Annotated in this window: 106 protein-coding genes and 1 tRNA gene; 65 read left to right on the forward strand and 42 right to left on the reverse strand. The window is 63.8% G+C overall.

The genetic code is table 11. The features are described from left to right. Positions 1–150 precede the first annotated feature (150 nt). Genes ABIB06_RS29780 through ABIB06_RS29795 form a run of 4 tightly spaced genes read right to left on the reverse strand, consistent with a single transcriptional unit; the run spans position 151 to position 3,145 of the window. Positions 151–579 (reverse strand): HIT family protein, encoded by a 429-nt coding sequence (locus tag ABIB06_RS29780; RefSeq protein WP_247340675.1) that lies wholly within the window; start codon positions 577–579, stop codon positions 151–153. A 51-nt stretch (positions 580–630) separates the two neighbouring features. Further along, a complete protein-coding gene (locus ABIB06_RS29785) occupies positions 631–1,872 on the reverse strand; it encodes a GNAT family N-acetyltransferase (protein ID WP_354051581.1) in 1,242 nt (413 codons plus the stop codon). Positions 1,873–1,925: 53 nt separating this feature from the next. After that, positions 1,926–2,672, reverse strand: coding sequence for a glycerophosphodiester phosphodiesterase (locus tag ABIB06_RS29790; protein WP_247444328.1), 747 nt, complete (start codon positions 2,670–2,672; stop codon positions 1,926–1,928). 5 nt (positions 2,673–2,677) lie between these two features. Beyond that, positions 2,678–3,145, reverse strand: coding sequence for a RidA family protein (locus ABIB06_RS29795; RefSeq protein WP_247444327.1), 468 nt, complete (start codon positions 3,143–3,145; stop codon positions 2,678–2,680). A gap of 242 nt (positions 3,146–3,387) precedes the next feature. Between ABIB06_RS29795 and ABIB06_RS29800 the strand changes: the two genes are divergently transcribed. Then, complete coding sequence (locus ABIB06_RS29800; protein WP_354051584.1) at positions 3,388–4,233, forward strand: cell envelope integrity EipB family protein; 846 nt, start codon at positions 3,388–3,390, stop codon at positions 4,231–4,233. 162 nt (positions 4,234–4,395) lie between these two features. Beyond that, positions 4,396–4,797, forward strand: coding sequence for a RidA family protein (locus ABIB06_RS29805; RefSeq protein WP_354051585.1), 402 nt, complete (start codon positions 4,396–4,398; stop codon positions 4,795–4,797). A gap of 32 nt (positions 4,798–4,829) precedes the next feature. Here the strand turns inward: ABIB06_RS29805 and ABIB06_RS29810 are convergent, their stop codons facing one another. The 3 genes from ABIB06_RS29810 to ABIB06_RS29820 are packed head-to-tail and all read right to left on the reverse strand — an operon-like array spanning position 4,830 to position 6,849. After that, the gene (locus ABIB06_RS29810; protein ID WP_354051586.1) at positions 4,830–5,237 is read right to left on the reverse strand and encodes an ACT domain-containing protein; all 408 of its coding nucleotides are present in this window, start codon (positions 5,235–5,237) and stop codon (positions 4,830–4,832) included. Next, positions 5,237–6,541, reverse strand: a complete 1,305-nt coding sequence (locus tag ABIB06_RS29815; RefSeq protein ID WP_354051588.1) for a DNA polymerase IV — start codon at positions 6,539–6,541, stop codon at positions 5,237–5,239. Before ABIB06_RS29815 ends, ABIB06_RS29810 begins: the two co-directional genes overlap by 1 nt. Beyond that, positions 6,538–6,849, reverse strand: coding sequence for a DUF3572 domain-containing protein (locus ABIB06_RS29820; RefSeq protein ID WP_354051590.1), 312 nt, complete (start codon positions 6,847–6,849; stop codon positions 6,538–6,540). The genes ABIB06_RS29815 and ABIB06_RS29820 overlap by 4 nt, the downstream gene beginning before the upstream one ends. A gap of 241 nt (positions 6,850–7,090) precedes the next feature. Between ABIB06_RS29820 and ABIB06_RS29825 the strand changes: the two genes are divergently transcribed. Further along, complete coding sequence (locus ABIB06_RS29825; RefSeq protein WP_247340659.1) at positions 7,091–7,456, forward strand: response regulator; 366 nt, start codon at positions 7,091–7,093, stop codon at positions 7,454–7,456. Positions 7,457–7,470: 14 nt separating this feature from the next. Beyond that, on the forward strand, positions 7,471–8,844 hold the full coding sequence (locus ABIB06_RS29830; RefSeq protein ID WP_247444324.1) for a PleD family two-component system response regulator: 1,374 nt from the start codon (positions 7,471–7,473) through the stop codon (positions 8,842–8,844). Between the two features lie 982 nt (positions 8,845–9,826). Here the strand turns inward: ABIB06_RS29830 and ABIB06_RS29835 are convergent. Together ABIB06_RS29835 and ABIB06_RS29840 are read right to left on the reverse strand one after the other, a co-directional pair. Next, positions 9,827–10,099, reverse strand: a complete 273-nt coding sequence (locus ABIB06_RS29835) for a hypothetical protein (RefSeq protein ID WP_354051591.1) — start codon at positions 10,097–10,099, stop codon at positions 9,827–9,829. Positions 10,100–11,745: 1,646 nt separating this feature from the next. Then, positions 11,746–12,354 carry a TetR/AcrR family transcriptional regulator gene (locus tag ABIB06_RS29840; protein WP_354051592.1) on the reverse strand — a complete coding sequence of 203 codons (609 nt, stop codon included), beginning with the start codon at positions 12,352–12,354 and terminating at the stop codon, positions 11,746–11,748. A 129-nt stretch (positions 12,355–12,483) separates the two neighbouring features. Here ABIB06_RS29840 and ABIB06_RS29845 point away from each other — a divergent pair, with 129 nt between their 5' ends. The 4 genes from ABIB06_RS29845 to ABIB06_RS29860 all read left to right on the forward strand — a co-directional run bounded on the left by ABIB06_RS29845 (position 12,484) and on the right by ABIB06_RS29860 (position 18,402). Beyond that, on the forward strand, positions 12,484–13,722 hold the full coding sequence (locus ABIB06_RS29845; protein ID WP_354051593.1) for an MFS transporter: 1,239 nt from the start codon (positions 12,484–12,486) through the stop codon (positions 13,720–13,722). 328 nt (positions 13,723–14,050) lie between these two features. Continuing rightward, on the forward strand, positions 14,051–16,069 hold the full coding sequence (locus tag ABIB06_RS29850; protein WP_354051595.1) for an NHL repeat-containing protein: 2,019 nt from the start codon (positions 14,051–14,053) through the stop codon (positions 16,067–16,069). A 67-nt stretch (positions 16,070–16,136) separates the two neighbouring features. After that, the gene (locus ABIB06_RS29855) at positions 16,137–17,801 is read left to right on the forward strand and encodes an arylsulfatase (protein WP_354051597.1); all 1,665 of its coding nucleotides are present in this window, start codon (positions 16,137–16,139) and stop codon (positions 17,799–17,801) included. Between the two features lie 163 nt (positions 17,802–17,964). Next, a complete protein-coding gene (locus tag ABIB06_RS29860; protein WP_247340650.1) occupies positions 17,965–18,402 on the forward strand; it encodes a hypothetical protein in 438 nt (145 codons plus the stop codon). Positions 18,403–18,432: 30 nt separating this feature from the next. Here ABIB06_RS29860 and ABIB06_RS29865 read toward each other — a convergent pair whose 3' ends face one another. Further along, positions 18,433–19,443, reverse strand: a complete 1,011-nt coding sequence (locus ABIB06_RS29865; protein WP_354051599.1) for an AraC family transcriptional regulator — start codon at positions 19,441–19,443, stop codon at positions 18,433–18,435. 245 nt (positions 19,444–19,688) lie between these two features. Between ABIB06_RS29865 and ABIB06_RS29870 the strand changes: the two genes are divergently transcribed. Then, the gene (locus ABIB06_RS29870; protein WP_247340648.1) at positions 19,689–19,859 is read left to right on the forward strand and encodes a hypothetical protein; all 171 of its coding nucleotides are present in this window, start codon (positions 19,689–19,691) and stop codon (positions 19,857–19,859) included. A 445-nt stretch (positions 19,860–20,304) separates the two neighbouring features. On the opposite strand, the gene rpmG is transcribed toward ABIB06_RS29870, so the two are convergent. Further along, positions 20,305–20,472 carry a 50S ribosomal protein L33 gene (gene rpmG, locus ABIB06_RS29875; RefSeq protein ID WP_247321864.1) on the reverse strand — a complete coding sequence of 56 codons (168 nt, stop codon included), beginning with the start codon at positions 20,470–20,472 and terminating at the stop codon, positions 20,305–20,307. A 123-nt stretch (positions 20,473–20,595) separates the two neighbouring features. Beyond that, positions 20,596–21,921, reverse strand: coding sequence for an LLM class flavin-dependent oxidoreductase (locus ABIB06_RS29880; RefSeq protein WP_247340647.1), 1,326 nt, complete (start codon positions 21,919–21,921; stop codon positions 20,596–20,598). 217 nt (positions 21,922–22,138) lie between these two features. Between ABIB06_RS29880 and ABIB06_RS29885 the strand changes: the two genes are divergently transcribed. Then, on the forward strand, positions 22,139–22,684 hold the full coding sequence (locus tag ABIB06_RS29885) for a hypothetical protein (protein WP_354051601.1): 546 nt from the start codon (positions 22,139–22,141) through the stop codon (positions 22,682–22,684). Here ABIB06_RS29885 and ABIB06_RS29890 read toward each other — a convergent pair whose 3' ends face one another. Genes ABIB06_RS29890 through topA form a run of 4 tightly spaced genes read right to left on the reverse strand, consistent with a single transcriptional unit; the run spans position 22,685 to position 29,029 of the window. After that, positions 22,685–23,446 (reverse strand): NUDIX hydrolase, encoded by a 762-nt coding sequence (locus tag ABIB06_RS29890; protein ID WP_354051602.1) that lies wholly within the window; start codon positions 23,444–23,446, stop codon positions 22,685–22,687. 33 nt (positions 23,447–23,479) lie between these two features. Continuing rightward, the gene (locus ABIB06_RS29895; RefSeq protein ID WP_354051604.1) at positions 23,480–23,920 is read right to left on the reverse strand and encodes a DUF983 domain-containing protein; all 441 of its coding nucleotides are present in this window, start codon (positions 23,918–23,920) and stop codon (positions 23,480–23,482) included. After that, positions 23,914–26,262, reverse strand: a complete 2,349-nt coding sequence (gene rnr / locus ABIB06_RS29900) for a ribonuclease R (protein WP_354051606.1) — start codon at positions 26,260–26,262, stop codon at positions 23,914–23,916. Before rnr ends, ABIB06_RS29895 begins: the two co-directional genes overlap by 7 nt. 7 nt (positions 26,263–26,269) lie before the next feature. Beyond that, complete coding sequence (gene topA / locus ABIB06_RS29905) at positions 26,270–29,029, reverse strand: type I DNA topoisomerase (protein ID WP_354051607.1); 2,760 nt, start codon at positions 29,027–29,029, stop codon at positions 26,270–26,272. Between the two features lie 228 nt (positions 29,030–29,257). Here topA and ABIB06_RS29910 point away from each other — a divergent pair, with 228 nt between their 5' ends. Further along, complete coding sequence (locus tag ABIB06_RS29910) at positions 29,258–29,497, forward strand: hypothetical protein (protein WP_247444314.1); 240 nt, start codon at positions 29,258–29,260, stop codon at positions 29,495–29,497. Positions 29,498–29,655: 158 nt separating this feature from the next. On the opposite strand, the gene ABIB06_RS29915 is transcribed toward ABIB06_RS29910, so the two are convergent. Beyond that, on the reverse strand, positions 29,656–30,141 hold the full coding sequence (locus ABIB06_RS29915; RefSeq protein ID WP_354051609.1) for a winged helix-turn-helix transcriptional regulator: 486 nt from the start codon (positions 30,139–30,141) through the stop codon (positions 29,656–29,658). A 119-nt stretch (positions 30,142–30,260) separates the two neighbouring features. On the opposite strand from ABIB06_RS29915, the gene ABIB06_RS29920 reads away from it, so the two are divergent. Together ABIB06_RS29920 and ABIB06_RS29925 are read left to right on the forward strand one after the other, a co-directional pair. Continuing rightward, positions 30,261–31,034, forward strand: coding sequence for an SDR family oxidoreductase (locus ABIB06_RS29920; protein ID WP_247444312.1), 774 nt, complete (start codon positions 30,261–30,263; stop codon positions 31,032–31,034). 177 nt (positions 31,035–31,211) lie between these two features. Continuing rightward, on the forward strand, positions 31,212–31,394 hold the full coding sequence (locus tag ABIB06_RS29925; RefSeq protein WP_354051611.1) for a hypothetical protein: 183 nt from the start codon (positions 31,212–31,214) through the stop codon (positions 31,392–31,394). A gap of 58 nt (positions 31,395–31,452) precedes the next feature. Here the strand turns inward: ABIB06_RS29925 and ABIB06_RS29930 are convergent, their stop codons facing one another. After that, a complete protein-coding gene (locus ABIB06_RS29930) occupies positions 31,453–32,052 on the reverse strand; it encodes an FMN-dependent NADH-azoreductase (protein ID WP_354051613.1) in 600 nt (199 codons plus the stop codon). An 83-nt stretch (positions 32,053–32,135) separates the two neighbouring features. Between ABIB06_RS29930 and ABIB06_RS29935 the strand changes: the two genes are divergently transcribed. Further along, positions 32,136–32,546: a winged helix-turn-helix transcriptional regulator gene (locus ABIB06_RS29935; protein WP_354051615.1), complete on the forward strand. Its 411-nt coding sequence runs from the start codon at positions 32,136–32,138 to the stop codon at positions 32,544–32,546. Here ABIB06_RS29935 and dprA read toward each other — a convergent pair. Then, a complete protein-coding gene (dprA, locus tag ABIB06_RS29940) occupies positions 32,543–33,685 on the reverse strand; it encodes a DNA-processing protein DprA (RefSeq protein ID WP_354069770.1) in 1,143 nt (380 codons plus the stop codon). The genes ABIB06_RS29935 and dprA overlap by 4 nt on opposite strands. Positions 33,686–33,775: 90 nt before the next feature. Here dprA and ABIB06_RS29945 point away from each other — a divergent pair, with 90 nt between their 5' ends. Then, on the forward strand, positions 33,776–35,020 hold the full coding sequence (locus ABIB06_RS29945; protein ID WP_354051619.1) for an amidase: 1,245 nt from the start codon (positions 33,776–33,778) through the stop codon (positions 35,018–35,020). On the opposite strand, the gene ABIB06_RS29950 is transcribed toward ABIB06_RS29945, so the two are convergent. The 4 genes from ABIB06_RS29950 to ABIB06_RS29965 form a co-directional block, all read right to left on the reverse strand. Continuing rightward, the gene (locus ABIB06_RS29950; protein WP_354051621.1) at positions 35,012–36,205 is read right to left on the reverse strand and encodes a patatin-like phospholipase family protein; all 1,194 of its coding nucleotides are present in this window, start codon (positions 36,203–36,205) and stop codon (positions 35,012–35,014) included. The two genes, ABIB06_RS29945 and ABIB06_RS29950, sit on opposite strands and share 9 nt — an antisense overlap. Positions 36,206–36,350: 145 nt before the next feature. After that, positions 36,351–36,947 carry a glycerol-3-phosphate 1-O-acyltransferase PlsY gene (gene plsY / locus ABIB06_RS29955; RefSeq protein ID WP_354051704.1) on the reverse strand — a complete coding sequence of 199 codons (597 nt, stop codon included), beginning with the start codon at positions 36,945–36,947 and terminating at the stop codon, positions 36,351–36,353. 62 nt (positions 36,948–37,009) lie between these two features. Further along, positions 37,010–38,317 (reverse strand): dihydroorotase, encoded by a 1,308-nt coding sequence (locus ABIB06_RS29960; RefSeq protein WP_354051622.1) that lies wholly within the window; start codon positions 38,315–38,317, stop codon positions 37,010–37,012. Next, positions 38,317–39,264 carry an aspartate carbamoyltransferase catalytic subunit gene (locus tag ABIB06_RS29965; RefSeq protein ID WP_247340632.1) on the reverse strand — a complete coding sequence of 316 codons (948 nt, stop codon included), beginning with the start codon at positions 39,262–39,264 and terminating at the stop codon, positions 38,317–38,319. The genes ABIB06_RS29960 and ABIB06_RS29965 overlap by 1 nt, the downstream gene beginning before the upstream one ends. A gap of 209 nt (positions 39,265–39,473) precedes the next feature. On the opposite strand from ABIB06_RS29965, the gene ABIB06_RS29970 reads away from it, so the two are divergent. The 3 genes from ABIB06_RS29970 to ABIB06_RS29980 all read left to right on the forward strand — a co-directional run bounded on the left by ABIB06_RS29970 (position 39,474) and on the right by ABIB06_RS29980 (position 42,785). Continuing rightward, entirely contained in the window at positions 39,474–40,232 is a 759-nt protein-coding gene (locus tag ABIB06_RS29970; RefSeq protein ID WP_354051706.1) for a M15 family metallopeptidase, read from the forward strand. A gap of 19 nt (positions 40,233–40,251) precedes the next feature. Then, complete coding sequence (locus ABIB06_RS29975) at positions 40,252–41,895, forward strand: acyl-CoA dehydrogenase family protein (protein ID WP_354051624.1); 1,644 nt, start codon at positions 40,252–40,254, stop codon at positions 41,893–41,895. A gap of 125 nt (positions 41,896–42,020) precedes the next feature. Beyond that, a complete protein-coding gene (locus ABIB06_RS29980; protein ID WP_354051625.1) occupies positions 42,021–42,785 on the forward strand; it encodes a CPBP family intramembrane glutamic endopeptidase in 765 nt (254 codons plus the stop codon). Here the strand turns inward: ABIB06_RS29980 and ABIB06_RS29985 are convergent. Together ABIB06_RS29985 and ruvX are read right to left on the reverse strand one after the other, a co-directional pair. Continuing rightward, positions 42,782–43,711: an AEC family transporter gene (locus tag ABIB06_RS29985; RefSeq protein ID WP_354051626.1), complete on the reverse strand. Its 930-nt coding sequence runs from the start codon at positions 43,709–43,711 to the stop codon at positions 42,782–42,784. The two genes, ABIB06_RS29980 and ABIB06_RS29985, sit on opposite strands and share 4 nt — an antisense overlap. A gap of 3 nt (positions 43,712–43,714) precedes the next feature. Next, the gene (gene ruvX / locus ABIB06_RS29990; protein ID WP_247340622.1) at positions 43,715–44,206 is read right to left on the reverse strand and encodes a Holliday junction resolvase RuvX; all 492 of its coding nucleotides are present in this window, start codon (positions 44,204–44,206) and stop codon (positions 43,715–43,717) included. Positions 44,207–44,253: 47 nt separating this feature from the next. On the opposite strand from ruvX, the gene ABIB06_RS29995 reads away from it, so the two are divergent. Continuing rightward, positions 44,254–44,469, forward strand: a complete 216-nt coding sequence (locus ABIB06_RS29995) for a hypothetical protein (RefSeq protein ID WP_354051628.1) — start codon at positions 44,254–44,256, stop codon at positions 44,467–44,469. Here the strand turns inward: ABIB06_RS29995 and ABIB06_RS30000 are convergent. Beyond that, the gene (locus ABIB06_RS30000) at positions 44,456–45,349 is read right to left on the reverse strand and encodes a LysR family transcriptional regulator (RefSeq protein WP_247444300.1); all 894 of its coding nucleotides are present in this window, start codon (positions 45,347–45,349) and stop codon (positions 44,456–44,458) included. The genes ABIB06_RS29995 and ABIB06_RS30000 overlap by 14 nt on opposite strands. A gap of 97 nt (positions 45,350–45,446) precedes the next feature. Between ABIB06_RS30000 and ABIB06_RS30005 the strand changes: the two genes are divergently transcribed. From ABIB06_RS30005 to ABIB06_RS30040, 8 genes are all read left to right on the forward strand, one after another. Continuing rightward, positions 45,447–46,424, forward strand: coding sequence for an NAD(P)H-dependent flavin oxidoreductase (locus ABIB06_RS30005; RefSeq protein WP_354051630.1), 978 nt, complete (start codon positions 45,447–45,449; stop codon positions 46,422–46,424). Positions 46,425–46,443: 19 nt separating this feature from the next. Next, the gene (locus ABIB06_RS30010) at positions 46,444–47,520 is read left to right on the forward strand and encodes an NAD(P)H-dependent flavin oxidoreductase (RefSeq protein ID WP_354051632.1); all 1,077 of its coding nucleotides are present in this window, start codon (positions 46,444–46,446) and stop codon (positions 47,518–47,520) included. Between the two features lie 76 nt (positions 47,521–47,596). Beyond that, entirely contained in the window at positions 47,597–47,884 is a 288-nt protein-coding gene (gene gatC / locus ABIB06_RS30015; protein WP_354051633.1) for an Asp-tRNA(Asn)/Glu-tRNA(Gln) amidotransferase subunit GatC, read from the forward strand. 18 nt (positions 47,885–47,902) lie between these two features. Further along, a complete protein-coding gene (locus tag ABIB06_RS30020) occupies positions 47,903–48,115 on the forward strand; it encodes a hypothetical protein (RefSeq protein ID WP_007611210.1) in 213 nt (70 codons plus the stop codon). Further along, positions 48,112–49,587, forward strand: coding sequence for an Asp-tRNA(Asn)/Glu-tRNA(Gln) amidotransferase subunit GatA (gene gatA / locus ABIB06_RS30025; protein WP_247444297.1), 1,476 nt, complete (start codon positions 48,112–48,114; stop codon positions 49,585–49,587). Before ABIB06_RS30020 ends, gatA begins: the two co-directional genes overlap by 4 nt. Next, positions 49,578–49,880, forward strand: coding sequence for a hypothetical protein (locus tag ABIB06_RS30030; protein WP_354051635.1), 303 nt, complete (start codon positions 49,578–49,580; stop codon positions 49,878–49,880). The genes gatA and ABIB06_RS30030 overlap by 10 nt, the downstream gene beginning before the upstream one ends. Further along, positions 49,877–51,355: an Asp-tRNA(Asn)/Glu-tRNA(Gln) amidotransferase subunit GatB gene (gatB, locus tag ABIB06_RS30035; RefSeq protein WP_354051637.1), complete on the forward strand. Its 1,479-nt coding sequence runs from the start codon at positions 49,877–49,879 to the stop codon at positions 51,353–51,355. The genes ABIB06_RS30030 and gatB overlap by 4 nt, the downstream gene beginning before the upstream one ends. Positions 51,356–52,841: 1,486 nt before the next feature. Continuing rightward, positions 52,842–53,108, forward strand: coding sequence for a hypothetical protein (locus ABIB06_RS30040; RefSeq protein ID WP_354051638.1), 267 nt, complete (start codon positions 52,842–52,844; stop codon positions 53,106–53,108). Positions 53,109–53,610: 502 nt separating this feature from the next. Here the strand turns inward: ABIB06_RS30040 and ABIB06_RS30045 are convergent. Next, a tRNA-Ser gene (locus ABIB06_RS30045) sits at positions 53,611–53,703 on the reverse strand. A gap of 371 nt (positions 53,704–54,074) precedes the next feature. Further along, positions 54,075–56,537, reverse strand: coding sequence for a transglycosylase SLT domain-containing protein (locus tag ABIB06_RS30050; RefSeq protein WP_354051640.1), 2,463 nt, complete (start codon positions 56,535–56,537; stop codon positions 54,075–54,077). A gap of 242 nt (positions 56,538–56,779) precedes the next feature. On the opposite strand from ABIB06_RS30050, the gene dapA reads away from it, so the two are divergent. The 4 genes from dapA to ABIB06_RS30070 are packed head-to-tail and all read left to right on the forward strand — an operon-like array spanning position 56,780 to position 59,260. Then, positions 56,780–57,670 carry a 4-hydroxy-tetrahydrodipicolinate synthase gene (dapA, locus tag ABIB06_RS30055; protein WP_247340605.1) on the forward strand — a complete coding sequence of 297 codons (891 nt, stop codon included), beginning with the start codon at positions 56,780–56,782 and terminating at the stop codon, positions 57,668–57,670. Positions 57,671–57,727: 57 nt separating this feature from the next. Beyond that, entirely contained in the window at positions 57,728–58,141 is a 414-nt protein-coding gene (mscL, locus tag ABIB06_RS30060) for a large conductance mechanosensitive channel protein MscL (RefSeq protein ID WP_247340604.1), read from the forward strand. Between the two features lie 59 nt (positions 58,142–58,200). Then, positions 58,201–58,674: an SsrA-binding protein SmpB gene (gene smpB / locus ABIB06_RS30065; protein WP_247340603.1), complete on the forward strand. Its 474-nt coding sequence runs from the start codon at positions 58,201–58,203 to the stop codon at positions 58,672–58,674. Between the two features lie 4 nt (positions 58,675–58,678). Continuing rightward, positions 58,679–59,260, forward strand: a complete 582-nt coding sequence (locus tag ABIB06_RS30070) for a peroxiredoxin (RefSeq protein WP_247340601.1) — start codon at positions 58,679–58,681, stop codon at positions 59,258–59,260. Here ABIB06_RS30070 and ABIB06_RS30075 read toward each other — a convergent pair. Further along, positions 59,257–59,931, reverse strand: a complete 675-nt coding sequence (locus tag ABIB06_RS30075; RefSeq protein ID WP_354051641.1) for a uracil-DNA glycosylase — start codon at positions 59,929–59,931, stop codon at positions 59,257–59,259. The two genes, ABIB06_RS30070 and ABIB06_RS30075, sit on opposite strands and share 4 nt — an antisense overlap. Then, positions 59,912–60,556, reverse strand: a complete 645-nt coding sequence (locus ABIB06_RS30080; RefSeq protein ID WP_354051643.1) for a LabA-like NYN domain-containing protein — start codon at positions 60,554–60,556, stop codon at positions 59,912–59,914. The genes ABIB06_RS30075 and ABIB06_RS30080 overlap by 20 nt, the downstream gene beginning before the upstream one ends. 329 nt (positions 60,557–60,885) lie before the next feature. Here ABIB06_RS30080 and rpoZ point away from each other — a divergent pair, with 329 nt between their 5' ends. The 13 genes from rpoZ to ABIB06_RS30145 all read left to right on the forward strand — a co-directional run bounded on the left by rpoZ (position 60,886) and on the right by ABIB06_RS30145 (position 75,917). After that, positions 60,886–61,278, forward strand: coding sequence for a DNA-directed RNA polymerase subunit omega (rpoZ, locus tag ABIB06_RS30085; protein WP_024512695.1), 393 nt, complete (start codon positions 60,886–60,888; stop codon positions 61,276–61,278). Between the two features lie 208 nt (positions 61,279–61,486). Beyond that, complete coding sequence (locus ABIB06_RS30090) at positions 61,487–63,772, forward strand: RelA/SpoT family protein (protein WP_354051646.1); 2,286 nt, start codon at positions 61,487–61,489, stop codon at positions 63,770–63,772. Positions 63,773–63,816: 44 nt separating this feature from the next. Further along, the gene (locus ABIB06_RS30095) at positions 63,817–64,569 is read left to right on the forward strand and encodes a pyridoxine 5'-phosphate synthase (protein WP_354051648.1); all 753 of its coding nucleotides are present in this window, start codon (positions 63,817–63,819) and stop codon (positions 64,567–64,569) included. Beyond that, complete coding sequence (acpS, locus tag ABIB06_RS30100; protein ID WP_354051650.1) at positions 64,566–64,985, forward strand: holo-ACP synthase; 420 nt, start codon at positions 64,566–64,568, stop codon at positions 64,983–64,985. The genes ABIB06_RS30095 and acpS overlap by 4 nt, the downstream gene beginning before the upstream one ends. Before the next feature lie 250 nt (positions 64,986–65,235). Next, positions 65,236–66,000 (forward strand): signal peptidase I, encoded by a 765-nt coding sequence (gene lepB, locus ABIB06_RS30105; RefSeq protein WP_354051652.1) that lies wholly within the window; start codon positions 65,236–65,238, stop codon positions 65,998–66,000. Continuing rightward, the gene (rnc, locus tag ABIB06_RS30110) at positions 65,997–66,833 is read left to right on the forward strand and encodes a ribonuclease III (protein WP_354051654.1); all 837 of its coding nucleotides are present in this window, start codon (positions 65,997–65,999) and stop codon (positions 66,831–66,833) included. Before lepB ends, rnc begins: the two co-directional genes overlap by 4 nt. After that, positions 66,823–67,749, forward strand: a complete 927-nt coding sequence (gene era, locus ABIB06_RS30115; protein ID WP_354051655.1) for a GTPase Era — start codon at positions 66,823–66,825, stop codon at positions 67,747–67,749. The genes rnc and era overlap by 11 nt, the downstream gene beginning before the upstream one ends. 21 nt (positions 67,750–67,770) lie before the next feature. Then, a complete protein-coding gene (locus ABIB06_RS30120) occupies positions 67,771–68,151 on the forward strand; it encodes a hypothetical protein (RefSeq protein ID WP_354051656.1) in 381 nt (126 codons plus the stop codon). Positions 68,152–68,241: 90 nt separating this feature from the next. Then, positions 68,242–68,994 carry a DNA repair protein RecO gene (recO, locus tag ABIB06_RS30125; RefSeq protein WP_354051658.1) on the forward strand — a complete coding sequence of 251 codons (753 nt, stop codon included), beginning with the start codon at positions 68,242–68,244 and terminating at the stop codon, positions 68,992–68,994. A 99-nt stretch (positions 68,995–69,093) separates the two neighbouring features. Continuing rightward, positions 69,094–69,378 (forward strand): hypothetical protein, encoded by a 285-nt coding sequence (locus ABIB06_RS30130; protein ID WP_354051659.1) that lies wholly within the window; start codon positions 69,094–69,096, stop codon positions 69,376–69,378. A gap of 61 nt (positions 69,379–69,439) precedes the next feature. After that, positions 69,440–71,698, forward strand: a complete 2,259-nt coding sequence (gene parC / locus ABIB06_RS30135) for a DNA topoisomerase IV subunit A (RefSeq protein ID WP_354051661.1) — start codon at positions 69,440–69,442, stop codon at positions 71,696–71,698. Positions 71,699–72,039: 341 nt separating this feature from the next. Beyond that, positions 72,040–74,160, forward strand: a complete 2,121-nt coding sequence (locus ABIB06_RS30140) for an outer membrane protein (protein ID WP_354051662.1) — start codon at positions 72,040–72,042, stop codon at positions 74,158–74,160. Positions 74,161–74,372: 212 nt separating this feature from the next. Continuing rightward, a complete protein-coding gene (locus tag ABIB06_RS30145) occupies positions 74,373–75,917 on the forward strand; it encodes a GMC family oxidoreductase (RefSeq protein WP_354051664.1) in 1,545 nt (514 codons plus the stop codon). Between the two features lie 1,390 nt (positions 75,918–77,307). Here the strand turns inward: ABIB06_RS30145 and ABIB06_RS30150 are convergent. Continuing rightward, entirely contained in the window at positions 77,308–78,372 is a 1,065-nt protein-coding gene (locus ABIB06_RS30150; RefSeq protein ID WP_354051666.1) for an IS110 family RNA-guided transposase, read from the reverse strand. A 155-nt stretch (positions 78,373–78,527) separates the two neighbouring features. Here ABIB06_RS30150 and ABIB06_RS30155 point away from each other — a divergent pair, with 155 nt between their 5' ends. Together ABIB06_RS30155 and ABIB06_RS30160 are read left to right on the forward strand one after the other, a co-directional pair. Then, positions 78,528–78,812: a hypothetical protein gene (locus tag ABIB06_RS30155; protein WP_247444282.1), complete on the forward strand. Its 285-nt coding sequence runs from the start codon at positions 78,528–78,530 to the stop codon at positions 78,810–78,812. Between the two features lie 210 nt (positions 78,813–79,022). Next, positions 79,023–79,145: a hypothetical protein gene (locus ABIB06_RS30160; RefSeq protein WP_354051668.1), complete on the forward strand. Its 123-nt coding sequence runs from the start codon at positions 79,023–79,025 to the stop codon at positions 79,143–79,145. 91 nt (positions 79,146–79,236) lie between these two features. Here ABIB06_RS30160 and ABIB06_RS30165 read toward each other — a convergent pair whose 3' ends face one another. Then, the gene (locus ABIB06_RS30165) at positions 79,237–79,593 is read right to left on the reverse strand and encodes a hypothetical protein (RefSeq protein ID WP_354051670.1); all 357 of its coding nucleotides are present in this window, start codon (positions 79,591–79,593) and stop codon (positions 79,237–79,239) included. A 662-nt stretch (positions 79,594–80,255) separates the two neighbouring features. Here ABIB06_RS30165 and ABIB06_RS30170 point away from each other — a divergent pair. Together ABIB06_RS30170 and ABIB06_RS30175 are read left to right on the forward strand one after the other, a co-directional pair. Continuing rightward, on the forward strand, positions 80,256–80,579 hold the full coding sequence (locus ABIB06_RS30170; RefSeq protein ID WP_354051672.1) for a GYD domain-containing protein: 324 nt from the start codon (positions 80,256–80,258) through the stop codon (positions 80,577–80,579). A 109-nt stretch (positions 80,580–80,688) separates the two neighbouring features. After that, on the forward strand, positions 80,689–80,838 hold the full coding sequence (locus ABIB06_RS30175; protein WP_247349445.1) for a hypothetical protein: 150 nt from the start codon (positions 80,689–80,691) through the stop codon (positions 80,836–80,838). Between the two features lie 5 nt (positions 80,839–80,843). On the opposite strand, the gene ABIB06_RS30180 is transcribed toward ABIB06_RS30175, so the two are convergent. From ABIB06_RS30180 to ABIB06_RS30190, 3 genes are all read right to left on the reverse strand, one after another. Then, positions 80,844–81,287, reverse strand: a complete 444-nt coding sequence (locus ABIB06_RS30180; RefSeq protein ID WP_247349444.1) for a DoxX family protein — start codon at positions 81,285–81,287, stop codon at positions 80,844–80,846. A 369-nt stretch (positions 81,288–81,656) separates the two neighbouring features. Then, complete coding sequence (gene chrA, locus ABIB06_RS30185; protein ID WP_354051674.1) at positions 81,657–83,042, reverse strand: chromate efflux transporter; 1,386 nt, start codon at positions 83,040–83,042, stop codon at positions 81,657–81,659. Further along, entirely contained in the window at positions 83,042–83,860 is an 819-nt protein-coding gene (locus tag ABIB06_RS30190; protein WP_354051676.1) for a chromate resistance protein ChrB domain-containing protein, read from the reverse strand. The genes chrA and ABIB06_RS30190 overlap by 1 nt, the downstream gene beginning before the upstream one ends. Before the next feature lie 197 nt (positions 83,861–84,057). Here ABIB06_RS30190 and dmeF point away from each other — a divergent pair, with 197 nt between their 5' ends. The 3 genes from dmeF (at position 84,058) to ABIB06_RS30205 (ending at position 86,897) form a co-directional block, all read left to right on the forward strand. Next, the gene (gene dmeF, locus ABIB06_RS30195) at positions 84,058–85,026 is read left to right on the forward strand and encodes a CDF family Co(II)/Ni(II) efflux transporter DmeF (protein WP_354051678.1); all 969 of its coding nucleotides are present in this window, start codon (positions 84,058–84,060) and stop codon (positions 85,024–85,026) included. A 79-nt stretch (positions 85,027–85,105) separates the two neighbouring features. After that, positions 85,106–85,936 (forward strand): N-acyl homoserine lactonase family protein, encoded by an 831-nt coding sequence (locus ABIB06_RS30200; protein WP_354051679.1) that lies wholly within the window; start codon positions 85,106–85,108, stop codon positions 85,934–85,936. A gap of 82 nt (positions 85,937–86,018) precedes the next feature. Next, positions 86,019–86,897 (forward strand): DMT family transporter, encoded by an 879-nt coding sequence (locus ABIB06_RS30205; RefSeq protein ID WP_354051680.1) that lies wholly within the window; start codon positions 86,019–86,021, stop codon positions 86,895–86,897. On the opposite strand, the gene ABIB06_RS30210 is transcribed toward ABIB06_RS30205, so the two are convergent. Next, positions 86,894–87,085 (reverse strand): hypothetical protein, encoded by a 192-nt coding sequence (locus tag ABIB06_RS30210; protein ID WP_354051682.1) that lies wholly within the window; start codon positions 87,083–87,085, stop codon positions 86,894–86,896. The two genes, ABIB06_RS30205 and ABIB06_RS30210, sit on opposite strands and share 4 nt — an antisense overlap. 31 nt (positions 87,086–87,116) lie before the next feature. Continuing rightward, positions 87,117–88,274 (reverse strand): MFS transporter, encoded by a 1,158-nt coding sequence (locus ABIB06_RS30215; protein WP_354051683.1) that lies wholly within the window; start codon positions 88,272–88,274, stop codon positions 87,117–87,119. Positions 88,275–88,439: 165 nt separating this feature from the next. Between ABIB06_RS30215 and ABIB06_RS30220 the strand changes: the two genes are divergently transcribed. Beyond that, complete coding sequence (locus tag ABIB06_RS30220) at positions 88,440–89,699, forward strand: adenylate/guanylate cyclase domain-containing protein (protein WP_354051684.1); 1,260 nt, start codon at positions 88,440–88,442, stop codon at positions 89,697–89,699. 28 nt (positions 89,700–89,727) lie between these two features. Here the strand turns inward: ABIB06_RS30220 and ABIB06_RS30225 are convergent, their stop codons facing one another. Next, positions 89,728–90,972, reverse strand: a complete 1,245-nt coding sequence (locus tag ABIB06_RS30225) for an MFS transporter (RefSeq protein WP_354051686.1) — start codon at positions 90,970–90,972, stop codon at positions 89,728–89,730. Between the two features lie 168 nt (positions 90,973–91,140). Between ABIB06_RS30225 and ABIB06_RS30230 the strand changes: the two genes are divergently transcribed. After that, positions 91,141–92,496: an Nramp family divalent metal transporter gene (locus tag ABIB06_RS30230; RefSeq protein ID WP_354051687.1), complete on the forward strand. Its 1,356-nt coding sequence runs from the start codon at positions 91,141–91,143 to the stop codon at positions 92,494–92,496. Between the two features lie 74 nt (positions 92,497–92,570). Here ABIB06_RS30230 and ABIB06_RS30235 read toward each other — a convergent pair whose 3' ends face one another. The 4 genes from ABIB06_RS30235 to hemB form a co-directional block, all read right to left on the reverse strand. Next, positions 92,571–92,909 (reverse strand): hypothetical protein, encoded by a 339-nt coding sequence (locus ABIB06_RS30235; RefSeq protein WP_354051688.1) that lies wholly within the window; start codon positions 92,907–92,909, stop codon positions 92,571–92,573. Between the two features lie 68 nt (positions 92,910–92,977). Beyond that, the gene (locus ABIB06_RS30240; protein ID WP_247349430.1) at positions 92,978–93,754 is read right to left on the reverse strand and encodes an arginyltransferase; all 777 of its coding nucleotides are present in this window, start codon (positions 93,752–93,754) and stop codon (positions 92,978–92,980) included. 149 nt (positions 93,755–93,903) lie between these two features. Next, on the reverse strand, positions 93,904–94,443 hold the full coding sequence (locus ABIB06_RS30245; protein ID WP_354051690.1) for an RDD family protein: 540 nt from the start codon (positions 94,441–94,443) through the stop codon (positions 93,904–93,906). A 152-nt stretch (positions 94,444–94,595) separates the two neighbouring features. After that, the gene (gene hemB, locus ABIB06_RS30250; RefSeq protein WP_354051707.1) at positions 94,596–95,657 is read right to left on the reverse strand and encodes a porphobilinogen synthase; all 1,062 of its coding nucleotides are present in this window, start codon (positions 95,655–95,657) and stop codon (positions 94,596–94,598) included. A 135-nt stretch (positions 95,658–95,792) separates the two neighbouring features. Here hemB and ABIB06_RS30255 point away from each other — a divergent pair, with 135 nt between their 5' ends. From ABIB06_RS30255 to ABIB06_RS30310, 12 genes are all read left to right on the forward strand, one after another. Continuing rightward, positions 95,793–96,290 (forward strand): DUF6163 family protein, encoded by a 498-nt coding sequence (locus ABIB06_RS30255; RefSeq protein WP_354051692.1) that lies wholly within the window; start codon positions 95,793–95,795, stop codon positions 96,288–96,290. 508 nt (positions 96,291–96,798) lie between these two features. Beyond that, positions 96,799–97,317 carry a transcriptional regulator LdtR gene (gene ldtR, locus ABIB06_RS30260; protein ID WP_007603420.1) on the forward strand — a complete coding sequence of 173 codons (519 nt, stop codon included), beginning with the start codon at positions 96,799–96,801 and terminating at the stop codon, positions 97,315–97,317. Positions 97,318–97,520: 203 nt separating this feature from the next. After that, positions 97,521–97,754: a hypothetical protein gene (locus ABIB06_RS30265; protein WP_354051695.1), complete on the forward strand. Its 234-nt coding sequence runs from the start codon at positions 97,521–97,523 to the stop codon at positions 97,752–97,754. A 37-nt stretch (positions 97,755–97,791) separates the two neighbouring features. After that, entirely contained in the window at positions 97,792–98,013 is a 222-nt protein-coding gene (locus ABIB06_RS30270; protein WP_247349426.1) for a hypothetical protein, read from the forward strand. A gap of 263 nt (positions 98,014–98,276) precedes the next feature. Next, positions 98,277–99,575, forward strand: a complete 1,299-nt coding sequence (glyA, locus tag ABIB06_RS30275) for a serine hydroxymethyltransferase (protein WP_247349425.1) — start codon at positions 98,277–98,279, stop codon at positions 99,573–99,575. Between the two features lie 15 nt (positions 99,576–99,590). Then, the gene (gene nrdR, locus ABIB06_RS30280; RefSeq protein WP_247349424.1) at positions 99,591–100,073 is read left to right on the forward strand and encodes a transcriptional regulator NrdR; all 483 of its coding nucleotides are present in this window, start codon (positions 99,591–99,593) and stop codon (positions 100,071–100,073) included. Next, positions 100,070–101,218 (forward strand): bifunctional diaminohydroxyphosphoribosylaminopyrimidine deaminase/5-amino-6-(5-phosphoribosylamino)uracil reductase RibD, encoded by a 1,149-nt coding sequence (ribD, locus tag ABIB06_RS30285; RefSeq protein ID WP_354051697.1) that lies wholly within the window; start codon positions 100,070–100,072, stop codon positions 101,216–101,218. Before nrdR ends, ribD begins: the two co-directional genes overlap by 4 nt. Before the next feature lies 1 nt (position 101,219). Beyond that, a complete protein-coding gene (locus ABIB06_RS30290; protein WP_354051698.1) occupies positions 101,220–101,828 on the forward strand; it encodes a riboflavin synthase in 609 nt (202 codons plus the stop codon). A gap of 71 nt (positions 101,829–101,899) precedes the next feature. Then, complete coding sequence (gene ribH, locus ABIB06_RS30295) at positions 101,900–102,391, forward strand: 6,7-dimethyl-8-ribityllumazine synthase (protein ID WP_354069766.1); 492 nt, start codon at positions 101,900–101,902, stop codon at positions 102,389–102,391. Between the two features lie 2 nt (positions 102,392–102,393). Further along, positions 102,394–102,891, forward strand: coding sequence for a transcription antitermination factor NusB (gene nusB / locus ABIB06_RS30300; protein ID WP_247349420.1), 498 nt, complete (start codon positions 102,394–102,396; stop codon positions 102,889–102,891). A gap of 152 nt (positions 102,892–103,043) precedes the next feature. Next, positions 103,044–104,045 carry a thiamine-phosphate kinase gene (gene thiL / locus ABIB06_RS30305; protein ID WP_354051702.1) on the forward strand — a complete coding sequence of 334 codons (1,002 nt, stop codon included), beginning with the start codon at positions 103,044–103,046 and terminating at the stop codon, positions 104,043–104,045. A 235-nt stretch (positions 104,046–104,280) separates the two neighbouring features. After that, complete coding sequence (locus ABIB06_RS30310; protein WP_027567258.1) at positions 104,281–106,401, forward strand: sodium-translocating pyrophosphatase; 2,121 nt, start codon at positions 104,281–104,283, stop codon at positions 106,399–106,401. Positions 106,402–106,626: the final 225 nt, after the last annotated feature.

Below are 106,626 nucleotides of genomic sequence, written 5' to 3' on the forward strand. Positions count from 1 at the left end.
CCCAGCGGTCGGGACGAAAAGCTGGCAGCAATCAAACAAAAAGCTGAACATCCGCCTTGACACACCAAATCCCCATGTGAGCAATCCAGACTGCCACCGCGGACACAGTCTGGATTGCTTCGCTTCGCTCGCAATGACGAGCCGAGAAACTCAAACCTCCTTCAACGCCGCGATCAGCTTGGTCGCGTTCTCTTCCAGCACCTTGACGTCTTCCTTGCGGCTGGCGGGCGGCAGTAGGGCCACTCCGTCGTGGCGCGGCATCACGTGCATGTGGAGATGAAATACCACCTGTCCGCCGGCCGCCTCGTTGAACTGCTGCACGGTGATGCCGTCAGCCCTAAACGCTGTCATCGCAGCGGCTGCGATTTTGTGCGCGCCGCGGGCGACATGGGCGTAGTCATCAGGCTTGATGTCGAGGATGTTGCGGGCAGGGGCTTTTGGAATCACCAGCGTGTGGCCTGGTGCCCGCGGCATGATGTCGAGGAAGGCAAGCACGTGCTCATCCTCGTAGACCTTGTGGCAGGGGAATTCGCCGCGCAGAATTTTTGCAAAGATGTTGTTGGTGTCGTAGGCGGTCATGGCGGCAGCTCCCTGGAATTTCGCGCTACTGTCACCAGCAGCAGTGAACCGTCAAGGCGCCTCGTCGGCGCCTTTGCGGAACGGGCCGAGCTCGGCCAGCTCCCGTCCGGCTTCTGCGACATAGGCGCGCTCGCGCTTGAGGTAATCGTCGATGGCGCGGCGCAAGCCGGGATCGGCGATGAAGTGGGCGGAGTGGGTGGTCCGCGGCAGGTAGCCGCGCGCGATCTTGTGCTCACCCTGCGCGCCGGCCTCGACATTCCCCAGGCCGTGTTTGATGGCGAAGTCGATCGCCTGATAATAGCAGACCTCGAAATGCAGGAAGGGATGATGCTCGACCGCACCCCAGTTGCGGCCGAACAGCGTGTCCGAGCCGATGAAGTTGATCGCGCCAGCGATCCAGCGATCGTTGCGGCGTGCCATGATCAGCAGCACGTCCTGGCTCATGGTCTCGCCGATCAGCGAGAAGAATTCCCGCGTCAGATACGGCCGGCCCCATTTGCGCGAGCCGGTCTCCATGTAGAATTGAAAGAAGGCGTCCCAGGCATCCTCGGTGATGTCTTTGCCCGTGAGCCAGTGGATGGTGACCCCGGCGGCCAGTGCATCGCGCCGCTCGCGCTTGATCGACTTGCGGTGGCGTGAGTTCAGCGTCGCCAGGAAATCGTCGAACGTCGCAAAGCCCGGGTTGTGCCAGTGGAACTGCTGGTCGGTGCGTTGGAGGAAGCCGTGCTTCCCAAGCAGCTTCCATTCCGCTTCGCGCGCGAAGGTAACGTGCACCGAGGAAGCCTTGCTGACGCCGCACAGCGCCACCAGCCCGCTCGCCAGCGCCTCCGTGATGCGCTCGTGGTCAACGCCGTCGCGAACTAGCAGCCGGGGCCCCGTCGCCGGCGTGAAGGGAACCGAAACCTGCAGCTTCGGATAATAGCGACCGCCGGCACGCTCATAGGCATCCGCCCAGCCGCGGTCGAAGACGTATTCGCCTTGCGAATGCGATTTCAGATAGCAGGGCGCTACCCCCGCAACGCGGCCGTCGATCCTGGCCACGAGATGCCGCGGCCCCCAGCCGGTGCGGATTGTTGCCGAACCCGATTTCTCGATCGCGGATAGAAACGCGTGGGAGACGAAGGGGTTATAGGCGGGCCTTGAGAGGCCGTAGGAAACGCCTGGAAGCCCGGATGAGGTTCCCTTGCCATGCCCGTTACAAATCTTGCCGGGATTGGCGCAGGCGTCCCAATCGTCCGGCGATACTTCGCCAATGGAAGGTACTGCTTCGAGGGTGATTTCGGATGGTGCCATCGTGCCCAAGATCGTGCATTGCAGCAGCGACTTCAAGAGTGGGAACATCAAGCCTACGGCACGAAGCCCTCGAAGATCATCTGGTCTGCATATTGCCCGACCCGCGTCCGCTGCTCGGTCGTGCGCACGGTCCAGCCTAGCAGGGCGCAGCCGAGCACATTGCGGGCGATCCAGGGCGCCGGGGCCGGGAGGTGGTCGACCTTGAAGGCGACGAAATGCGGCTGGGTCTGGAAGCCGTGGCGCAGGTACAGCATGCTGTCGCGCTGCTCCTGGTTCAGGTAAGCCCAATATTCGTCCTCATAGCTCCGCTGCGCGACGATGCCGCGCGGGAGGGAGGGCAACAGGTCGCGCAGCGCCAGCACCTGGTCGGGATCGAACGACATACCGACCGCGGGCCCCTGATAGGACGCCAGCACCTCGGCCATCCGCTTCACCAGATTGCGGTCGCCGTCAAAATGGCTTTTGACCTCGATCACCAGCGGCACGCGGCCGGCGACCATGCTGCAGAGGTCGGAGAGCGACATCATCCGCTCGGCCGTGTCCTTGAACGTGACGGCCTTCAGCTCGGCGGCGGTCTTCTCGACCAGCGCGCCGACGGCTTCGGTCAGGCGGCCCAGCTCATGGTCGTGATGCACCATGGCCTCGCCGTCGGACGACAGCTGGATGTCGACTTCGATCGAGAAATTGCCTGCGATCGCAGCCTGAACCGCGCCCGGCATATTCTCGACGATTCCGCGGGAAATGTCGTGCAGGCCGCGATGGGCGACCGGCCGGGCTGTCAGCCAATCGGGAGCGCGCATTCCGCTCAGGCGACCTCGAACACGCCGTCGACCTCAACCGCCGCATCCGCGGGCAGCGAGGTGACGCCGACGGTGGTGCGGGCATGGCGGCCCTTGTCGCCGAAGGCGGCGACCATCAGGTCGGAGGCGCCGTTGAGGACCTTGGGCCCGTCCAGGAAGTCCGGCGCCGAGTTGATGAAGCCGCCGAGGCGCACCACGCGAACGACCTTGTCGAGGTCGCCCAGCGCCGCCTTGACCTGGGCCAGCAGGTTGACGGCGCAGCCGCGGGCGGCAGCCGCGCCGTCTTCGATGGTCACGCCGGCGCCGAGCTTGCCCTTGGCGATCAGCTTGCCGTCGGGGGCGAAGCAGACCTGACCGGAGACGAACAGCAAATTACCGGTACGCACGAACGGCACGTAATTGGCCACGGGGGTGGGGGCCTCGTGCAGCTTGATGCCCTGTTCCGCCAGCTTCTGTTCGACCGTGCCCGCCATGTTCGACCTCGTTGTCCAAAATCCATCCGCCCGGGCGCATCCGTTGCAGGCCGGGCGCGCCCTGTTTCGCCCATCGTGCCGCCACATGCAAGCAAGCCCAAGGGCCTGCAAGCGGCTGCATTTAGTCGAGGCAGGGCAGGTGGTTCAACTGGGGCCGCAACTTTACGTGAAACGGCCTCAGTTGCGACGCAATGGAACGTTCATTAAAATGTCGAATTTGCGCTTTCCCCAAGGGACCAGACATGCTGCACCTTTTCCGGACTTCGCTCGGTGTGACGGCGCTCGCGGCGGCCGCTTTCGGTCCCGGAGGCGTCGCGCAGGCCGCCAACGGTCCATTCCTCTCGCATCAGGCACTCTACGATTTGAGCCTGGTGAAATCGCGCTCCAATTCGGTCAACAGCGCGCGAGGTCGCATCCTCTACAATTTCGCCGGCAGTTCGTGCGAGGGCTACACCTCCGAATTCCGCCAGGTCTCCGAGCTCGACAGCGGCGAGGGCAAGGTCACGCTCAGCGACCTCCGCTCCAATTCCTGGGAGGACGCCGCCGGCAAAAGCTACCGCTTCAAGATCGAGACGCGGATGAACGAGGCGGATGCCGGCCGGGTCGACGGCTCGGCCGAGCGCGACGGCGACCACATCAACGTCAAGCTGAAGCTGCCGGCGCCGAAGAGCTTTACGCTCGACGGCAAGATCGTATTCCCGACCGAACAGATCCAGCGCATCATTGCCGCCGCCAAGGACGGCAAGTCGCTGCTCGAGCTCTCCGTCTATGACGGCTCCGACGATGGCCAGAAGGTCTACAACACGCTGACCGTGATCGGCCAGCCGATCCCGGCCGAGCGCGAGGGCTCGCCCGATCCGTCGACGTCCGACGAGCACATGAAGTCGCTCAAGCGTTGGCCCGTGACCGTCAGCTATTTCGACCGCGAGGCCCAGCAGAAGGAAGGCGAGCAGACGCCGGTCTACGCGATGGCGTTCGAGCTCTACGAGAACGGCGTCTCGCGCCAGCTCGTGCTCGATTACAACGATTTTGTGATTTCGGGCGCGATGGGCAAGTTCGACGCGAAGGACAGCAAGCCCTGCAATTGAGGGTTCTTTCGTCATTGCGAGCGAAGCGAAGCAATCCAGACTCCCTCCGCGGAAAGATTCTGGATTGCTTCGTCGCAAGAGCTCCTCGCAATGACGGGGCTGGCTCTCCGCTCCCTCTCCAGCTACGCTTCCTCCCAACCACAAACATCCGGGAGGCCAACCATGCCCAAGCTCGATCATCTCCGGCCCAGCGGCCTGCATCACAATCCGGCCTATTCGCACGTCGTCACCGCCACGGGGGCGCGGACCATCTACATCTCCGGCCAGGTGTCGGTGGACGAGGAGGGACGGATCGTAGGCGAGGGCGATCTCGCCGCGCAGACCACGCAGGTGATGCAGAATCTCGGCCACGCGCTGAAAGCGGCCGGCGCGAGCTACGCCAACATCGTCAAGATCACGACCTTCGTCGTGAACTACAAGCCGGAGCTGCGCCCGATCATCGGCAAGGCCCGCTCGGCCTTCTTCGAAGGCATGGAGCCGCCGGCCTCTACCCTCGTCGGTGTCTCCGCGCTCGCCGCGCCGGAGTGGATGATCGAGATCGAGGCGATCGCGGTCGCGGATTGAGATCTTTCGGATGGGGCAAAGCGTAATCCGGGCTACGAGTGCGTCGCCTTGGACAGCTCTTGCAGTACAGCCATCGCATCGTCCGCCCTGTCAGCCGGTATGAACAGATGGTCGTGGTGGAAGGCCGAAACGGCGTTCACGCTGATGCCGGCTGCGGCGAGACGCGCCGTGATCGCCGCCAGAAAGCCGACTGCATCGAGTGCGGAGTGAACGGTCAGCGTGATCAGGCGCGAGGCGAACGCGTAGCTTAGGCCTGCCGCTTCGGCCTCTTCGCGAGGGATCACGAGCGTCATTCCTTCCTGCTCGCGGAACGTCAGCAAAGGGCTGAGCATTGCGGGAATCGGCTGGTCTGTCGGGATCGTGCAAAACACGAACGCCTCTGACCGCATTTCCGGCTTCATGTGTCTCAGCAGCGCGTCGAGATCGCGTTCGCCTGTCATCACTCCTGCGCCTTTTCCGGCCCCTCATAGGCGATGCCTCGGATCACCGCGGCGCTGCCGAACTTTTTACGCAAGCTGTCCACCGCGCGCTCGGCGTGGGCGGCGCGGCGGTCGAGCATGTCGGTGTCGTCGGCGACCGAGCCCTCGCGCAGTGCGCTGACGCCGGCGCCCATCAGGCGGAAGGCGGTGCCGTCGATCTCCTTGGCCAGCATCTCGCGGCAGATCGAGAAGATCTTTGCGGCAAGCTGCGTCGGGGCTGCGATCGACTGCGAGCGCGTACGCTGGCGGAAGTCGGCGGTCTTCAATTTCAACGTGACGGTGGAGCCGGCAAGCTCGCTGCTCTTCAGCCGCGACGACGTCTTCTCGCACAGCCGCCACAGGATCCGCTCCAGCGCCGCGAAATCGCGGATGTCGGTCTCGAACGTCGTCTCGCTCGAGATCGTCTTGGCGCCCCGATCAGGCTCGACGCGGCGGTCGTCGATGCCGCGCGCGAGCCGCCACAGCCTGCGGCCCTCGCTCGGAAACTGCCGCATCATCTCGATCTCGTCGGCCTTTTGCAGATCGGCGATGATGCGGAAGCCGCGTTGCACCAGGCGCTCCTGCGTGGCCGGTCCGACGCCGAAGATGAAGCCGACCGGCCTCGAAGCCAGCATCTCGCGGGCTTCCTCCTGGTCGAGCGCGGCAAAGCCGCGCGGCTTGTCGAGGTCGGAGGCGATCTTGGCCAGAAACTTGTTGCAGGAGAGGCCGACCGAGACGCTGATGCCGATGTCGCGCTCGATGTTGCGCGCGAACTGCGCCAGCACCTTCGCCGGGATCATGCCGTGCACCCGCTCGGTGCCGGAGAGATCGAGGAAGGCCTCGTCGATCGAGAGCGGCTCGACCAGCGGCGTCAGCGCCTGCATGGCCTGGCGAACCTCGCGTCCGACCCGGACATATTTGGCCATGTCGGGCCCGATCACCGTCGCGTGCGGGCAGGCTTCCAACGCCTTGTACATCGGCATGGCCGAGCGCACGCCATATGTGCGTGCGATGTAGCAGGCGGCCGACACCACGCCGCGTTTTCCCCCGCCGATGATGACGGGCTTGTCGGCGATCTCAGGATTGTCGCGCTTCTCGACCGTCGCGTAGAAGGCGTCGCAGTCGATATGGGCGATGGTCAGATTTGCGAGCGCGCGGTGGCGGACGAGACGAGGGGAACCGCAGGCGGAACAGCGCCGCACGCCCAGGCTTTGGATGGCCATGTCCAGATCGGCCGAACAATCCCGGCAGAAACAGCGGGGCCCGGCCGCCTCCGGGGCGGTCACGGCACGTCGCGCTCCCAATGGCGGTCGCCGAGCGCGTCGCCCAAGACCTGCCGCGCTGCGGCAACGTTGGTCGGATGCAGCTCCGCAGTGTCCGCAAAGGCCTTCACGGTGGCGTCATCGCGCATCACGAAATCGAGCACGCTGAGGAGGAAATTCGGGTCCGAGGCGGCATTGCGCAACATCTCCGGGCCGACCCCCGTCTCGGCCAGGAACAGGCCCAGCCGCTCAGGCTCGCCGGCGACGAAGGACAGCGCCTGAAGCGCAACGATTTCAGCGACTTCGCGGGGGTTGTGAACAGGCTTTTTCACGTGGCCGGTTTGCCTTTCCGTTAACTTTCAGTGTCTACTTTGGAGTCATCATGCCCGAGTCTCGTGCCCAAGTCTTGCGACCCCGGACAAGCAACTGGAAACCACATCGCAGAAAGTCGGCCCCCGGGTTTAACGAAACTCAAGCGAATCTGAGCCTAGTTTGAATCCAGTTTTCGAAGCGCCGGTGAGCGGCGCCTGAGGCGGCACATGTATCGGTCTGTGGACCAAACAGGAGGGCGGGATGGCTAAGACCGTCCTGATCGTGGAAGACAACGAGCTCAACATGAAGCTCTTCCGCGACCTGTTGGAAGCGCACGGCTACCAGACCTCGGGTACCAGCAACGGCTACGAGGCGCTCGACCTCGTGCGCAAGACGCGGCCCGACCTCGTGCTGATGGATATCCAATTGCCGCAGGTCTCGGGCCTGGAGGTGACGCGCTGGATCAAGGACGATCCGGAGCTGCGCAGCATTCCCGTCGTCGCCGTCACGGCGTTCGCGATGAAGGGCGACGAAGAGCGCATCCGCGAGGGCGGCTGCGAAGCCTATTTGTCCAAGCCGATCTCGGTCGGCAAATTTATCGAGACGGTCCGGCGTTTCATCGGATAGGAAGTGAGTTCACAGTGTCCGCGCGTATCCTCGTCGTCGATGACGTCCCTGCCAACGTCAAGCTACTCGAAGCCCGCCTGTCCGCCGAATATTTCGACGTGATGACCGCCTCGAACGGCACCGAGGCGCTGGAGATCTCGCGCCGGTCCGAATGCGACATCATCCTGCTCGACGTCATGATGCCGGACATGGACGGTTTCGAAGTCTGCCGCCGCCTCAAGACCGATCCGGCCACGCATCACATCCCTGTCGTGATGGTCACCGCGCTCGACAGCCCGTCCGACCGCAACCGCGGGCTGGAGGCCGGCGCCGACGATTTCCTCACCAAACCGGTCTCCGACGTCGTGCTGATCGCGCGCGTGCGCTCGCTGACGCGGCTGAAGATGATGACCGATGAGCTGCGCATGCGCGCCATCACTTCGCTCGAGATCGGCATGCAGGCGCCCGAGCGCACCGCCGTGGCCGACACCGGCAAGGGCGGCCGCATCCTCCTGGTCGACGACCGCCAGTCCTCCTACGAGCGGCTGGCGACGATCCTCGCCGCCGAGCACACTATCGACGTCGAGCCGAACCCGACGGAAGCGCTGTTCCACGCCGCCGAGGGCAATTACGACCTCCTGATCGTCTCGCTCGACCTCAACAATTTCGACGGGCTGCGGCTATGCAGCCAGGCGCGCTCGCTGGAGCGTACGCGCCACGTGCCGATCCTGGCGATCGCAGATCCCGAGAATTCGACGCGGCTGCTCCGCGGCCTCGAGATCGGCGTCAACGACTATCTGCTGCGTCCCATCGACAAGATCGAGCTGCTGGCGCGCGCCCGCACCCAGATCCGCCGCCGCCGCTACACCGATCATCTGCGCGACAACGTGCAGAACTCGATCGAGATGGCGATCACCGACGCGCTCACCGGGCTGCACAATCGCCGCTACATGGAGAGCCATCTCGCGACGCTGGCCGAGCAGGCCGCGACCCGCGGCAAGCCGCTCGCGCTGATGATTTTGGACATCGACTACTTCAAGTCGATCAACGACAATTACGGCCACGACGCCGGCGACGACGTGCTGCGCGAATTCGCCGTGCGGGTGCGCAAGTCGATCCGCGGCATCGATCTCGCCTGCCGCTACGGCGGCGAGGAATTCGTCATCGTGATGCCGGAGACCGATCTCCACGTCGCCGGCATGGTCGCCGAGCGGCTGCGCCGCTCGATCGCGGGCGAGCCGTTCGCGATCCACAAGGGCACCAAGCGCATCGAAGTCACGATCTCGATCGGGCTGACCACGTTGGAGCAGAAGGGCGAGGCGGTTGGCGACGTCCTCAAGCGCGCCGACACCGCGATGTATCGCGCCAAGCACGACGGCCGCAACCGCGTGGTGTCGCAGGCCGCGTGAGGTCGCTCGCACAGGGCCGCGGGAAAAAAACGCGAAAACAACCCCATGCACAGTAGCCGGTGATAGTGAAATCAACGGCTTACGTCGGCCGCAAAACGGCTGATGCAGACAGCAACGCCGTTTGACTCGTCGGGCAAAACAGGGGCATGCTGCTAGCATCCCGAACGTCAACAAACTGCGCCGTCATTCCCCGCGACCCGGCTTCGCCGAGGTTGAGGTCCAGGGGCGCCGAAGCTTTTAGCGTAGGCGGCAGGCGGGGAATCCAGTCCGCCGCAGCGTCTACACATCGTGGTTGGACTCCACAGGTTATTCGACGGGCGGAGTCGCGGGCAGAACCGGAGCTGGGTTGTTTCCTCAGATCAGCAGCATCTTGCCGGTGACGGCATGGACTGGTTCACGCATCTCGCAACGGTGCAGGTAGCGAACGCACTGATGGCCACAGCGGCCTGATCCGCTCCCCGGCACTCCCTCAGGGAAGTGCCAAGCGCTTATGAGCCAGACGCGGAATAATCGAGGGGGGCCGCCGCGCAAGCACAGCCCGCCGGCGTCGCTCCGCTTGTTCGATCTGAAGTCGAAGATTTTCCAGCTCTGAGAGTTGTGAAGAGAGGTCGTTCAACCGTTGGGCCAAAAGGATCGTGCGAAATTCCTGTATTTATCGCCCCAGCACTAAAGCCATTCCAAGACTTCAGAGTATTCATCGGGCGGGCGCAACTTCATTAAAGCATGTGAATCTGGAGCAAGAGGACCCCAGCTTCAGGGCGGTGAAGCTGGGGCTGTCTTGAGGCTGCCCTTTGGGGAAGGCAGTCGCCCCTTGGCAAAGGGCAACGGGAAAACTTTGCCATCGGCAGGTCGTTCCAAAGCCATTCGTCGGCCGCAGAATTCCCGGATTTGTTGAGGCAAGCCGCTCCCTCAGGGGTATCGGCTCGCTCTCTTCAGGGGACCGCTCTTGGACTTTCCGAGAGCGGCTGTTTCGAATGGCTTGTCAGGCTGCATTTTCCTTGAGTTCGAAGTCCATGGTCCAAGTAGAATTTCCCGGCTGCCTTCGGAATATCCATATCGTCACGGTCGAACCGGGTGGGATGACGATGCTGTCCCCTTCGTGCATCGTGAATTGACGGATGTTGCTTTCGGTCGCCCAAATCGAATGGGAATAAACGTCCTTGTCGCTGGTCTTTGTGCACCTCAGAACTCCTCCGTTCAAAACGGCGCGGGTGGCGGTCTGGCTGAGGGACGAGTCCATGTGGATGGTAGTCATCGGCAATCTCCAAGGGCATGAAAAACGCCAGATGCTTCCTTGGGTTGTTGTCGCGTGTCAAGCGTCACCTGAGACCTTCCACTCCTTCAAGCCGCTTGATATGTATCGACAAATCGAAACCGCCGCCGCCCTGGGAGGCGACGGCGGTTCAAGCCAAAGGTCCTGATAAAAGGTGGGGCGGCCACCCAATACTACGCTCCGGTGGCGCATGAGCTTGTTTAATATCGAGGCGGAGCGCAAGCCGTTCCTCTCAGGGACGAAGCCTCAGGCGACGTTCGGCAGGTGGGACGGTTACGAGCGTCAGGACAGATATCGATTTTCGAGATTTCGGAGTTTTTGAGTTCGATCGTAGTGTAGGTGCACCGCAGGCGCGTCGCTCCGCTTCTTTGATCCGAGTTCGAAGTTCTTCCAATTCTGAGAGCTGAGAATTGAGTTCGTTCAACCGTTGGGCAAAAAGGAGACCGGGAGAGTTCTTCATCAATGCCTCCAACACAAAGCCGCTGAAAACTCTTAGCAAAAGAAAGGGCAGGCAGCCGCACTAGGCGGTGAACCGAAGGAAGGTATCGGATTTTAGCCCTGCTTTCTGTGCACTTTTATGAAACTGCTCACATTTTCCGCTGCATTCGAACTTCGGCCCGATTGTAGGGTGCCGGTCCACTCCCTCAGGGATATCGGCTCGCTCTCTTCAGGGGAGCGTCTCTCGGGCATTGGACCGATCTCTTCGTCCCAGCGCTTGGAGAGGTTTAGGGGGAAGCCCACCATCCGTCGGGGAATGGCTCCAGCAAAGTCCAATCGACTTGGTTGTCGTTGTCAGGCGGGCTGATAGCTCCTGCATTCCTGCTTGGTGGCGCGTGGCGACGGAGGCGGACAGACAGGGCGCCCGGTTCACGCCTTCGAAGGCGGCGCGAAGCAGGATGTGTCAAGCGTAATGGAGGCACACCGCGGGCGCTTCGCTCTGCTTCTTCGACTAGACCTCGAAGATATTCCAATTCTGAGAGCTGAGAAGTGAGTTCGCTAAGTTGTTGGGCATAAAGGATTGCGCGAGAGCTTTGCATAAATGTCCTCCCCAGCACAAAAACACTATCGGGAAAAAGTAGAAAACTACCATGGGCGAACATCGGATTTCAATACGTCAGGCTCACTGCCTCAGGGGCGCTGGTTCGGCCAGCGCGGTCCATGACGCGCTCAGGAAGATGTCGGCTGGCCCGGAGGCGATTGAGTGCTCGGGGGCGACTGCAATGGAGGCACAATGCAAGCGCGTCGCTCCGCCTCTTCGACTTTAAGCCGGAGATCTTTCAGATCTGACAGTTGAGAAGAGAGGTCGTTAAACCGTTCAACAAGAAGGGTCGCGTGATCAGCTTGCATCAACGCCTCCTGAGGTCTGCAGACCAAATTGTCCAGACAGCAAAAGGACCCCAGCTTCAGGGCGGTGAAGCTGGGGCTGTTGAGGCTGCCCTGGGGAAGGCAGCCACCCCTTGGCAAAGGGCAACGGGAAAACTTTGCAATCGGCAAGTCGTTCCAAGCCCATTCGTCGGCCCCAGAATTCCCAGATTGTTGACGCAAGCCGCTCGCTCAGGGTTCGGGGGCGTGCTCGCCTATCCGGGCTTCTTGCGGCGAGCGGATCGGGCTCTGATCTTTCAGCTGCTTCAGGGATACCGGGCCGCCCGCTTGCCTGGCTTCACTGCAGCCTTATCCCCCACATCCACCCCCGCATTCCGCAGCAGCACCTTCGCCGCTTCCTTCGCCGCGCGCGCCATTGCGGGGTCGTCACGCACCAGGTCCTGCGCGATCGAGCCGTCGACCAGCAGTACGAGCTGTGTTGCAAGTGCCTCCGCATTCGTAACGCCGAGCTCGTTCAGTCGGTCGCGAAACCAGACGCGGCGGCTTTCCTTGAAGGCGATTGCGATCTTCTTCACGGCGCGGTCCGCCGGGCCAAGCTCGGCGACCGCGTTCACGAACGGGCAGCCGCGAAAATCCTTGGCCGCAAAACGCCGCTCCAGCGAATCGAAGGTGGCGAGGATCTGCTCGGCCGGGGCCTTGTCCGAGGGGCGGGGCTGCACGAAGCGGCGTTCGAGATACGCTGCGATCAGCGCGTCCTTGGAGGGGAAGTGGTTGTAGAGCGTGCGCTTGGAGATGCCGATCTCGGCCGCGATGGTATCGACGCCGATGGCGCGAATGCCTTGCAGATAGAACAGCTTGTCGGCGGTCTCGAGGATCCGCTCTTTCATCGTCTGTGGGGCGGGCGGGGGAGCCATGCGGCGGTGAATGTCCTGTTCGCTTGACAGCGCACGCTATCCATAGCCTAAGTACACAGGTCTGTGTAATCAAAATCAACGAGCGATGCAGACGACGGCGCGCGCGCCGCGCCGATGAGGGAGAAGAAAATGCCCCTGCTGCAGGTCCTGCGTCCGACATTGCCTATCCTGATCGGCGCCTCGATCATGCTGACGCTGAGCATGGGGCTGCGGCAGAGCCTCGGCATCTTCATGCAGCCGCTGACGCACGACATTCATCTGTCGATCTCCGACTTCACGCTGGCGTTGGCCGTGCAGAATCTCGCCTGGGGCTTTCTCCAGCCGCCTATCGGCGCGCTGACCGTGCGCTACGGCTTTCGTCCGATCATGATCGTCGGATCGTTCATGTACATCGCGGGCCTGGTGCTGATGGCGACCGCCAACGGGCTCGTCAGCATCATGATCGGCGCCGGCGTCCTGATCGGGACGTCGCTGGCTTGCACCGCGGCTGCGATCGCGATGTCGGTGGCGGCGCGCGCGGTGCCGGCGACGGTGCGCTCCACCGTGCTCGGCATCGTCTCCGGAGCGGGCTCGCTCGGCGCTCTGCTGTCGGCGCCGATCGGGCAGATGCTCAACGAGGGATTCGGCTGGCGCGCCGGCCTCGCCGGTTTCGTCGTCATGTCGGTGCTGATGATCCCTGCGGCCTGGTATGCCGGGCGTGTCGACGCGATCCCGCTGCCGAAGCCATCCGCCGATGACATCGGCGATGCAACGGCCGCGACCGCGGCGAGGACCGCGTTCGGCAACGCGTCCTTCGTGGTGATGACCTGCGCCTATCTCGTCTGCGGCATGCAGCTCGTGTTCCTCACCACGCATCTGCCGTCTTATCTCGCGATCTGCGGCCTCGATCCGATGCTGAGCGCGCAGACGCTAGGCATGATCGGCGGCTTCAACGTGCTGGGATCGCTGTTCTTCGGCTGGGCCGGCCAGCGCTGGAACAAGCTGGCGCTACTCGGCGGCATCTACATCCTGCGCTCGCTCGCACTCGCCTGGTACTTCATGCTGCCTGCGACGCCGGCCTCGACGCTATTGTTCGGCGCGATCATGGGCTTCCTCTGGATGGGCGTCGGCCCGCTGGTCGCGGGCGCGGTCGCCGAGATGTTCGGCTTGCGCTGGCAGGCGATGATCCAGGGCCTCGCCTTCATGAGCCACCAGATCGGCAGCTTCCTCGGCGCCTATGGAGGAGGGGTGATCTACGACGCGCTCGGCTCCTACACCATGGCCTGGCGCATCGGCGTGGCGCTCGGCCTCGCCGGTGGCATCATCCAGGTCGCGTTCGCGCTGATCCGGCCGTCGCAGCCCCCGGCGCCGGTGTTACGGACGGCGTAGGCGGGGCGTGTGGTCGCTATCGTCAGCTTGCGAGCTTTGAACGGACGCCACGCTGCTTGGTCGTGATGGGCCGCTTGTGACCCAAGCCGGCATGAAGGCCCTGATGAAGGTCCGCATAAAAATCCATTCAATGCCGAAAATGCATAGTCCTAAAAATGGCTATGCGCCAATCTTCGACCGGTGAATATCCCCTCAACCCGGCCGCTGCAAAGACTGCTCGCCGGCCGAACACCAAGTCGAAGTGACGTGCTTACGGCCGATTGATTTAGGTCCGTGCGCGACGCGAACGACAGACGAAGACCACAGACGAAGACCAGGGAGACGACTCATGAAGCTGGCTCGACAAATCTGGATCTGTATTCTTGCGCTTGGCGCTGCGATTGCGGTCGCGGGTGCACCGGCGTCCGCTCAGCAGCCACTCGACGGTCGGGTTCTCTTGGCAGGAGAGCCGATTGGCGGGGCGACAGTCACTCTTTGGGGGGCGGGTCCAGACGCGCCCGCCCAGCTCGCGCAGGCGCAAACCGGCGCAGATGGCCGTTTTGCGCTTAGCGCTCCACCTGCGGTCGGAAATAACGCGACGGTTTATCTGGTCGCCAAAGGCGGCACGCCCAGAGCAGTCACGAGCCAAGGCGCCACCAATGCCATCGCACTGATGGTATTGCTCGGGAATCCCGCACCCAGAACCGTCACCGTCAACGAGCTTACCACTGTGGCCTCGGCGTTCGTTGCCGCGCAATTCATCAAGGGAGAAGCGATCTCGGGTAATCCGCTCGGACTGCGGATTGCTGCCGGGAATGTCTCGAATTTGGTTGATCCCGCGACCGGTGGGTGGGGCAAAGTGCTTTTGGACCCGCTCAATAGCACCCAGACGACGACGCTCGCGAACTTGGACACCCTCGGATCGCTCGTCACGGCGTTCGCCACGGTAGCCAACGACGATTGGCGAGCCCGCTTTCTTAAGGCTGCAACCCTCCCCGACGGAACGACGCCCAAGAACACCATTGATGCAATGGCTAGTATCGCCCGCCAGCCATGGGCTCAGCCTAAGGAAATCTTTGCGTTGTTCGACGAGGCGTATCCGCAACCCAAGGATGGGTCTCGACGAAAGGCTCCATTCGTGCCGTATCTGGCCTACGTTCCGGATGATTTCGTCCTGTCGCTTTGCTTCGCTGGAGGCGGCGTTTATTCGGCCGGCCGGCTGATGTTTGACGCCGAGGGCAATCTCTGGAGCGGACAAAACTGGATGGCCGGGTCGCAGTCGGGCGTCAACCAGAGTATCGGCGGCGGTGTGGTCAAACTTTCTCCCAACGGAACCGCTCTTTCGCCCCCGATCACCGGCTTCACCGGGATGGGGATTGACGGAGTCGGCTGGGGCACCGCCGTGACGAAAGACAAGGTGTGGGCCACAAGCTTCGACGGGAAGATCCTCGTACTGGATTTCGACGGTCGTCCCATCGGTACAGAGAACGACTTCCCGTTCAAAGAAAAATTTCTCGGCCTGATGGGCATCGGGGTCGCCGCGAATGGAGACGTCTGGATAGCCGACGGGTCGGACAATCAGTTGCTGTACTTTCCTGGCGGACGAGTGAAGGACGGCCGGATCGTAAAAGTCGCCGGACTGAAGTCTCCCTTCGACATCGTTATCGATGCCCAAAATCGCGTTTGGGTCAGCAACTCCCAGTCGGACAAGGTCGTGCGGTTCCCCGCGGACGATCCCTCCAAAGCGGAGTCATTCCGCGCCGGGATCGGTGTTCGCGCGCTCGCGCTCGACTCGAAGGGCAACGTGTGGGTCGCGAGTAATATGTCGCTCGACTTTCCGCCGCCCGTCATTCCGGATGGCGCGTCGATCATGGAGCAGTTCAAGATTGCCGCCGGACATATGCTCAAGGTCCTCGAAAGCAATCCCACTATGGTCACCGGCGTAGTCAATATGATCCGCCCCGATGGCTCTCAGCCTGCTTCGACCGGTTTCACCGGTGACAAGGCAGTCAGCGTGCCCTGGGGCTTGAATATCGACGGCAATGACGACGTATGGATCGGCAACTTCTGGGGCCGTGGGTTGGTGCTGATGGCTGGAGACAACACGAAGGGCCATCCGGCAGGCACAAAGACGGGTGATGTCATCCACGTTTTCAAAGGCGGCAGCATCCAGATGCTGACCGACGCGTCGATCGACGCGGCCGGCAATGTTTGGGCGGCAAACAACTGGAACGACCTCAACGGCGCTGCCTCACCCAATCCCGTTCGCTCGACTTCGACGTGGGGTGGAGGTTTGGGCATCACCGTCATTTACGGAGTGGCAGCTCCCGTGCAACCGCCACGCATGGGAATGATGCGTAAGCCATAACTGTCGTGATTGCTTGCCGCGCAAGAGTCAGGTCGCGGAGGTTGCCCTATCGTCAAGGAGTGTGAAGGTGAGTAGAAAACTTTGGCTTGGACTGCTGGCATCAGTTGCCGGAGTTACGATTGCCGCCGCGCCGGCGTTTGCACAGAAGAAGCCCAATATCGTTGTGCTGATGACCGACGACACCGGTTGGAACGATTTCGGCGCCTACACTGGCGGCGGGGCGGCTCTTGGTCACCCGACGCCGAATATAGACCGTGTCGCAAAGGAGGGCGCTCTGTTTACGTGCTGGTACGGCCAAGCCAGTTGCACAGCCGGCCGCTCTTCGTTCATGACAGGGCGCATTCCGATTCGCTCGGCATTGTCGGTGGTCGTTGTTCCCAGCGACCGCAATGGCCTGAAGAAAGAGACACCGACGATCGGCGAGTTTTACCAGAAGAACGGTTACTCGACCTTCTACTCGGGCAAATGGCATCTTGGTGACGCGCCCGAGTTCTATCCGACCGAGCACGGCTTCGACGAGATGCAACACTTTGCTGCCTATTATCCGGGTGTTTACGCCTACAGCGACACGTCACCTGACGCGCACCCGTGGTTTCCGAAATACAACCCACAATATTGGGCGATGTATCGGAAAGCCGTGAATCTTTACGAGTGGTCCGGCACAGCTGGCAAGCCCGCGGTGAAGGGCGACGAGATCACGCTGAGCAACCTTTCCGAATTTGATGTTCGCCAGACCGAGACGGCGATCGACTATATCAAGCAGCACGCCAAGGACAGCAAGCCGTTCTTCATGGACATCAACTTCATGAAAATGCATCAGCCCAACAGGCCGAGCAAGGCATTCGTCGGCAAGTCTCACCTCGGCAACTATTCGGACGCGATGATGGAGCTCGACTCAGATGTCGGCCGGATTATGGACACGATCCGGGCCGAGGCGCCGGATACGATCGTCATCATCACAGCCGACAACGGCGCCTGGCAGGACGCCTGGCCCGACGCCGGGACCCATCCGTTCCGCGGCGAAAAAGGATCACCATTCGAGGCCGGGTGGCGCGTTCCCGGTATCATGTGGTCGCCGGGCAAGATTCCGGCAGGGATCGTTTTGACTGAAATGATGTCGCATATGGACGTGTGGCCCACAACCGCGGCGATGGTCGGGCTAAAGTCTCCGACAAAGGGCGAGACGACAGATAACAACGGAAAGCCGATCTATTTCGACGGTATTGACAACAGCGCCTATGTGACGGGCAAAGCGGAACATTCGGCGCGCGATTCTTGGATCTATATCGACGGCGAGAACTTCAACGGCGTTCGCGCGGACATCGGCGGCGACCCGGATGCTACTTGGCTGAGGATCGCGTGGAAGATGGTCTATACCTCCAAGGATACTTGGATGGGCCCGGAATTGAACATGGGCGCGGTTCCTTCGATCTACAATTTGACCATGGACCCGTTCGAGAAATACGACATGACCTTCAATGGCGCGACGCCAACGCGCAACCCGACGTCCTCTCCGGGTCGTTACGCAGGCATGGATAATGGTTGGGCCGCATCGCTGTTGGACTTGCCGCTCCAGGAATTCAACAGGTCCATCGTAAAATATCCGAACATCAAGCGCTTCCCGGGAGGAGCCTCGACTGATCTCCTGCCGAACTTGCAAAATCCGGAAAATCCTGTGCCAGCGCTTGATGGGAACAACCCGACAAGACAGCTCAAGATGCAAGGGGATTAGAAGCCGTGGTTCGGACCAGGCGGTTGCTTCCATCTGGTCCTTCCATTGGTGACGCAATCAGAATCGGCGTGCGTCAGGATCATCTGATCCCGGCAAGGATAGCGTGGTTCGGCTTCCGAAGGCGGAGAGCTATTCGGGCGGAGCACAACCGGCAGGTATTCCCATGAAGGGTTTGGATATCTTCATCATCAACACGATCAAACCATTTCTCATCGTGTTCGGCATTGCTACCGGCCTGTCATTGCCGTTCGCCATCGACATCCACCTTCTGACGCCGATGTTTGGCGGCCTCGTCGACTATACGCCTTCCAGCGTGCCAGCCCTGCGGCACTGGGGCATCATGGTCTTCGGGATCGGAGTGCTGATGGTGGTCGCTGCCTTTCGCCCATGGCTGCGCTTCGAGACCATGGTATTCAGCGCCATCGAGAAAGCTTTCATGGTCTTCTTGTGCATCAGCAATTTTGGGCAGCAGCCATGGGCCAAGGGCTACCTGCTTCCCTTTCTGCTCGACTCGACCATCGTCGCGTACAGCATATTGTTTTTCATCAGCAGCCAAGGGCGTCCGGAGTCGTGGTCGAGAAGCAAGATGATTGATCGATAGTCATGGCTGAGATCAACATGACCGAATCGATCATCTTGTCCTGATCACCTCGACTGGACCTTGGCGCGACGACGGGCGATCAGGAAAATCTTCGTAGTCAACTGGCGGACTTCTCAAGGTCTCCGAAGGCATTTCACCAAACAACGTTCGATAGGCGACCGAGAAGCGACCCAGCTCCCAAAAGCCGTGATCGGTGGCAATTCGGGTTACCGTTGTCGTCGAAGGAATCCCTTGCACCAGCGCGCGACGGGCAAGGTGCATTCTCCGCAAATTGAGGTAGCGGACAGGGCCCATTCCGACGTGCTCTTCACAGGCGAATCGCAGAGTTCTTTCTGCTACGCCGACGGCCGCGCATACGTCGGTCAGATACAGGGGCTTGTTTGGGTTCGCTTCCAGGAACTCTTCGAAGCGCGCGACGACGGTTTCATAGCGAAGATTGCGGCTGTTGGGCGTTGATATAATGCTGTCGGTCAAACATCTGATCAACACGTGAACAGATTGCTGTTCAAATGCCCGAACAAGTTCCGGAAGTTCGAAAAAGTTTGGCGTGGTCTTGGCAATGTGTTCTGCCGTCTCATGGAGCGCCAGCAATCGCCTCACGAGGTCTGGCCTTGGCCGAATGACGTGTTTGGTGCGCTCAATATCAAATTCGCGACCTGCTATCGCCTTGCTCGCCCTTACTAGTTCTTCCGGCGCAAGAGAAATACATCCGAGGTGGAAATCTCCCGTGGTCCTCATGTGCTGTACTTCGTAGTCTTCCGAGATCAATTCACCTTGCGACAACAATCGGCCGCAGTGATACACCTCTGGCTGAGCTTCCGAGAGAAAGGTGAATACCTTGCGGCCGGGCCGCACCGTCCCTTTGTGGACACGTGGCAATTGTTCATGAAATCGCTGCATCCACAATTCGTTCATCACGATTTGCGTCACCTGGCCTCGAAATTCTCCCTTGGCGGTGGGAAATATTCGCATGTCGGAGGCACGAACGTTCGTCTGATACGGGAACGGATCGGTAAAGCTGAGAACTTTGCTCCAAGCCATTTTCCAATCTCCACTCAGCAATTACTAGGTGCGACGGTCGGATCGAGCGCCTGTCCCAGGAAACAAAAATCGACGAGAACTATGCAACGGTAGCAAAATAGAAGTTAGAAGAATCTGCCGCATTTGCATAGCTCCCGGTTGCGTCAGTGTGACAAGCTAATCCCGCGGGACACAAACAATGATCCGGGAACGCCTCGGGCCGGCATCGGTTGGGAACGACCAACTCGAATGCTTTGAGGGCCGCTATGCAAGAGGAACACCTGACCATCGACCAGTGCGACGAACTCGCGAAAGCCCTGCGTGAAGATGCCGCTCGCTTACCGCATGGACCGGAAAGGGAAAACCTTTTGCAATTGGCGAAGGGTTACCACGCCCTTGCAAACATGAAAAAAATGGTTCTTGCTGCGATGAATTGACTGTGTCCAATGGCCGATGATGTCGGTTACGGCGCGTTGTCGACATCGAGCGACTCGGCTTCAGCGTCGTCTTCTGCGCGCATAGCGGGCGCGACATTTCCAGAAGCACGCGTCCTCGCGCTTTCGCGCCCCGGACGCAGCGCAGCGTTTCTTCAGCGGTGCGCTGCAGAGCCGGGGCCCACGTCTCCTGCATCGTGTTGTGTTGCTTTCTGGATCCCGGCTCGGCGCAGCAGCGTTTCACGCTGCAGCGCGTCCGGGACACGGGAGAGAACGTGCGGGGCGCAGTCGCAGCCCTCGCGCCAACGCCGGGCGTCTGGTTGCCGGCCGCCTTTCCGGAAGCTTTCCGAAATGTGAAAGCGCTTGCATCAGCGCAGACACGGAGAGAGGCACAAATAAAAACGGGGCCCGAAAGGGCCCCGCAAAACTCAGCAGCGTTTAGCCGATCTTACTTGATCTTGGCTTCGCGGAATTCGACGTGCTTGCGCGCGACGGGATCGTACTTCTTCTTGACGATCTTGTCGGTCATGGTGCGCGAATTCTTCTTGGCGACGTAGTAGAAGCCGGTGTCGGCCGAGGACACGAGCTTGACCTTGATGGTGACCGCTTTGGCCATGTTCTGAACCTCAACAATAAGGGAATCTGGAGCCGGCCAAACGGCCCGCGTTGGGCGGCAACCTAGCCAGAAACCGCCTGATGTCAAGATTTTACGGGTCGAAAAGCACTCAAATCGGCCCGATCACCCCTCGAAGAAGCGGTTTTTCGGCCGCGGCAGGCCCAGATTCTCCCTCAAGGTGGGCCCTTCATACTCTTTGCGGAAAATCCCGCGCCGCTGCAGCTCCGGCACGACCTTGTCGACGAAGTCGTCGAGGCCGGCGGGCAGGAACGGGAACATGATGTTGAAGCCGTCCGAGCCGCGCCCGACCAGCCATTCCTCCATCTGGTCGGCGATGGTTTTTGCGGTGCCGACGAAGGACAGCCCGCCATAGCCGCCGACGCGCTGGGCGAGCTGGCGCACCGTGAGCTTGTCGCGCGCGGCGAGGTCGACCATGCGCTGCCGGCCGCTCTTGCTGGCATTGGTCTCGGGGATTTCGGGCAGCGGTCCATCGGGATCGAAGCCGGAGGCATCGGTGCCGAGGATGACGGACAGCGAGGCGATGGCGCTGTCGTAGTGCACGCGGCTGTCTAGCAACGCACGCTTCTCCTTGGCCTCGTCGACGCTGTCGCCAACCACCACGAAGGCGCCTGGCAGGATTTTCAGATGCTCGGGGTCGCGGCCGATCTTCTCCATGCGGCCCTTGATGTCGGCATAGAGCTTTTGGCTGTCGGCGAGGCTGCCGCCGCCGGTGAACACGGCCTCCGCTGTCTCGGCCGCAAGCTGCCTGCCGTCTTCCGATGCGCCGGCCTGCACGATCAGCGGCCAGCCCTGCACGGGGCGGGCGATGTTGAGCGGCCCGCGCACCTTCAGATATTTGCCGTTGTGATCGAGCACATGCATCTTCGCGGGATCGACGAACACGCCGCTTTCGACGTCGCGCACGAAGGCGTCGTCGGCGAAGGAATCCCAGAGGCCGGTGACGACGTCGTAGAACTCGCGGGCGCGCTTGTAGCGCTCGGCGTGCTCCATGTGGTCGTCGAGGCCGAAATTCAGCGCGGCATCCGGATTCGAGGTGGTGACGATATTCCAGCCCGCACGTCCGCCGCTGAGATGGTCGAGCGAGGCGAAACGCCGTGCCACGTGATAGGGCTCGTCAAAGGTGGTCGAGCCGGTCGCGATCAGGCCGATGCGCTCGGTGACGGCGGAGAGCGCCGACAGCAGCGTGAACGGCTCGAACGAGGTCACGGTGTGGCTGCGCTTGAGCGCGTTGACCGGCATGTTCAGCACGGCGAGGTGATCGGCCATGAAGAAGGCGTCGAACTTGCCGGCCTCGAGCTTCCTGATCAGCGTCTTGATGTGGCCGAAATTGAAATTGGCGTCCGGCCAGGCCCCGGGATAGCGCCAGGCGCCAGTGTGGATGCTGATCGGGCGCATGAACGCGCCAAGCTTGAGTTGCCGTTGTGCCATCGCCCCGTATCCGTTCGTTGTGTGGTTGGAGAAGACATAGGCACGCCGGGGAACTCCGCCATTGGTAAGAGCGGGAAGATTTTTTTGTTTTTCGCGACGCACTCAGCACAATTCCGTCATTCCGGGGCGCGAGTCTGGAACGACGGCGAGGGGCTATCGAACCGATCCGCCGCTCGCTCCGACCAAGCCATGACTTCGGCTCGTGAGGAGGCCTTCAATGGCAGACGCTATGACCGTGGACGGCAGTATCGTCCGCATCGACCGGCCCATGCCCTGGGTCGGGCGGCTGCTGTCGTTGCCGCTGCTGGCGGCGAGCGGCTATCTGCTGTGGAATGTCGCGCTCGGCCTGCGCCAGGATTTTGCCGGCTTCGGAAGGCTCGCCGATGATCTCGTGCCGGTGCTGGTGTTCACGGGGCTCGGGCTGCTCGTCGGGATTCCCGGAATCATCCTGTTGACGTTCCGCTATTTCGTCGTGCTGAACGAGACGCTGCGCCAGATCGTCATCACCAGGCAGTTCGGCCCGCTGAACATTCGCAAGCATCGCGATCTCGCCGACTATCATTTCATTGGCATCACCGACGACTACGATCCGCAAGCGACGACGTACGACGTCAATCTGTGCGGCAACAAGGGCACTGAGCCGATCGCGCTGATGAGCTTCACCAAGCGCGAGGAAGCCAGCCAGCTCGCCAACGAGCTCGGGCGAGCGCTGAACCTTCCCGCGCGCGACTATGTCGGCACCGAGCCGGATGCGGACGAGTAGTCAGCTCAAAATATCCTTCTGCATCTTGCCGCCGTAGAAATGGAAGAACGGCACCGGCGCATCGTGACGGAGCGGGCCGGTAGCAAGGCGCGTGTGGAGTTCGTTGAGTACATTGCGGGTCATCGGATGCAGATCGGCGAGCGGCTTTGAGCCGAGCTCGACCCAGACCAGCTCGACAAGTTCGGCATCCGCATGGATCACGCCTTCGACGTGATGGGTGATCGCGGAGGCGTCCGCCGTGAAGAAGCGCGTGTCGAACCGCTTGACGCGGCCTGGCGGGGTGATCGCGCGCGCGATCAGGAACAGGCTGGAGGGATCGGGCAACAGGCCAGCATCCGCGAACGGCTTCCAGGCACCTTCGAGTTTGGCTTTGCCCTCGAACTTGTCTTGAATCTTGCGCCCGAGGCAGAGGCCGGTCTCCTCACAGGCTTCGCGGATCGCGGCAATGGCGAGCGACTTCGCACGCGAGGCCGGGGTCTTCGGGCTGCCCTTGGCGAGATTGGCTTCGAGCTCGGCGGTGATCGGCGCCGCGCACGGCACGCGATAATCGTCCTTGTCGACGCGGCCGCCGGGGAAGACGAACTTTCCGGGCATGAACACCACCTTGTCGTGGCGTTTGCCGACCAGGACTTTTGGAACGGCGCCGCTGCGATCGACCAGGATCAGTGTGGCCGCATCCCGGGGACGGAAATAGGGATGGTGGTCGGCTTCCTTGCCCTCGTGGATCTTTGCCTTCTCGGCTGTCTGCGACGTATCCGTCATGTCCTCACCCAAACCGCTTCTTGTTTATTTTGCTTACACCGGCGGAATACCATCCTGTGGGTTCTCGTCAAACCCGTGCATACGCAGAGCCCATTGCAATCCGACCACGGCGCCCTTGACCGGCTGCAGCAGTGCGAGCGAGGCGACGAAGGTGAAGGGCAGATAGGCCGCGAAGCTGATCCAGACCGGCGTGGTGTAGTTGGTCTCGATCCACAAAATAGTCGGCACCACGATGTGGCCGACGATGACGATGACGAGATAGGCGGGCAGATCGTCGGCGCGATGCGGCGTGAAATCGAGGCCGCATCTGGAGCAATTGTCCGCGGTCTTCAGGAAGGCGCGGAACAGCTTTCCTTCGCCGCAGCGCGGGCAGCGGCCGCGAAAGCCGCGTTTCATGGCAGTCCAGACGTCGCGCTTCTCGACGAGGCCGGTCCCGCGGGTCCAGATTTTTGGGGCTGTGCTTGTTGTCACCACGCCTTGCCCTTCTGTCCTTTGCCTTTTCCCTTGGCCTTTTTGCCCCTACCGGGCTTCTTCTGCTTCTCCGGCTTGCCTTTCTTGGCTGGACTACGCCCGGGATGCGCCTTGAACGAGGGGCGGCGTTGCGGACCAGATGACCTGCGGTGCCGTGGCGCGGTTTCGCCCGTGGAGGACAGCAGCTCGAAGCGTAACGCGCCTGCGATGGGTGCTGCTTCGATCAGGCGGACGTCGACGACGTCACCGAGCTGATGCATGGTGCCGCTGCGCGTGCCGACGAGCGCGTGACGGCCTTCGTCATAGTTGAAATATTCCGCGCCGAGGGATCGGATCGGGATCAGGCCGTCGGCGCCGGTCTCGGCCAGCTTGACGAACAGGCCGGCGCGCGTGACGCCGGAGACGCGGCCCTGAAAACTCGAGCCGATGCGGTCGGCGAGGTGATGGGCGATCAGGCGGTCGACGGTCTCGCGCTCCGCCTTCATCGCGCGGCGCTCGGTCACCGAGATGTGGGCGGCGACCTCGCCGAGAGTTTCCGGCGTCTCGCTGTCGGGCAACGCGCCGTCGCCGAGGCCTAGCGCGCGGACCAGGGCGCGGTGCACGACGAGGTCGGCATAGCGGCGGATCGGCGAGGTGAAATGTGCATAGCGGCGCAGGTTCAGGCCGAAATGACCGTAGTTCTCTGAGGAATATTCCGCCTGCGCCTGGGCGCGCAGCACGACTTCGCTCACCAGCGGAAAGTGGTCGTGGCCTTCGAGCTGCGCCAGCACGCGGTTGAACAGAGCGGGGCGCAGCGCGCCACCTTTCGCGAAGGGAACGTCGAGTGTCTGCAAAAACTCCGCGAGCGCGTGGACCTTCTCCAGCGTCGGTTCGTCATGCACGCGGTAGATCAGCGGCAGCGACTTCTTCTCGAGCATCTCCGCCGCCGCGACGTTGGCGAGGATCATGAACTCCTCGATCAGCTTGTGCGCGTCGAGCCGGTCAGGCACGACGACGCGGTCGACCGTGCCGTCGCTGTTCAGCAGGATCTTGCGCTCGGGCAGATCGAGATTGAGCGGATCGCGTTCGTCGCGCGCGTGCTTGACGCAGGCATAGGCGGCATAGAGCGGTTTCAGGATCGGATCGAGCAGGGGGCCTGTGGTGTCGTCGGGCCGGCCGTCGATCGCGGCCTGCGTCTGCGCGTAACTCAGCTTCGCTGCCGAACGCATCAGGATGCGGTGGAACGTATGCGAGCGCTTGCGGCCGTCGGGGCCGATCACCATCCGCACCGCGAGCGCGCCGCGCGGCTCGCCCGGCACCAGCGAGCAGAGATTGTTGGAGATGCGCTCAGGCAGCATCGGCACGACGCGGTCGGGGAAATAGACCGAGTTGCCGCGGTCGAGCGCGTCGCGATCGAGCGCGGTGCCCGGCTGGACGTAGAAGCTCACATCGGCGATGGCGACGTTGACGATGAAGCCGCCTCTGTTGTGGGGATCGTCATCCGGCTGCGCATGCACCGCGTCGTCGTGATCTTTCGCGTCCGGCGGATCGATGGTGACGAGCGGGACGTCGCGCCAGTCCTCGCGGCCTTTCAGGTTGGCCGGCTCAGCCGCTTCGGCTTCGCGCTCTGCCGCGGGGCGGAATTGCAGCGGAATGTCGTGCGCGTAGATCGCGATCAGGCTGATCGCCTTCTCCGACTTGACCGAGCCGAGCTTCTCCTTGATGCGGCCTGATGCCAGGCCGAAGCCGCGCGAGCGGATGATGTCGACGCTGACGAGATCGCCGTCCTGCGCGCCGTGCATCTCGGTCGGGGCGATGTTCAGCTCGCGGTCGGCGGACTTCTTGTCGACCGGAATGATCCGTCCGCCGCCTTCGGCCAGGCTGCGGAAGACGCCGAGGATGCGGGTCTTGGTCTTGTCGAAGACCTTGATGATGTGGCCGCGATAGGCCGGGCCTTCGGTCTCATCGGAGCGCTCGACGCGCAGCAGCGCGCGATCGCCGACGCCGGCCGCGGTGCCAGGCTTTGGCCGGCGCGGCATTGTGATGAGGATCTTTGGCGGTTCGCCGCCTTCGACCTCGTCCCATTCGGTGGGGGAGGCGACCAGCTCGCCGTCAGCGTCGCGGCCGGTGATGTCGGCGACCAGCGTCGGCGGCAGGCTGTCGGGCTCGGAGATGGTGTGGCGTTTTTTCTTGACGAGACCGTCGTCGGCGAGCTCGCGCAGCATGCGCTTGAGCTCGACGCGATCGGCGTTCTTCAGGCCGAACTCGCGCGCAATTTCGCGGGTTCCGACCTTTCCGGGATTTGCCTTGATGAAGGCGACGATGGCGTTCCGGTCGGGAAAGCCACGGTCATTGTTACGTTTCACTTAGCCTCTAATTGGTGCCGGCGCTCTTCTTGGCCGGAGCTTTGGCGCCAGCTGCCTTGGTCGGCGACGTCTTGATGGCCGAAGTCTTGGCCGACGACGACACGGCGGCGCGCGCCTTGCTGGTGGATTCGGATTTGGGTTTGGCCGCCTTCTTCGCGGCCGGCTTTTTGGTTTTTGGCGCGGCGTCATCGCCGGCCGCGGCCTTCTTGGCCTTGGTCTTGGCCTTGGCCGGCTTCGCCGTCTTCTTCGGTTTCTTGCCGCCACCCTTGGCCGCGCGTTCGTCGATCAGCGCGATCGCCTGCGGCAGCGTGATGGCGTCTTTCTCGATGTCGCTCGGGATCGTCGCGTTGACGCCGCCGGCTGTGACATAGGCGCCGTAGCGGCCGCCCTTCACCGTGACGGTGCCGAGGGTGGGATGATCGCCGATCGCCTTGCCGGGATCGGCGCCGAAGCGGCGGCTCGGGCCCTTGGCGATCTTCTCCGCGATCAGCGTGACGGCGCGGTTGATGCCGATGTCGAACACCTCGTCGCCGGCCTCCAGGCTAGCATAGGTTTTCTCGTGCTTCACGAACGGCCCGAAGCGGCCGAGACCGGCCGTGATCGGCTCACCGGTCTCCGGATGCTTGCCGATCTCGCGCGGCAGCGACAGCAATTTGAGCGCAAGCTCAAGCTCGACATCGCCGGGCGAGGTGCCGTTCGGAATGCCTGCGCGCTTCGGCTTCTCGCCTTCGGCATAATCCTTGGCCTCGCCGAGCTGGATGTAGGGCCCGAACCGCCCCGCCTTGACCCAGACATCACGACCAGTATCAGGATCCTGGCCAAGCGAACGGTCGGCGGTCGCCTCGCCGTCAGCGGCAAGCTGACGGGTGTAGCGGCATTCCGGATAGTTCGAGCAGCCGACGAAGGCGCCGAACTTGCCGGCCTTGAGGTTGAGCCGGCCGTTGCCGCAGCTCGGACACTGCCTGATGTCGCCGCCATCCGTGCGCGGCGGATAGATGTGCTGTCCCAGCACCTCGTCGAGCACGTCGAGCACCTGCGCGACGCGCAGATCCTTGATCTCGTCGACGGCGCCGATAAAGCCGGTCCAGAAATCCTTCAGCACCTGCTGCCAGGAGATCTCGTTGTTGGAGACGCGGTCGAGCTGCTCTTCCAGATTGGCAGTGAAGTCGTATTCGACATAGCGGGCGAAGAAGCTTTCGAGGAATGCGACCACGACGCGGCCCTTGTCCTCGCCGTGCAGGCGCTTCTTCTCCAGCTTGACGTAACCGCGGTCCTTCAGGACCTGGAGGATCGAGGCATAGGTCGAGGGTCGGCCGATGCCGAGCTCTTCCATGCGCTTGACCAGCGAGGCCTCGGAGAATCGCGGCGGCGGCTCGGTGAAGTGCTGGGTGACGGCGAGCGACTGCCGCTTCAGTGCGTCGTTCGGGCTCATCGCGGGCAGGCGGCGGGAGTCCTCGTCCTCCTCGTCGTCGCGGCCTTCCTGATAGAGTGCGAGGAAACCGTCGAACTTCACCACCTGGCCGGTCGCGCGCAGGTCCAGCGTGCGGCCGCCGGCTTTCGCCGTGATGTCGACCGTGGTGCGCTCGAGTTCCGCCGATTCCATCTGGCTCGCAATGGTGCGCTTCCAGATCAGCTCGTAGAGTCTCGCCTGATCGGCATCGAGCCTGCGGCTCATGCTGTCGGGGCGGCGGGACATGTCGGTCGGGCGGATTGCTTCGTGCGCTTCCTGGGCGTTCTTGGCCTTGGCCTGGTACTGGCGCGGCGCGTCGGGCACGTAGGCGTTGCCGTAATCCTCGCCGATCACCTTGCGCGCCTGGGTGATCGCGGACGGATCGATCTGCACGCCGTCGGTACGCATATAAGTAATGAGTCCGGTGGTCTCGCCGCCGATGTCGATGCCCTCATAAAGCCGCTGCGCGATGCGCATCGTGTGCGCCGGCGCAAAGCCGTATTTGCGGCTGGCTTCCTGCTGCAGCGTCGAGGTGGTGAAGGGCGCCTGCGGATTGCGCCGGGCCGGCTTGGCGTCGACGGAGGTGACGGCAAAGGCCGCCGTTTCCAGTGCCTTCTTGAAGTCTTCCGCTTCCGCGCCGGTGCCGATGTCGAGACGCTGGATCTTCTTGCCGTCGGCGCCAATGAGACGCGCCTCGAAGGCATCGCCGCGCGGTGTCAGCAGGGTCGCGATCAGCGACCAGTATTCGCGCGCGACAAACTTCTCGATCTCCAGTTCACGATCGCAGACCAGCCGCAGCGCCACCGACTGCACGCGGCCGGCCGAGCGGGCGCCCGGCAGCTTGCGCCACAGCACGGGGGAGAGGGTGAATCCGACCAGATAGTCGAGCGCGCGGCGCGCCATATAGGCGTCGACCAGCGCACCGTCGATCTGGCGCGGATTCTTCATCGCGTCCGTGACCGCCTGCTTGGTGATGGCGTTGAACACCACGCGCTCGATCTTGTGGTCTTTCAGCGCGCGTTTCTCTTTCAGCACCTCCAGCACGTGCCAGGAGATGGCCTCGCCCTCGCGATCAGGGTCGGTCGCGAGAATCAGGCGGTCAGCGCCCTTCAGGGATTTTGCGATGTCGTTGAGCCGGCCGGCCGCCTTGGGGTCGATCTCCCAGATCATCTTGAAATTGGCATCGGGATCGACGGAGCCGTTCTTCGCAGGCAAGTCCCGGACATGGCCGAACGAGGCCAAAACCTCGTAGGACGAGCCCAGATACTTGTTGATCGTCTTGGCTTTCGCCGGCGACTCCACAATGACGATATTCATGTAGTTCCAGTAACTTACGGGGAAATTTGGGGCCGAATTCGATGAGATTCGGGTCGGCCGTTTCGTCCCGAACATGGGTGGTGTGACCCTCGCTGTCAAATCGAGGGCTGTTGAAAGCCATCCCGATGGGAAAAGTTTCATATCGAGAAAGTTGCAAAATACAACCTTTGAGTTGCGTTCAATGTCGGCGTAATCTTTCTGCGGGGATATGGATTCGGGTGGGGTCTGGTGGCTAGGCCAGGAAAGAAACGGGCGCGCGCCGTATCAGGCGCGCTGGGAGGCTCGCGTCACGAGGAACCGGGCGAGGGCGGCGTCGAGGAGGCGGTAGCCTTCATCACCGAGCAGGTCGGCGCATTGCGCAAGCTCGCCGAGCGGCACAAGCTCGACGTGCTGCATTATCTCCTGGGGATGACCAAGCTGGAAGCCGACGAGCATCTGCGGCTGCGGAGCAAGCGCAAGCTGTCGTGAGGGCACCGGGCAGTATCAGACCTGTCATCCTGAGGTGTGAGCGGCGCGATGCATGGCATCGCGCCGGGAGCCTCGAAGGATGAGCGGCTGGGATGCAGCCGGGCTGTCATCCTTCGAGGCTCGCCCTGCTTTGCAGGACGAGCACCTCAGCATGACGGTCAACGATCTGAGCGCGCTGCAGCCGACCGCCGCCGCGGCGCCGGCCGCGGCTTCAGCATCGTATCCGTGGGACTGAGCAGCCGCCCGTCCTCGGCGCGCATTTCGAGCTTCTTCACCGGGCGGCCCTTCTCGCGATCGACCAGAATCGTCGCGATCTCCTCCGGGTGATCGTCGAATTCCTCGCTCCATTGCCGCAGCGCCACCAGGATCGGGAAGGTGCCGCGGCCCTTCTCCGTCAGCACATACTCCTGATACGCGCTGCCGTCGGAAGCGGGGGCGGTTGCCAGAATGCCGTGGTCGACCAGCACACGCAGGCGCGCGGACAAAATGTTCTTGGCCATGCCGAGCTTGTTTTGAAACTGGCCGAAGCGGCGCAGGCCGAACCGCGCCTCGCGGATGATCAGCAGCGACCACCAGTCGCCGATTGCGTCCAGTGATCGCGCAATCGGGCAGGCATCGCCCTCGAAGCTCGTTCGTTTCACCATCGTCTTCGTTCCGTCGTGCCGTGCGTTTTGACATCAGTCACGCGCTTGTGTGGTCGCATCATAAAACCATAGGCCCTAGATGGCAATCTAGTTTTATGATGCGACCACTGGAGGCGAGCGTGAGACTGAAGAACAAGACGGCCCTGATCACCGGCGGCAACAGCGGCATTGGATTGGCAACGGCGAAACTTTTCGTGGCCGAGGGCGCCAAGGTGGTGATCACCGGGCGCAACAAGGAGACGCTGGAGGCGGCGGCGAAAGAGCTTGGCCCGAACGCGCTCGCGCTCGCTGCCGACGCCACTGACATCGCCGCGACGGAAGCTGCAATCAAGAAGGGCGCCGAAAAATTCGGCAAGTTCGACATCGTGTTCGCCAATGCCGGGATCGCCGGCGGCACGCCGCTCGGTTCGTCGACGCTGGAGGTCTTCGAGAAGGTCATCCGCACGAACCTCACCGGCGTGTTCTTCACCGTTCAGTCGGCGCTGCCCTATCTCAACGATAATGCCTCGATCGTCCTCAACGGCTCGGTGATCTCCGTGCTCGGCATTCCCGGCTACTCGGCTTACGGGGCTGCGAAGGCGGGCGTGCGCGCGATGGCGCGGATCATGGCATCAGAACTGTCGCCGCGCGGCATCCGCGTCAACGTTGTCGCGCCCGGCGCGACCCGTACGCCGATCTGGGGACCTGCGACCGCGACACCCGAAGCCGAGAAGGCGTTCGAGAAGCGGATCTCGCTGTCGACGCCGCTCGGCCGCATTGGTGAAACAGATCACGTTGCGAAGACGGTGCTGTTCCTCGCCTCCGATGATTCCGCGCATGTGCAGGGCCAGGAGATATTCGTCGACGGTGGCGCGGTCGCTTCTCCGAGCGGCGCGCCGATCTATCGCGGCTGATCAATCTTTGCGAAAATTGAATCGGTCGGCGCCGCGGCAAGCGGTTGCGCCGGCCGGTTCCCTCGTCCTGCGAGACGTTTTTTTCTGAACCTTGCGTGAGGCGTTGAACCTTCGCTTGCGCTGCAAGGACACTTTTTACGGGCAGGGTCACAAGACTCATTTTCAAGGGAACCCGATATGCCGAAGGCAGCTCGCATTTCATCGTCGATTTCAGCACCGCGTATTTACGCCGAACGTTCCGCCATTCCCGCCAAGCGGTCCGACACCTCCGAGTTCATCGGGGTGGCTCTTTTCGCCGGCATCGGTCTGTTCGTTTCGCTCGTCGCCGTCATTCTCGGCGTTCAGGGCGCGTGGTTTTAATTTCGTCGAACTCGCAGCCGCCGCCGGAGTCCGGCAGCGGCTGGTGTCGGCGTAAGCTTTACGCCGCGCGCAAGCTGGTGGCCGCCTCAAGTGCGCCAGCCACCGCTTTCTCGCGGTGATCCGGACCAACCTGAATGCCGTCGGCGAAAATGAACTCGGGGCTGGTGATGCCGATGAAGCCGAACACCCAGCGCAGATAGGTTTCGAGATGCTCACCGAGCGCGGCAGGGCCGTAATAGCCGCCGCGCGAGATAGCCACGATCACGCGCTTGTCGCCCGCAAGACCCTGCGGTCCGTTCGCCCCGTAGCTGAACGTCTTCCCCGCCACCAGGACCCGGTCGATCCAGGCCTTGAGCTGGCTGGGAATGGTGAAATTGTACATGGGCGCGCCGATCACGACGATGTCGGCAGCCAGGAACTCGTCCAGCACCGCCGCGCTCGCGGCAAGATCGGGTCCGAGCTCCGCCGGCGCAGGTGCGCCTTGCGCGGCGGCGAGGTGCGAGCCGGAGAGGTGGGCGAGCGGGGTCTGGGTCAGGTCGCGATAGACGATGTCGAGCGACGATGTCGACTGCCGGAGCCGGTCGACGATAGCGGCGGAGACCTGCCGGGAGACGGAGTGGGGGCCGAGCACGCTGGAGTCGAGATGGAGGAGTTTCATTTGGGGTCACCCTGGTATATGTTTGTAACCAGAGCTACATGAGTGACTATCGAAACCCCCGCAAGAACGCACTTTTTTGAGCCATGGGCACATCCCTGAAACCTGCACACATTGATTTGCCTGCCTCACCGAGGCCGGATCCCAACCATGCGGACTGCCGCGGGGTCGCCTCCGTGCTGTCCCGCGTCGGCGACAAATGGAGCGTGTTCGTGATCATGATGCTCGGGGGCGGGCCGAGGCGCTTCAATGAGCTCAAGCGCATGATCAACGGCATCTCGCAGCGGATGCTGACCTTGACGCTGCGCGGGCTGGAGCGCGACGGCCTCGTCACGCGCACGATCTTTCCGACCATTCCGCCGCGCGTGGACTACGAGCTGACCGATCTCGGCCGCGGGCTGTCGCAGCCCGTCGAGGCACTCGGCAAATGGGCGATGGACCATCTGGCGCAAATCGAGGCTGCAAGGACGCGTTTCGATCAGCGCAACGGAACCTAAAGCAGCGACACCAGACCACCGCCGTGACGCTCGAGCCGGCCGGCGAGCTCCAGCTCCAGGAGCACGATGCGCACGATCGCGGGCGAGGCGCCCGACATCCGTACGAGATCGTCGATCGTGACAGGCGTGGGGCCGAGCAGGCCGGTGATCTGGTCGCGGTCGTGCCCTTGCGGATCGCTCTCGAACGGCTCGCTGTCGGGTTCTCTCGCCGGATGCATCAGCGGCCGCTCCATGATCGGTGCGACAGCGTTGACGACGTCGGCGGCTTCGGTGACGAGCGTCGCTCCCTGCTTGATCAGATCATTGGTGCCGGCGGCGCGCGGATCGAGCGGCGAGCCGGGCACTGCGAACACTTCGCGGCCCTGTTCGGCCGCCATGCGTGCGGTGATCAGTGAGCCCGAGCGGTGCGCCGCCTCCACCACGACCACGCCGAGCGCTGCGCCCGAGATCAGCCGGTTGCGGCGGGGAAAGTCGCGGGCGCGCGGCTCGTGGCCGAGCGGCATCTCGGAAATCGCCGCGCCTTCGTGGTCGAGGATCGAGGCCAGCAAATCGCCGTGCTCGGGCGGGTAGATGCAATCATGTCCGCCGGCGAGCACCGCGATCGTGCCGCTTTCGACGCTGGCGCGATGCGCGGCCTGGTCGACGCCTCGGGCGAGCCCCGAGATGATGATAAAGCCGGCCTCGCCAAGCTCGCGGGCAAGCTGACCGGCGAATTTCAGTCCGGCGCCGGAGGCGTTGCGCGAGCCGACGATGGCGATGATCGGCCGCATCAACGTTGCACTGTCGCCGCGCACGGCGAGCAGCGGCGGCGCATCATCGAGCGTTGCGAGCCGGGCCGGATAACCATCCTCGCCGGGCGCGAGCCAGGCGATGCCGAACCTGCGGCTTGCGGCAAGCTCGGCCTTCGCCTCGTCGGCGCTACAGATGCGCGCCGATCGCTGCGCGCCCCCACGGCGTGCGAGATCCGGCAGCCGCTCCAGCGCCGCGCGTGGCGTGCCGAAATGATTGACCAGCGAACGGAAGGTGCGCGGCCCGACATTGTCGGAGCGGATCAGCCGCAGGCGGTCGAGCCTGTCGGCCTCGGTCAGCTCCACGCTCGAATTGATGGCGTCCACGGCAGCTCCTTGCAGGCGCAGCATGGAACAACCTGAGGGCGTGGGCAACAGCGGCGTGCGCTTGCGCGGCTTGGTTGCGATGCTAAAAGCGATGGCAATAAGAAGGGTATTGCCATGATCTCACTCGCCGATCTCCAGCGCCGCATCGAAGCCGGCGAGCTTTCGCCCGAGGCCGCCATCGCGCAAGCGCATGCGGCGATCGAGGCGCGGGAGAAGGACGTCCACGCCTTCGTCCGTCACGACAAATCCGCGAAAGCGCAAGGCGCCGGCCCGCTGCGCGGCATCGCGGTCGGGATCAAGGACATCATCGATACCGCCGATATGCCGACCGAGATGGGCTCGGAGATTTATCGCGGCTGGCAGCCGCGCAGCGACGCGCCTGTGGTGATGATGCTGAAGCGGGCGGGCGCCACCATCATCGGCAAGACCACGACCACGGCATTCGCCTCGCGCGATCCGACCCCGACGCTCAATCCGCACAATCTCGGCCATACGCCGGGCGGCTCGTCCTCCGGTTCGGCCGCGGCCGTCGGTGCCGGCATGATCCCGCTGGCGCTGGGCACGCAGACCGGCGGCTCGGTGATCCGGCCCGCTGCCTATTGCGGAGCTGCCGCGATCAAGCCGTCGTTCCGGATGCTGCCGACGGTCGGCGTCAAATGCTATTCGTGGGCGCTCGACACGGTCGGCCTGTTCGGGGCGCGCGCGGAAGATCTCGCGCGCGGATTGCTGGCGTTGACCGGTCGCACCGAATTCTCCGGCATTGTCGCGGCGAAGGCGCCGCGCATCGGCGTGGTCAGGCAGGAGTTTGCCGGCGCCGTGGAGCCGGCTGCCGAAGAGGGGCTGCAAGCTGCGATCAAGGCCGCCGAGAAGGCCGGCGCCAGCGTGAAGACGATCGATCTGCCGGAGGCGGTGCAGGAGGCCTGGCGCATCCATCCGATCATCCAGGATTTTGAGGCGCATCGCGCGCTCGCCTGGGAGTTTTCGGAGCATCACGACGAGATCGCGCCGATGCTGCGCGCCAGCCTCGATGCGACCGTCGGCCTGACGCCGAAGGACTACGACGACGCACGCCGGATCAGCCGCCGCGGCCGCCGCGAGGTCAGTGAATTGTTCGAGGGCGTCGACGTGCTGCTCACCTATTCGGCGCCGGGCACGCCGCCGGCCAAGGAACTCGCCTCCACCGGCGACCCCCGCTACAACAGGCTCTGGACGCTGATGGGCAATCCTTGCGTCAACGTGCCGGTGCACAAGGTCGGGGGCTTGCCGATCGGCGTGCAGGTGATCGCGCGATTCGGCAACGATCCCGGCGCACTTGCTGCCGCGTGGTTCCTGGAGAACGCGTTGGCGAAATCAGGCTAGCGCCGGTTCAGGTGCGGGAAGAGCGCGTTTGGCCTCCGCGCCTGTCGCGCCTTGCCCGAGCCAGCGCTCCGCCGCCTCGCGCCCGCTCCGGTGCAGCGCGCGAATGAAGCCGCGGCCGAGATCGGTGGATGAGCGCTGCGCCAGCCCGTCGACGAAATCTTCCGCGGCGATCCTGGAGAGCCGCAGCGAAGATGCCGCATGCGATTGCGTCCATTCGATTGCCGCGATCTCGGCATTGAGGGCGGCATTGGCCGCGATCTGGTCGAGCCGGCGGTCGATCGCGGCGAGCGTGATCGGCACGTAGCTGTCGCGCGCCGGCGTAACCTGGACGAGCAGGATTTCGGAGCTTGTCGTGTCCTGCACCAGCCGCAGCAGCGGCGGATTGCCGCCGAGGCCGCCGTCCCAATAGGCCTCGCCGTCGATCTCCACGGCGCAGTGAACCAGCGGCGGACAGGTCGAGGCCAGCGCGACGTCGGCGGTGATCGCGTCATTGCGAAAAATCTGCTGCTGTCCGTCGCGGATCCGCGTCGCCGCGATCAGAAGCTTCGGGCAGCGCGCGTCGCGCAAGGCGGAAAAGTTGATGTCGCGCGACAGCGCCTGCCGCAGCGGATCGAGATCGAACGGATCGAACTGGCCGGAGCGCAGCGTCGGACCGAACGCGACCGAGCTTCCCGCCGGCGAGAAGCCGCCGATCAGCATCAGCGATCGAAACGAGGCCTCGTGCATCAGCCGGATCCAGAACCGGTTCAGCCGCGCGCGCGCGCCTTCACGGCCGCCTTCCGCGAAACCGGAGGCGAGCAGCAGCGCGTTGATGGCGCCGGCGCTGGCGCCGCTGATGGTGTCGATCGCGATGGATGGCTCTTCCAGCAGTCGCTCCAGCACGCCCCAGGTGAAGGCGGCGAAGGTGCCGCCGCCCTGGAGTGCCAGCGACAATTTCTGCGGCGGCCATGGGTTGGCGCTGGGCCGCGCCGGCGCAACTGGTGCGGCCGCGATCACGGCCTCAACCGTCAGAGGAGCTTGCGCGATGCGAGCAGGCTGCGGCTCTGGGGGCGAAACGGGCACAGGCTTGGGAGCAGGAAACGGCGAGGGCGCACTGGACCAGATGTCCGTCATCGAGAGCAGCCGGCTTGCCGCCGTGCCCTGCAAGCCACCTTCAACGTGCGCGCCGACAATTTTCTCGCTCATTCTGAGCAACCGCGTAGAGCCATGCCCATGATCAGGGCCAGGCCAGGAACCCGTTCCACCATACAGCCGTGATTCGGCGGCAAGTTGCGAACAGCATCTAGGACATAATGCAGAAGGGCCGCTTCGGAATCCGTAGATGCCCGGCTCAGACCTTCTCGCCGATGCGGCTTTCCTTACCCGATTGCAGCCGCTTGATGTTCTCGCGATGCGCGTAGAACAGCAGCAGCGTCAGCACCGCTGATAGCGCAGACAATGCAGGCTGGCCGAACCACCACAGGAACATCGGCGTGATGAAAGCCGCCACCAGCGCCGAGAGCGATGAGTAGCGGGTCGTGGCTGCGGTGGCGAGCCAGAGCAGGCAGAACACCACCGCTGCCGGCCAGATCAGGCCGAGCAGGATGCCGATATAGACGGCGACGCCCTTGCCGCCGCGGAACTTGAGCCAGACCGGGAAGAGATGGCCGAGGAAGGCGCCGAGCCCCGCCAGCATCGCGGCATTGGGGCCTGCGATGTAGCCGGCGATCACCACGGCCACGGTGCCCTTGAGCGCGTCGAACAGCAGGGTTGCCGCGGCAAGCCCCTTGCGCCCCGTGCGCAGCACGTTGGTGGCGCCGATGCTGCCGGAGCCGATCGAGCGCAGATCCTGGGTACCGCCGAGCCTGGTCAGAATCAGCCCGAACGGAATCGAGCCGAGGAGGTAGCCGATGACGAAAGCCACCGGCAGAAACAATTCAAGCCCCATGTCTGAAAATCCGATGTCTGAAAATCCCATGTCTGAAGATCCCATGGCTGCAGCTCCGCACGTCAGACATGCTCGTACACCGTCCGTCCGCCGACAATGGTGCGCACCACGCGGCCTGTAAAGCGGGCCTCATCGAACGGCGTGTTCTTGCAGGGCGATTTGAGGTCGGCGGGATCGACCACCCAGGGGACATCGGGGTCGATCACGATGACGTCGGCCGGCGCACCTGTGCGCAGGGCTCCGCCAGGCAAGCCCAGGATCTCGGCCGGTCGGGTCGACATCGCCCGGATCAGCGTCTTCAGTTCCAGCTCGCCATTATGCACGAGCCGCAAGCCCGCGGGCAGCATGGTCTCGAGCCCGACGGCACCGGGAGCGGCTTCGGCGAACGGCAGGCGCTTGCCCTCGACGTCCTGCGGATTGTGGTCGGACATGATGACGTCGAGAAGGCCGGAGGCGACAGCTGCGACCAGCGCGCGGCGGTCGTCCTCCGTGCGCAGCGGGGGCGACAGCTTCAGGAATGTCCGGTAGGGGCCGATGTCGTTCTCGTTCAGCGCGAGGTGGTTGATCGAGACCGACGCGGTGACGGGAAGCCCGGCATCGCGGGCGCGTTTCAGGACCTCGAGCGAATCCGTGCAGGACAGCGAAGCCGCGTGATAGCGACCGCCGGTAAGCGCGACGAGGCGCATGTCGCGTTCCAGCATCACGGCCTCCGCCGCGTTTGGGATGCCCATCAGGCCGAGCCTCGTGGCGAACTCGCCCTCGTTCATCACGCCTTCGCCGACCAGCTTGGGGTCTTCGGTATAATGCACGATCAGCGCGTCGAAATCGCGCGCGTACGTCAGCGCCCAGCGCATCACCTGCGCGTTGGTGACACTCCTGTCACCGTCGCTGAAGGCGACCGCTCCTGCGGCCTTCAGCAGACCGAACTCGGTCATCTCCTCGCCGTGCATGCCCTTGGTGAGCGCCGCCATCGGCAGGATGTTGACGATTGCGGTGTCGCGGGCGCGGCGCATCACGAAGTCGACGGTCGCTGAATTGTCGATGACAGGCTCGGTCTCGGGCTGGCAGATGATGGTGGTGACGCCCCCGGTCGCCGCCGCCTGGCTCGCCGAAGCAAACGTCTCGCGATGGCTGAAGCCGGGTTCGCCGACAAAGGCGCGCATGTCGATCAGGCCGGGTGCCACGATCTTGCCGGAGCAGTTGACGATGTCGGTGCCTTCGGGGACGCCGGCAGCTCCAATGCCGCGGCGGGTCTCGCGGATGGTGCCGTCGGCGATCAGGACGTCGCCGATGCCGTCAAAATCCCTGGAGGGATCGACGACGCGGGCATTGGCAAGCAGAATGGGTCGTCGATCGATCAACATGGGCATCACGCGTTCGGAAGGTTACGGGCGAGCGCTTCCAGCACGGCCATGCGCACGGCGACCCCCATCTCCACCTGTTCGCGGATCAGGGACTGTGCGCCGTCGGCGACCGCCGTGTCGATCTCGACGCCGCGGTTCATGGGGCCGGGATGCATCACCAGCGCATCGGGTTTTGCGTAGGCCAGCTTCTTCTGGTCCAGCCCGAAATAATGGAAGTATTCGGAGGAGGAGGGCACGAAAGAGCCGTTCATGCGCTCGCGCTGCAGCCGCAGCATCATGACGATGTCCGCGCCGTTGAGCCCCTCGCGCATGTCGCGCGCAACCTCGACCCCCATCCGTTCGAGCCCCGGCGGCAGCAGCGTCGAGGGGCCGACGACACGGACGCGCGCGCCCATGGTGTTGAGCAGGATGATGTTGGAGCGGGCGACGCGCGAATGCAGCACGTCGCCGCAGATCGCGACGACGAGGCCTTCGATGCGGCCCTTGTTGCGGCGGATGGTGAGGCCATCCAGCAGCGCTTGCGTCGGATGCTCGTGGGCGCCGTCGCCGGCATTGACCACGGAACCGTCGACCTTGCGGGCCAGCAGTTCCACCGCGCCGGAGGCGTGATGCCGGACCACCAGGATATCCGGGTGCATGGCGTTCAGCGTCACCGCGGTATCGATCAGTGTTTCGCCCTTCTTCATGGACGAAGAGGACACCGACATATTCATGACATCGGCGCCCAGCCGTTTGCCGGCGAGTTCGAACGAGGATTGGGTCCGGGTGGAAGCCTCGAAGAAGAGGTTCACCTGCGTCCGTCCACGCAGGACGGTACGCTTCTTGTCAACCTGGCGGTTGACCTCGACATATTCTTCGGACAGGTCGAGGAGGCCGGTGATGTCGGCCGCGGAAAGGCCCTCGATGCCCAGCAAATGCCGGTGGCCGAGGACGAAGGTCGATTTCGATGTCATTAAAACGAGAGCTATAGGCGGGGATGGCTAAGGGGGCAAGGGCCAAAGCCGAACCGGTGAGTTATCCCCTGATCTGTCTTAACGTCACGATGCAGTCCGGAGCCGCAGCGGTCCGTCATGCCCGGGCTTGTCCCGGGCATCCACGTTCTTGCATTGCCGCCGAAAAAAGGGCGTGGATGGCCGGGACAAGCCCGGCCATGACGATGTGGATGGATCTCGTGAAATCAATTCGAATTGCGCTTGTATTGACGGCGATCTCTTCGAGTGCCCACGCCCAATCGCTTCCCGGCGGTTTCGTCTATTTGCGCGACATCGACCCCAGCATCGTCCAGGACATCCGCTACGCCACCTCGAACAATTTCGTCGGCCGTCCGCTGGCCGGCTATGGCGCCGGTGAATGCGTGGTGAAGCGTGAGGTGGGGCTGCGGCTGAAGGCGGTTCAGCAGGAACTGGCGGGGCAAAATCTCTCGCTGAAGATGTTCGACTGCTACCGGCCGGCGCGGGCCTCGCTCGACATGGTCAGGTGGTCGCAGAACCGCCACGAGACCGCCGCCGAGCGGCGCTACAATCCCAAAATTCCCAAGACGGAGCTGTTCCGCCTCGGCTATATCGCGAGCCGTTCGCAGCATTCCGCCGGCGCGGCGCTCGATCTCACCCTGGTCGATCTCAAAGCCGACAATTCGGGCAGATACGACCCGTCAAAAAGCTACGCCGATTGCACGGCGCCGGTCGAGGCGCGGCTGCCGGAAGGCAGCGTCGACATGGGCACGGGCTATGACTGCACCGACATGAAAGGGCATACCGCCGCACCGTCGATCAATCCGGATCAGCGCGCCTGGCGCAAGCGGCTGGTGGCTGCGATGGCGAAGCAAGGCTTTGTGAACTATTCGAAGGAGTGGTGGCATTTTTCCCTGCCGGGGACGGGTGGAGCGGCCTATGATTTCCCGATTCCGCCGCGGCGGAACTGATCCCGCGCCGAGAAACAAGATGACCCAGCCCAGCTTCGCGACTCACGAGGTCTTCAACCAGTCGCCGCCGCTCGAGGACGTCGACCTGTTCGCCATGGATCGGCCGCTAGTCGAGGCGGTGAAGGCCAATGGCGGCGCGGCGGCGGAACGGGCGCTGTCGGAGTTCGGGAGGCATTGGGGCTCGGCCGCGATGGCGGACCGCGGGCGCGTCGCGAACGAGAACACGCCGAAGCTGCGGACCTTCGATTCCAAGGGCAACCGCCGCGACCAGGTCGAGTTTCATCCCGCCTATCACGAGCTGATGGCGCACAGCGCGCATGCCGGCCTGCACAATTCGACGTGGACGACGGATGGAAAGCCTACGGGCGATGCCGCCGAGGTCATTCGTGCGGCAAAATTCTACATCGCCGCGCAAGTCGAGACAGGGCATCTTTGTCCGATCACGATGACGCGCGCCTCCGTCGCGGCGCTGGTGATGCAGCCGGATCTGCTCGGCAAGGTGATGCCGGTGCTGTCGACGAAGAGCTATGATCCCGCCTTCGCGCCGTGGCGGGACAAGCGCGGCATCACGCTCGGCATGGGAATGACCGAGAAGCAGGGCGGCACCGACGTGCGCGCCAACATGACGCGGGCGGTGCGCGATGGGGATGCCTATCGCATCACCGGCCACAAATGGTTCATGTCGGCGCCGATGTGCGATGCGTTCCTGGTGCTGGCGCAGGCGGAGCAGGGGCTGACCTGCTTCTTCATGCCCCGGTTTGCACCTGATGGCTCGGTCAACGCGATCCAGTTCCAGCGTCTGAAGGACAAGCTCGGCAACCGCTCCAATGCCTCATCCGAGGTCGAGTTCGTCGGCGCCTACGCGGAAGCCGTCGGCGAGGAGGGCAAGGGCATCCGCACCATCATCCAGATGGTGCAGCTCACGCGCCAGGATTGCGCAATCGCCTCCGTCGGCCTGATGCGCTCGGGGCTCGCGCACGCGCTGCATCACACCCGTCACCGCAGTGTGTTCCAGAAGCATCTTGCCGATCAGCCCTTGATGCAGGCGGTGCTGTCGGACATGGCGTTGCATGTCGAGGCGAGCGTCGCGCTGATTATGCGGCTCTGCCGCGCCTTCGACCGCACGCCGCACGATGCGGCGGACGCCGCCTATATGCGGCTGCTCACGCCCGCGATCAAATACTGGACCTGCAAGAGCGCGCCGGCGTTTCTCTACGAGGCGATGGAGTGCCTCGGCGGCAATGGCTATGTCGAGGACGGCATTCTGGCACGTCACTACCGGGAGTCGCCGGTCAACGCGATCTGGGAAGGCTCGGGCAATGTGATGTGCCTCGACGTGCTGCGCGCGCTCTCGCGCGAGGCGGATGCGGCGATGGCGGTGCTGCAAGGACTTTCGGCTGAGACGAAGGGCTTGTCCGGAGCAGGCGAGGCGATCACTTTCATCGGCGAGAGCTTCCGCCGGGCGGACGGCGAGCGCGTCGCGCGGCTTGCGGTCGAGAAGCTGGCCCTACTTGCCGCAGCCGCCGCGCTCAACGCTGTGTCGCCCCGCCATGCCGAGCTGTTCGCCGTCACTCGGCTCGCGGCCAACCACGCCAGCATGTATGGCGCGGTGGAGCTGGAGAGCGGTGAGGTGCGTGCACTGCTGGAGCGGGCGCTGCCTTGAACGGGGCATGCTGGAACCACATCGTCATGGCCGGGCACATCCGTCCGAAGGACGGCGTCGCTTCCGTTCGCCTACGTCCCGGGCATCACGGTCGCTCGATAGACTGCTTCTAACGAAAGCCCCTAATGGACTCCCTCAATCCCGACTATCCGCCGCTTACCGTGACCCTTGCGACGCCGCGCGTCTGGAAGTTTTGGGGCACGGCGATATGGGGCCTGCTCATCTTCGTCGCGATGTTCGTCGGGCAGATCGGCGCCATCGTTCTGCTGGTGGTGCAGCGTGGCCTGCCGATGGACCTCGCCTCGCTTCAGCTCATCGGCCGCGAGCCGCAGGCGCTTGCGCTGTCGGTGACCATGGGCCTGCCGGCGACGCTGGCCGCGGTGTGGCTGGCCATCCGCATCAAGAAGGCCGCTTTCGCCGATTATCTCGCGCTGCATTGGCCGTCCTGGAAGCAACTCCTGTTCGGCGCCGTCGGGCTTGTCCTGATCGTGGTGGCCTGGGAGACGATGTCGCGGAGCCTCGGCCGCGAGGCGACGCCGGGCTTCATGACCGATCTGCTGAAATCCGGCCGCGACAAGGGCGCAGCCTTCTTCCTGCTATTCGCCTTCAGCGTGGCAGCGCCGATGTCCGAGGAGGTTTTGGCGCGCGGATTCCTCTACCGTGGCTGGTCGGCGAGCTTCCTGCGCGTGCCCGGCGCGATCGTCCTGTCGTCGCTGGTGTGGACGGCGGTGCATCTGCAATACGACATGTACTTCCTCGCCGAGGTCTTCTCCATCGGCCTGTGGTTCGGCTACATGCGCTACCGCAGCAGCTCGCTCTGGCTCACGATCGTGCTGCATGCGCTAAACAATTTGACGGCGGTGGTGCTGACGATGTGGCTGGGGAGCTAGGCCACCAGCGCGATCGCGATCGCGATCGGCATGGTGATTGCCGCCAGGATCGTTTGCAGCGTGATGATCTGCGCCAGCAATGGCGCGTCGCCGCCCATCTGGCGGGCCAGCACGTAGGCGCTGGGCGAGGTCGGCACCGCCGCGCAGATCGCGATGATCGCGAGGTTGGTGCCTGCTAGCCCGAACCAGACGGCAAGCGTCAGCGCGAGCACGGGCATCAGCACCAGCTTGAACGTTACGCCGATCGTCGCGCCCACGCTCGGGCGGAGCAGGCCTTTGAGCTGCAGGCCGGCACCGGTGACGAGCAGGCCGATGGCGAGCGAGGAGCGGCCGAGCGCATCCGCGACCTCGTGCCAGATTTTTGGCAGCGGCAGATGGCCGACATTGATGACGAGGCCGATCACGCAGGCCCAGATCAGGGGATTGCGGACCAGCGTCATTACGATCGCGCGGGCAGACTGCTTTTCCGGCGCGGCGTAATGGGCCAGCACCGCGACGCTGAACACGTTGACCAGCGGGATGATCGCGACCATAGCGACCGAGGCGAGGGCCAGCCCGACATCGCCGAACATGTTGGCGGAGACGGAGAGTGCGACATAGGTCTGCCAGCGGGTGGCGCCCTGGAAGATCGAGGTGAAGGCGGGACCGTCGATGTCGAGCCGCGCGAGAGCCGGGCGGAGCGCGAGGCAGAGCAGCGACATCGCGAGCGCCGACAGCAGCAGCGCGCCGCCGACGCCGGCGACCGGGACCCTGGACAGGTCGGCCTTCACCAGAGTCTGGATCAGCAGCATCGGAAACAGCACGAAATAGGTCAGCCGCTCCAGCCCGTGCCATTGCGTGTCGAGCCGCATCAGGGTGCGCTTCAGCACGATGCCGAGCACGATGAGGATAAAGACCGGGAGGAGCGCCGCGATCACGACGGCCATGGATCAGTCAGGCCCCGGCGCTGCGCGCAGATTGGCGAGCCGGTCGAGCGCGCCTTGCAGGATGAAGATCGCGGCGTGCTCGTCGATCACCTCGGCGCGCTTGGCGCGGCTGACGTCCATGCCGATCAGTTCGCGTTCGACCGCGGCGGTCGACAGACGCTCGTCCCAGAGGCCGATGGGCAGCGCGGTCAGGCCGGCGAGGTTGCGGGCAAACGCCCGGGTCGATTGCGCGCGCGGGCCCTCGCTGCCGTCCATGTTGATGGGCAGGCCGAGCACGAAGCCGACGGCCTTGCGTTCACCGGCAATCGCGAGCAGCCGGGCGGCATCCTGTTTGAAGGCCTTGCGCTGGATGGTCTCGACGCCGGTCGCGAGCCGGCGGTCCGGATTGGAGACGGCAACGCCGATGGTCTTGGTACCCAGATCGAGCCCGACCAACCCGCCGCGTTCGGGCCAGTGGGTTGCAGCATCGACGAGAGGCAGGATAAGAGCCGGCATGGGATTAGCGCATATCACGCGTCGCGCTACGGAGTGAACCCGAAATAATGGATGCGCTGACACTATTTGGCCTGTTCGCCGTGACGGCGATGCTGGTCACTTACGCCCTGGAAGACCGCGGCCACTGGTTCGTGCTGCTGTTCGCGATGTCCTGCGTGCTCGGTTCGGCTTACGGCTTCCTGCAAGGGGCCTGGCCGTTCGGCGTGGTCGAGGCGATCTGGGCCGTCGTGGCGCTGCGGCGATGGCGTATCAGGCCGCGATGACGTCGTCGTTTTTCTTCAGGCAGGCGGCGGAAAACCCGCTGAGCGCGCTGGTTTGATGCCCGGCGCGGCGCTGGATGAAGAGGGTCTCGACGCGCGCATGCAAGGCGCCGAGAGCGTGGACGGTCACGCTGCCGTTGATCGCGCTGCGTTCGACGACCGCACGCGGCAGCAGCGTCACGCCCATGTCGGCGGCGACACAGCCGATCATGCCGTCGAGCGTGCCGAGCTCGAAGCGTGCGGCTGACGGCCAGCCGAACTCGACAAAAATCTGTTCGAGCCGCTGCCGGTAGGTGCAGCCGGTGCGGAACACCAGCGCGGTCGGGCCGGACTCCGGCGTGCCGGCACGTAGCTCGGCGAGCGTGGCCCAGCGTCGCGCACTGACCAACACCAGCTCTTCGCGGAACGCGCTTGTCGCGGTGAGATCGGCATGCGCAATCGGACCCGCGACGAAGGCGCCGTCGAGCGTGCCTTCGAGCACGCTCGCGACGAGGTCGGCGGTGGGCGCGGTACGCAGGCTCAGCCGGACGGCAGGAAAGCGGCGATGAAAGTCCGCGAGCAATGGCGGCAGCCGCACCGCCGCGGTGGTTTCCATCGAGCCGATCGCAAGGGGTCCCTTCGGCTCGCCGTCGTCGCGGGCGGCAAGCACAGCTTCGCGTGATAATGCGGCCATCCGCTGCGCGTAAGGCAAAAGGCGCTTGCCCGCGCTCGTCAGCGTCATGCCGCGGCTGTGCCGCTCGAATAGCGGCGTGCCGATCTCGGCCTCCAGCGCCTTCACACGCTGGGTGACGTTGGACTGCACGGTGTTGAGCTCTTCGGCGGCACGGGTGATGCCGCCGGTGCGGGCAACCGCCGCAAAGGTCTGGATGTCGCTGAGTTCCATCGTATCGTTTCGCTTTTGAGATGACAGCGTTCATTGCAAATCATTTTTCCAGAATGTTATTCAAGCCTAGTGTCCGTGTCCAGCCGGGAGGGAGACCATGCCGATCGTGACATCGCTGACCCAGCTGCTGGGAATCAGGCATCCGATCCTGTTGGCGCCGATGGATACGATCGCGGGCAGCCGGCTGACGCGGGCCGTCAGCGAAGCCGGCGGTTTCGGGATTTTGGGTGGCGGCTATGGCGACCGGGCCCGGCTCGAGGCCGAGGCAAAGAGATTAAGCGGGTTTGCGCCATTCGGCATCGGCTTCATCACCTGGAGCCTCGCAAAACAACCTGAACTTCTCGACGTTGCGCTGGATGCCAAACCGCAGGCGATCATGCTGTCGTTCGGTGATCCCGCGCCGTTTGCGGCGCGCATCAAGGCGTGCGGGGCGCGCTTGATCTGCCAGGTGCAGAGCGAGGACATGGCGAAGCAGGCGCTCGACGCAGGTGCGGACATCCTGATCGCGCAGGGCACCGAAGCCGGCGGCCATGGCGCATCGCGCACCACCGTCGACATCGTGCCTGTTATCGTCGATCTCGCGGCCGGGCGCGTGCCGGTCGTTGCCGCCGGCGGAATTGCCGATGGCCGCGGGCTCGCGGCGATGATGATGCTGGGCGCCTCCGGCGTGCTGATCGGAACGCGCTTCTATGCGAGCGTGGAGGCCGCCGGTGCGGAGGAAGCGAAGCAGCGCATTCGCGACGCTGATCCCAATGACACGGTGCGCGGCGTCATCGTCGACTGGTCGCGCAGCCTGTTCTGGCCGGCTCCGTTCACCGCGCGAACGCTGGTCAACGATCATATCAGGCGCTGGACCGGCCGCGAGATCGAGCTGATGCAGCGCGCGGCCGAGGTGACCGTTGAGTTTGCTGCGGCAAGGGCCGCGGGCAATTTTGAGGTCGCCGCGGTCTTTGCCGGCGAGGCTGTCGGCCTGATCCATGATATTCCGCCCGCCGCCGAGATCGTCGAACGTATCGCGACCGAGGCCGAGCAACTGCTAACCGGCCGGCGTAATTCCATGGCACCGCTTGCCTGAACCACGAGAGAGCAAAACCATGTGGCCTGACCGTCGATTGATCGACCTCTTCAAGACCGAATTTCCGATCGTGCTGGCGCCGATGGCTGGTGTGATGGATGCGGAGCTGGTGATCGCGGCCGCGCAAGGCGGGGCGCTGGGTTCGCTGCCTTGCGCGATGCTGTCGCCGGAGAAGATCCGCGAGCAGGTCAATCTCATCCGCCAGCGCGTGAAGGCGCCGGTCAATCTGAACTTCTTCTGCCACACGCCCGTCGACCTCACGGCGGAAGCGGAGGCGCGCTGGAAGCAGCGCCTTGCGGGCTATTACGGGGAACATGGCCTCGATCCGGCAGCGCCGGTCAACGCGGCCAACCGGGCGCCGTTCGATGAGGCGATGTGCGCGGTTGTGGAAGAGTTGAAGCCGGAAATCGTCAGTTTCCATTTTGGCCTGCCGGAAAAGGCACTGCTTGACCGGGTCAGAGCGGCCGGGTGCCTCGTGATCGCCTCGGCGACGACGGTGAAGGAAGCGGTCTGGCTCGATCAGCGCGGCGTCGATGCCGTGATCGCGCAAGGGGCGGAGGCTGGCGGCCATCGCGGCATGTTCCTGACCGACAAGATCTCGGAACAGCCCGGCACCTTTGCGCTGGTGCCGCAGGTGGTCGACGCGGTGAAGGTGCCGGTCATTGCGGCCGGCGGCATTGCGGATGGCCGCGGTATCGCGGCGGCGTTTGCGCTCGGCGCGGCCGGCGTGCAGATCGGGAGCGCCTATCTGCGTTGTCCGGAATCCAAGGTCAGTGCGGCGGCCCGCGCGGCGCTCGCCGAAGGACGGGACGATTCCACCGTCATCACCAATGTCATGACCGGGCGGCCGGCGCGCGGCGTCCAGAACCGTCTGATGCGCGAGGCCGGCCCGATCTCGCCGGATGCGCCGCCATTTCCCCATGCCGCAACGGCGCTCGGACCGCTGAAGGCGGCTGCCGAGAAGCAGGGCAGGGTGGATTTCACCAATCTCTGGGCCGGCCAGGCCATTGCCTTGGGCCGCGAGGTCCCGGCGGCCGAATTGACCCGGGATCTCGCCAGATCGGCACTTGCCCGGATGAAGGCGCTGGCCGGCTAGTCCCCAGCGCCGGTTGCGGCGCAAAAGCGGCCTCTGCTATACGGCACATAGGTTTTGCCGTGAGAGGCCTTATATTATGTCCGTCGACGCCGCTACCGTCCGCCGCATCGCGCATCTGGCGCGCATTGCTGTTTCCGAAGGCGAGGTTCCGCATCTGCAGGGCGAGCTGAACGCCATGCTCGCCTTTGTCGAGCAGCTCTCGGAGGTCAGTGTCGAGGGCGTGGAGCCGATGACTTCGGTCACCCCGATGCAGATGAAGAAGCGGCAAGACGTGGTCAACGACGGCGAGATCGCCGACGATATCGTTGCCAATGCGCCGGCGACCGAAGGTCACTTCTTTCTTGTGCCCAAAGTGGTCGAGTAATTCTCAGGACGCTGTCCGATGTGCATGCTTTGCGACGACGAGAAGGCCTATCAGGCCTACATGAACTATCTCGACAAGATGGAGAGGCAGGGCAAGGCTGCCGACCCCAACGTCGCCGTCAATGCCGTGCTCGACGAGATCGAGGCGGCTGCGAAAGCGGCCGCCAAGAAAGACGACCCGGCCAACGACAAGTCCCTGTCTCCGTTCTTCTGCAGCCCGATCAATAAATGACCGATTTGACATCGCTGACGCTCGCCGAAGCCCGCAAGGGCCTCGCGGCCAAGACTTTCACGTCACTCGAGCTGACCGATGCGCATCTGAACGCGATCGAAGCCGCGCGCGTGCTCAATGCTTTCGTCATGGAGACGCCGGATCAGGCGCGGACCATGGCGCGCGAGGCGGATGCCAGGATCGGGAAAGGCGATGCGGGGCCGCTCGCCGGCATTCCGCTCGGCATCAAGGACCTGTTCGCGACCAAGGGCGTGCGCACCACGGCGTGTTCAAAAATCCTCGGCAATTTCGTGCCGACCTACGAGTCCACCATCACCTCGCAGCTCTGGCGCGACGGCGCGGTGATGCTGGGCAAGCTCAACAATGACGAGTTCGCGATGGGCTCGTCGAACGAGACCTCGTGCTTCGGCCCGGTCGGCAATCCCTGGCGGCGCGACGGAAGCAACACGACGCTGGTGCCGGGCGGCTCGTCCGGCGGCTCGGCCTCTGCGGTGGCCGCGCTGCTCTGCATGGGCGCGACCGCGACCGATACCGGCGGCTCGATCCGTCAGCCGGCGGCGTTCACCGCGACCGTCGGCATCAAGCCGACCTATGGCCGCTGCTCGCGCTGGGGCATCGTCGCCTTTGCCTCCTCGCTCGACCAGGCCGGTCCGATCGCGCGCAGCACGCGCGATGCCGCGATGCTGCTGCGCTCGATGGCCGGCCACGATCCGAAGGACACGACCTCGGTCGATATCCCCGTGCCGGACTACGAGGCCGCGATTGGCAAGTCCGTGAAGGGCATGAAGATCGGCATTCCCAGGGAATACCGTCTCGACGGCATGCCGGCCGAGATCGAAAAACTTTGGGAAGCGGGCGCGGCCTGGCTGAAGGCGGCCGGCGCCGAACTGGTCGAGATATCGCTGCCGCATACGAAGTACGCGCTGCCGGCCTATTACATCGTGGCGCCGGCGGAGGCGTCCTCCAACCTCGCGCGCTACGACGGCGTGCGCTACGGTTTGCGCGAGCAGGGCAGGAATATCAACGAACTCTACGAGAACACCCGTGCTGAAGGTTTTGGCGCGGAGGTGAAGCGCCGCGTCATGATCGGCACCTACGTGCTCTCGGCCGGCTATTACGACGCCTACTATTTGCGCGCCCAGAAGGTGCGTACGCTGATCAAGAAGGATTTCGAGGACTGCTTCGCCAAGGGCGTCGACGCGATCCTGACGCCGGCGACGCCGTCGGCGGCCTTCGGCATCGGCGAGAAGGGCGGCGCCGACCCCGTCGAGATGTACCTCAACGATATCTTCACGGTGACCGTGAACATGGCGGGGTTGCCCGGCATCGCTGTGCCCGCCGGCAAGGACGCGCAGGGCCTGCCGCTCGGCCTTCAGCTGATCGGCCGGCCCTTCGACGAGGAGACGCTGTTCTCGCTCGGCGAGGTGATCGAGCAGGCGGCCGGCCGCTTCACGCCGGCGAAATGGTGGTGAATATGGCGGCGTATATCGCCAGCCTCGACGGCGCCGCGCCGGCGCCGGATCTCAGCGCGCCGCTCGCCGGCCTGTGGTGGGCCGCCAAGGGCGACTGGGACCAGGCGCACAAAATCGTTCAGGACGAGGGCAGCCGCGAAGCCGCCTGGGTGCACGCCTATCTGCACCGGGTCGAGGGCGACCTCGGCAATGCCGGCTATTGGTACCGCCAGGCCGGCCAGCCGGTGGCGAAGGATTCATTGCAGGCGGAGTGGGAGCGGATCGCTGCCACGCTGCTCGGGAGCGAGACATGAGCACGGCCACGCACAAGCTTCTCAGAGGCGCCACCGGCGACTGGGAGATGGTCATCGGCCTGGAGATCCATGCTCAGGTGACGTCGAACTCAAAACTGTTCTCGGGCGCCTCGACCGCGTTCGGCGGCGAGCCGAACAGTCACGTATCGCTGGTCGACGCCGCGATGCCGGGCATGCTGCCCGTCATCAACGAGGAATGCGTCAGGCAGGCTGTCATCACCGGGCTCGGCCTCAATGCGCAGATCAATCTGCGCTCGGTGTTCGACCGCAAGAACTATTTCTATCCAGACTCGCCGCAGGGCTACCAGATCAGCCAGTACAAGTCGCCGATCGTCGGCGAGGGCGAGGTCGTTGTCGAACTGGACGGCGGCAAGACCGCAACCATCGGCATCGAGCGACTGCATCTGGAGCAGGACGCCGGCAAGTCGCTGCACGACCAGTCGCCAACCCTGTCCTATGTCGACCTCAACCGTTCCGGCGTCGCACTGATGGAGATCGTATCAAAACCGGACATCCGCGATGCCGAGCAGGCCAAGGCCTATGTGACCAAGCTGCGCTCGATCCTGCGCTATCTCGGCACCTGCGACGGCGACATGGAGAAGGGAAGCTTGCGCGCCGACGTCAACGTCTCCGTGCGCAAGCCGGGCGCGCCGCTCGGCACCCGCTGCGAAATCAAGAACATGAACTCGATCACCTTCATCGGCCAGGCGATCGAGTACGAGGCGCGGCGCCAGATCGAAATCCTCGAGGACGGCGGCGCGATCGACCAGGAGACCCGGCTCTACGACCCAAACAAGGGCGAGACGCGGTCGATGCGGTCCAAGGAAGAGGCGCACGACTATCGCTACTTCCCCGATCCCGACCTTTTGCCGCTGGAGTTCAGCCAAGAGTTCGTCGACGGGCTGAAGGCGAAGCTGCCGGAGCTTCCGGACCAGAAGAAGACGCGCTTCGTCGCGGATCTCGGCCTGTCGGCCTATGACGCGAGCGTGCTGGTCGCCGAGCGCGAGAGCGCGGTGTTCTACGAGACCGTGCTGGAGAAGCTCGCCAACCGCGCGCGCGACGGCAAGGTCGCCGCGAACTGGGTCATCAACGAGCTGTTCGGCCGTCTCAACAAGGAAGGCCGGGATATTACGGGCACTCCGGTTGGCGCCGAGCAGTTGGCTGCGATCATCGACCTGATCGGCGAGGGCACCATCTCCGGCAAGATCGCCAAGGATCTGTTCGAGATCGTCTGGCAGGAGGGCGGCGATCCCCGCGCGCTGGTCGAAAGCCGCGGCATGAAGCAGGTGACCGATCTTTCGGCGATCGAAAAGGTGGTCGACGACATCATCGCGGCCAATCCCGACAAAGCCGCGCAGGTCAAGGACAAGCCGCAGTCGCTCGGCTGGTTCGTCGGTCAGGTGATGAAGGCGTCCGGCGGCAAAGCCAACCCGCAGAGCGTCAACGACCTGCTCAAGTCCAAGCTCGGCATCTGACTTCGCGCGCTCGAACGAGGTGACGGACACGCGTCGTCACCTCGCTTTCGGTTCGCGATGCGATGCTCGCGCGCATCCTCGGCGGCAAACTTCATCCTGATCGACCGCGATACGCCGACCGAATCGCCGCACGCGATTCGCGCAAAACGGCGGCTTGCACACGCTCTGACGAGCGCTCGCGGCGTTAATCATGAAAATATTTTCGTTGCCAAAAGTCGCGACTCAGAGTCCGCGAAGCGCCTTCGCGAGGCCGTCGCGGGATTGGAGATGCGCGTCGTCGCGACGATCGCGCGCGATGTGTGCGTGCAGAAAAATACTTGCTGCATAGTGTTTCCTGCAATTGCATCTCTCGCGGAAGCTGATGCGGCGGGCACTCTCCGCGATCGCAAGCACACGTCATGCAGTGCGCTTGCATCGCGCTCGCCAAGCGCACGCGTCTTTGCTCGTCAACACTTCTTTAAGCGAGACGCTGTTTTTTTTGTTGTGTTGGTGTATTCGGGATGAGTGTGCACTCGATCCCCGACTGCATGCAGCGATTAAGCCATCTCACACATCGGAGGGCAACATGGCCAAGAAAGCTAAGAAGGCGAAGAAGGCGAAGAAGGCGAAGTCCGCAGTGAAGAAGACTGCGAAGAAGACCCGCAAGGTCGCGAAGAAGAAGTAACTTCGCTTTTTGAAGTTGCCGGCTCCTAGAGAGCCGGCACGTCATCAGCGCCTCTTAAAAGGTTCTGGTCGACGATAGAGGGTGTCGGCGAGACATCAGGTCAACGGTCGGATCGTTCTCTTCGCGGGTTCGCTCGCTAAGCCCGGTCCGGCAGAAGAAACAAGTTTTCTTCGTTCGGTGCGGCTCTCCGTAAGGAGCTCCGCAATTTCACAGGCGGCCTTCGGGCCAACGTGAAATCTGGTCCTGACGTGTTCGCCGACGCCCTCGTTCTCTTGAGGCCGGGGTATTGCCGGCATTCCCATATCCCGACATTGCTGATCTGACCGCGACGTGGCTGCGCTGACGTGGCTGCTCTGCCTTGGGGCGAGGGCTGCGGCGCAAGTGCACGCTGTTCCCGCGCCGCTTCTCCATTCGCGGTGTCTTCGCCGGGCCCCGCCCGGGCGATCCGGTACGCCGCGGCTTCCCGTGGGACAATTGCTGTCTCTGGAATGCAGGTGACGACAGCGCGCGGGGACGCCACAGGACCCGCGTCACCGTGCGCGATGGTTATCGTTCTCCCAAGATCCCAAGGTAAACCGAATCTGACGAATTGCAGAAGTGCCTGCAAAACAGGGACTTCTTGTATTTTAGCGCGCGCCCCAAGCGGGCGCGTTTACGTCTGCTTCATCGCGATACTTAAACTGCCATTCAAATTTGCCCGCCATCATTACCTCCAACAAGCCGGCAAACGGCTTGGGCAAAAAGACGCTGGGATGAGTTGAACAGTCGATCGGACGGGAGCCGCGCTCGGGGGACGAGACGGCATAAAAAAGGGGATGCGTTATGTTTCAGGGTACTTTCGATCTGGAGACCGCGACACCTATCGACGCAGGCGCGCTGTCGGACGTGCTGTTCGAGCGCGGGATTTATTGGGCGAGCGGACGCTCCGGTCTCGTCGATCTCGTCGCCGCGCATAAATGGTTCAATCTTGCCGCCCTGAAGGGCCGCAAGGACGCCGTGACGCTGCGCCAGGAAATCGCCGGGCAGATGTCGGAAGCCGAGATTTCGGCCGCGCAGCGCGATGCGAGGGCGTGGGTCTCCGCCCACTGAGCCCAGCATCACATCCGGGGCGGTGTTTTCATAGCTGAGCCTGATTACGCTGAGTCAAATGTGTTCGTCGTGCCGCCATCTGAACCGGCGCGGCGTGAGCGACCCCGACGGGAATGACCCGGCGTTGGTCCGAGACTTACTCAATGGCTGCCTCAATGGCTGCCGATTCAGATCGCGAGCGACGACGGCGATCTGGAACTCGGACGGCCGCGGTGCCGATTGGCCCTCGCATGGGCCGATCTGGCGATCCATCCGCCGGATGCGGACACACCTATATCAGGAGAGCGCGAATCGAGCTGAGCTCGTGGCGCCGATCCTTGCGCCAGGCTTGCGCACCGTCTCAACGATCGCTTTCAGATGATGGAACGCACGGATCTTTGATTGAGCGGCCCGAGACATAGGTGGCATAGCGCACCGGCCGCCTCGATCGATCGCTCAAGGCCGCCACCCATGTCTTAGGTACAACCTGTTACCGATGTCTCCGGGCTGGACAGGCGCTGGGTGGCGGAGAGGGAGGGATTCGAACCCTCGATACAGCTTGAGACCGTATGACGCTTTAGCAAAGCGTTGCCTTCAGCCACTCGGCCACCTCTCCGGTGCGAGCCTTATGCATCTAATTACTTGGGCCGGTCAATTTGGAAGCGCGTGTTTTCGCTCGAATATTCCCAGCGATTTTCGAAACGAAGCGGTTTGCTCCCGGAACGGGAACATAACGCGACAACGGACACAGCGCTGGACCTTTTGCGGATGTAGCAAGGAGGTTTTGGTCACTTTGAACCAATCTTCCGGCTAAATAATTGAATTTGCTTATAAATTAGGGGAGACGGCTTGATCGAGAGAAGCCTGTCAAGGGTTCGAATCCGTCCCGCAGATGCTGTTAAGCCGTTGATTTTATTATTTCTTTCTGTCGCACCGGGCCGTCGTCCTCAATGGGCTTTCCCGGCAGCGAGTCGAAGAGGGTGGCCTCTATTCCACGCTGCCGGCGCCGCGGCGCAAATCGGCCTCGATCTGCAAGCGCGTGCCGCCGCCGAAGCGAGCGCGGTAGACCTGAAGGTTCTCCATGATCCGCTGCACGTAGTTGCGCGTCTCGGAGAACGGGATCAGCTCGACCCAGTCGACCGCGTCGACCTTCGGGTCGCGCGGATCGCCGTAGCGATTGATCCACTTCTTCACACTGCCGCGGCCGGCATTATAGGCGGCAAAGGTCATGATGTAGGAGCCGCGATAATCCTCGAGCAGGCCGCCGAGCTCGGCCGAGCCGAGTGTGGCGTTGTAGACCGAATCGTTCTTCAGCCGCCCCAGATCGTAGGTCCCGCCGTGCCGTTTGCAGACATAGCGCGCGGCGTCCGGCGTCACCTGCATCAGCCCATAGGCCTGCGCCGGCGAGACGACTGAGGGGTTGAAGGCGCTCTCCTGCCGCGCGATGGCGTAGACGATGCTACGCTCGACCTCGGGGCCGATCGGCGTGAACTGCGGAATGCCATTGACGGGATAGGCATAGAAATCGAACGGCAGCCCGCGATTGAGCGCGGCCTTGCCGAGCAGCAGCATGCCGCGCGCGTCGCTGTAGCGCTGGGCGAGCTCGCCGAGGCCGGCAAGCGCTTCGGGATCGCCATTCTCGCCCATATCGGCGAGAACAGGCGCCGCCATCTCCCGCTCGTCGAGCTCGTAGAGCAGTTGCGCGGCGCGCACGATCTCCAGCCGTTCGGCGCCGCGGCCGCGTGGTTGGCTGTTGAGCTCGATCTGCGGCAGGCCGAGCTTGGCGCGTGCGAGCTGGCCGTAATAGCTGGTGGATTGCTCGGCTGCCCGCGCGTAGGCGTTGCGCGCCTCCTGCTGGCGGCCTGCCGCTTCGGCGGCGCGGCCCTGCCAATAGCCGGCGCGCGCCAGCGTGGTCGGATTGACGCTGCCGATCCCGATGCGGGCAAAATGCTGGGTGGCCGCCGCGGGATCGTTGAGGAAGCGTAGCGCGATCCAGCCGGCGGTGAATTCCTGCTCGGTCTTGTAGATGTCGCGCGAGGGCAGGGCCGCATCGCGCGCGATCAGATAGGCGGTGCGGAATTCCTCCGTGTCGATCATCTTGCGCGCCAGCAGGCGCCGCTCGATCCACCATTCGTCGAGATTGTAGAGCCGGCCCGGATCCTTCGGTGCCGACAGCATGAGCTGGGCGGCTTCTGCAAATTTCTCCTCGCGGCGCAGCAGCTGGATCTTGCTGAAGATGAAGCCGGGATCGCCATGCAGCTCGCGCGGCACGGCCTCGAGCAGCGCGCGTGCGTTCGGCGCTTTCCTGAGGGAGGCGATGCGGGCCTTGGCGAGGGCGACATAGCCGGCACCGAGGCGCTTTGCAGCACGCAGCGCGGCCTCGTTCTCGCTGCCGTAGAGCAGCGTGTCCATCCGCGCCTTCTGATCGCCGGGCGTCAGCAGCGCGCCGAACTGGTCGAGCGCGTTGTTCTCGGTGTCTTCCGACATCGCATCGCTGCGCCAGGCCTCGCGCACCAGACGTTCGGCGTTGGCGCGGTCGCCGCGCGCCAGCATCGCCTTGGCGAGCGTGAAGCGGCCCTTGGCGGACACGGGGGATTCATTCTCGAACCACGACCACGCGACTGAATCGTCGCGCCTGTCGTCCCACATCGCGGCCTCCAGACGCCGGCGCAGGAATGTCTGCGACGGCCAGCTCGGATTGGCGGACAGGAAGGCGCGGTAGCGCTCCACGGTCGCGCCATTATCCTCGCCGCGCAGGATGATCCATTCCGCGAGTTTTCGCGCCACGGGATCCGACATCGTGGCCGCGGCATTGGTGGCGTCGCCCGACTTGCGCTTGCGCACGAGCTCGATAACGGTCTCCAGCGTGTCCTTGTCGGCTTGCGACGTCGAGGAGGTCGCAGCAACCGCGGCCGGCGTGACCGGCTTGCGCGGCGCGGCATGCTGGCGGGTCGCCGGCGCCAGGACCGGAGCCGCGACGGGCTTGGCGGGGGTCGGGGCGGTCGGTCTGACGGTGGCCGTCACGGACGGCGCGGGTGCGGGTTTGGGGGGCGAACCGTTGGCGGTCGGCCTTGATTTTGGCGCGGCGGCCGCCGCAGGCCTGGGCTTGTCCTTCGCGGGTTGCTTGTCGGCGTTTTTGCCAGCATCCTTGCTGGCATTCGTGGCAGGCTTCTTCGCGGCATCCTTGGCGGGGGCGCTGGTCGCACCCTTGCTCGCGCCCTTGGCGCCGTCCTTGGCGGCGTCCTTCGAAGTTTCCTTGCCGGTTCCCTTGGACGATCCTTTTGCAGTGGTCCTGGCGGCTGGTTTCGCGGTGTCCTTCGCGGTATCCTTGGTCCCTTCCGCGGTCGTCTCATTGGACTTGGCCCAGGCGGCGCAGCCGACCGACAGCCCTGCCATCAGGCACACGGCCAGACCGGTCAATCGCCATGTGGCACGCGGAAAGGAGGTCATGGCGTTTCGTCCCCCGAATCAGTCAATTGGCTCAGACCCAGTTGTACAAGATTTGGCTGTATTTGATTGAATATGCGGACAAAATACCAACAGCCGCTTACCTTTGCCGGGTTTGCACCACCACAGCGGCAAAATCGCGGCCTAAACGGTGCGTCACACGGAGGCGGGTCTTTTACCGGCGGGATAGACCCGATATGAATGCGGCTTGCTCTCGAGATCGCCGCGTACGGAGGAGGAAGTCCATGGCAGCCAAGACGAAATTCCGGGGTTCGTTCACCGCCTTGGTCACGCCGTTCAAGAACGGCTCGCTGGACGAGTCGGCGTTCCGCTCCCTGGTCAACTGGCAGATTTCAGAGGGCACCAACGGCCTGGTCCCCGTCGGCACCACCGGCGAGAGCCCGACGCTGAGCCATGACGAGCACAAGAAGGTCGTCGAATGGTGCATCGAGGAAGCGAAGGGCCGCGTGCCCGTCGTCGCCGGGGCCGGCTCCAACTCGACCAAGGAGGCGATCGAGCTCGCCCAGCACGCCGAGAAGGCGGGCGCGAACGCGGTGCTGGTCGTAACGCCTTACTACAACAAGCCGACCCAGGAAGGCATGTACCAGCACTTCAAGGCGATCAACGACGCGATCGGGATTCCGATCATCATCTACAACATTCCGCCGCGCTCGGTGATCGACATGTCGGTCGACACCATGAAGCGGCTGTGGGAGCTGAAGAACATCGCCGGCGTCAAGGACGCCACTGCCAGCATGGTCCGCGTCTCGCAGCAACGCGCGGCGATGGGCGAGGAATTCAACCAGCTCTCCGGCGAGGATGCGACCATCCTCGGTTACATGGCCCATGGCGGCCATGGCTGCATTTCGGTGACTTCGAACGTCGCGCCGCGCCTGTGCTCGGAGTTCCAGGCTGCCTGGGCCAAGGGCGATCATGCCACTGCGCTGAAGCTGCACGACAAGCTGATGCCGCTGCACAACAACCTGTTCATCGAGAGCAACCCGGCGCCGATCAAGTACGCGCTGTCGCTGCTCGGCAAGCTGGACGAGACGCTGCGGCTGCCGATGGTGCCGGTCACCGAACCGACGCGCGTTGCCGTGCGCAGCGCCATGGTGCACGCCGGCCTGATCAACTGAGATCTGGGAATCCGCGCTGGCTGGTCCCGTGCGTGACATCGAAGGAAGGGGACGGATATGCTGAAGGAATTCCGCGAATTCGCAATGAAGGGCAACGTCGTCGATCTCGCCGTTGCCGTCATCATCGGCGCCGCCTTCGGTGCCATCGTGACGTCGATGGTCAACGACATCATCATGCCGATCATCGGTGCAGCCACCGGCGGCCTGGATTTCTCCAACTACTTCGTTGGACTCTCCAAGCAGGTCACGCAGACCAATCTTGTCGAAGCCAAGAAGCAGGGTGCGGTACTGGCCTATGGCAACTTCCTCACCTTGGTCGTGAACTTTGTCATCATCGCTTTCGTGCTGTTCATGGTCATCCGCACCATGAACCAGTTCAAGCGCAAGGACGAGGCCAAGCCCGCGGAGCCGCCGAAGCCGTCAGCGGAAGTCGCGCTCTTGACCGAGATCCGCGATCTCCTCAAGAAGTGACGCGCGCGCTTCATCCAAACTGTTAGCTTACGCGCGCATCTCGACCGGATCTGTCTGTCATGGCCGATAAGAACGAACGTCCTATCAAGGTCATGGCGGAGAATCGCAAGGCCCGCTTCAACTATGCGATCGAGGATACGGTCGAGGCGGGCATTGCGCTGACCGGCACCGAGGTCAAGTCGATCCGCAGCGGCAAGAGCACGATCGCGGAGTCCTACGCCGATTCCAGGGACGGCGAGATCTGGCTGATCAACGCCACCATTCCGGAATATCTCCAGGGCAACCGCTTCAATCACGAGCCGAAGCGGCCGCGCAAACTGCTGCTGCATCGCAAGCAAATCAACAAGCTGATGGGCGCGGTCGATCGTGAAGGCATGACGCTGATCCCGCTCAAGCTTTATTTCAACGAGCGCGGTCGCGCCAAACTGCAACTCGCGGTTGCAAAGGGCAAGAAGCTGCACGACAAGCGCGAAACCGAGAAGAAGCGCGATTGGAGCCGGGAGAAGGGCCGCCTGCTGCGGGCTAGGGGCTAGCGAGATGACTCAGAAAAACCTGCTTGAGGTCGACTGGAGCCGGATTCCCGCCCCCGCAGATGACGGCGGCGCGGCGCATCTGAAAGGCATGACGCTGCCCGCGATCAGCCTGCTCGCGACCGACGACACTTCGGTGACGCTGTCGGCGCTCTCCGGTCGCACCGTGGTGTTCGCCTATCCACGCACTGGCGAGCCCGGCAAAATCTCGCTCGTCGACGATTGGGACATGATTCCCGGCGCCCGCGGTTGCACGCCGCAGACCTGCGCGTTTCGCGATCTGTTCGCCGAACTGAAGGCCGCCGGCGCCGCGCAGGTGTTCGGCCTCTCGACCCAGAGCAACGCGTACCAGACCGAGATGGCCTCGCGGCTGCATCTGCCGTTCCCGGTGCTGTCGGACGAGAAGCTGGCGCTCACGCGCACCCTGAATTTGCCGACCATGGAGGTCGCAGGCCTCACGCTGATCAAGCGCCTGGCGTTGATCGTCGACGACGCAGAGATCACGCATGTGTTCTATCCGGTGTTCCCGCCCGACCGGAACGCCGGCGATGTCCTGGACTGGCTCCAGGCCAATCCGGCGAAGACCTAGTCGAGATCCGCCTTCACCTTCGCGAACACGGAGCGGAACATGTCCGGCGTCAGCACGCGGGTGTTCGTGTTGTAGCGCGAGCAGTGATAGCTGTCGTAGAGCCTGAACGCGCTGGCCTGGTGTACCGCGCCGTGGCCGAAGGGGGCTTGCGATGCCTTCAGGTTCAGCGGCTTGAGCACAGTGTCGTGCGCAATGCGTCCGAGGGCGACGATCGCGCGCAGGTTCGGCATCGTTGCGAGATTCGCCAAGAGAAACTGGCGGCAGGTGTGGATCTCGACCGGCAGCGGCTTGTTCTGCGGCGGCACGCAATGCACCGCATTGGCGATTCGGCAGTCGACCAGCTTCAGGCCGTCGTCGGGACGCGCCTGATATTTGCCCTTGGCGAAACCGTATTCGAGCAGCGTGGCGTAGAGCAGGTCGCCGGCATAATCGCCGGTGAAGGGACGGCCGGTGCGGTTGGCCCCCTGCATCCCCGGCGCGAGGCCGACGATCAGCAGGCGCGCCTTGATGTCGCCGAAAGGCGCAACCGGCGCATTGTGCCACAATGGCTCGCGCGCGCGGTTGGCCTCGCGAAAGGCAACCAGGCGCGGACAGAGCGGACAGTCACGGTCGGGGACGACTGTGAGGGGCGGGCGGCTTGGCCGCGCCGCCTCACTCGTCGAGGTCGTCATCGCCCCTCGGCGCCATCGTCGTCGCGCGCTGGAGGAATTGCGGGGCATGATGGCGCGGCTCGCGGTCACCGCGGTCACGCGGGGCGGGGCGTTCGGACGGGTCACGGCCGAGCTTGGCCTGCAGCTCGACGAGGTCGGTGAAGACGTCGGCCTGGCGGCGCAGCTCGTCGGCGATCATCGGCGGCTGGCTGGCGATCGTGGAAATCACGGTGACCCGCACGCCGCGGCGTTGAACGGCCTCGACAAGGGAGCGGAAGTCGCCGTCACCCGAGAACAGCACCATCTGGTCGATGTGTTCGGCGAGTTCCATGGCGTCCACGGCGAGCTCGATGTCCATGTTGCCCTTGACCTTGCGGCGGCCGGAGGCGTCGATGAACTCCTTGGTCGCTTTGGTCACGACCGTGTAGCCGTTGTAGTCCAGCCAGTCGATCAGGGGGCGGATCGAGGAGTATTCCTGATCCTCAATGATCGCGGTGTAGTAGAATGCCCGCGTCAGTGTCCCGCGGCTCTGAAATTCCTTCAGAAGGCGCTTGTAATCGATATCGAAGCCGAGAGTTTTCGCCGTCGCGTAGAGATTGGCTCCGTCGATGAAGAGCGCGATCTTGTCGGTAGAGGAAGGTGACATTCAGTTTGCTCGCGTAGAGTTCGTGATTGATCGTTTATTGTTGGCGCGGCGACAGCAAGCCGCGCAGTTCTAAAGTCCCGCCGAAACCCGTCGAAACCGCAAATCCGGAGAAGCCGGGGCAATCAAGGTATAGTTATGGCGGACTTGCATACACCCCGCGCCGCCCTCGATGGCAGCCCGGGAAACCACCCATCCCAGCCCCAATGTGGGCGTAGCAGAGCCGTTTGGCGAGGCCAAATTACAAATTGGCCTTGCGAAACCGTCCCGGCCCCTATAACTAGCGCCAATCATCCACATATTTCGTCCCACCCACAACGGAGCGACAGTCCATGGCTCGCGTCACCGTAGAAGATTGTATCGACAAGGTCGACAACCGGTTTGACCTGGTCCTGCTGGCCGCCCACCGTGCCCGCATGATTTCGTCTGGTTCACAACTAACGGTTGACCGCGATAACGACAAGAACCCTGTTGTGTCTTTGCGTGAAATTGCTGACTCGACCATCTCGCCGGAGGACCTCCGCGAGGAGCTGGTGCACTCGCTGCAGAAGTTCGTCGAAGTCGACGAGCCGGAGCCGGACACTGTGCCGCTGATCGGTTCCGCCGGTGCAAGCGTAGACGCGGACGATACCGAAGTCGCGGTCGAGCGCATGACGGAAGAGGAGCTCCTGAAGGGTCTCGAAGGCCTCGCGCCACCCGAGGAGCAGCCCGAGGAGGACGAGTAGATCGTCCCGTCGCAGTCATCGACTTCTTGTGATCTTGTCAAAGGCCCGAACCGTTGTTCGGGCCTTTGCTTTTGTTGGCGTTTTCGTGGTTACCATAGTGTTGTCGGTTCGCGCGGGGCCCTGTCACCGAATTGATCGGACACGCGCGCGATCGGAGCTAAGATGTATGCAACGGGCTGCTTCGTGGTCCGTTTGAAGGCAGGACGGCATGGTATATCGGCGTCGCACACAAACGCAGATGCAGGCCGCAACCGAATCGGTTGCCGTGGCCCCGACTGCGCCGGTGGCGCGTCCGGCGAAGTCCCGCGCGCGCATGATGCGTCAATACGACCTCGTCGAGCGCGTCAGGTCCTACAATCCCAACACTGACGAAGACCTGCTGAACCGCGCCTATGTCTACGCCATGAAGGCGCACGGCTCGCAGACCCGCGCCTCAGGCGACCCGTATTTCTCGCACCCGCTCGAAGTGGCGGCGATTCTCACCGATCTGAAGCTCGACGACGCAACCATCGTGGCTGCGTTGCTCCACGACACGATCGAGGACACCGAAGCGACGCGGGCCGAGATCGACCAGATCTTCGGGCCCGAGATCGGCGCGCTGGTCGAGGGTCTGACCAAGCTGAAGCGGCTGGAGCTGGTGTCGCGGGAGGCCAAGCAGGCCGAGAATCTGCGCAAATTGTTGCTGGCCATTGCCGACGACGTCCGCGTGCTGCTGGTGAAGCTCGCCGATCGCCTGCACAACATGCGCACGCTGGACTTCGTGCCGACGGAATCGCGACGGCGCATCGCCGAGGAGACGCTCGACATCTATGCGCCGCTGGCCGGGCGCATGGGCATGCAGGAAATGCGCGAGGAGCTGGAGGATATGTCCTTCCGGACTCTCGATCCCGAAGCCTATTCGGTGGTGATGCAGCGGCTCGATGCGCTCGCCGAGCGCAACCGCAATCTGATCGGCGAGATCGAGGCGCAGCTTTCCAACAATCTGCGGCACAGGGGCCTTGGCGCGCGGGTCTATGGCCGCAGCAAGAAGCCGTTCTCGATCTGGACCAAGATGGAGCGCAAGTCGGTCGGCTTCGAGCAATTGTCCGACATCTTCGGCTTTCGCCTCGTCGTCAACGACATCGAGTCCTGCTATCGCGCGCTCGGCATCGTCCACACCACCTGGCCGGTCGTACCTGGGCGTTTCAAGGATTACATCTCGACCCCGAAGCAAAACGACTACCGCTCGATCCACACCACCGTGATCGGCCCCGGCAACCAGCGCGTCGAGCTGCAGATCCGCACCGAGGCGATGGACCAGATCGCCGAGCGCGGCATCGCCGCGCACGTGTTCTACAAAGAGGGCGCCGGCTCGCCGACCGAGTTCCTCAAGCGCGAGTCCAACGCGTTCGCCTGGTTGCGCCACACCATCGGCATCCTCTCCGAAAGTGCGAACCCGGAGGAATTCCTTGAGCACACCAAGCTCGAGCTGTTCCACGACCAGGTGTTCTGTTTCACTCCGAAGGGCAAGCTGATCGCGCTGCCGCGCCATGCCAACGTGATCGACTTCGCCTATGCCGTGCACACCGACGTCGGCAACAGCGCGGTGGGCTGCAAGATCAACGGCCAGTTCGCGCCGCTGTCCTCGGAGCTCCAGAACGGCGATGAGGTCGAGGTGCTGACCTCGGAAGCACAAGCGGCGCCGCCGTCCGCCTGGGAAACGCTCGCGGTCACCGGCAAGGCGCGCGCCGCGATCCGCCGCGCCACCAGGACTGCGGTGCGCGATCAATATGTCGGTCTCGGCCGGCGCATCGTGGAACGCCTGTTCGAGCGCGCCAAGATCGAATACGCCGACGACAAGCTCAAGGGCGCGCTGCCGCGGCTCGCGCGGACCTCGATCGAGGACGTCATGGCGGCTGTGGGGCGCGGCGAGATCAAGGCCTCCCACGTCGCGCGTGCGATGTATCCCGACTACAAGGAGGAGCGCATTGCGCGCTACGGCGTCAAGAAGGGGCTTGCCGCCAAGTTCAAGGAGAAGTCGTCGGAACCGCCGCGCAGCCCGGTCGCGATCCCGATCCGCGGCATCAATTCCGACCTGCCGGTGAAGTTCGCGCCGAACGGCGGCGCCGTGCCCGGTGACCGCATCGTCGGCATCGTCACGCCGGGCGAGGGCATCACCATCTACCCGATCCAGGCGCCGGCCCTGAAGGATTTCGAGGAAGAGCCGGAGCGCTGGCTCGACGTCCGCTGGGACATCGAGGACTCCGCGCCGCAGCGCTTCCCGGCCCGCATCAGGGTCGAGAACGTCAACGAGCCCGGCGCGCTGGCGCAGATCGCGACCGTGATTGCCGAGCACGACGGCAACATCGACAACATCAGCATGCAGCGCCGCTCACCGGACTTCACGGAGACGACGATCGATCTCGAAGTCTACGATCTGAAGCATTTGAGTGCGATCCTGGCCCAGCTGCGCGCGAAGGCGGTCGTCGCCCGCGTCGAACGTGTTAATGGATAGACGCTTTCCGTCTTGGTCTGTCCTATGGTTCCGTGAGTCCTGAAATGCCTGCACCTCCGCTCCGCCTCGGCGTCAATGTCGACCATGTCGCGACCCTGCGTAACGCGCGCGGCGGCCGCAATCCAGATCCGGTGCGCGCCGCACTGCTGGCGATCGAGGCTGGCGCCGACGGCATCACCGCTCACTTGCGCGAGGATCGCCGGCACATCCGCGACGAGGACATGGCGCGGCTGAAAGCCGAAATCTCCAAGCCGCTCAATTTCGAGATGGCAGCGACCGACGACATGATGCGCATCTCGCTCGCCACCAAGCCGCACGCGGTGTGCCTCGTGCCGGAGCGGCGCCAGGAGGTGACGACCGAGGGCGGGCTCGACGCGGTCGGTCAGCACAACGCGCTGGCGCCCTATATCGCGCGGCTGAACGATGCCGGCATCCGGGTGTCGCTGTTCATCGCCGCCGATCCCGCCCAGATCGAGATGGCGGCGCGGCTGCGCGCGCCCGTGATCGAGATCCACACCGGCGCCTGGTGCGACGCCGTCGTCGACGGCCACACCGACAAGGCCGAGGCCGAATGGCGGCGGATCGTGGCGGGCGTAAAGCTGGCGAAGCAAGCAGGGCTGGAGATTCACGCCGGACACGGGCTCGACTATGCCACGGCGGAGACGATCGCGGCCCTGCCGGAGATCATGGAGCTCAACATCGGCTACTACATGATGGGCGAAGCGCTGTTCGTCGGTCTCGCCGAGACGGTGCGCAACATGCGCGCAGCGATGGACCGCGGCCGGAGCCGGGCATGATCATCGGCATCGGCTCCGATCTGATCGACATCACCCGCGTCGGCAAGGTGATCGAGCGCCATGGCGAGCGCTTCCTCGATCGCATCTTCACCGCGGCCGAGCGAGCCAAGGCGGAGCGGCGCGCCAAGAACGAGAAGATGGTTGTGGCGACCTACGCCAAGCGCTTCGCCGCCAAGGAGGCCTGCTCCAAGGCGCTCGGCACCGGCATAAGGCGCGGCGTGTGGTGGCGCGACATGGGGGTGGTCAACCTGCCGGGAGGACGGCCAACCATGCAATTGACGGGCGGGGCGCTGGCCCGGCTCCAGGCCCTGACGCCGGAGGGGTTCGAGGCACAGATCGACCTGTCGATCACCGATGACTGGCCGTTGGCCCAGGCCTTCGTCGTCATTTCCGCCGTGCCGCTGGCCAATCCCTGACCGGTCTCCCGCGATTTTATAATTATCATTAAAAATCAAATACTTATCCAGTTTTGATGCGTTCCTTGATTGCGTGGCCTCCGACAACCGTCTAAAAGTCGGCGGACGCAAATCAGCCTGGGCGAATTCGGCTTTACGCCGGAATTGGCTCTCATTATCAGAATCAGGACAATCTCCTTGGGACGCGAACCGACGGGCCGTTCGCGGGAGGGGGGCGCGCTTTGGATCGCCGGCCGGAATTGAGAGAGCAATGAGCGTGACTTCAGGGACCAAAACTGAGACCGGCGTGGGCGAAACCATCCGGGTCGTGATCCACGCCCTCTTGATCGCGCTCGTGATCCGCACCTTCCTGTTCCAGCCGTTCAACATCCCATCCGGCTCGATGAAGGCGACCCTGCTGGTCGGCGACTATCTGTTCGTCTCGAAATATTCCTACGGCTACAGCCACTACTCGATCCCGTTCTCGCCGCCGCTGTTTTCGGGGCGGATCTGGGGCTCGGACCCGAGCCGCGGCGACATCGTCGTATTCCGCCTGCCGAAGGACGACTCCACCGACTACATCAAGCGCGTGATAGGGCTTCCCGGCGACCACATCCAGATGCGGGACGGTCTGCTCTACATCAACGACACGCCGGTCGAGCGGCAGCGCATGAGCGAATTTGTCGGCGAGGATCCCTGCGGTTCGGAAGGCGGCGGCGTCTCCCGGGTGAAGCGCTGGAAGGAGACGCTGCCGAACGGCGTGTCCTATGAGACGTTGGACTGCGCCGACAACGGCTACGTGGACAACACCAACGTCTACACCGTGCCGACCGGCCACTTCTTCATGATGGGCGACAACCGCGACAACTCCACCGACAGCCGCTTCCTCGGCCAGGTCGGCTACGTGCCGCAGGAGAACCTGATCGGGCGCGCCCAGATGATCTTCTTCTCGATCGCCGAAGGCGAGCATGCCTGGATGTTCTGGCGCTGGCCGTGGGCGGTGCGCTGGAATCGCTTCTTCAAAATCGTCCGATGAAAGACGAAGTCAAGGACATCGCGACCCACCCGATCGAGGCGCAAGCGGGCCCCGACGGCGAAGCTGCGGCCAACACCCTTGAAATCAAGACGCCTGCAAAGAAGAAGCGGGTGCGGAGCAGCAAGACCAAGGGCCCGGATGCGAACGCGGCGCTCGAGGCCCGCATCGGCCACAGTTTCGCCGATCCGAACCTCTTGATGCAGGGCATCACGCATGTCTCGGCGCTGAAGTCCGGGCGCAAGCGTGGCGACAGCTATCAGCGGCTGGAATTCCTCGGCGACCACGTGCTCGGACTTGTCGTCTCCGACATGCTCTATCACGCGTTCCCGAACGCCGACGAAGGCGAGATGTCCAAGCGACTTGCCGAACTGGTGCGCAAGGAGAGCTGCGCCGACGTCGCCAAGTCGCTCGGTCTCCTCGACGACATCAAGCTCGGCTCGGTCGGTCCTAGTGCCGACGCGCGCCTGCGCAAGAGCGTGCTCGGCGACATCTGCGAGGCCGTGATCGGCGCCGTCTTCCTCGACGGCGGCTACGCGGCGGCGTCCGAGTTCGTCAAGCGCAACTGGACCGAACGCATGCACAAGCCGCGGCGTCCCTTGCGCGATCCCAAGACCGTTCTGCAGGAATGGGCGCAGGGCAAGGGACTGCCGACGCCGGTCTACCGCGAGGTCGAGCGCACCGGTCCGCATCACGATCCGGAGTTTCGTGTCGCGGTGGACCTGCCGGGGTTGGCGTCGGCCGAAGGCACCGGCGGCAGCAAGCGCGCAGCGGAGAAGGTAGCGGCTTCAGTGATGATCGAACGCGAAGGTGTTGGCGGCGGCAATGACGGTTGAAACAAGCGGCGAGGCGCCCGCCGCAACGAGCTGCGGCTTTGTCGCGCTGATCGGCGCCCCGAACGTCGGAAAGTCCACGCTGGTCAATGCGCTGGTCGGGGCCAAGGTCACGATCGTCTCGCGCAAGGTGCAGACCACGCGGGCGCTGATCCGCGGCATCGTGATCGAGAACAACGCGCAGATCATCCTGGTCGATACGCCCGGCATCTTCCTGCCCAAGCGCCGGCTCGACCGCGCCATGGTCTCGACCGCCTGGAGCGGCGCGCATGACGCCGACCTCGTCTGCGTGCTGCTGGATGCCAAGGCCGGTATCGACGAGGAAGCCGAGGCGATCCTCACCAAGGTCGCGAGCGTCAAGCACGAGAAGATTCTGGTCATCAACAAGGTGGATCTGGTCCAGCGCGAGAAGCTGCTGGCACTGGCGCGGGCGGCCAACGAGCGCATGGCCTTCGCGAAGACCTTCATGATCGCGGCGATCTCCGGCGACGGCGTCGACGACCTCAGGCATACTCTGGCCGAGATCGTGCCGCCGGGGCCGTTCCTCTATCCCGAAGACCAGATGTCGGACGCGCCGATGCGGCAGCTTGCGGCCGAGATCACGCGCGAGAAGATCTTTCGCAAGCTGCACCAGGAATTGCCCTACCAGTCCACGGTCGAGACCGACAAGTGGGAGGAGCGCAAGGACAAGTCGGTCCGCATCGAGCAGACGATCTTCGTCGAGCGCGAGAGCCAGCGCAAGATCGTGCTTGGCGCGGGCGGCGCGACGATCAAGTCGATTGGCGCGGACTCACGCAAGGAGATCGGCGAGATCCTCGGTGTGCCGGTGCATCTGTTCCTGTTCGTCAAGGTGCGCGAGAACTGGGGCGATGATCCCGATCGCTACCGCGAGATGGGCCTGGAATTTCCCAAAGAATAACCAAGAAAAGATCGGTCACCGATGAGCGTACCCGGCAACGTACGGCGCTTCGAAGCGTTGCTCTATGCATCCTTGATGCTGGATGCCCTGTCGGTCGCGGTGCAGGACCGCACGCCGAATGCCGAGATGACCGAGCAGATGATCATGACGGCGACGCTGCTCGCCGGCGGCATGATCCTGCTGCTGGTCTATTTCGTCTGGCTCGCTGCACGCTGGCGCAAGAACTGGCCGCGATGGGTGCTGGCGGCAGCGCTCGTGCTGTCGGTGATCTCGCTCGGCCAGATCATCGGCGAGAAGGGCATGGAACTCGACAGCGCCATCGAGATCATCTCCTGCGTGCTGACGGCGATGGGATTGTATTTCTCGTTCAGCGGAGATGCACAGGGCTGGTTCAACGCGTGAGGATTCGCCGCTTTGCGCGGTTGATCAAATTGGTGGGCACGCTTCGCTTTGCCTACCCTACGATCGCCTGAAATGCGCTAGACTCCGCACATGGAATGGACCGACGAAGGCATCGTGCTGGGTGTGCGGCGGCATGGCGAGAGTAGCTCCATCGTCGAGCTGCTGACGCGTGCGCACGGCCGCCATCTCGGTCTCGTCCGCGGCGGAGCCGGCTCGCGGATGCGGCCGCTGCTGCAGCCCGGCAACAGCCTCAGCGTGGTGTGGCGGGCGCGGCTCGACGAGCATCTCGGCACCTATGCCATCGAGGGCCTCAAGCTGCGCGCGGCGACGCTGCTGACATCCCCCCATGGCGTCTATGGCATCACCCATCTCGCCTCGATTGCGCGGTTGCTGCCGGAGCGCGATCCGCACGAAAACATCTTGGCGCAGCTCGAGCATTCGCTCGACGATTTCGACGACATCGGCGGCGCCGCCGTGCACCTGATCCATTTCGAGCTGGCGATGCTCGCCGCGCTCGGCTTCGGGCTTGCGCTGGAAAACTGCGCGGTGACCGGGGAGACTACCGACCTGATCTATGTCTCGCCGAAATCAGGCGGCGCGGTGTCACGCGGCGCGGGCGAGCCGTGGCGGGATCGGTTGTTGCGGCTGCCGCCGTTTTTGCGTCGTGGCGAAGCCGCGAGCGACGTCACCGACCAGGATCTTCAGGACGGCCTTCGGTTGACTGGGCTGTTCCTGCTGCGCCATGTGCTGGAGCCGCGGGGGCAGGGCCATTCCGACGCGCGGGCAGGCTTCATCAACGCGCTGACGAGACAGCAGGCGAAGGCCGTGATTCCCGCGCCATGAGGCTGGCGCGGCTCTGCATTGCCCCAATAGGGCAGCCGTCATTGGAACCAAACCGGGTTTCCTGGACTTGCCCTCGGGGTTCCAACCGGGGATAGCCTCATGCTGATCAAGGGATTTGTGATATCGGCAGCGCTTGTCACGCTGGCGCCGGACGCCCTCGCAGGTGAGCAACCCGGCGTCTTTCGCCGCGCCTCCTGCACCGTCGTCAGGTTTTATGTGGCTAAATATTCCGCTGCAGCGGCAGAGGGATGGGCGCGGTCCAAGGGCGCGACGGAGGCCGACATCGAGACGGCGCGGCGGTGCCTGACCAATGCCCCGGCCACCACGCAGGCTAAAAACGCGCAACCCACCCAGACCTTCACCGCAGGCTGGGCCGGCCGGTAGGCCGCCCACAGGGAACCAATCGATCCTTGCCCGATTCGCTTCCACGGTTTAACCGGGCGGCATGGGAAAACGATTGATTCCGCCGGCGGAACCGGCCGAAATTCACGAGGTGCCTCTGCGTGAGGCGCTGGAAGAGCGCTATCTTGCGTACGCGCTTTCCACCATCATGCACCGCGCGCTGCCCGATGCCCGCGACGGCCTGAAGCCGGTGCACCGGCGCATCCTGTACGGCATGCGCCTGCTCCGGCTCGACCCCGGCACGGCGTTCAAGAAATCCGCCAAAATCGTCGGCGACGTGATGGGCTCGTTCCATCCGCATGGCGACCAGGCGATCTACGACGCCATGGTCCGCCTCGCGCAGGACTTCTCCTCGCGCTATCCGCTTGTCGACGGCCAGGGCAATTTCGGCAATATCGACGGCGATAATCCCGCTGCCTACCGCTACACCGAAGCGCGGATGACCGACGTCGCGCGGCTTCTGCTCGACGGCATCGACGAGGACGGGGTCGAGTTCCGCCCTAATTACGACGGCCAGTCGAAAGAGCCCGTCGTGCTGCCCGGCGGCTTCCCGAACCTGCTCGCCAATGGCGCGCAGGGTATCGCGGTCGGCATGGCGACGTCGATCCCGCCGCACAACGCCGCCGAGCTCTGCGAAGCCGCGCTGCATCTGATCGAGAAGCCCGACGCGAAATCCAAGGCGCTGCTGAAATGGGTCAAGGGCCCGGATTTCCCGACCGGCGGCATCTGCGTCGATTCCAAGCAGGCGATCGCTGAAGCCTATACCACCGGCCGCGGCTCGTTCCGCGTCCGCTCCCGATGGGAGCAGGAAGAGGGCGCACGCGGCACCTGGGTCGTCGTCGTCACCGAGATACCCTTTCTGGTGCAGAAGTCGCGCCTGATCGAGAAGATCGCCGAGCTGCTGGACCAGAAGAAGCTGCCGCTGGTCGGAGACATCAGGGACGAGTCGGCCGAAGACGTCCGTGTCGTGATCGAGCCGAAGTCGAAGAATGTCGATCCGGCGCTGATGATGGAATCGCTGTTCCGGCTGACGGAGCTCGAAAACAAGATTCCGCTGAACCTCAACGTGCTGATCAAGGGCCGCGTGCCCAAGGTGGTGGGGCTCGCGGAGTGCCTGCGCGAATGGCTTGACCATCTGCGCGACGTGCTGATCCGTCGGACCAACCATCGCAAGGCCGAGATCGAGCGCCGGCTGGAGATTCTCAGCGGCTTACTGATTGCCTATCTGAACATCGACGAGGTGATCAGGATCATCCGCAACGAGGACGAGCCGAAGCCGGCGCTGATCAAGGCGTTCAAGCTCACCGAAGTGCAGGCCGAAGCCATCCTCAACATGCGGCTGCGAAGCCTGCGCAAGCTCGAGGAAATGGAGATCCGCAGCGAGGACAAGGATCTGCGCAAAGAGCTGAAGGGCATCGAGGGACTGCTGGCGTCCGAACCCGAGCAGTGGAAGAACGTCGCCGAGCAGGTTGGCAAGGTCCGCGACATGTTCGGGCCGAAGACCCCGCTCGGCAAGCGCCGCACCACCTTTGCGGACGCGCCCGAGCACGATCTCGCCGCCATGGAGGAGGCTTTGGTCGAGCGCGAGCCGGTGACGGTCGTCGTCTCCGACAAGGGCTGGATCCGCACCCTCAAGGGCCATGTCGAGGATCTCTCGGGGCTGGCCTTCAAGCAGGACGACAAGCTCGGGTTCGCGTTCTTCGCGGAAACGACCTCGAAGCTGCTGCTGTTCGCCACCAACGGAAAATTCTACTCGCTCGATGTTGCAAAACTTCCGGGCGGCCGCGGTCATGGCGAGCCGATCCGCCAGTTCATCGATCTCGAGCCGGAGGCCGCGCCGGTCACGCTGTTCGTTAACAAGGGCGGACGCAAATTCCTGGTCGCGAGCCACGAGGGCCAGGGCTTCGTCGTCAACGAGGACGATTGCGTCGGCACCACCAAGAAGGGCAAGCAGGTCCTCAACGTGGACATGCCGAACGAGGCGTGCGCGATCACCGAGGTGCTCGGCAACACTGTCGCGGTGATCGGCGAGAACCGCAAGATGCTGGTCTTCCCGCTCGACCAGACGCAGGAGATGCCACGCGGCCGCGGCGCACGACTGCAGAAGTACAAGGACGGCGGCCTTTCGGACATCGCGGTGTTCGACGCCAAGGCGGGGCTGACCTGGAAGGATTCCGCTGGCCGCGAATTCTCGGCGACGATGAAGGAACTGGCCGAGTGGCAAGGCACCCGCGCAGACGCCGGCCGCCTGGCGCCGAAGGGTTTCCCGAAATCGAACAAGTTCGGCAAGGTGATCGGGTAGCTCGACTTTCAAACGGGAGGTGCGGTTTGTTGATTCGCAAATCGCGCACCTCCTAACGTTTGATTGCGATTTCGTCCTTTGTGCCGACAAACGCAGCATTTCCCGCGGCGTGCTGTTGCCGTTTGAACACGCCGAAAGGCTTTCGCGATTCGCTCGTTCAACGAGAGATAGCGAATCACGAATCTCCGTGATTCCATCTGCACCAGATATTTTGAGAATTTCGTTGGGGGCTGGGAATGGGGCCGGGATCGAACACGGTGTTGCGTCCGCCGCGCTGCCTGCTTCTATGTAGCGTCTCGCTCATCGCATTGTCCGGTTCAGCGCTCGCTGCGGACTTGCCCGTGGCCAGGTTGGCGCCGGCGCTCGCCGCGTCCTGGGCGGGCTTCTATCTCGGCGTCCACGGCGGCTATGGTTGGGGGCGCGACGACTTCTCACAGTCGGAAGCGTTTGCGCTGGCGACGCCGCAATCGGTCAACGGCATCCGCGGGAAAGGCGCCGTCTACGGCGCGCAGGCCGGCTACAATTGGCAATTTGGCCGCGCCGTCACCGGACTCGAGTTCGATTTCTCGGCGACCGACATCAAGGGCAGCAACGCGGTCAGCCAGCTCCTCGGCGGGACCGACGCGACGACCATCACCCTCAGCGAGAAGGCGCAATATCTCGGCAGCGTTCGCAGCCGCCTCGGTTGGCTGCCGGCCGACAATGTGCTGCTGTATGGGACCGCAGGCCTCGCCTGGGAGCGGCTCGACTCCACATCGCAGACATTGCAGACCTCGACTGCGCCGGTCAGTGCCACGCTGTCGTCCATCCGCACGCCGACCGACAGGTTCGGCTGGGTCGCCGGCGCTGGTGTCGAGGCAATGCTGGGCAGCCCGAACTGGATCGGCCGCATTGAATATCTGCATTATGATTTCGGCCAGATCGCGGACTCGTCTGCGATCACCGCTGCGATCGGCCAGGTGAACTCGACGTCGGGATCGCAGACCATCGACCTGGTTCGCGTCGGCGTGTCCTACAAGTTTGGCGAGCAGGCGCGTCTCGCGCCGGTGCCTTACGTCAAGGCGCCCGTGATGGCATCGGCGCGCAACGGCTGGGCCGGGTTCTATGCGGGTGCCCATGGTGGCTATGGCTGGGGCGATGATCCCGCGACCTTGCCGCTGCCGCTGCTCGACTTTGCACCGGATGGCGCACTGACCGGCGCAAAGTCGCAAGGCTGGGTCGCCGGCGGTCAGTTCGGCCACAACTGGCAATATGATCGCGTGGTCGCCGGCCTCGAGGCCGACCTCAGCGCGGCCGACATCAAGGGCAGCACCTCGACAGCTTCGATCGCGGTTCCTGGCTTCGCCTCGACGCTGAAGTTTGACGAGAAGGTGAAATATCTCGGTACCGTGCGCGGCCGTCTCGGCTGGACGCCGATCGACACCTTACTGCTGTACGGTACCGCCGGCCTCGGCTGGGAACGGCTGGAGATCTCCCAGGTGCAGCAGGACACCACCGCGACGGGCGTCACCACCACGCGGACGGCCACACCGAGCGACCGCTTCGGCTGGGTTGCAGGTGTGGGGGGCGAGATGATGCTCGGCAGCAGCAACTGGATCGGGCGGCTGGAATATCTGCACTACGATTTCGGCCGCGTCCGTTCCGATTCAAGCCTGGTTTCCGTCTCGCCGCCGCTCGCGAATTTTGCTGCGGCGACCGCGATCGGCCATCAAACCGTCGATCTCGTGCGCGCGGGCGTGTCCTACAAGTTCGGACCGGACGCGGCTTTGCCGGTGTCTGCGCTTGCCTACGCCAAGGCGGGCCCGGCGCCATCGCTGCAAAGCTGGTCCGGCTTCTATCTTGGCGCCCATGGCGGCTATGGCTGGAAGCAGAACGATTTTTCGAACGCCTCCCTGCTTGGCGGGGTCACCATCGGCGATATCAGGTCGAAAGGCTGGCTCGGCGGCGGCCAGGCCGGCTACAACTGGCAGTATGCGAGCGTCGTTGCGGGTGTCGAGATCGACGGCAGCACTACCGGTATCAAGGGCTCGACGCCAACCGTGCTCGCGGGCACCATCAGCGACACGCTGTCGGACAACGTCAAATACCTGGGCACGTTGCGCGGGCGTCTCGGCTGGACACCCTCGAGTGGTTGGCTTCTCTATGCCACCGGCGGTCTCGCGTTCGAACGTGCGCACCGCATCGATAGCTCGGCCAACTCGGCCCCCAGCCCGGTCACGGCCGCTGTGATCGAGACGGCGCGCAATCATTTCGGGATGGCCGCCGGCGCCGGTGTCGAGACCTTCCTCGGCAACTCAAACTGGATCGGCCGCATCGAATATCTGCACTACGATTTCGGCACAGTAGAAGCGACCAGCAACATCACGACCACTGAGCCAGGCGGCACGCCCACCACGGATCGAGGCGGCCGACAGACCATCGATACCATTCGCGCCGGCCTGTCCTACAAGTTCACGCCATAGAGCTCGGCTCAGATCGCCCGACCAGCCGCAAGGCCACTGCCGCGCCTGCAAATTATCGTCGCCGGCGATTTCCGTCCTATCTTTTCATACGACGCAACGCGCGGCGGGTGAGGCCGGATCGTCGCTCGCCCAGCCCGCCGCCTCTCGCGCCGGTTTGCACGGTCTGATACCGTCCGCCATCCCGGTTTTCTGGAACGTTGAGAAGTAGCGCGATGTACGATGTCATTGTTGTCGGCGGCGGCTCCGCCGGCGCCGCTGTTGCGGCACGGCTCTCCGAATATCCCGCACGGCGCGTCCTGCTGCTGGAGGCGGGTCTCGACTGGCGCGCCGACGAGGCGCCCTGGGAAGTGATGACGCCAAATCCCATCCCGATCATCCACAAGCGCGAGTACCAGGAGAAATGGCAATGGCCTGATCTTCTGACGCGCCGGGTGGCGGGGCAGGAGCCGCGCTTCTACTGGCGCGGCAAGGGCCTCGGCGGCTCGTCGATGATGAACGGCCAGATCGCCATCCGCGGCGTCGCCGATGCGTTCGACGAATGGGCCGCCAATGGCTGCACCGGCTGGTCCGCGAAAGACGTGATGCCGTTGTTCTCGGTGATCGAGGATGATCTGGAGTTCGGTGACGCAGCGGGCCATGGCCGCGGCGGACCGCTGCCGGTCTATCGCGCGCCTCCGGAAAAATGGGGGCCGATCGATCGCGGCTTGCGCGATGCGGCGCTGGCGAGCGGCTATCCCTGGTGCGCCGACGTCAATGGTCCCGACGGCGAGGGCGTCGCTTGCTATCCCATCAACAGCCGGGACAGCCGCCGCATCACCACCAACGAGGGTTATCTGGAGCCCGCGCGCGGCCGCGCCAATCTGGATATTCGCGGGCACGCGCTGGTCGATCGCGTATTGATCAGTGACGGGCGGGCGACCGGCCTTCGCGTTCACATCGAGGGGCAGGGCGCCAGCGAGATCAGCGCGCGCCAGATCGTGCTCTGCGCCGGTGCCATCCACAGTCCGGCGATCCTGCTGCGCTCGGGCATTGGACCTGCCGACGAGCTGAAGGGGATGGGGATCGCGGTCGAGCGCGACCTGCCGGTCGGCCGGCACTTCTTCGACCATCCGCTGTTTCGCGCCACGGTCCAGCTCCATGAAAACCTGCGGCCGAGCGATCCTGACACCCGCCACACCAATTGCTGCGTGACCTATTCGTCGGGCCTTGCCGATGGCGGCAAACGGGACATGATCCTGATCGCCTTCAACCACCGCGGCATCGGCGTATCAGGAGCGATCGGCGCCGGGCTGTTCAATGCGTATTCTCGTGGAACACTTAAACTGGCCTCGACCGACCCCGCGATCGATCCTGTTGTCGAGGAGAACATGCTGGCCGATCCCCGTGACATGCTGCGCATGACGGATGCGGTGAAACGGCTGGCCGTGATCACCTCCCAACCCGCGCTATCAGGCATCGCCGACTGGATCCGGCTGGCGGACACCGATCTGACGCTGCCGCAGGCAGCCGCGCTGCCGGATCATGAACTCGATGCGCTGCTGCGGCGCGAAACCGGAGACATCCAGCACGCCGCCGGCAGTTGCCGCATGACCGGCTTCAAGCAGGCCGACGGCGTGGTCAACCCTGATGGTACGGTGAAGGGCATCGCGGGCCTGCGCGTCGCCGACGCCTCGATCATGCCGTCGGATTGCCGGGCCAACACCCACTTCACCACGGTGGTGATCGGGGAAGCGATTGCGCGGATGATGAGGCGTTAGTTCTGCTGCGTCAAACCACTCTTCTCCTCATCCTGAGGAGCGCGGAACGCGCGTCTCGAAGGATGGCCTCGGGCAAATATCCGGGCCTTCATGGTTCGAGACGCGCTTCGCGCTCCTCACCATGAGGGTCTTATGACGCAGCAAGATTCAGCCGTTCCTCTTCAATTCACATTTCAAACAGCGGGCGAGAGTTCGCATTCTCGCGGCGCATTTCGCCCGAGTTCTACCTCTCGCGCCACCTTCAAGGAAAGGGCGCAGGGAAGGCCGGGCGCCGGCGGGCACCCGCAAGGTCCGTGCGCCATAGAAATACACACGGGGTGGACCACAGGTTCGCCGGATCGCCCGGCCTTCCCCGCGCGATGGTTTTAACGTGTCCTTCGTGCTCTCCCCGGGGAGCGATGCACTATTGCCCCCGTCGCCCTGCGGATAGCTGATGCGCGCGCCCGGTCGGGCCGCCTCATCACCGCAGGACTTGACGCACAGACCCCGGGCGTCAGGACCACACGACTTGTTCGTCCGCGCACGTCTTCGCTGGGACTTCGAGTGCTGGCGTGTGCTCACACCCGAAGCCATGCGAAGACGCTGTCGGCGTCGTGTCGTCGGCGCGAAGCGATTGCTCACAGCCGAAGCCGCCCTGCAATGCCTGTTACGCCCGACGCCGTCGCGTCCATCGCTGCCCAGCCCGCGGTTCGTGACGATCGCGATCCGCCCCTTGTCTCGGGCCAGGGTGTTTTGTCTGTACGATAAATCCGAAATTCGGTAAAGTGGAATATTTTGCGAGATGGGCTTGACAGGCGGTGTGGCGGAAGTGGTCGCGGCTGTTTTGCCCGACGGGTCGGGGAGGCGAGGGTGACGGCTTTCGCCCAAAGGGCGCGTGCTGAGAGACGGCAGCTTCCGAGGGCAGAGCGGAAGTGGTTCGGCGCGGTCATCATCGACCGCTTGCGACCCGAATGTATGGTCCGGCCGCGCGTTGCAAGAGGTTTCGTCAACCTGGCAGATGCGGTCTTGCATCAATGTATCCGGCCTCTGATTGGAGCGTGTTGTGCTCCGGGCCATCATGGATATCAGCGCGCATTCGAGCTAATTAGCGGACAGGCCTCGAACGGGCCATTCGGGTCACCAGTGTTCGCATGCGCCGGGAAGACCGATCCTCCATCGTTGTCTCATTCCTCTCGCAGACCTCGGCGGGTAAGGGATGTTGTTACGTCATCGAACGCTCCTCACGTCGCACTGTTCCTTTGTTCGTGCCTGGCGGCCGTTCCTTCGTCCCGGCCTGCGCGCGCCGACGCGCCGCGCGCAAGGGCCGTCAAGGCCGGCCGTCGTGCTGTCCTGACGTCTTGCTCTACCGCTGCCAGGCTGTGCCTTGACGGCCCCGAGCACGGCGCGAGGATCAAGCAGGTCGGGACGCCATCTCATCGGTCTTGACGCACTCGAAGGCGCGCCCCTTGTTGAGAACCGCCCAGGCGATGCGGGCGAGCTTGTTGGCGAGCGCAATCGCCAGCACGTTGTGGTGCAATCGTTTCTTGGCGGCTTCGATCCAAGATTTGAGGCCATAGCGCTCCCAACCCTTGACCTTGACCAGCACAACCCACGCGGCCTGCACAAACAGCGCGCGCAGGTAGCGATTGCCGCGCCTTGATATCTTGCCGAGGATCGTGCGGTCGCCGGTCGATATCTGCTTCGGCACCAGTCCAAGCCAGGCGCCGAAGTCGCGGCCTTTCGAGAACACGTCTCCAGTGCCGATCGCGGCCACCATCGCGCTCGAGATGATCGGGCCAATGCCAGGCACCATCATCAGTCGCTCGCAGCCTTTGTCTTGACGAGCCAATGCTTCGATCTCGCTGGAGAGGTCCTCGATACGCTCATCCAGCCGGCGCCAGTCGCCCGCCAGATCCTCGATGATGCGCAACATGCGAGGCGAGAGCACATCGGTGCGCGTCGCGAGGATACCCGGCAACTCGGACCGCAGGGAGCGCAGGCCTTGCCGCAGCGCGATGCCCCGCTCCAGCAGGAACGCACGGATCTGATTGATGACGCCGGTGCGCTGACCGACTAATCGCTCGCGCACGCGGTGCAGCGCCTGCAGGTCGAGCTGGTCGGCGGTCTTGGTTGCGACGAACTTCATGGTCGGGCGTTGGACCGCCTCGGCGATGGCTTCCGCATCTCGGAAGTCATTCTTCTGTCCCTTCGAATAGGGGCGCACGTATTTCGCCGGCATCAAGCGGGCGTCGTGGCCAAGCATTTGCAGCTTGCGACTGAGGTGATGCGCGCCGACGCAGGCCTCCATGCCGATCAAACACGGCGGCAGGTTGGCGAGCCGCGTTTCCACCTGGCCGCGCGACCACTTCTGCCGCAGCACGATGCCGCCGCGCTGATTCTGGCCAATGATGTGGAACGAGTTCTTGCCGATATCGATGCCGATGACGGCGGGCGAAGTGTCGAGTTTCTGAGACATGGCGTGCTCCTTGTCTTGGGCGCCCCTTGCCAGCTTGTCCTGCTGGCAGGGCCGGAGCACGGCCGGACCATTCCATTAGCAGACATCGAAGGACTGATCCTGCAAACCAGCCGCGTCGAGTCACTGCAGTCGAGCCAGGCAGACTTGGATTTTCCATGGCGGCGGCACTGGGTGCGAGCAACACTGCCCGCACCATGGCACTTTATGCCTGTGCGAGAAGCACGGCTTTAGTGATCGCGAGCGCGGTCCCATTTATTACGGGGTCAACTGGATGGCTCCAAGCCGTCGCATGGAGCATGATCATCGTTCAGGCCGGTGATGCCGTCATAGGCGGGACGATCAAAGATCCGATGAAAACCTATGGTCCTGCAGGCACTGCTCTACTGAACCTCGCGGCAGTGATTTGGCTGATCCAAGCCGTTCGATTCGGAGCTAGCTGATTGCAGACGATCAGGTGTGGTCCTGGCCCATCGGCGAAGTGGCGACCCGCTTCATTAAAGTCCGCTAATCGAGGCATGGCGGACTAGATTAGCGCGCAGGTTGAGTATTTCGGATTTTGACTCCTTGCGGACATTTGAGGCCGCCGCAGTTGGCGGCCTCTTTCATGACAGCCTTGCCCCACGCGGCGCGCGGCCTTCCCCGCCTGCCAAATGATCTTCGATGTTATCGGCGATCTCCTCGCAGACCGACGCCAACGCAAGCAGTTCGGTTTTAACGAGACGATCGTCGGCCTGCTCGACAAGTTTCCGACACGTGACCGCTTGATCCCGTAGATAGATAAGCCAATCATGTATGCCGAACACGGTACCGTTAAGCTTGGAGTGGTGACAATCCATGGTGGAGCTTTCACTAGAACTTCCCGCTTTAGGCCGTCTTGGCGAACATCGTGAGCACACCGTCGGCGATGTTGATGGCAACAACCTGCGACGAGCTCAAGCCCTTCGCTTTAAGCGCAGATACTGCCGCCGGTGCCGCGTCAATGGACTTCCGAAGTGATTGCAAATCTTCTTCGCTTGTCTGCGCGACGATTTCATCGACCTTTGAGCGAACCGCAGGTTGCAATTGCTTGATGTCGACTACCTGTATGCTTCGGATGACCGTGTCGGACTGAGCAGGCGGTTCCTGCGCTCTGGGTTGCGGGGACGCTCCTTGAGCCTGCACGAAAGCGGTCATCCCAAGCGAGAGTGCTGCAATAATGACGGATGCAGTAATGATGCGCATGGTTATTCCTTTCCTCAGTTTGGGAACCAAACGCACTATCCACGAACTTTGGTTAGCGTTGGATTCTCTCGTGGCCGTTCGGTGAAACCAATGCGGCAGTAACAGTTCCCCGGCCCACAATGATGTGCGTGCGGGCAGAAAAGTTTGGCGGATAGGCGAGCCACTTCCGCTGCGGCCTAAGCAGAAGAACGTAACAACCACTCATGTCGGCTATTGAGGGCGGAAGCTGGCGAACATCGCGCCAGGCTGCGTCGACCGCTTCTGGCCCATCACGTTGGCTGGCACAGCGCAGCGACATGTCCGGAGCGAGAGGTACAGCGAAAGTAGTCCCACTCGGGTCCGACCGCCACCTTTAACCCAGATCCGACAATAGTTTGGCTCGAGGGATGGCTGATGCAGGTAAATCCCGCTGACACTTGGCGGTAGGACTAGCGAATCAGATTCTTTTGGCGCGCGACAGATCTTTGATGTAGGCTGTTTATTCAGCCGCGAGCGGGCAGTGCCGAAGGTCCGTTTATTCTCAGCGGCATGTTGCCCACGGCGGGGTATATGGTCTTTCGCTCAACGCGGTTATGACCGCCTATTTTGTTGAGCCCGATATAAATCTTGCGCTTTAGTGACCTGAACATTCTCCGACAGGAGGAAGTCACCATGCATTTTGTATGACGGGGCAATACACACCAAAATCCCTCAACAGCATTATGGACAAGCCTGGGACCAATCGCGTGGAAGCGGCCAACAACCTCATCGAAGCCGCCGGCGGGAAACTGATCTCAATGGATAGCACCGCTTCTGAAGGTCCGGGCGTCCTGGTGATTTTTGATGTGCCCGATCCCAGTGCGGCACCGGCCATTTCCGGTACCGTGGTGGCATCCGGCCCCATCCACAATGTAAACCTCATCAGGCTTTGGACGCAGGACGAAATTGCCAAAGTCCGCCAAACTGTAAGCCAGCTTCGGGGCAAGTACTCCCAGCCTGGCAGTTGAGGGAGATACACTACGCCGCAGGAGCGCGCCGATTGCCGCCTCGGTCCCGTTAAGTAGCATTTGAAGTAGCATTTGCCGATTCAGAACAGATATTTTTGATGAGGTCATCATGCCGGAGACATTTGAACTATTGCTGTGGTGTGCTGCGCTTGCGACGTGGCTGATGCTTCTCTTCGCGATCGTGAGCGAGGCACTCAAGCCGCTATCAAAGAGCATCCGCCGACTGATCGAGGAGGCTTTCAAGGTCAAAGTGAAGTGATCGGGCTACATTTTTCGGTCGAAACTGAAGCGGCCCGCCCCAGTGACGAAGATCAACATCGCGCCTCCCATGATCGAGATGTTCTTCAGAAAATGATTGTATTGACCAATCTGCTGCGCACCGGATGGATACTCCCAGTAGCGGTGTGCAATAGCAGTTGCCACCAGTACGAACATAAATGTCAGCACTGCGCAGAAGCGCGTACCGATGCCCAATACCAAACTAACGGATATCAATATTTCCAGTGCGATGTTCGTCGCCGTGAACAGCTCGGGTGCTGGAAGGTTCAGCGACCTGGAGTAGCCGACGGAGCCGCTGAAGTTGAATATTGCTCCGTAGGCGCTTCCGACGAATACCCACGCAAATAGGATGCGACCGACCAAGATCAGTGCATCAGCTTTACTTGTGGCGAACTCATCTACCGGCCGTGAGTAAAAATTGGATTTCATTGGCAAAGCCTCCGTTGTTGTCCAACACGGCTGAAAACGTTTGCGGCTGAGAGTAACGTATCACGAATAGCGGAACGGCATGAAGCGGCTCTACCAGCTCTTCGGAGCACTGCAACCGCTTCGTCGTTCGTCTGCCAATGGCCGTCAGCGAACGTCCGGGCGGTTGGCCGCCTCTTGTTTTCGGAAATGTCGCCTATTGGCCCATTGCGTCGGTTGGCGCAGTGCAGCGACAGGTCCGAAGTCAGGGGCTAGACCGGACGTCTCGAAGGCAGGGATGGAGCGACGTGAATGGCCCAAGGCCGCCATGCAACCCTGACGGCTACGCCTTTCAATGGCAAACCGGATGCGACGAACCTATGAGCCCGTTCCCTAGATCACCCCCGTCAGCCGCAGCGCCACGCCCGCAGCGCAGCTGCCGGCGAGCACCGTGAGCATGCCCAGCTTGAACCGGAAGAGCGCGGTCGCGGCCGCGATCGACAGCACGAGCGCGGGGATGTCGACGCTCGTCAGCACCGGCATGTCGAAGGCAAACGGGAAGGCGTGCACCGGCACGGTCTCGCGGAACAGTGTGTGCAGCGCGAACCAGATCGAGAGGTTGAGGATCACGCCGACGACGGCGGCCGTGATCGCGCTGAGCGCGCCGGCAAGGCCGGTGTTGCCGCGCAGCCGCTCGATGTAGGGGGCGCCGACGAAGATCCAGAGGAAGCAGGGTGTGAACGTGACCCAGGTCGCGAGCAATCCGCCCAACGTAGCCGCGAGCATCGGTGAGAGGCCGCTCGGATCGCGGTAGGCGGCCATGAAGCCCACGAACTGGAGCACCATGATCAGCGGGCCCGGGGTGGTCTCGGCCATGCCGAGACCGTCCAGCATCTCGTGCGGCTTGAGCCAGTGATAATGCTCGACTGCCTGCTGGGCGACATAAGCCAGCACCGCATACGCGCCGCCGAAGGTGACCAGCGCCATTTTTGAGAAGAACAGCGCGATGTGACTGAAGACGTTGTCTTGTCCAACAGCGAGCAGCAGCGCGATTACCGGCACCAGCCAGAGCGCCAGCCACAGCGCACCCACGCGAATCGTGCGGGCGGTGTCGGGTCGGACGTGATCGGGCACGGCTCCGCCGAGCATGCTGTCGACCAAGGCGCTGCTGCCGCCAGGGCCGTGACCGGCCGCAGCGAATTCCGGACGGCCCTGCCTGGCGCCGACATAGCCAATGATGCCGGCGGCAATGATGATGATGGGGAAGGGGACCGCGAAAAAGAAGATTGCGACGAAGGCAATCGCGGCGAGCGCAATCATGATGCGGTTCTTCAAGGCGCGCTTGCCGACGCGCACCACCGCCTCGACGACGATGGCGAGCACGGCGGCCTTCAGCCCGAAGAACAACGCCTCGACGAAGCTGACATTGCCGAAGGCGGCATAGACGTAGCTCAGGCCCATGATGGCGATGATGCCGGGCAGGATGAACAGCCCGCCCGCCATCAGCCCGCCGGCGGTGCGATGCATCAGCCAGCCGATATAGGTTGCGAGCTGCTGCGCCTCGGGGCCCGGCAGCAGCATGCAGTAGTTCAGCGCGTGCAGGAAGCGGCCTTCGGAGATCCAGTTCTTTTCCTCGACCAGGATGCGGTGCATCACCGCGATCTGGCCCGCGGGTCCGCCAAAACTCAGGCAGGCGACACGGAGCCAGACGCGAAAGGCTTCACCGAAGCTGATGCCGTGACCGGCATCAGCTCCTGTTTCGATAGTACGGCTATCCATTACGCCTTCACCTTGTTGGTCGGCCAGTTGTGGGTCTCAGCCGTGGCATCGCGGCACCAGCGGTAGAACGCGTCGTAGAGCAGCATGCCGGCCTCGAGCTGTTCGAGATCGTCGTCATACATCCGCGACAGCCCGAGCGATGCCGCGAGCAGGCCGGGGGCCTCCGGTGCGAGGTCGGGCCGCGCCGTGTCGGCGCCGCGCACCAGCGTTGCCAGGCGAAGCAGAGCCGGTGCCGCGATCCCGAATTCCTCGATCATCACGTCGAAGGTGCAGAGCTCGCCGCGGTGGCTCCAGAACACGTTCTCGATGTCGAAGGGGGCTGCCTTGAATCGCTCGCCGACGGCGACCACTTCGGGGGGTGCCACGAACAAGAATACCGCGTTGGGATCGACGAAGCGGCGGATCAGCCAAGGGCAGGCGATGCGGTCGACCTTGGGCCGCGCACGAGTCACCCAGACGGTGCGTCCCTTGGCGTCGCGCGGCGGCAGCTTGCTTGTGTCGAGCAGCGGCAGGTTTGCCTCCTTCCAGCCCTCGAAGCCGCCTTCCAGCGTCTCGGCCTGGACCCCAAGCTGCCTGAGCCAGGCCGCCGTGCCCTGCGCGAGCTTTCCGCCGCGCAGGCAGGAGACGATCGCGGTGCGGCCAGCGAATTCGCCGCCCCATTTCGCAACATTGTCGTGGCTGAGCTTGATCGAACCCGGGATCAGCCGCCGGTCGGCGGCAAAATCCTCGTCGGTGCGCACGTCGATCAGGACCGGGGCATTTGCCGTGCCGATCAGCCGTGCCAGTTTTTCAGATGATATCGTCGTGTAGGAAGACATGATGCGCCCTCGTAAAAAACAACGGGACGCGATACTTGGGCATGTCGCCTCGTGGGGAGATCGCTCAAATCCCCATGGACTTCATTACACCGAAACCGCGCCGACCTGTCAATCGGCCCGTTTTCGCCAATTTTGCCGGGAAGACCCGCAGGTCTATATTGCGGGTCAACGGACCGGACCTTATCGGAGAATTCTCGATGCATTCCCATTCCATCGAACAATGGACCCATGACCACGCCTTTCTGGGCGACAAGCACGACGAGAATGAGCGGCGCACCTGGCTGGTTGTCGTCCTGACGCTGGTCATGATGGTCGGCGAGATCGTCGCCGGCTCGCTGTTCGGCTCGATGGCGCTGCTCGCCGACGGTTGGCACATGGGGACGCACGCGGCGGCGCTGGGGATTGCGGCGTTCGCTTATCGCTTCGCGCGGCGGCACCTCGGGAATTCGCATTTCACCTTCGGTACCGGCAAGTTCGGCGATCTCGCCGCCTTCGCCAGCGCGATCATTTTGGGTTTGATCGCGGTCGAGATCGCCTATGAGAGCGTGCTGCGACTGTTCACGCCGGTGCCGATCGTCTATGGCGAGGCGATCGCGGTCGCCGCCCTCGGCCTTTGCGTCAACCTCGCCAGTGCGTGGCTCTTGCGCGACAGCCACGATCACCACCATCACGGCCATGCGCATGATGACCATGAGCATCATGATCACGGCCACGATCATGATCATCATGACCGCCACCACCACCACGACAACAATCTCCGCGCCGCCTACGTCCACGTCATGGCGGATGCGGCGACCTCGGTGCTGGCGATCGCCGCGCTCGTGGTCGCCATGTATTCGGGATGGGTCTGGGCCGATCCGGCCGTCGGTCTGATCGGCAGTGCCGTGATCGCAAGCTGGGCGTTCGGCCTGATCAAGACATCCGGCGCGGTGCTGCTCGACGTGCGCGCCGACGAGAAGCTCGAGCGCACCATCCGCGCGCGAATGGAAGTCGGCGACGACCGCGTCACCGATCTGCATCTGTGGCAGGTTGGGCCCGGCCATTGCGCGGTGCTGCTCTCGGTGGTGTCGGACCAGCCGAAGCAGCCGGCCGTCTACAAGCGGCGGCTCGCCGGCCTGAAGGGGCTGAGCCACGTCACGATCGAGGTTGAGACCTGCTCGCATTGACGATGGCTTGGCGGGAATTCTGCGTACGGGCCGGGGTTGATCCTCGGTCACAGCCGAGATGGCTGCCAGGGAGGAACGAATGATGCCAAGGATCAAGCTCGCTCTCGCCATCGCCGCACTGGCTCTGTCCGGTAATGCGGCGCTGGCGCAGTCGGAAAAGACCGGTGTCGAAAAGCTCTACGTCCTCAATTGCGGGGAAGGCACCGCCGGCGACATCTCGCGCTGGACGCCCGGCCTGAACGAGGGCAAGACGATGGACTTCGTCGATAGCTGCTATCTCATCAAGCACACCAAGGGCTGGTTCCTGTGGGACACCGGCATCGCCGACGCAGTCGCTGCGATGCCAAATGGCTTGCCGCCCGCCGATCCCAAGGCCGTGACTTGGCGGCGGCCGAAGACGCTTGCCGCCCAGCTCGAACAGCTCGGCATCAAGCCCGGTGACGTCAAGGTGATGGCCGTCTCGCACACCCATCCCGACCACATTGGCAATGTCGAGCTGTTTCCGCAGGCGACGCTCTACGTGCAGAGGACCGAATATGATTGGCCCGGCGCCAACAACGAGCCGCGCTTCAAGCCGTCGCATCCGGTCGAGCTGCTTGCGGGCGACAAGGACGTGTTCGGCGACGGCAGCGTGACCATCCTGTCGACGCCCGGCCATACGCCGGGACACCAGTCGCTGCTGGTGAAGTTGCCGAAGACCGGCGCGGTGGTGCTGTCCGGCGATGCGGTGCACTTCAGGGATAATTGGGACAACCGCCGCGTGCCCAGCATGAACGCCAACAAGGACCAGAGCGCGGCCTCGATGCAGAAGATCGCCGACACGCTCGGCAAGGAGAAGGCGCAGCTCTGGATCAACCACGACAAGGCTCAGCGCGACAGCCAGAAGATGGCGCCGGAGTTTTACGACTAGCTTCCCGCAATGCCTTGTTGCCACTACGGTGGCAGCAGGGACGTGCTAGCGCCCTCAACAAGCTCCGCAACGGGAGACGTTTGTGGGAGAATGGGCCGGGGTCGCGATCGCGCTGGTATCGAGCAGTCTCGGCGGCACGGCCGCGGCGATCACCCGCTATCTCGTTAGTGGCGCCGATCCGATCTTGCTTGCAATCCTGCGCTGGGGGATCGGCTTTCTTTGCCTTCTTCCATGTGCGCTGATGCTCGGCGTGCGCTGGCCGCAGCGGTCCGACTGGCCGGCCGTGACGCTGCTCGGCATCTGCTTCTTCGGGCTGTTCTTCATCCTCTACAACATCGCGGTGTCCTACACGACCGCGGCGCGGGCCAGCCTCGCTCTCGCGACGCTGCCGCTCCACACCATGGTCGTCGGCGCGATCCTCGGCGTCGAGCGGCTGACGGCGCGCAAGATCACGGGCGTCGGCATCGCCGTGCTCGGTGTGGCGGCGGCGCTGGCCGCGGGTCTGGCGCAGAGCCCGCCCGGCGCCTGGCGTGGCGAGCTGATCATGACCGGCGCCGTGTTCTGCATGGCGTTCTACAACGTGCTGTCGCGGCCGCTGATGCAGCGCTCGAGCCCACTCGGCTTTCTCACCGTCGGCATGGGCGCGGGCGCCGCCGTGCTGGTGCTGGCGGGCTTCGTGAAGGGCAGCTTTGCCGCGCTTGATCACTTCACGATGGGGCAGTGGATCGCCGGCATCTATCTCGGCATCGGCGGCGGCGCGCTCGCCTTCATCCTCTGGGTCATGGCGCTGGCGCGCGCAACGCCGACCCGCGTCGCCAATACGATGACGGTCAATCCGATCGCCGCCACCTTGCTTGCCGCGCTGCTGATCGGCGAGCCGATCACACCCAATCTATTGATCGGGCTGATTGCGGTGTTCGCCGGCATCTGGATCGCGACCAGCGATGCCAAGGCGGCTTAGCTCCGCGGTGCGGTCACGGCGGGCGGGCTTGCTTCGGGCGCCTTGTTCGGCTTCAGCGAGCCGGCATAGAACGAGATCAGCCAGACCAGGATGATGGCGAGGAGATAGACACCCCAAGCCTGCGGCGGCGTGGTCGCCCAGCGCAAGAGGCCTTTGAATGTGCGGGGCGGGCTTGTGTCCTCGGTCATGCTTCGCTTGTGCGCGAAAGCTCCGGCCCGGTCAATCCGGCCGCGGTTGCGCGCGGATCATGAACAGCGCGGCCAACGCCGAGAGGCTGAGCGCCGACGAGACGATCAGCACCTTGGTGCCCATGACGTCGATGAGCAGGCCGAAGGCCAGCGGCGCCACGGCCTGCGCCATCCGTGCCGGCGCGCCGATGATGCCGAGGCGATAGCCAAAATCCTTCGGGCCGAAGATCGACAGCGGCAGCGTGCCGCGCGCAATCGTCAAAATGCCGTTGCCCGAGCCGTGGAGCAGCGCAAACGCGCTCGCTGCGGGAGCGCCGAAGATGGCGAGAACGGCTGCGCCGAGCGGATGGGTGAGGCACGCGAGCCGCGTCGACCACAGCGGATGGAAGCGGCTGAGGAAGCCCGCTTCCAGAACTCGTGCGGCCACCTGTGCGGGGCCAATCAGCGCGCCGGCCGCGATCGCCTCGACATGCGTCGCGCCCGTTGCCTCCAGCAGGCGCGGGAAATGGACGGCCATCGCGCCGGTGACGGTCCAGACCGCCGCGAAGACGAAGGCGAGCAGCACCATGGTGCGGTTGAGCGGCAGATGCGGCTTCTCGGCGGTCGCCGCGGCCTGCCTGGCACCCTTGATCGCCGGCAGCATGAAGAAGTTGAGCGGCAATCCGATCAAGATATTGGCGGCCGCCCAGGCAAAGCAGGTCTCTCGCCAGCCGAAATGCGACAGCCCCCACGCGGTGAGCGGCCAGCCGACGGTCGATGCAAAGCCCGCCATCAGCGTGATGCCGGTGATGGGCCTGCGCGCCTCGGTGCCGTAGATGCGGCCGAGCGCGGCGAAGGCGGCGTCATAAAGTCCCATCGCCATGCCGATGCCGAGCACGAGCCAGGCAATCGCCATCACCGCCACCGATTGCGAGAGGCCCAGCAGGACGAGGCCGGCGGCGATCGTCAGGTTCGAAACCGAGAGCACTTGCCGGCCGCCGACGAGATCAATCTGTCGCCCGATGCGCGGGCCGAGCATCGCCGAGATCACCAGCGAGGCCGAGAACGCGCCAAAGATCCAGTTGGAGGAGACGCCGAGGTCGCGCGCCATGGGATCGGCGAGCAGCGCCGGCAGATAGTAGCTGGAAGCCCAGGCCAGGGTCTGCGTGGTGCCGAGCGCCAGGATGATCGGAAGCTGGCGCTGGCTCATGTCTCTGGATGTCTCGTCAGCGGTGTCATCGGTTCCATTTGCAGCCGGCGACGAGAGCGCGTCAACAGCGTCCGTGACATATTCGATCTGCTGCGGACGGGAGCCTTAATCGCACGCGTTCGCGCGCGGCCTTTCGCCCGTCACGAATGCACGGCATAATGGCGCATGCAATTGACCCCCCGCCTCGCGCTGATGAACTGGCTGACCGGCCAGGGGCTCACGGGCCTGCCTGAAAACGAACTGCTCCGCGGATTCTGCGAGCGCTGCCGCGCCGAAGGGCTGGAACTTTCGCGCGGGCTCGTCGTGATCGACACGCTGCATCCGATCTACGAAGGGCGCGGCTTCCGCTGGAGCGACCGTCCGAGCAACGAGAGCGATGCGTTCGAATACGGATCGACCGCCGAAGGCGACGCGGCCAAGAGCTGGCGCCGTTCGGTGTTCTTCCACATGCTCGAGCATGGCGACGACGAGAGGGTGATCGACCTCGCCGACGCGCCGTCGATGGATTTTTCCCAGATCGGCGAGCTCGCCGAGGACGGCCACCGGCACTACCTGGCTTTCGTGCATCGCTTTGGCGAGAATGGCGCGCTTGGCCTGATGGACTGCCTCTATTCCTGCTGGACCACGCGCCGCGACAGCGGCTTCGCCGAAGGCGAGCTCGAGGCGCTGCGCGATCTCGTGCCGGTGCTGGGGCTGGCGATCAAGTCGGCGCAGCAGGTCGACATCGCGCGCACGCTCGGCCGCGTCTATCTCGGCCGCGATGCCTCCGAGCAGGTGCTGCGCGGGCGGATCTCGCGCGGCGTCACCGAGCGCATCAACGCCGTGCTCTGGTATTCGGATCTACGCGGCTCGACCGGGATCAGCGAGAGCATCGGCCCCGACGAGATCATCCCGTTCCTCAACGACTATGCGCAGGCCGTGATCGACGCGATCCACGACGCCGGCGGCGACGTCTTGAAGCTGATCGGCGACGGCGTGCTCGCGATGTTCACCGGCGAGGACATGGCGGATGCCCGCCGCGCCGCGCTACGCGCCGAGCATTTGTTCCGCAAGAACGTCGCCGCGTTGAACGTGCGGCGGGAGGCCGATGGCCGTCCGACCACGTCGGCCTATATCGGCCTGCATGTTGGCGAGGTCTTTTACGGCAACATCGGCAGCGAGGACCGGCTTGATTTCACCGTGGTCGGTCCGACCGTCAACGAGGTCAGTCGCATCGCCTCGATGAGCCGTTCGGTCGATCGCGAGCTGCTGGCGTCGGCGGAATTCTACAAGGGCCTCGACGCCGCCGGCCGCCGCTACCTCGTCTCCACCGGCCGCTACGCGCTGCGCGGCATCGGCCGCGCGCAGGATCTCTACACGCTCGATCCGGAGGTGGACGCGAGCGAGCCGGTGACGGGGAGCTACGAGCGGTATCTGACGAACTAGGCTGGCTGCTCCATCACATGCGGCGACGCTAACACCGCGCCGCCGCCTCATCGCCCACCATGTCCGGCTGCCGATCCAGCGTCACCGCGGGCGAGAGCCAAATGACCAGCGCCTGCACGCCGAACACCGCCGACGCGAGATAGAGGCACGCTTCCGCGCTCCAGAGGCCGCCGACGATCGCACCGAGTGCCGAGCCGACCGGACGGGCGCCGTAGCTCATGATGTTGATGGCGGAGACGCGCCCCAAAAGGCGCGGCGGGGTCACCGATTGGCGCAGCGTCGTGGTCGAGATCACCCACAGGATCGGCCCGACGCCGAGCAGGAAGAAGCTCAAACCCGCGAGCCAGGGCGAGGGGACCAGCACCGTCAGTGCCATCACCACCGCGGCGACGAAGCCAGTGACGGGGCCGAGGCCGACCACCGTGCCGAACGCGATGCGCTTCATCACGCGCGTGGCGAACAGCGCGCCGATCACCATGCCGACACCGTACATCGTCAGCACCGTGCCGATGCCGGCCGCCGTCAGGCCGAGGTGACGCACGGCGTAGGGCACGAATACCGCGATCTGCAGGAACCATCCCGTGTTGAAGATGAACTGGGTGATGAAGACCGGCCGCAGCAGCGGATGGTGAAACACGAAGGCCGCGCCTTCGCGGATGTCCTGGAGCGGATGCCGCCGTGGAGCCGGCGTTCGTGCGGGCTCGTAGATGCCGGAGAGCAGCACGACGGCGATGACCGAGAGAGCCGCGGCGAAGCCGAAGGCCGGACTAGCGCCCCACCATCCTACCAGTACACCACCGAGCGCAGGGCCGCTGGCGAAGGCAATGGTGCGTGCGAGCTCGATGCGGGCATTGGCGGCCGGCAAGAGGTCAGAACTCACCAGCGAGGGGACCAACGCCGGCGCGGCGACGCTGTAAACGACGGTGCCGCACACGGCGGCAAAGCCGAGCAGCGCCAGCAGCGACAGATTGAGGGCGCCGAGCGCGAGCAGGAGCACGATCGTCGCAAGGGCAGCAGCCCGCAGCGCCTCGGCCCCCGCCATCAGCGAACGGCGGGAGATGCGGTCGGCGAGCAGGCCGGCCGGAATGGCAAAGAGGACGAAGGGCAGGGTCAGCGCGGTCTGCAACAGGCCGGTCTGGCCCTCGGCCACGCCGAGCGTCAGCACCGCGACGATAGGAGCCGCGGCCAGCGCGATCTGTTCGGCCGACTGTGCCGCCAGGTTGGACCAGGCGAGGCGGTTGAATGTCTCGGGGAGGCGCGGGGGATTTGACATGGCTCATTTCCTGCAAAGTCGAGTTGGCGCCAGTATCGGCGTCCGAGGACGGCCAAACCCACCCGCTTCCCGACATGGGCGACAAGGAGCGGCTGCCGCGGGAACTCATGCGGCTAGATGCAGTTGCAAATTAGTTGCAATAAGGCTCGGCTTCGGTATTCTCTACCCATGGATGCTCGCTCTCCCGATCTGACCCGAGACGCCGCCGGCTGGCGCTCCGACGCGCCTGTTACCAAGAGCCTGGCCGAGGTGAATGCCACGGTCGCAATCCCCATCGCGGGGGCGTGGTGGCGGCGCCTGCTCGCCTTCGTCGGCCCGGGCTATCTGGTCTCGGTGGGCTACATGGACCCCGGCAATTGGGCGACCGACCTCGCCGGCGGGTCCAAGTTCGGCTACACGCTGCTCTCCGTCATCCTGCTCTCGAATTTGATGGCGATCCTGCTCCAGGCGCTGGCGGCACGGCTCGGCATCGTCACCGACCGCGACCTCGCGCAGGCCTGCCGCGCGACCTATTCGCCGGCGGTGAATTTCATGCTGTGGCTCGCCTGCGAGGCGGCGATCATTGCCTGCGATCTCGCCGAGGTCATCGGCACGGCGATCGCCCTCAAACTCCTGTTCGGCATTCCCCTGATCGGCGGCGCGCTGATTGCCGCGCTGGATGCCTTCCTGCTTCTGGTCTTGATGAATCGCGGCTTCCGCTTCCTGGAGGCCTTCGTCATCGCACTGCTCGTTGTGATCGCGGTCTGCTTCACGGTCCAGCTTGCCGCGGCAGCACCGCCGGTTGCCGAGATGCTGAGGGGATTTGTGCCGAAGACCGAGATCTTCACCAATCCTGAAATGCTCTACATCGCGATCGGCATCATCGGCGCGACGGTGATGCCGCATAATCTCTATCTGCACTCGTCGATCGTGCAGACGCGCGCCTATGAGCGCAACGACACGGGCCGGCGCGAGGCGATCAAATGGGCGACGACAGACTCGACCATCGCCCTGATGCTGGCGCTGTTCATCAATGCCGCGATCCTCGTCGTGGCTGCCGCAACCTTCCACAAGAGCGGCCACTCTGACGTCGCCGAGATCGGCCAGGCCTTCGAGCTGCTGTCGCCGCTGCTCGGTCTCGGCATCGCCTCGACGCTGTTCGCGGTGGCTCTGCTCGCCTCGGGCCTGAATTCAACGGTCACAGCGACGCTCGCCGGCCAGATCGTGATGGAAGGCTTTCTCGATTTGCGCCTGCCAAGCTGGGCGCGGCGCCTGCTGACGCGCGGCATCGCCATCATTCCCGTGATCGTCGTCACCGCGATCTATGGCGAGCGCGGCACGGCGGATCTGCTGGTCTTCAGCCAGGTCGTGCTGTCGATGCAGCTTCCCTTCGCCGTCATCCCGCTGGTCCGCTTCGTCTCCGACCGCCGCAAGATGGGCAAGTTCGCGATACCGGTGTGGGTGGCGGCGATCGCGTGGATCGTCGCGGGCATCATCGTGGTTTTGAACGTGAAACTGCTGGTGGATACGCTGTTTGGATCGTGATTGTTGCGCGCCACTGCGCATTAAGCGCTGAGCTGCAATCACGCATTGGCTTGCGGTGAACCGACCTGCACAGACTAGACCCGGCGTCGCGGCCGGTAAGGACTAAGGGGATTTACGTCGAGATCCACGGCCTTCACGCATTGTTGGCGCTCGCGATGGCTTGAGCCCGCGTGCCATTCCCCGCTTTGAAGCTCGACCTTCGTCATCTCCGCCACCTTAAAGCACTTCCATTCGCCTCCCGGCGGCAAGCCTTTGCTGGAACTGCCTGCAAACTGAAAGGCGAGCGTGCGTTCCTGGCCATCGGTATGGCCCAATATTGCGGGGCAAATTGCGCGCGGGTGGCCTTGATAGAAACAGAGCACCTGTTGGTGCTCGACCATGCCCCGCGCGATCAGATCATAGGTGCTCGACAAGGAAACCTCCGGAGTTGGTCCCACTCTCGCAGTTACAAACTGCCCGGTTTATGAGAGCGGCGCGCCGATCAATCCTGCGGCTCGGACGCCGCATCGCCCTGCGCGTCGATGCGCAGCCAGCCTGACGGCGCGAGGCGCTGCTGCGGCAGGAAGCGGGCCTTGTAGTCCATCTTCTTCGAGCCTTCGATCCAGTAGCCGAGATAGACGTAAGGAAGGCCCTGACGTCGGGCACGGGCGATGTGGTCGAGGATCATGAATGTGCCCATCGAGCGGCTGACTTCGCCGGGCTCGAAGAACGAATAAACCATCGACAGGCCGTCGCTGAGCACGTCGGTCAGCGCGACCGCGATCAGCTCCTCGCCGCGGCCGGTGATGCCGCTGTCGGGACCGCGCCTGCGGTACTCGATGATGCGGGTTTCGACGTGGCTGTCCTCGACCATCATGGCGTAGTCGAGCACGGTCATGTCGGCCATGCCGCCATGGCGGTGACGGGAATCGAGATAGGCGCGGAACACCGAATATTGCTCGGAGGTCGGCACCGCGCTGCGCTGCTCGCCGATGATGTCGGCGTTACGCGCGATCACCTTGCGGAAATTGCGGGAGGGGCGGAACTCGTTGGCGATCACCCGGACCGAGACGCAGGCGCGGCACTGGTCGCAGGCCGGCCGGTAGGCGATCGACTGGCTGCGACGGAAACCGCCATGGGTCAGGAGGTCGTTGAGGTCGCCGGCGCGCTCACCCACGAGGTGCGTAAACACCTTGCGCTCGTGCCGGCCCGGCAGATAGGGGCAGGGGGAGGGCGCCGTGAGGTAAAATTGGGGGGTGTCGCGCGAGTGCTGGGTCAAGGGACGTCGTGGGCCTCCAAAATACGTATCAGCATCGCGCTACCAAAGCCCCTGGTCAATCGGTCAACTCGGCAGGTCAGATGGGTCAGCATAGCGGGTCCAGGTTGATAGGTTCTTGATCAGTAGGTCCTTGATCAAAAGGTCGTTGTTTAGTAGGTCCGCGCGCCCTGCGGCACCGGCGCGCGAACGGAATTGTTGATCACGACCGTTCCCAGCACGAAATCCTGCAGCAAGCGCCTGCGGCCGTTGAACAGCCCAACCAGCACCACGAAGGGCGACAGGAACGAGACGGTCACCCAGAACAGCACGGCGTGGGTGGCGCCGAGCACGAAATAGCCCGGCGCGCCGTACCAGGTGCGCAGCTCCAGATCCATCAGGCGCATGCCGATCGTCGCGGACGACGGACCGCCGATACAGGCGCCGTAATAGACGATGGCCCAGATCACGGAAGCCGGCCAGGCCAGCCAGAACAGCGCCCAGCCGATGCCGAGCGTGACCACGCCGAATACCGCGATGAAGAGGTAGCCGAGGATCACCGGCACCGAGATCACGATCATGTCTATCAGGAAGGCGAACACCCGCCGCGTCGCAACGCCGCGGAACAGTTCCGGGTGCAGATAGGGATCGTAGGCGTGCGGCTGCGCTCCGCCGTCATTGCGCCAGGCGTTGCCTGAATCCGAATAAGACATGTCCGTCCTCCCAAGGGAAAACTCCCATGGCAGGAGATGGGAACAGGCCGTCCGTGTGCCAAGGGCGCGCTGGCGTTAACAAGCCGAATATTCCGGCGATTCGGGGGCGGTGGGGCGAGTTGCGACCGCTACAAACCCGGGACCCGCGTGCCTTACTCCTGCGCGCGCAGCTTTTCCGCCACCTTCGGTGCAAAGTAGCTCAGCACGCCATCGGCGCCGGCGCGCTTGAACGCCAACAAGCTCTCCATCATGGCGCGGTCGCCGTCGAGCCAGCCGTTGTTCGCGGCGGCCGCGATCATCGCGTATTCGCCGGAGACCTGGTAGGCGAAGGTCGGCATTGCGAAGGTGTCCTTCACGCGGCGGACCACGTCGAGATAGGGCATGCCGGGCTTCACCATCACCATGTCGGCGCCCTCGGCGATGTCGAGCTCGACCTCGCGTAGCGCTTCATCCGTGTTGGCGCTGTCCATCTGATAGGTGCGCTTGTCGCCGGTGAGCGTCTTGGCCGAACCGATGGCGTCGCGGAACGGGCCGTAGAAGGCGGAGGCGTATTTTGCGGCATAGGCCATGATCTGCACGTCGAGCAGGCCGGTGCGATCCAGGCCCTCACGGATCGCGGCGACGCGGCCGTCCATCATGTCGGAGGGCGCGATGATGTCGCAGCCGGCTTCGGCCTGCACCAGGGCCTGACGCACCAGCACGGCGACCGTCTCGTCGTTCAAAATCTTGCCGTCGGAGATCAGGCCGTCATGGCCGTGGCTGGTGAAGGGATCAAGCGCAACGTCGCAGAGAATGCCGATCTCCGGAAACTCCTTCTTGATCGCGCGCACCGCCTGGCAGACCAGATTGTTCGGGTTGGTGGCCTCCGAGCCTTCCTCGTCGCGCAAGGAAGGGTCGGTGTAGGGAAACAGCGCGAGGCAGGGGATGGTGAGCTTCATCGCGCGCTCGGCCTCGCGCACGGCTTGATCGACGCTAAGACGCTCGACACCCGGCATCGAGGCGATCTGCTCGCGCTTGTTGTTGCCGTCGATCAAAAACAGCGGCCAGATCAAATCGTCGGTGGTGAGGACGTTCTCGCGCACCATGCGCCGGGCCCATTCGGCCTTGCGGTTGCGGCGCGGCCGGACGGTCAGATCGAGGGCAGGGGAGGCGCCAGCGCCATCCCGGCGCGAAACCTCGCGCAATTCGATCGGACGTCCGTATTTGATCGCCATCATTCTTCCTCCGGCTGGAATTATTCTTATACCAGTTCGCATGGTTCCCGTCACCGCGGCTTGACCTGCCGCAAGGCAGAATTGAAGACTTGGGCAGCCGATTGATTTTGCGGGGCAAAGCAGCCAGAAGGGGCCATGTCCGAGATTTCCACCCGTGATGCGGCCCGCGACAGCGCCAGGGACGCCCTCCGAGACAACGCCAGAGACAACGCAATGTCGGTGGCGGCGATCTCGTCGGAGCGTGCCAAGTCCGACGACAATGTCTGGACGCGCCGGCTCGTGCTGTTCCTGCGGGTGATGGCGCTGCTCTCGATCCTGAAAGGTCTCTATCACTGGGCCCAGGTCACCGGCTTCGTCGGCGGCGAGGACGAGGCGTTCGAGAACCAGTCGATGGCCTGGCAGGCCGCCACCGTTTATTTCGCCGTGATCGAGCTCGTTGCCGCGGTTGGCCTCTGGCTCGCCACACCCTGGGGCGCGGTGGTGTGGCTGACGACCGTGGTGTCGATGGCGGTGATCGAGCTGATGTTCCCCGGCATTTACGGCGGCAGCCTGGTCGTGGTCGGGGTCGAAGCCTTCATGCTGGCCGCCTATCTCGCGCTCGCCTGGATGGCCGCACGCGAACGGCCGCCATAGGCGAAGCTTTCGACACACCAATATTCTCGTGCCCCGGACGCAGCGCAGCGCGCCGCACTTGCGGCGTGGTGCGCTGCTGAGCCGGGGCCCATCTCTCCACGATCCATGCCTTGGCTATCTGGGTCCCGGATCTGCGCTTCGCTTGTCCGGGACACGAGAGTGTCGCGCTTGGTTGACCGTTGGTTGCCTAAAATTCGAGGTAACTTTTCGTTGACTCCGTGCATTTCGCCACAGCTCTTACGCGCCCGTTTCGAAACGGGGCGAGGCTGTTCTGGAATGCGACAATCGGGGCGGACGGAGGGTGAACAGGACCTTGCGAGAGTCAACAGACGGTTGCGAAAAGTGCTTGTGGCACAGGCTTAATCCGCAATTCACTGTCTTAAATTCATGATCTCTTTATTCTCTTATTTAAGCCGATCTTCAAACGAGCCCCTTAAGTTGCACCTATCAGACGGAGCACAAGTTTCGTCGAATGAGTGTCGATAAAAACGACAACAGGGGAAGTGTCATGATGAAAGCCGTCGCAACTGCGGCAGATACCGCAGAGCGCGTCTCCGGCCAGCAGGGTTCGGTGCAGACGCTCTATCTGGAAGCTTTGACTCTGGTGGAGCGGCTGCATCGCCGGCTGCTCGACGTCATCAAGGACGAGTTCGATCGCCGCGGCCGTGCGGACATCAATTCGGTGCAGGCGCTCCTGCTCTACAACATCGGCGACAAGGAGCTGACCGCGGGCGAACTGCGCACGCGCGGTTATTACCTCGGCTCCAACGTCTCCTACAATCTGAAGAAGCTCGTCGAGCTCGGCTTCCTTGATCACCAGCGCTCGCGCGTTGATCGCCGCTCGGTGCGCATCCGCCTGACGCCGCAGGGCCAGGAAGTTCGCCGCATCGTCGACTCTCTCTACCAGAAGCACGTCAAGACGGTGGAGCAGGTCGGTGGCATCTCCGGTGAGGAGTTCTCGACCCTCAACAAGTCGCTGCACCGCCTCGAGCGGTTCTGGACCGACCAGATCCTGTATCGTCTCTGAGTTCGTTCGACGAGACTTGGCCAAGCCGGCCCCACAACAAGACCGGCAAGCCTCCCGAACGTGCCTGAACTTCCCCAAGCGCATCGGCCCGGCTCTCTGCCTGGCCGGTGCGTTTTGTCATTTCGCGGTTGCGAAAAAAATCGCCAACCGGTGGGAACGAGTTCCCGGTTCCGCGCTTATCCTCTTCGGATCGGAGGCTGACGATGCTGGTCGAGCGTGGCGTGGGGGCGAACGTGGAACTCGTGAGCGAGGCCTATGCCATCGCCGCGAACTATCTTCGCCGCTCCGGCGCGATCCGCGACACCCTCGTCACCGACGAACGCCTGCTCGAGATCGTCATCAAACTGCTCCAGCACGGCGAATTCAACAAGATCAGGCTGGCCAACAAGGCCATCGCCAGGTTCGAAGCGCAGTCCGAGGCCAAAGCGGTTGCCTGATCACGACTCCCAACATGTCGAAGAACCAGAGGATGCCATGGAAGCTGCCATCGACCGCATCATGCAGACCTATGACCTGCTCGCCAACCGCAGCTCTGCGGCGAGCGCGGAGGCGAGGGCCAAGGTCACGAACTATCTCAATACGTTGATGGAAGCCGGCGAGAAGGACACCCACAGGTTGACGGTGTGCGGCCTGACCTATCTGCGCCAGCTCGACGGCAGCGTGGACCCGGTGAAGGCGGGGTATACCGGGCTGTGACGGGACGCTGACCTCGCCTCCGGCGCGGCGTTTGAGGCTCAAAGCGGCCCCATTTCGGAGGGTCGCAAATGGGGTGATTCCATAGAACCGCCCCAGCGCCGAAAACCTTCACTCCCACCATATCTTGCACAAATCTCACGCCCGACCCGCAAACCCTTGGCCGGGGGCGGGCGATGTGGTAAATCGCGCTCGCCGCTTCCGATCGCCACACCAGACCCGCCCGTAGCCCGCCAAAAGGCTGCGGCGGTGGAGATATTCGCAAGATGACCTTCGCCAAAACCGCCTCCGCCCCCGATTCGTTTTTTACCGCCTCGCTCGATCAGGCCGACCCGGAAATCGCAGCCGCCATCAAGGGCGAGCTCGGCCGGCAGCGCCATGAGGTCGAACTGATCGCCTCCGAGAACATCGTCAGCCGTGCCGTGCTGGAAGCGCAGGGTTCGGTGATGACCAACAAATACGCGGAAGGTTATCCCGGCGCGCGCTATTACGGCGGTTGTGAGTGGGTCGACGTCGCCGAGAATCTCGCGATCGATCGCGCCAAGAAGCTGTTCGGCGCCGGCTTTGCCAACGTGCAACCCAATTCCGGCAGCCAGATGAACCAGGCGGTGTTTTTGGCGCTGCTCCAGCCCGGCGACACCTTCATGGGCCTCGATCTTGCGGCCGGCGGCCATCTCACCCACGGCTCGCCCGTCAACATGAGCGGCAAGTGGTTCAAGGCGGCGCACTACACCGTGCGCCGCGAGGACCAGATCATCGACATGGACGCGGTCGCCAAGCAGGCCGAAGAGGTCAAGCCGAAGCTGATCGTCGCCGGCGGCTCGGCCTATTCGCGCGCCTGGGACTTCAAGCGTTTCCGCGAGATCGCGGACAGCGTCGGCGCGTACCTGTTGGTCGACATGGCGCACTTCGCGGGCCTCGTGGCCGGCGGCGTGCATGCCTCACCCGTGCCGCATGCCCACATTACCACCACCACGACGCACAAGTCGCTGCGCGGTCCGCGCGGCGGCCTGATGCTGTGGAATGACGAGGCGCTGACCAAGAAGCTCAATTCGGCGATCTTCCCGGGTCTTCAGGGCGGACCGCTGATGCACGTGATCGCGGCGAAGGCGGTGGCCTTTGGCGAGGCGCTGCGTCCGGACTTCAAGGTCTATGCGAAGAACGTCGTCGAGAACGCCAAGGCGCTGGCCGAAACGCTCAAGGGCCACGGGTTCGACATTGTCTCCGGCGGCACCGATAACCATCTGATGCTCGTTGACCTCCGGCCGAAGGGCCTGAAGGGCAACGTCTCGGAGAAGGCGCTGGTCCGCGCCGCCATCACTTGCAACAAGAATGGCATTCCCTTCGACCCCGCGTCGCCGTTTGTCACCTCCGGTATTCGGCTGGGCACGCCGGCGGCAACCACGCGCGGCTTCGGCGTCGCTGAATTCCAGCAGGTCGGCAGCATGATCGTCGAAGTCCTGAACGCGATCGCGCAGTCCGACGACGGCAAGGCGCCGCTGGTGGAAGCCGCGATCAAGGAACGGGTCAAGGCGCTCACCGACCGGTTTCCGATCTACCAGTAAGGTTGGGTTAAACGGATGCGCTGCCCGAACTGCAACAGTCTCGATACGCAGGTAAAGGACTCGCGTCCGACCGAGGACTCTTCCGTGATCCGCAGGCGGCGCGTTTGCGTCGCCTGCAATTTCCGCTTCACCACTTTCGAGCGCGTGCAGCTGCGCGAGCTCACGGTGATCAAGCGCAACGGCCGCCGCGTGCCGTTCGACCGCGACAAGCTGATGCGATCGGTGTCGATCTCCTTGCGCAAGCGGCAGGTCGAGCCGGAGCGGGTGGAAAAGATGGTCTCCACCATCGTGCGCGAGCTCGAGACCGGGGGCGAGGCCGAAATTTCTTCCGAGGTGATCGGCGAGACCGTGATGGAGCATCTGCGCACGCTCGACGACGTCGCCTATGTGCGCTTCGCCTCGGTCTACCGCAATTTCCGCGAGGCCAAGGATTTCGCCGACGTGCTCGGCGAGCTCTCCGGTGAGGAGCAAGCGCGGCTCGCCGCGATCCGCAAATGATCTTCCGCATCCTGGAGGATCAATTCGCGCAGAAGGCCCGCGAGTCCAGGGATACCGATCGGCGCTTCATGGCGCTGGCCCTGGCGCTCGGCCGGCGCGGGCAGGGGCGTACCTGGCCCAATCCGGCCGTCGGCGCCGTCATTGTCAAGGACGGCGTCATCGTCGGCCGCGGCTGGACCCAGCCTGGCGGACGGCCGCATGGCGAGCCTGAAGCACTGCAGCGTGCGGGCGAGGCCGCGCGCGGCGCCACGCTCTACGTCACGCTGGAGCCGTGCTCGCATTTCGGCAAGTCGCCGCCCTGCGCCGATGCGGTGATCGCCGCCGGCATCAAGCGGGTGGTGTCCGCGATCGAGGATCCCAATCCGGAAGTCGCCGGCCAAGGCCACGCGCGCCTGCGCGCTGCCGGCATCACGGTGGATGTGGGTTTGTGTGCAGCGGAGGCCGCCTTCGACCACGCCGGGCATTTTCGCCGTATCCGGGATCGCCGCCCATATGTAATCCTGAAGCTCGCGGTCTCGCCCGACGGCAAGATCGGCGCGGCCGGGGGCAAGCCGGTTGCGATCACCGGCGAGGCGGCGCGCAATCGCGTGCATCTCTTGCGCGCGCAGAGCGACGCCATCCTCATCGGCATCGGAACGGTGCTGGCGGACGATCCGGAGCTCAACTGCCGCCTGCCGGGCATGGCGGCGCGCTCGCCGGTGCGCGTGGTGCTCGATCAGAGCCTGCGCATTTCCGGCGCGAGCAAGCTCGTCGGCTCTGCGCGCGAGACACCGCTGTGGGTGGTGGGTTCTGAACTCGCGGAAGCCGCAGCCGCCACGCGGCTCGGCGCCGCCGGTGCGCAGGTGATCCGCATACCGCCGGGCAACGCATCCGGGCTCGATCTTGCGGCCGTGCTGCAGACGCTGGCCGAGAAGGGCATCACGCGGTTGATGGTCGAGGGCGGCAGCCGTGTTGCGGCGTCCTTCGTCACGGCCGGCCTCGCCGACGAGATCTGGCTGTTCCACGGCGCGGAAGCGGTGGGCGCCGACGGGGTGGATGCGCTCGATGCATTGCCCCTGTCGAAAATCACGCAGTCGCAGGCCTACAAGGTTCATGCTAGCGAGACATTCGAGCACGATACTCTCACCGTCTACGAGCGCGCATAACATGTTCACCGGCATTGTCACCGATATCGGCGAGATCGTCGGCTTCAAGCCGACGGCGCAGGGCCAGTTGCACCGGCTGCGCATCGCCTGCCGCTACGATCAGACCACCATTGCCGACGGCGCCTCGATCGCCTGCAACGGCGTCTGCCTGACCGTCGTCGCCTCGGGTGTCGAAAGTGGCTCCACCTGGTTCGACGTCGATGCTGCGGCCGAGACGCTGGCGCTGACGACCGCAAAGCACTGGAGGGTCGGCACGAGGCTCAACCTCGAGCGTGCGCTCAAGATCGGCGACGAGCTTGGCGGGCATATCGTCGCCGGCCACGCCGATGGCATCGCGACCCTCGTCAGCCGCGAGGACCTGCCCGACATGGCGCGGTTCGAACTCTCGACGACGCGGGAGCTGGCGCGGTTCATCGCGACCAAGGGCTCGATCACGCTCAACGGCGTATCGCTGACGGTTAATACGGTGAAGGACGTGATCTTTTCGGTGCTGATCATCCCGCACACCCTGATGGTCACGACGATCGGCGCCTGGAAGGCGGGCACCGAGGTCAATATTGAGGTCGATTTGATGGCCCGCTACGCGGCGCGGCTGACGGAAATGAAGTGACGGCGTCTTTGAACTTGGCTTACCCGCCGGCGGCGACTACATAGCGCCAACCCCTGTGAAACGGATTGATTATGGCTGACGCACGGCGTGCACCCCTGAAGGACCAGACCGACATTTCCGGCGCGCGCGCGTTGATTGTCGAGGCGCGGTTCTATGACGATCTCCAGGACGCGCTTCTGGACGGCGCAGTCGCCGAGTTGAAGGCGGCGGGCATGACCCATGATGTCATCACGGTTCCCGGCGCGCTGGAGATCCCGGCGGCGGTGGCGATTGCCATCGATGCCGCGGCTGCCAATGGCAAGCCCTATGACGCCGCGATCGCGCTCGGCTGCGTGATCCGTGGCGACACCATTCATTTCGAGATCGTCTCGCAGGAATCTTCGCGCGCGCTGATGGACCTCGCGGTGGCGCGCAAGCTGCCGCTCGGCAACGGCATCCTCACAGTCAACACCGAGGCGCAGGCCTGGGCGCGGGCGCGCGCCAGCGAGCTCAACAAGGGCGGCGATGCCGCGCGCGCCGCGATTGCGATGCTGCGGATAAAACGCCGGCTGGCGCGGGCTTGATCATGGCCGATAACAACAAAAGGCCGCCGGCTGGCGCGGAGAAGAAGGCGAACCGACGCGGTGCGGCGCGGCTCGCCGCCGTGCAGGCGCTCTACCAGATGGACATCGCCGGTGCCGGCATCAACGACATTTTTGCGGAGTTCGAGAGCCACTGGCTCGGCAATGAGGTCGAGGGCGATACATATCTCCCGGCGGAAGCGGCGTTCTTCCGCGACGTCGTCTCCGGCGTCGTACGCGACCAGAAGAAGCTCGATCCCCTGATTGACGAGGCGCTGTCGAAGGGCTGGCCGTTGAAGCGCATCGAAGCGATCCTGCGCGCGGTGCTGCGGGCCGGGGCCTACGAATTGGAGCACCGCAAGGACGTTCCGGGCCGCGTCGTGGTCTCCGAATATGTCGATGTCGCCAACGCCTTCGTCGATCGCGAGGAGACCGGCATGGTCAACGCGGTGCTCGACCAGATCGGCCGCCAGTTTCGCGGTGACGAGTTCGGGAGAGGGTAGATTGAGACGACGTCCGCCGTAGCCGTCATCCTGAGGTGCCGGAGCGAAGCGGACGCCTCGAAGGACGGCGGCGTGCCACCGAGGGTGCATCTCGGCCACGCATCCTTCGAGGCTCGCAAGGGCTCGCACCTCAGGATGACGGGTCTAGTACCGTGACGCAGGACAAAGAATCGGTATCCGCCGAAGACTCCCTCATCGCGCGCTATTTCAAGCCGCTGGCGACCGATCCCGGCGCGCTAGGGCTCGTGGACGATGCCGCCATCCTGAAATCCCAAGGCGAGGATATCGTCGTCACCACCGATGCGGTGGTGGAGGGCGTGCATTATCTTGCCACCGATCCGCCCGACACCATCGCGCGCAAGGCGCTGCGGGTGAATCTGTCCGATCTCGCGGCCAAGGGCGCGACCCCTGCCGGCTTCGTGCTGACGCTGGCGCTGCGCAGCAAGGAAGACGCCTGGCTCAGGCCGTTCGCGGATGCGCTGGGCGAGGACGCGAAAACATTTGCCTGCCCGCTGCTCGGCGGCGACACGGTGTCGACGCCGGGGCCGCAGATGATCTCGATCACCGCCTTCGGCCGCGTGCCGCGGGGGCAGATGGTCGGCCGCACCGGTGCAAGGCCGGGTGACCGCATCCTGGTGACGGGGACAATTGGGGACGCCGCGCTCGGCCTTGACGTGCTCAAGGGCGGCGAGGCGGCGGTCGCGCTGACCTCCGATCCGAACGCGCGCGAGATGCTGATCTCGCGCTATCGCGTGCCGCAACCGCGCAATGCTCTCGCGCAGGCCGTGCGTGAGCATGCTACGGCTGCGATGGATGTCTCCGACGGCCTTGCCGGAGATCTGACAAAGCTCTGTGCGGCATCAGGCGTCTCGGCCACGATCGACGTGGCGAGCGTGCCGCTCTCGGCTGCTGCGGCCGGCCTGATCGCGGCCAACGTCGTTTGCGTTGAGACGCTGCTGGCAGGGGGTGACGATTACGAGGTGCTGTGCACGGTGCCGCCGGCGCAAGGCGAACTGCTGATTGCCTTGGGACAGGCGGCAGGCCTTCCCGTTACGGCCATCGGCACGATCATGGCGGGCCATGAGCGGCCGTGCTTCCTGGACGGGCAGGGCCAGGAACTGGTCTTGAAGCGGCTCTCCTACAGCCACTTCTAGGAATTGCCCCAAACCCGCGTCCAGTCTCTCCGACTGAGCCTAAATACCTGCCGAGATCGGCTTTTTCGGCCTTATCCGGCGTTGCACCCTCAATTTGATTTTGGCAAGCTTGTGACCGACTAGGGCCGCGCCTTCGGGCAAGGGCGGCCTTGTTCAACATCAAGGCGCCGCACCGCACGACGGAAACAAAAGGCGCCGGGGGTACGTTCATCAAGGATCTGAGGCAAAAAATCACATGACAGCATTATGGTTGATTGTGCTCTGCGGAGTGCTTTCCGTCGTCTACGCGATCTGGGCGACATCTTCGGTTTTGAGTGCGGATGCGGGGTCGCCGCGCATGCAGGAGATCGCGGCTGCGGTGGCCGAGGGCGCGCAGGCCTATCTCAAGCGACAGTACATGACGATCGGCATGGTCGGCGTCGTGATTTTCGCCCTGCTGGCCTACTTCCTCGGCATGCTGGTTGCGATCGGCTTCCTGATCGGTGCGGTGTTGTCAGGCGCAGCGGGCTTCATCGGCATGAACGTCTCGGTCCGCGCGAATGTGCGCACCGCGCAGGCGGCGACGACATCGCTTGCCGGCGGCCTCGAGCTCGCCTTCAAGGCGGGCGCCATCACCGGCATGCTGGTCGCGGGTCTCGCACTGCTCGGCGTTACCATCTATTTCGCCTATCTCACGCACGGCATGGGGCTGAAGGCCAACGACCGTGTCGTCGTCGATGCGCTGGTGGCGCTCGGCTTCGGCGCCTCGCTGATCTCGATCTTCGCCCGTCTCGGCGGCGGCATCTTCACCAAGGGTGCTGACGTCGGCGGCGACCTCGTCGGCAAGGTCGAGGCCGGCATTCCTGAGGACGATCCGCGCAACCCGGCGACCATCGCCGACAACGTCGGTGACAATGTCGGTGACTGCGCTGGCATGGCGGCCGACCTGTTCGAGACCTATGCGGTGACTGCGGTCGCCACCATGGTGCTCGCCGCGATCTTCTTCGCGACCTCGCCGCTGCTGGTGAACATGATGACCCTGCCGCTCGCCATTGGCGGCGTCTGCATCATCACCTCGATCATCGGCACCTTCTTCGTCAAGCTCGGCGCCAGCCAGTCGATCATGGGTGCGCTCTACAAGGGCCTGATCGCGACCGGCGTGCTGTCGATCGTGGGCGTTGCCGGCGTCATCTACTGGCTGATCGGTTTCGGCCCGCTGGAAGGCGTGAAGTATACCGGCATGGCGCTGTTCGAGTGCGGCGTCGTCGGCCTCGTCGTTACCGGGCTGATCATCGTGATCACCGAATACTATACCGGCACTGATTATCGCCCGGTCAAGTCGATCGCGGCGTCGTCGGTTACCGGTCACGGCACCAACGTGATCCAGGGCCTGGCGATCTCGATGGAATCCACCGCCGGTCCGGCGCTGGTGATCATCGCCGGCATTCTCGTCACTTACAGCCTTGCCGGCTTGTTCGGCATTGCGATTGCGACCGCCACGATGCTGGCGCTGGCTGGCATGGTCGTGGCGCTCGACGCCTTCGGCCCGGTCACCGACAATGCCGGCGGCATAGCCGAAATGGCCGGTCTTCCGAAGGAAGTCCGCAAGTCCACCGACGCGCTCGACGCGGTCGGCAACACCACCAAGGCGGTCACCAAGGGCTATGCGATCGGCTCCGCCGGTCTCGGTGCGTTGGTGCTGTTCGCGGCTTACAATGAAGACCTCAAATTCTTCATCGCCAACGCCGCGAAGTATCCGTACTTCCAGGGCGTACTGCCCGACTTCTCGCTCAACAATCCTTACGTCGTCGTCGGCCTCTTGTTCGGCGGCCTGCTGCCGTATCTGTTCGGCGCGATGGGCATGACCGCCGTGGGCCGTGCGGCCAGCGCGATCGTCGAGGAAGTGCGGCGCCAGTTCCGCGAGAAGCCCGGCATCATGCAGGGCACCGACAAGCCGGACTACGGCAGGGCCGTCGACCTGCTGACCAAGGCGGCGATCAAAGAAATGATCATTCCGTCGCTGCTGCCGGTGCTGTCGCCGATCTTCGTCTATTTCGTGATCTACGCGATCGCAGGTGGCGGTGCCGTCGGCAAGTCGGCCGCGTTCTCCGCCGTCGGCGCCATGCTGCTCGGCGTGATTGTGACGGGCCTGTTCGTCGCAATCTCCATGACCTCGGGCGGCGGTGCCTGGGACAACGCCAAGAAGTACATCGAGGACGGCCATTACGGCGGCAAGGGCAGTGATGCCCACAAGGCGGCCGTGACCGGCGACACCGTCGGCGATCCCTACAAGGACACGGCAGGTCCCGCGGTGAATCCGATGATCAAGATCACGAACATCGTGGCGCTGCTGCTGCTGGCGATTTTGGCGCACTGAGCGGCGCGAACGAACAAGACAAAACCCCGCGGCGTGAGCCGCGGGGTTTTCTGTTCGATAGGTTGGATGCTTTCAATCCGTCATTGCGAGGAGCTCTTGCGACGAAGCAATCCAGAAATGTGCCCGCAGAGGCAGTCTGGATTGCTCACATGGGGATTTGGTGTGTCAAGGCGGATGTTCAGCTTTTTGTTTGATTGCTGCCAGCTTTTCGTCCCGACCGCTGGG

This window comes from Bradyrhizobium sp. LB8.2 (assembly GCF_040548035.1).
Classification (GTDB): Bacteria; Pseudomonadota; Alphaproteobacteria; order Rhizobiales; family Xanthobacteraceae; genus Bradyrhizobium.

Bases quoted from the DNA above. Each gene is read 5' to 3' on its own strand.
- ABIB06_RS29780 (WP_247340675.1), bottom strand. From the start codon at position 579: ATGACCGCCTACGACACCAACAACATCTTTGCAAAAATTCTGCGCGGC.
- ABIB06_RS29785 (WP_354051581.1), bottom strand. From the start codon at position 1,872: ATGGCACCATCCGAAATCACCCTCGAAGCAGTACCTTCCATTGGCGAA.
- ABIB06_RS29790 (WP_247444328.1), bottom strand. From the start codon at position 2,672: ATGCGCGCTCCCGATTGGCTGACAGCCCGGCCGGTCGCCCATCGCGGC.
- ABIB06_RS29795 (WP_247444327.1), bottom strand. From the start codon at position 3,145: ATGGCGGGCACGGTCGAACAGAAGCTGGCGGAACAGGGCATCAAGCTG.
- ABIB06_RS29800 (WP_354051584.1), top strand. From the start codon at position 3,388: ATGCTGCACCTTTTCCGGACTTCGCTCGGTGTGACGGCGCTCGCGGCG.
- ABIB06_RS29805 (WP_354051585.1), top strand. From the start codon at position 4,396: ATGCCCAAGCTCGATCATCTCCGGCCCAGCGGCCTGCATCACAATCCG.
- ABIB06_RS29810 (WP_354051586.1), bottom strand. From the start codon at position 5,237: ATGACAGGCGAACGCGATCTCGACGCGCTGCTGAGACACATGAAGCCG.
- ABIB06_RS29825 (WP_247340659.1), top strand. From the start codon at position 7,091: ATGGCTAAGACCGTCCTGATCGTGGAAGACAACGAGCTCAACATGAAG.
- ABIB06_RS29835 (WP_354051591.1), bottom strand. From the start codon at position 10,099: ATGACTACCATCCACATGGACTCGTCCCTCAGCCAGACCGCCACCCGC.
- ABIB06_RS29840 (WP_354051592.1), bottom strand. From the start codon at position 12,354: ATGGCTCCCCCGCCCGCCCCACAGACGATGAAAGAGCGGATCCTCGAG.
- ABIB06_RS29845 (WP_354051593.1), top strand. From the start codon at position 12,484: ATGCCCCTGCTGCAGGTCCTGCGTCCGACATTGCCTATCCTGATCGGC.
- ABIB06_RS29850 (WP_354051595.1), top strand. From the start codon at position 14,051: ATGAAGCTGGCTCGACAAATCTGGATCTGTATTCTTGCGCTTGGCGCT.
- ABIB06_RS29860 (WP_247340650.1), top strand. From the start codon at position 17,965: ATGAAGGGTTTGGATATCTTCATCATCAACACGATCAAACCATTTCTC.
- ABIB06_RS29865 (WP_354051599.1), bottom strand. From the start codon at position 19,443: ATGGCTTGGAGCAAAGTTCTCAGCTTTACCGATCCGTTCCCGTATCAG.
- ABIB06_RS29870 (WP_247340648.1), top strand. From the start codon at position 19,689: ATGCAAGAGGAACACCTGACCATCGACCAGTGCGACGAACTCGCGAAA.
- rpmG (WP_247321864.1), bottom strand. From the start codon at position 20,472: ATGGCCAAAGCGGTCACCATCAAGGTCAAGCTCGTGTCCTCGGCCGAC.
- ABIB06_RS29880 (WP_247340647.1), bottom strand. From the start codon at position 21,921: ATGGCACAACGGCAACTCAAGCTTGGCGCGTTCATGCGCCCGATCAGC.
- ABIB06_RS29885 (WP_354051601.1), top strand. From the start codon at position 22,139: ATGGCAGACGCTATGACCGTGGACGGCAGTATCGTCCGCATCGACCGG.
- ABIB06_RS29890 (WP_354051602.1), bottom strand. From the start codon at position 23,446: ATGACGGATACGTCGCAGACAGCCGAGAAGGCAAAGATCCACGAGGGC.
- topA (WP_354051607.1), bottom strand. From the start codon at position 29,029: ATGAATATCGTCATTGTGGAGTCGCCGGCGAAAGCCAAGACGATCAAC.
- ABIB06_RS29915 (WP_354051609.1), bottom strand. From the start codon at position 30,141: ATGGTGAAACGAACGAGCTTCGAGGGCGATGCCTGCCCGATTGCGCGA.
- ABIB06_RS29925 (WP_354051611.1), top strand. From the start codon at position 31,212: ATGCCGAAGGCAGCTCGCATTTCATCGTCGATTTCAGCACCGCGTATT.
- ABIB06_RS29930 (WP_354051613.1), bottom strand. From the start codon at position 32,052: ATGAAACTCCTCCATCTCGACTCCAGCGTGCTCGGCCCCCACTCCGTC.
- ABIB06_RS29935 (WP_354051615.1), top strand. From the start codon at position 32,136: ATGGGCACATCCCTGAAACCTGCACACATTGATTTGCCTGCCTCACCG.
- dprA (WP_354069770.1), bottom strand. From the start codon at position 33,685: ATGCTGCGCCTGCAAGGAGCTGCCGTGGACGCCATCAATTCGAGCGTG.
- ABIB06_RS29945 (WP_354051619.1), top strand. From the start codon at position 33,776: ATGATCTCACTCGCCGATCTCCAGCGCCGCATCGAAGCCGGCGAGCTT.
- ABIB06_RS29950 (WP_354051621.1), bottom strand. From the start codon at position 36,205: ATGAGCGAGAAAATTGTCGGCGCGCACGTTGAAGGTGGCTTGCAGGGC.
- plsY (WP_354051704.1), bottom strand. From the start codon at position 36,947: ATGGGGCTTGAATTGTTTCTGCCGGTGGCTTTCGTCATCGGCTACCTC.
- ABIB06_RS29960 (WP_354051622.1), bottom strand. From the start codon at position 38,317: ATGCCCATGTTGATCGATCGACGACCCATTCTGCTTGCCAATGCCCGC.
- ABIB06_RS29965 (WP_247340632.1), bottom strand. From the start codon at position 39,264: ATGACATCGAAATCGACCTTCGTCCTCGGCCACCGGCATTTGCTGGGC.
- ABIB06_RS29970 (WP_354051706.1), top strand. From the start codon at position 39,474: ATGGATCTCGTGAAATCAATTCGAATTGCGCTTGTATTGACGGCGATC.
- ABIB06_RS29975 (WP_354051624.1), top strand. From the start codon at position 40,252: ATGACCCAGCCCAGCTTCGCGACTCACGAGGTCTTCAACCAGTCGCCG.
- ABIB06_RS29980 (WP_354051625.1), top strand. From the start codon at position 42,021: ATGGACTCCCTCAATCCCGACTATCCGCCGCTTACCGTGACCCTTGCG.
- ABIB06_RS29985 (WP_354051626.1), bottom strand. From the start codon at position 43,711: ATGGCCGTCGTGATCGCGGCGCTCCTCCCGGTCTTTATCCTCATCGTG.
- ruvX (WP_247340622.1), bottom strand. From the start codon at position 44,206: ATGCCGGCTCTTATCCTGCCTCTCGTCGATGCTGCAACCCACTGGCCC.
- ABIB06_RS29995 (WP_354051628.1), top strand. From the start codon at position 44,254: ATGGATGCGCTGACACTATTTGGCCTGTTCGCCGTGACGGCGATGCTG.
- ABIB06_RS30000 (WP_247444300.1), bottom strand. From the start codon at position 45,349: ATGGAACTCAGCGACATCCAGACCTTTGCGGCGGTTGCCCGCACCGGC.
- ABIB06_RS30005 (WP_354051630.1), top strand. From the start codon at position 45,447: ATGCCGATCGTGACATCGCTGACCCAGCTGCTGGGAATCAGGCATCCG.
- ABIB06_RS30010 (WP_354051632.1), top strand. From the start codon at position 46,444: ATGTGGCCTGACCGTCGATTGATCGACCTCTTCAAGACCGAATTTCCG.
- gatC (WP_354051633.1), top strand. From the start codon at position 47,597: ATGTCCGTCGACGCCGCTACCGTCCGCCGCATCGCGCATCTGGCGCGC.
- ABIB06_RS30020 (WP_007611210.1), top strand. From the start codon at position 47,903: ATGTGCATGCTTTGCGACGACGAGAAGGCCTATCAGGCCTACATGAAC.
- gatA (WP_247444297.1), top strand. From the start codon at position 48,112: ATGACCGATTTGACATCGCTGACGCTCGCCGAAGCCCGCAAGGGCCTC.
- ABIB06_RS30030 (WP_354051635.1), top strand. From the start codon at position 49,578: ATGGTGGTGAATATGGCGGCGTATATCGCCAGCCTCGACGGCGCCGCG.
- gatB (WP_354051637.1), top strand. From the start codon at position 49,877: ATGAGCACGGCCACGCACAAGCTTCTCAGAGGCGCCACCGGCGACTGG.
- ABIB06_RS30040 (WP_354051638.1), top strand. From the start codon at position 52,842: ATGTTTCAGGGTACTTTCGATCTGGAGACCGCGACACCTATCGACGCA.
- ABIB06_RS30050 (WP_354051640.1), bottom strand. From the start codon at position 56,537: ATGACCTCCTTTCCGCGTGCCACATGGCGATTGACCGGTCTGGCCGTG.
- dapA (WP_247340605.1), top strand. From the start codon at position 56,780: ATGGCAGCCAAGACGAAATTCCGGGGTTCGTTCACCGCCTTGGTCACG.
- mscL (WP_247340604.1), top strand. From the start codon at position 57,728: ATGCTGAAGGAATTCCGCGAATTCGCAATGAAGGGCAACGTCGTCGAT.
- smpB (WP_247340603.1), top strand. From the start codon at position 58,201: ATGGCCGATAAGAACGAACGTCCTATCAAGGTCATGGCGGAGAATCGC.
- ABIB06_RS30070 (WP_247340601.1), top strand. From the start codon at position 58,679: ATGACTCAGAAAAACCTGCTTGAGGTCGACTGGAGCCGGATTCCCGCC.
- ABIB06_RS30075 (WP_354051641.1), bottom strand. From the start codon at position 59,931: ATGACGACCTCGACGAGTGAGGCGGCGCGGCCAAGCCGCCCGCCCCTC.
- ABIB06_RS30080 (WP_354051643.1), bottom strand. From the start codon at position 60,556: ATGTCACCTTCCTCTACCGACAAGATCGCGCTCTTCATCGACGGAGCC.
- rpoZ (WP_024512695.1), top strand. From the start codon at position 60,886: ATGGCTCGCGTCACCGTAGAAGATTGTATCGACAAGGTCGACAACCGG.
- ABIB06_RS30090 (WP_354051646.1), top strand. From the start codon at position 61,487: ATGGTATATCGGCGTCGCACACAAACGCAGATGCAGGCCGCAACCGAA.
- ABIB06_RS30095 (WP_354051648.1), top strand. From the start codon at position 63,817: ATGCCTGCACCTCCGCTCCGCCTCGGCGTCAATGTCGACCATGTCGCG.
- acpS (WP_354051650.1), top strand. From the start codon at position 64,566: ATGATCATCGGCATCGGCTCCGATCTGATCGACATCACCCGCGTCGGC.
- lepB (WP_354051652.1), top strand. From the start codon at position 65,236: ATGAGCGTGACTTCAGGGACCAAAACTGAGACCGGCGTGGGCGAAACC.
- rnc (WP_354051654.1), top strand. From the start codon at position 65,997: ATGAAAGACGAAGTCAAGGACATCGCGACCCACCCGATCGAGGCGCAA.
- era (WP_354051655.1), top strand. From the start codon at position 66,823: ATGACGGTTGAAACAAGCGGCGAGGCGCCCGCCGCAACGAGCTGCGGC.
- ABIB06_RS30120 (WP_354051656.1), top strand. From the start codon at position 67,771: ATGAGCGTACCCGGCAACGTACGGCGCTTCGAAGCGTTGCTCTATGCA.
- recO (WP_354051658.1), top strand. From the start codon at position 68,242: ATGGAATGGACCGACGAAGGCATCGTGCTGGGTGTGCGGCGGCATGGC.
- ABIB06_RS30130 (WP_354051659.1), top strand. From the start codon at position 69,094: ATGCTGATCAAGGGATTTGTGATATCGGCAGCGCTTGTCACGCTGGCG.
- parC (WP_354051661.1), top strand. From the start codon at position 69,440: ATGGGAAAACGATTGATTCCGCCGGCGGAACCGGCCGAAATTCACGAG.
- ABIB06_RS30145 (WP_354051664.1), top strand. From the start codon at position 74,373: ATGTACGATGTCATTGTTGTCGGCGGCGGCTCCGCCGGCGCCGCTGTT.
- ABIB06_RS30150 (WP_354051666.1), bottom strand. From the start codon at position 78,372: ATGTCTCAGAAACTCGACACTTCGCCCGCCGTCATCGGCATCGATATC.
- ABIB06_RS30155 (WP_247444282.1), top strand. From the start codon at position 78,528: ATGGCGGCGGCACTGGGTGCGAGCAACACTGCCCGCACCATGGCACTT.
- ABIB06_RS30160 (WP_354051668.1), top strand. From the start codon at position 79,023: ATGATCTTCGATGTTATCGGCGATCTCCTCGCAGACCGACGCCAACGC.
- ABIB06_RS30165 (WP_354051670.1), bottom strand. From the start codon at position 79,593: ATGCGCATCATTACTGCATCCGTCATTATTGCAGCACTCTCGCTTGGG.
- ABIB06_RS30170 (WP_354051672.1), top strand. From the start codon at position 80,256: ATGACGGGGCAATACACACCAAAATCCCTCAACAGCATTATGGACAAG.
- ABIB06_RS30175 (WP_247349445.1), top strand. From the start codon at position 80,689: ATGCCGGAGACATTTGAACTATTGCTGTGGTGTGCTGCGCTTGCGACG.
- ABIB06_RS30180 (WP_247349444.1), bottom strand. From the start codon at position 81,287: ATGAAATCCAATTTTTACTCACGGCCGGTAGATGAGTTCGCCACAAGT.
- chrA (WP_354051674.1), bottom strand. From the start codon at position 83,042: ATGGATAGCCGTACTATCGAAACAGGAGCTGATGCCGGTCACGGCATC.
- ABIB06_RS30190 (WP_354051676.1), bottom strand. From the start codon at position 83,860: ATGTCTTCCTACACGACGATATCATCTGAAAAACTGGCACGGCTGATC.
- dmeF (WP_354051678.1), top strand. From the start codon at position 84,058: ATGCATTCCCATTCCATCGAACAATGGACCCATGACCACGCCTTTCTG.
- ABIB06_RS30200 (WP_354051679.1), top strand. From the start codon at position 85,106: ATGATGCCAAGGATCAAGCTCGCTCTCGCCATCGCCGCACTGGCTCTG.
- ABIB06_RS30210 (WP_354051682.1), bottom strand. From the start codon at position 87,085: ATGACCGAGGACACAAGCCCGCCCCGCACATTCAAAGGCCTCTTGCGC.
- ABIB06_RS30215 (WP_354051683.1), bottom strand. From the start codon at position 88,274: ATGAGCCAGCGCCAGCTTCCGATCATCCTGGCGCTCGGCACCACGCAG.
- ABIB06_RS30220 (WP_354051684.1), top strand. From the start codon at position 88,440: ATGCAATTGACCCCCCGCCTCGCGCTGATGAACTGGCTGACCGGCCAG.
- ABIB06_RS30225 (WP_354051686.1), bottom strand. From the start codon at position 90,972: ATGTCAAATCCCCCGCGCCTCCCCGAGACATTCAACCGCCTCGCCTGG.
- ABIB06_RS30230 (WP_354051687.1), top strand. From the start codon at position 91,141: ATGGATGCTCGCTCTCCCGATCTGACCCGAGACGCCGCCGGCTGGCGC.
- ABIB06_RS30245 (WP_354051690.1), bottom strand. From the start codon at position 94,443: ATGTCTTATTCGGATTCAGGCAACGCCTGGCGCAATGACGGCGGAGCG.
- hemB (WP_354051707.1), bottom strand. From the start codon at position 95,657: ATGGCGATCAAATACGGACGTCCGATCGAATTGCGCGAGGTTTCGCGC.
- ABIB06_RS30255 (WP_354051692.1), top strand. From the start codon at position 95,793: ATGTCCGAGATTTCCACCCGTGATGCGGCCCGCGACAGCGCCAGGGAC.
- ldtR (WP_007603420.1), top strand. From the start codon at position 96,799: ATGATGAAAGCCGTCGCAACTGCGGCAGATACCGCAGAGCGCGTCTCC.
- ABIB06_RS30265 (WP_354051695.1), top strand. From the start codon at position 97,521: ATGCTGGTCGAGCGTGGCGTGGGGGCGAACGTGGAACTCGTGAGCGAG.
- ABIB06_RS30270 (WP_247349426.1), top strand. From the start codon at position 97,792: ATGGAAGCTGCCATCGACCGCATCATGCAGACCTATGACCTGCTCGCC.
- glyA (WP_247349425.1), top strand. From the start codon at position 98,277: ATGACCTTCGCCAAAACCGCCTCCGCCCCCGATTCGTTTTTTACCGCC.
- nrdR (WP_247349424.1), top strand. From the start codon at position 99,591: ATGCGCTGCCCGAACTGCAACAGTCTCGATACGCAGGTAAAGGACTCG.
- ribD (WP_354051697.1), top strand. From the start codon at position 100,070: ATGATCTTCCGCATCCTGGAGGATCAATTCGCGCAGAAGGCCCGCGAG.
- ABIB06_RS30290 (WP_354051698.1), top strand. From the start codon at position 101,220: ATGTTCACCGGCATTGTCACCGATATCGGCGAGATCGTCGGCTTCAAG.
- ribH (WP_354069766.1), top strand. From the start codon at position 101,900: ATGGCTGACGCACGGCGTGCACCCCTGAAGGACCAGACCGACATTTCC.
- nusB (WP_247349420.1), top strand. From the start codon at position 102,394: ATGGCCGATAACAACAAAAGGCCGCCGGCTGGCGCGGAGAAGAAGGCG.
- ABIB06_RS30310 (WP_027567258.1), top strand. From the start codon at position 104,281: ATGACAGCATTATGGTTGATTGTGCTCTGCGGAGTGCTTTCCGTCGTC.